At 74.0% G+C, this 115,343-nt stretch carries 86 protein-coding genes and 3 pseudogenes (2 of these 89 only partly in view); 43 read left to right on the top strand and 46 right to left on the bottom strand.

Going from position 1 to position 115,343, the window contains the following annotated elements:
* The 7 genes from IO29_RS01185 to rpmG all read right to left on the bottom strand — a co-directional run.
* Positions 1 to 426, bottom strand: the start of a protein-coding gene (locus IO29_RS01185; RefSeq protein WP_030377103.1) for a sodium:solute symporter family protein. It extends 1,098 nt beyond the left edge of the window; the window shows 426 of its 1,524 coding nt (coding positions 1–426); its start codon is at positions 424 to 426; its stop codon lies beyond the left edge, outside the window.
* 84 nt (positions 427 to 510) lie between these two features.
* Complete coding sequence (locus IO29_RS01190) at positions 511 to 1,785, bottom strand: glucarate dehydratase family protein (protein WP_030377104.1); 1,275 nt, start codon at positions 1,783 to 1,785, stop codon at positions 511 to 513.
* Positions 1,782 to 2,702 (bottom strand): 5-dehydro-4-deoxyglucarate dehydratase, encoded by a 921-nt coding sequence (locus IO29_RS01195; RefSeq protein ID WP_234307346.1) that lies wholly within the window; start codon positions 2,700 to 2,702, stop codon positions 1,782 to 1,784. The genes IO29_RS01190 and IO29_RS01195 overlap by 4 nt, the downstream gene beginning before the upstream one ends.
* A gap of 297 nt (positions 2,703 to 2,999) precedes the next feature.
* Entirely contained in the window at positions 3,000 to 3,170 is a 171-nt protein-coding gene (rpmF, locus tag IO29_RS01200; protein WP_030377106.1) for a 50S ribosomal protein L32, read from the bottom strand.
* A gap of 44 nt (positions 3,171 to 3,214) precedes the next feature.
* Complete coding sequence (locus tag IO29_RS01205; RefSeq protein ID WP_030377107.1) at positions 3,215 to 4,369, bottom strand: CobW family GTP-binding protein; 1,155 nt, start codon at positions 4,367 to 4,369, stop codon at positions 3,215 to 3,217.
* The gene (locus IO29_RS01210; protein WP_030377108.1) at positions 4,369 to 4,620 is read right to left on the bottom strand and encodes a type B 50S ribosomal protein L31; all 252 of its coding nucleotides are present in this window, start codon (positions 4,618 to 4,620) and stop codon (positions 4,369 to 4,371) included. Before IO29_RS01210 ends, IO29_RS01205 begins: the two co-directional genes overlap by 1 nt.
* A gap of 51 nt (positions 4,621 to 4,671) precedes the next feature.
* Entirely contained in the window at positions 4,672 to 4,836 is a 165-nt protein-coding gene (gene rpmG / locus IO29_RS01215; protein WP_030377109.1) for a 50S ribosomal protein L33, read from the bottom strand.
* 70 nt (positions 4,837 to 4,906) lie between these two features.
* Between rpmG and rpmB the strand changes: the two genes are divergently transcribed.
* The gene (gene rpmB, locus IO29_RS01220; RefSeq protein ID WP_030377110.1) at positions 4,907 to 5,143 is read left to right on the top strand and encodes a 50S ribosomal protein L28; all 237 of its coding nucleotides are present in this window, start codon (positions 4,907 to 4,909) and stop codon (positions 5,141 to 5,143) included.
* Positions 5,143 to 5,448 (top strand): 30S ribosomal protein S14, encoded by a 306-nt coding sequence (gene rpsN, locus IO29_RS01225; RefSeq protein ID WP_030377111.1) that lies wholly within the window; start codon positions 5,143 to 5,145, stop codon positions 5,446 to 5,448. Before rpmB ends, rpsN begins: the two co-directional genes overlap by 1 nt.
* Positions 5,449 to 6,318: 870 nt before the next feature.
* On the opposite strand, the gene IO29_RS01230 is transcribed toward rpsN, so the two are convergent.
* Complete coding sequence (locus IO29_RS01230; RefSeq protein ID WP_030377112.1) at positions 6,319 to 6,975, bottom strand: TetR/AcrR family transcriptional regulator; 657 nt, start codon at positions 6,973 to 6,975, stop codon at positions 6,319 to 6,321.
* 307 nt (positions 6,976 to 7,282) lie between these two features.
* On the opposite strand from IO29_RS01230, the gene IO29_RS01235 reads away from it, so the two are divergent.
* On the top strand, positions 7,283 to 7,720 hold the full coding sequence (locus IO29_RS01235; RefSeq protein WP_030377113.1) for a hypothetical protein: 438 nt from the start codon (positions 7,283 to 7,285) through the stop codon (positions 7,718 to 7,720).
* Positions 7,721 to 7,865: 145 nt separating this feature from the next.
* Here IO29_RS01235 and IO29_RS01240 read toward each other — a convergent pair whose 3' ends face one another.
* Positions 7,866 to 8,384, bottom strand: a complete 519-nt coding sequence (locus IO29_RS01240) for an aldehyde dehydrogenase family protein (protein ID WP_234307347.1) — start codon at positions 8,382 to 8,384, stop codon at positions 7,866 to 7,868.
* A 54-nt stretch (positions 8,385 to 8,438) separates the two neighbouring features.
* On the opposite strand from IO29_RS01240, the gene IO29_RS35425 reads away from it, so the two are divergent.
* Positions 8,439 to 8,660 carry a hypothetical protein gene (locus tag IO29_RS35425; protein WP_234307348.1) on the top strand — a complete coding sequence of 74 codons (222 nt, stop codon included), beginning with the start codon at positions 8,439 to 8,441 and terminating at the stop codon, positions 8,658 to 8,660.
* A 105-nt stretch (positions 8,661 to 8,765) separates the two neighbouring features.
* Here the strand turns inward: IO29_RS35425 and IO29_RS01245 are convergent.
* Both IO29_RS01245 and IO29_RS01250 read right to left on the bottom strand, forming a co-directional pair.
* Positions 8,766 to 9,131, bottom strand: a pseudogene (locus tag IO29_RS01245) (IclR family transcriptional regulator domain-containing protein); the annotation flags it as partial.
* 152 nt (positions 9,132 to 9,283) lie between these two features.
* Positions 9,284 to 10,693 (bottom strand): DHA2 family efflux MFS transporter permease subunit, encoded by a 1,410-nt coding sequence (locus tag IO29_RS01250; RefSeq protein WP_199806816.1) that lies wholly within the window; start codon positions 10,691 to 10,693, stop codon positions 9,284 to 9,286.
* 223 nt (positions 10,694 to 10,916) lie between these two features.
* Here IO29_RS01250 and IO29_RS01255 point away from each other — a divergent pair, with 223 nt between their 5' ends.
* Together IO29_RS01255 and IO29_RS01260 are read left to right on the top strand one after the other, a co-directional pair.
* On the top strand, positions 10,917 to 11,348 hold the full coding sequence (locus tag IO29_RS01255) for a MarR family winged helix-turn-helix transcriptional regulator (protein WP_030377118.1): 432 nt from the start codon (positions 10,917 to 10,919) through the stop codon (positions 11,346 to 11,348).
* 101 nt (positions 11,349 to 11,449) lie between these two features.
* On the top strand, positions 11,450 to 11,665 hold the full coding sequence (locus tag IO29_RS01260) for a hypothetical protein (RefSeq protein ID WP_234307349.1): 216 nt from the start codon (positions 11,450 to 11,452) through the stop codon (positions 11,663 to 11,665).
* Positions 11,666 to 11,727: 62 nt separating this feature from the next.
* On the opposite strand, the gene IO29_RS01265 is transcribed toward IO29_RS01260, so the two are convergent.
* Together IO29_RS01265 and IO29_RS01270 are read right to left on the bottom strand one after the other, a co-directional pair.
* Entirely contained in the window at positions 11,728 to 12,345 is a 618-nt protein-coding gene (locus tag IO29_RS01265; RefSeq protein WP_030377120.1) for a TOPRIM nucleotidyl transferase/hydrolase domain-containing protein, read from the bottom strand.
* 110 nt (positions 12,346 to 12,455) lie between these two features.
* Positions 12,456 to 13,325, bottom strand: a complete 870-nt coding sequence (locus tag IO29_RS01270; protein ID WP_030377121.1) for an NmrA family NAD(P)-binding protein — start codon at positions 13,323 to 13,325, stop codon at positions 12,456 to 12,458.
* A 192-nt stretch (positions 13,326 to 13,517) separates the two neighbouring features.
* Here IO29_RS01270 and IO29_RS01275 point away from each other — a divergent pair, with 192 nt between their 5' ends.
* Positions 13,518 to 14,204: a TetR/AcrR family transcriptional regulator gene (locus IO29_RS01275; protein WP_030377122.1), complete on the top strand. Its 687-nt coding sequence runs from the start codon at positions 13,518 to 13,520 to the stop codon at positions 14,202 to 14,204.
* A 31-nt stretch (positions 14,205 to 14,235) separates the two neighbouring features.
* Here the strand turns inward: IO29_RS01275 and IO29_RS01280 are convergent, their stop codons facing one another.
* Entirely contained in the window at positions 14,236 to 15,156 is a 921-nt protein-coding gene (locus IO29_RS01280) for an NmrA/HSCARG family protein (RefSeq protein WP_030377123.1), read from the bottom strand.
* Between the two features lie 106 nt (positions 15,157 to 15,262).
* On the opposite strand from IO29_RS01280, the gene IO29_RS01285 reads away from it, so the two are divergent.
* A complete protein-coding gene (locus tag IO29_RS01285; protein WP_051707112.1) occupies positions 15,263 to 15,856 on the top strand; it encodes a TetR/AcrR family transcriptional regulator in 594 nt (197 codons plus the stop codon).
* Between the two features lie 104 nt (positions 15,857 to 15,960).
* On the opposite strand, the gene IO29_RS01290 is transcribed toward IO29_RS01285, so the two are convergent.
* Positions 15,961 to 16,809 carry a LysR family transcriptional regulator gene (locus IO29_RS01290; RefSeq protein WP_030377125.1) on the bottom strand — a complete coding sequence of 283 codons (849 nt, stop codon included), beginning with the start codon at positions 16,807 to 16,809 and terminating at the stop codon, positions 15,961 to 15,963.
* 153 nt (positions 16,810 to 16,962) lie between these two features.
* Between IO29_RS01290 and IO29_RS01295 the strand changes: the two genes are divergently transcribed.
* Positions 16,963 to 17,703 (top strand): NADPH-dependent F420 reductase, encoded by a 741-nt coding sequence (locus IO29_RS01295; protein ID WP_030377126.1) that lies wholly within the window; start codon positions 16,963 to 16,965, stop codon positions 17,701 to 17,703.
* A gap of 156 nt (positions 17,704 to 17,859) precedes the next feature.
* Here the strand turns inward: IO29_RS01295 and IO29_RS01300 are convergent, their stop codons facing one another.
* Positions 17,860 to 18,345, bottom strand: a complete 486-nt coding sequence (locus tag IO29_RS01300) for a MarR family winged helix-turn-helix transcriptional regulator (RefSeq protein ID WP_030377127.1) — start codon at positions 18,343 to 18,345, stop codon at positions 17,860 to 17,862.
* Between the two features lie 140 nt (positions 18,346 to 18,485).
* On the opposite strand from IO29_RS01300, the gene IO29_RS01305 reads away from it, so the two are divergent.
* Positions 18,486 to 19,406, top strand: a complete 921-nt coding sequence (locus tag IO29_RS01305; protein ID WP_030377128.1) for an alpha/beta fold hydrolase — start codon at positions 18,486 to 18,488, stop codon at positions 19,404 to 19,406.
* Positions 19,407 to 19,532: 126 nt separating this feature from the next.
* On the opposite strand, the gene IO29_RS01310 is transcribed toward IO29_RS01305, so the two are convergent.
* Positions 19,533 to 21,524: an AfsR/SARP family transcriptional regulator gene (locus IO29_RS01310; protein ID WP_030377129.1), complete on the bottom strand. Its 1,992-nt coding sequence runs from the start codon at positions 21,522 to 21,524 to the stop codon at positions 19,533 to 19,535.
* A 143-nt stretch (positions 21,525 to 21,667) separates the two neighbouring features.
* On the opposite strand from IO29_RS01310, the gene IO29_RS01315 reads away from it, so the two are divergent.
* Positions 21,668 to 22,576: an alpha/beta fold hydrolase gene (locus IO29_RS01315; protein ID WP_051707114.1), complete on the top strand. Its 909-nt coding sequence runs from the start codon at positions 21,668 to 21,670 to the stop codon at positions 22,574 to 22,576.
* Between the two features lie 52 nt (positions 22,577 to 22,628).
* On the opposite strand, the gene IO29_RS01320 is transcribed toward IO29_RS01315, so the two are convergent.
* Positions 22,629 to 26,729, bottom strand: coding sequence for a discoidin domain-containing protein (locus tag IO29_RS01320; protein WP_030377131.1), 4,101 nt, complete (start codon positions 26,727 to 26,729; stop codon positions 22,629 to 22,631).
* 777 nt (positions 26,730 to 27,506) lie between these two features.
* Positions 27,507 to 28,016 carry an Lrp/AsnC family transcriptional regulator gene (locus IO29_RS01325; protein ID WP_030377132.1) on the bottom strand — a complete coding sequence of 170 codons (510 nt, stop codon included), beginning with the start codon at positions 28,014 to 28,016 and terminating at the stop codon, positions 27,507 to 27,509.
* Between the two features lie 66 nt (positions 28,017 to 28,082).
* Between IO29_RS01325 and IO29_RS01330 the strand changes: the two genes are divergently transcribed.
* Entirely contained in the window at positions 28,083 to 29,195 is a 1,113-nt protein-coding gene (locus tag IO29_RS01330; protein WP_051707116.1) for an EamA family transporter, read from the top strand.
* Positions 29,196 to 29,513: 318 nt separating this feature from the next.
* Here IO29_RS01330 and IO29_RS01335 read toward each other — a convergent pair whose 3' ends face one another.
* On the bottom strand, positions 29,514 to 29,987 hold the full coding sequence (locus IO29_RS01335; RefSeq protein WP_030377134.1) for a MarR family winged helix-turn-helix transcriptional regulator: 474 nt from the start codon (positions 29,985 to 29,987) through the stop codon (positions 29,514 to 29,516).
* A 46-nt stretch (positions 29,988 to 30,033) separates the two neighbouring features.
* On the opposite strand from IO29_RS01335, the gene IO29_RS01340 reads away from it, so the two are divergent.
* On the top strand, positions 30,034 to 30,942 hold the full coding sequence (locus IO29_RS01340) for an alpha/beta hydrolase (protein ID WP_030377135.1): 909 nt from the start codon (positions 30,034 to 30,036) through the stop codon (positions 30,940 to 30,942).
* Between the two features lie 48 nt (positions 30,943 to 30,990).
* On the opposite strand, the gene IO29_RS01345 is transcribed toward IO29_RS01340, so the two are convergent.
* The 3 genes from IO29_RS01345 to IO29_RS01355 form a co-directional block, all read right to left on the bottom strand.
* Positions 30,991 to 31,818, bottom strand: a complete 828-nt coding sequence (locus IO29_RS01345) for an HD domain-containing protein (RefSeq protein ID WP_051707118.1) — start codon at positions 31,816 to 31,818, stop codon at positions 30,991 to 30,993.
* 145 nt (positions 31,819 to 31,963) lie between these two features.
* The gene (locus IO29_RS01350) at positions 31,964 to 32,569 is read right to left on the bottom strand and encodes a DUF4232 domain-containing protein (RefSeq protein WP_106969676.1); all 606 of its coding nucleotides are present in this window, start codon (positions 32,567 to 32,569) and stop codon (positions 31,964 to 31,966) included.
* 263 nt (positions 32,570 to 32,832) lie between these two features.
* Positions 32,833 to 33,516: a TetR/AcrR family transcriptional regulator gene (locus IO29_RS01355; RefSeq protein WP_030377138.1), complete on the bottom strand. Its 684-nt coding sequence runs from the start codon at positions 33,514 to 33,516 to the stop codon at positions 32,833 to 32,835.
* Between the two features lie 134 nt (positions 33,517 to 33,650).
* Here IO29_RS01355 and IO29_RS01360 point away from each other — a divergent pair, with 134 nt between their 5' ends.
* From IO29_RS01360 to IO29_RS01375, 4 genes are all read left to right on the top strand, one after another.
* Positions 33,651 to 34,814: an FAD-dependent oxidoreductase gene (locus tag IO29_RS01360; RefSeq protein ID WP_030377139.1), complete on the top strand. Its 1,164-nt coding sequence runs from the start codon at positions 33,651 to 33,653 to the stop codon at positions 34,812 to 34,814.
* 295 nt (positions 34,815 to 35,109) lie between these two features.
* Positions 35,110 to 35,739, top strand: coding sequence for a DoxX family membrane protein (locus IO29_RS01365; RefSeq protein WP_030377140.1), 630 nt, complete (start codon positions 35,110 to 35,112; stop codon positions 35,737 to 35,739).
* Positions 35,740 to 35,951: 212 nt separating this feature from the next.
* A complete protein-coding gene (locus IO29_RS01370) occupies positions 35,952 to 36,857 on the top strand; it encodes a universal stress protein (RefSeq protein WP_030377141.1) in 906 nt (301 codons plus the stop codon).
* Positions 36,858 to 36,890: 33 nt separating this feature from the next.
* Complete coding sequence (locus IO29_RS01375) at positions 36,891 to 37,913, top strand: zinc-dependent alcohol dehydrogenase (protein ID WP_030377142.1); 1,023 nt, start codon at positions 36,891 to 36,893, stop codon at positions 37,911 to 37,913.
* Positions 37,914 to 38,550: 637 nt separating this feature from the next.
* Here the strand turns inward: IO29_RS01375 and IO29_RS01385 are convergent.
* Entirely contained in the window at positions 38,551 to 39,159 is a 609-nt protein-coding gene (locus tag IO29_RS01385; RefSeq protein ID WP_030377144.1) for a CBS domain-containing protein, read from the bottom strand.
* A gap of 18 nt (positions 39,160 to 39,177) precedes the next feature.
* Complete coding sequence (locus IO29_RS01390) at positions 39,178 to 39,561, bottom strand: hypothetical protein (RefSeq protein WP_030377145.1); 384 nt, start codon at positions 39,559 to 39,561, stop codon at positions 39,178 to 39,180.
* A 521-nt stretch (positions 39,562 to 40,082) separates the two neighbouring features.
* Between IO29_RS01390 and pflB the strand changes: the two are divergent.
* The 3 genes and pseudogenes from pflB (at position 40,083) to IO29_RS01405 (ending at position 43,550) form a co-directional block, all read left to right on the top strand.
* A pseudogene (pflB, locus tag IO29_RS01395) lies at positions 40,083 to 42,342 on the top strand (formate C-acetyltransferase).
* Positions 42,339 to 43,088, top strand: coding sequence for a pyruvate formate-lyase-activating protein (pflA, locus tag IO29_RS01400; RefSeq protein WP_030377148.1), 750 nt, complete (start codon positions 42,339 to 42,341; stop codon positions 43,086 to 43,088). Before pflB ends, pflA begins: the two are co-directional and overlap by 4 nt.
* Before the next feature lie 246 nt (positions 43,089 to 43,334).
* Positions 43,335 to 43,550 carry an adenine nucleotide alpha hydrolase family protein gene (locus tag IO29_RS01405; protein ID WP_030377149.1) on the top strand — a complete coding sequence of 72 codons (216 nt, stop codon included), beginning with the start codon at positions 43,335 to 43,337 and terminating at the stop codon, positions 43,548 to 43,550.
* Between the two features lie 155 nt (positions 43,551 to 43,705).
* Here the strand turns inward: IO29_RS01405 and IO29_RS01410 are convergent, their stop codons facing one another.
* The 6 genes from IO29_RS01410 to IO29_RS35430 all read right to left on the bottom strand — a co-directional run bounded on the left by IO29_RS01410 (position 43,706) and on the right by IO29_RS35430 (position 51,544).
* Entirely contained in the window at positions 43,706 to 45,499 is a 1,794-nt protein-coding gene (locus tag IO29_RS01410; RefSeq protein ID WP_037817573.1) for a PucR family transcriptional regulator, read from the bottom strand.
* A gap of 92 nt (positions 45,500 to 45,591) precedes the next feature.
* Complete coding sequence (gene menC / locus IO29_RS01415) at positions 45,592 to 46,698, bottom strand: o-succinylbenzoate synthase (protein ID WP_030377151.1); 1,107 nt, start codon at positions 46,696 to 46,698, stop codon at positions 45,592 to 45,594.
* Positions 46,695 to 47,594: a hypothetical protein gene (locus tag IO29_RS01420; RefSeq protein WP_051707119.1), complete on the bottom strand. Its 900-nt coding sequence runs from the start codon at positions 47,592 to 47,594 to the stop codon at positions 46,695 to 46,697. The genes menC and IO29_RS01420 overlap by 4 nt, the downstream gene beginning before the upstream one ends.
* Positions 47,591 to 48,706 (bottom strand): M20 family metallopeptidase, encoded by a 1,116-nt coding sequence (locus IO29_RS01425; protein ID WP_234307350.1) that lies wholly within the window; start codon positions 48,704 to 48,706, stop codon positions 47,591 to 47,593. Before IO29_RS01425 ends, IO29_RS01420 begins: the two co-directional genes overlap by 4 nt.
* A complete protein-coding gene (locus IO29_RS36140) occupies positions 48,703 to 50,394 on the bottom strand; it encodes an amidohydrolase family protein (protein WP_030377154.1) in 1,692 nt (563 codons plus the stop codon). Before IO29_RS36140 ends, IO29_RS01425 begins: the two co-directional genes overlap by 4 nt.
* A gap of 142 nt (positions 50,395 to 50,536) precedes the next feature.
* Positions 50,537 to 51,544 carry a helix-turn-helix domain-containing protein gene (locus IO29_RS35430; protein ID WP_051707121.1) on the bottom strand — a complete coding sequence of 336 codons (1,008 nt, stop codon included), beginning with the start codon at positions 51,542 to 51,544 and terminating at the stop codon, positions 50,537 to 50,539.
* A 141-nt stretch (positions 51,545 to 51,685) separates the two neighbouring features.
* Here IO29_RS35430 and IO29_RS01440 point away from each other — a divergent pair, with 141 nt between their 5' ends.
* Entirely contained in the window at positions 51,686 to 52,744 is a 1,059-nt protein-coding gene (locus tag IO29_RS01440; protein WP_051707122.1) for a methyltransferase, read from the top strand.
* Positions 52,745 to 52,798: 54 nt separating this feature from the next.
* On the opposite strand, the gene IO29_RS01445 is transcribed toward IO29_RS01440, so the two are convergent.
* Entirely contained in the window at positions 52,799 to 53,716 is a 918-nt protein-coding gene (locus IO29_RS01445; RefSeq protein ID WP_030377157.1) for a LysR family transcriptional regulator, read from the bottom strand.
* A gap of 133 nt (positions 53,717 to 53,849) precedes the next feature.
* Positions 53,850 to 55,181, bottom strand: a complete 1,332-nt coding sequence (locus IO29_RS01450; RefSeq protein ID WP_030377158.1) for a lysine N(6)-hydroxylase/L-ornithine N(5)-oxygenase family protein — start codon at positions 55,179 to 55,181, stop codon at positions 53,850 to 53,852.
* Between the two features lie 85 nt (positions 55,182 to 55,266).
* Between IO29_RS01450 and IO29_RS01455 the strand changes: the two genes are divergently transcribed.
* Complete coding sequence (locus IO29_RS01455) at positions 55,267 to 56,220, top strand: methionyl-tRNA formyltransferase (RefSeq protein WP_030377159.1); 954 nt, start codon at positions 55,267 to 55,269, stop codon at positions 56,218 to 56,220.
* Positions 56,221 to 56,706: 486 nt separating this feature from the next.
* On the opposite strand, the gene IO29_RS01460 is transcribed toward IO29_RS01455, so the two are convergent.
* The 3 genes from IO29_RS01460 to IO29_RS01470 are packed head-to-tail and all read right to left on the bottom strand — an operon-like array spanning position 56,707 to position 59,682.
* Positions 56,707 to 57,585 carry an ABC transporter ATP-binding protein gene (locus tag IO29_RS01460; protein WP_030377160.1) on the bottom strand — a complete coding sequence of 293 codons (879 nt, stop codon included), beginning with the start codon at positions 57,583 to 57,585 and terminating at the stop codon, positions 56,707 to 56,709.
* A gap of 4 nt (positions 57,586 to 57,589) precedes the next feature.
* Positions 57,590 to 58,690 carry a FecCD family ABC transporter permease gene (locus IO29_RS01465; protein WP_030377161.1) on the bottom strand — a complete coding sequence of 367 codons (1,101 nt, stop codon included), beginning with the start codon at positions 58,688 to 58,690 and terminating at the stop codon, positions 57,590 to 57,592.
* Positions 58,687 to 59,682: a FecCD family ABC transporter permease gene (locus IO29_RS01470; protein WP_030377162.1), complete on the bottom strand. Its 996-nt coding sequence runs from the start codon at positions 59,680 to 59,682 to the stop codon at positions 58,687 to 58,689. The genes IO29_RS01465 and IO29_RS01470 overlap by 4 nt, the downstream gene beginning before the upstream one ends.
* A gap of 437 nt (positions 59,683 to 60,119) precedes the next feature.
* On the opposite strand from IO29_RS01470, the gene IO29_RS01475 reads away from it, so the two are divergent.
* Positions 60,120 to 81,974 (top strand): non-ribosomal peptide synthase/polyketide synthase, encoded by a 21,855-nt coding sequence (locus IO29_RS01475; RefSeq protein ID WP_051707174.1) that lies wholly within the window; start codon positions 60,120 to 60,122, stop codon positions 81,972 to 81,974.
* Positions 81,975 to 82,060: 86 nt separating this feature from the next.
* On the top strand, positions 82,061 to 82,264 hold the full coding sequence (locus tag IO29_RS01480; protein ID WP_030377164.1) for an MbtH family protein: 204 nt from the start codon (positions 82,061 to 82,063) through the stop codon (positions 82,262 to 82,264).
* 63 nt (positions 82,265 to 82,327) lie between these two features.
* Here the strand turns inward: IO29_RS01480 and IO29_RS01485 are convergent, their stop codons facing one another.
* The 3 genes from IO29_RS01485 to IO29_RS01495 all read right to left on the bottom strand — a co-directional run bounded on the left by IO29_RS01485 (position 82,328) and on the right by IO29_RS01495 (position 86,962).
* The gene (locus IO29_RS01485; protein WP_030377165.1) at positions 82,328 to 83,398 is read right to left on the bottom strand and encodes an iron-siderophore ABC transporter substrate-binding protein; all 1,071 of its coding nucleotides are present in this window, start codon (positions 83,396 to 83,398) and stop codon (positions 82,328 to 82,330) included.
* An 82-nt stretch (positions 83,399 to 83,480) separates the two neighbouring features.
* On the bottom strand, positions 83,481 to 85,268 hold the full coding sequence (locus IO29_RS01490) for an ABC transporter ATP-binding protein (protein WP_033224337.1): 1,788 nt from the start codon (positions 85,266 to 85,268) through the stop codon (positions 83,481 to 83,483).
* Positions 85,265 to 86,962, bottom strand: a complete 1,698-nt coding sequence (locus tag IO29_RS01495; protein ID WP_030377167.1) for an ABC transporter ATP-binding protein — start codon at positions 86,960 to 86,962, stop codon at positions 85,265 to 85,267. The genes IO29_RS01490 and IO29_RS01495 overlap by 4 nt, the downstream gene beginning before the upstream one ends.
* A gap of 205 nt (positions 86,963 to 87,167) precedes the next feature.
* Between IO29_RS01495 and IO29_RS01500 the strand changes: the two genes are divergently transcribed.
* Positions 87,168 to 87,530 (top strand): DoxX family protein, encoded by a 363-nt coding sequence (locus tag IO29_RS01500; RefSeq protein WP_030377168.1) that lies wholly within the window; start codon positions 87,168 to 87,170, stop codon positions 87,528 to 87,530.
* A 15-nt stretch (positions 87,531 to 87,545) separates the two neighbouring features.
* On the opposite strand, the gene IO29_RS01505 is transcribed toward IO29_RS01500, so the two are convergent.
* Together IO29_RS01505 and IO29_RS01510 are read right to left on the bottom strand one after the other, a co-directional pair.
* The gene (locus IO29_RS01505; protein WP_030377169.1) at positions 87,546 to 88,496 is read right to left on the bottom strand and encodes an SDR family NAD(P)-dependent oxidoreductase; all 951 of its coding nucleotides are present in this window, start codon (positions 88,494 to 88,496) and stop codon (positions 87,546 to 87,548) included.
* 170 nt (positions 88,497 to 88,666) lie between these two features.
* Positions 88,667 to 91,084: an RICIN domain-containing protein gene (locus IO29_RS01510; RefSeq protein ID WP_030377170.1), complete on the bottom strand. Its 2,418-nt coding sequence runs from the start codon at positions 91,082 to 91,084 to the stop codon at positions 88,667 to 88,669.
* A gap of 429 nt (positions 91,085 to 91,513) precedes the next feature.
* On the opposite strand from IO29_RS01510, the gene IO29_RS01515 reads away from it, so the two are divergent.
* Complete coding sequence (locus IO29_RS01515; protein WP_234307351.1) at positions 91,514 to 93,193, top strand: tannase/feruloyl esterase family alpha/beta hydrolase; 1,680 nt, start codon at positions 91,514 to 91,516, stop codon at positions 93,191 to 93,193.
* An 85-nt stretch (positions 93,194 to 93,278) separates the two neighbouring features.
* On the opposite strand, the gene IO29_RS01520 is transcribed toward IO29_RS01515, so the two are convergent.
* Together IO29_RS01520 and IO29_RS01525 are read right to left on the bottom strand one after the other, a co-directional pair.
* The gene (locus tag IO29_RS01520) at positions 93,279 to 93,677 is read right to left on the bottom strand and encodes a YunG family protein (protein WP_030377172.1); all 399 of its coding nucleotides are present in this window, start codon (positions 93,675 to 93,677) and stop codon (positions 93,279 to 93,281) included.
* A gap of 68 nt (positions 93,678 to 93,745) precedes the next feature.
* A complete protein-coding gene (locus IO29_RS01525; protein WP_030377173.1) occupies positions 93,746 to 94,996 on the bottom strand; it encodes an MFS transporter in 1,251 nt (416 codons plus the stop codon).
* Between the two features lie 352 nt (positions 94,997 to 95,348).
* On the opposite strand from IO29_RS01525, the gene IO29_RS01530 reads away from it, so the two are divergent.
* On the top strand, positions 95,349 to 95,996 hold the full coding sequence (locus IO29_RS01530) for a DUF6461 domain-containing protein (RefSeq protein WP_030377174.1): 648 nt from the start codon (positions 95,349 to 95,351) through the stop codon (positions 95,994 to 95,996).
* Between the two features lie 208 nt (positions 95,997 to 96,204).
* Positions 96,205 to 96,591, top strand: a complete 387-nt coding sequence (locus IO29_RS01535; RefSeq protein WP_033224446.1) for a VOC family protein — start codon at positions 96,205 to 96,207, stop codon at positions 96,589 to 96,591.
* 62 nt (positions 96,592 to 96,653) lie between these two features.
* Here the strand turns inward: IO29_RS01535 and IO29_RS01540 are convergent, their stop codons facing one another.
* The gene (locus tag IO29_RS01540) at positions 96,654 to 96,971 is read right to left on the bottom strand and encodes a hypothetical protein (protein ID WP_030377176.1); all 318 of its coding nucleotides are present in this window, start codon (positions 96,969 to 96,971) and stop codon (positions 96,654 to 96,656) included.
* Between the two features lie 95 nt (positions 96,972 to 97,066).
* On the opposite strand from IO29_RS01540, the pseudogene IO29_RS01545 reads away from it, so the two are divergent.
* Together IO29_RS01545 and IO29_RS01550 are read left to right on the top strand one after the other, a co-directional pair.
* Positions 97,067 to 97,915: pseudogene (locus IO29_RS01545) on the top strand (LysR family transcriptional regulator); the annotation flags it as partial.
* A gap of 203 nt (positions 97,916 to 98,118) precedes the next feature.
* Entirely contained in the window at positions 98,119 to 99,234 is a 1,116-nt protein-coding gene (locus IO29_RS01550; RefSeq protein WP_030377178.1) for a PaaX family transcriptional regulator, read from the top strand.
* Here IO29_RS01550 and IO29_RS01555 read toward each other — a convergent pair.
* Positions 99,134 to 100,081, bottom strand: coding sequence for a PaaX family transcriptional regulator (locus IO29_RS01555; RefSeq protein WP_030377179.1), 948 nt, complete (start codon positions 100,079 to 100,081; stop codon positions 99,134 to 99,136). The two genes, IO29_RS01550 and IO29_RS01555, sit on opposite strands and share 101 nt — an antisense overlap.
* Before the next feature lie 262 nt (positions 100,082 to 100,343).
* Here IO29_RS01555 and IO29_RS01560 point away from each other — a divergent pair, with 262 nt between their 5' ends.
* Genes IO29_RS01560 through IO29_RS01585 form a run of 6 tightly spaced genes read left to right on the top strand, consistent with a single transcriptional unit; the run spans position 100,344 to position 108,260 of the window.
* Entirely contained in the window at positions 100,344 to 101,933 is a 1,590-nt protein-coding gene (locus IO29_RS01560) for an ABC transporter substrate-binding protein (protein WP_234307353.1), read from the top strand.
* A 37-nt stretch (positions 101,934 to 101,970) separates the two neighbouring features.
* Positions 101,971 to 102,912 carry an ABC transporter permease gene (locus IO29_RS01565; RefSeq protein WP_030377181.1) on the top strand — a complete coding sequence of 314 codons (942 nt, stop codon included), beginning with the start codon at positions 101,971 to 101,973 and terminating at the stop codon, positions 102,910 to 102,912.
* Positions 102,909 to 104,861, top strand: coding sequence for a dipeptide/oligopeptide/nickel ABC transporter permease/ATP-binding protein (locus IO29_RS01570; RefSeq protein ID WP_030377182.1), 1,953 nt, complete (start codon positions 102,909 to 102,911; stop codon positions 104,859 to 104,861). Before IO29_RS01565 ends, IO29_RS01570 begins: the two co-directional genes overlap by 4 nt.
* Positions 104,858 to 105,931: an oligopeptide/dipeptide ABC transporter ATP-binding protein gene (locus tag IO29_RS01575; RefSeq protein WP_030377183.1), complete on the top strand. Its 1,074-nt coding sequence runs from the start codon at positions 104,858 to 104,860 to the stop codon at positions 105,929 to 105,931. The genes IO29_RS01570 and IO29_RS01575 overlap by 4 nt, the downstream gene beginning before the upstream one ends.
* On the top strand, positions 105,928 to 107,418 hold the full coding sequence (locus IO29_RS01580) for an alpha/beta hydrolase domain-containing protein (protein ID WP_030377184.1): 1,491 nt from the start codon (positions 105,928 to 105,930) through the stop codon (positions 107,416 to 107,418). Before IO29_RS01575 ends, IO29_RS01580 begins: the two co-directional genes overlap by 4 nt.
* The gene (locus tag IO29_RS01585; RefSeq protein ID WP_030377185.1) at positions 107,415 to 108,260 is read left to right on the top strand and encodes an alpha/beta fold hydrolase; all 846 of its coding nucleotides are present in this window, start codon (positions 107,415 to 107,417) and stop codon (positions 108,258 to 108,260) included. Before IO29_RS01580 ends, IO29_RS01585 begins: the two co-directional genes overlap by 4 nt.
* Positions 108,261 to 108,282: 22 nt before the next feature.
* On the opposite strand, the gene IO29_RS01590 is transcribed toward IO29_RS01585, so the two are convergent.
* Entirely contained in the window at positions 108,283 to 108,657 is a 375-nt protein-coding gene (locus IO29_RS01590) for a MerR family transcriptional regulator (RefSeq protein WP_030377186.1), read from the bottom strand.
* A 128-nt stretch (positions 108,658 to 108,785) separates the two neighbouring features.
* Here IO29_RS01590 and IO29_RS01595 point away from each other — a divergent pair, with 128 nt between their 5' ends.
* From IO29_RS01595 to IO29_RS01625, 7 genes are all read left to right on the top strand, one after another.
* The gene (locus IO29_RS01595; RefSeq protein ID WP_030377187.1) at positions 108,786 to 109,124 is read left to right on the top strand and encodes an EthD domain-containing protein; all 339 of its coding nucleotides are present in this window, start codon (positions 108,786 to 108,788) and stop codon (positions 109,122 to 109,124) included.
* A gap of 309 nt (positions 109,125 to 109,433) precedes the next feature.
* The gene (locus IO29_RS01600; RefSeq protein WP_030377188.1) at positions 109,434 to 110,096 is read left to right on the top strand and encodes an RraA family protein; all 663 of its coding nucleotides are present in this window, start codon (positions 109,434 to 109,436) and stop codon (positions 110,094 to 110,096) included.
* The gene (locus IO29_RS01605) at positions 110,093 to 111,280 is read left to right on the top strand and encodes a pyridoxal phosphate-dependent aminotransferase (protein WP_030377189.1); all 1,188 of its coding nucleotides are present in this window, start codon (positions 110,093 to 110,095) and stop codon (positions 111,278 to 111,280) included. The genes IO29_RS01600 and IO29_RS01605 overlap by 4 nt, the downstream gene beginning before the upstream one ends.
* A 72-nt stretch (positions 111,281 to 111,352) precedes the next feature.
* Positions 111,353 to 111,970 (top strand): TetR/AcrR family transcriptional regulator, encoded by a 618-nt coding sequence (locus tag IO29_RS01610; protein WP_030377190.1) that lies wholly within the window; start codon positions 111,353 to 111,355, stop codon positions 111,968 to 111,970.
* Between the two features lie 291 nt (positions 111,971 to 112,261).
* A complete protein-coding gene (locus IO29_RS01615; RefSeq protein ID WP_030377191.1) occupies positions 112,262 to 113,113 on the top strand; it encodes an alpha/beta fold hydrolase in 852 nt (283 codons plus the stop codon).
* 48 nt (positions 113,114 to 113,161) lie between these two features.
* On the top strand, positions 113,162 to 114,289 hold the full coding sequence (locus IO29_RS01620; protein WP_030377192.1) for a DUF3500 domain-containing protein: 1,128 nt from the start codon (positions 113,162 to 113,164) through the stop codon (positions 114,287 to 114,289).
* Positions 114,290 to 114,612: 323 nt separating this feature from the next.
* Positions 114,613 to 115,343, top strand: the start of a protein-coding gene (locus IO29_RS01625) for a gamma-glutamyltransferase family protein (RefSeq protein ID WP_030377193.1). It continues 1,084 nt past the right edge of the window; 731 of the gene's 1,815 nt are visible here — the first part of the coding sequence; it begins with the start codon at positions 114,613 to 114,615; its stop codon lies beyond the right edge, outside the window.

Raw genomic sequence — 115,343 nt, forward strand, 5'->3', positions numbered from 1 at the left:
CGAGGCCCACTTGGCGGCCACGTCGAACACCTTGAGCAGGGCACCGCTCCACGCCAGCGCCTGCTGGGTGGGCACGTTGTACCGGCGCTTGAGGTACTCCAGCGGAGAGGCCACCTTGAACCGCTTCTGAAGCCGGTTCCAGCGGGGTGCGAAGAGGAAGGCGCCGACGCCGGTGCCGAGCGCGAGCGGCAGGAACGCCCAGACGTAGACGGTGATGCCGTAGTTGTAGGCGACCGCGGCGTAGGCCACGAACACGGCGGCGCTGTAACCCGACATGTGGTGCGAGATGCCGGTCAGCCACCAGGGCATTCTGCCGCCGCCGGTGAAGTAGTCGGAGACGTCGCTGACGCGCCGGTGCGACCACACGCCGATGAGGAGCATCACCACGAAGTAGGCGCCGAGGGTGGTCCAGTCCAGCCAATGCATAAGAGGACCTTCTTGTCGTGAGGGAGCGGGAGTCGGTCGAACTGCCGAAGGGGGGTGGGGCCTTGGGGCGGAGACCGCCCGGTGTCACCAGCGCGGCGACTTCTTCTCGTAGCTCGGGTCGAGGCGGCGCATGTACCCGGTGTCGTCCCGGTTGCGCAGGCCGCAGCGCAGGTACTGCTCGTGCAGTACGGCCAGCGCGTCACGGTCCAGCTCCACGCCGAGGCCCGGGGTGCGGGGGACGGCGACCGAGCCGTCGCGGAAGCCGAGCGCGCCGGGGGCGATCACATCCTCCGCCGGGTCCTTCCACGGCCAGTGGGTGTCACAGGCGTAGGTCAGGTTCTCGGTGGCGGCGGCCAGGTGCGTCATGGCCGCGAGGCTGATGCCGAGGTGGGAGTTGGAGTGCATGGACAGCCCCAGCCCGAAGGTGTCGCAGATCCCGGCCAGCAGCTTGGAGCGCTGGAGACCGCCCCAGTAGTGGTGGTCGGAGAGGACGACCTGCACGGCGTCGCCGCGCACCGCGGAGGGCAGTTCGTCGAAGGCGACCACGCACATGTTGGTGGCCAGCGGCATCGAGGCCTCGCGCGCCACCCGTGCCATGCCCTCCTGACCGGGGGTGGGATCCTCCAGGTATTCCAGGACGCCGTCCAGGTCCCGGGCCACCTTCAGCGAGGTCTCCACCGTCCAGGCGGCGTTGGGGTCCAGGCGCAGCGGCACCTCGGGGAACGCCTCGCGCAGGGCGAGGACCGCCTCCACCTCCTGCTCGGGCGGGAAGACACCGCCCTTGAGCTTGATCGCCGTGAAGCCGTACTCCGTCACCATGCGCCGGGCCTGCGCGACGATGCCCTCCGGGTCCAGGGCGGGACCGAAGGCGTCGGGCTCGTGCTCCGGGTGGCCGGCCCACTTGTAGAACAGGTAGGCGCTGAAGGGCACCGTGTCGCGGACGGCGCCGCCGAGCAGATCGCTGACGGGGCGGCCGGTGGCGCGGCCCCGGATGTCCAGGCAGGCCACCTCGAACGGGGAGAAGACCCGGTCCACCGTGGAGCTGGTGGTGATCATGCCGGTCAGGCCGTGGCCGTCGCTGCCGCTGTCCCCGCCGAGCACCTCGGCGACGCGCCGGCGCATCGGGCCGAGGTCGTGCACGTCCATGCCGGTGAGGGCGTCGGCGGCCGTGCGCAGCCGGCGCAGATGGCCCTCGTCGGCGTAGGTCTCGCCCAGTCCGGTGAGGCCCTGATCGGTGCTCACCTCGATGACCGCGCGCAGGGCGTAGGGCTCGTGGACGCCGACGGCGTTCAGCAGGGCCGGGTCCTTGAACGCCACGGGGGTGATGTCGACGCGGGTGATCCGCAGTGCCTCGCTCATCGGATGTCGTCCCCCTCGGCGATGATGCGCTCCAGCTCGGCGAGATCCTCGGGGGCCGGGTCGGTGAGCGGCGGCCGTACCCCGCCGACGTCGAGGCCGCGCAGCCGGACGGCCGCCTTGACCAGGGAGACCGAGTAGCCGGGCACGCGCTCGCGCAGGGCGATCAGCGGGTGGTAGAAGCCGGCCAGCAGCCGCTGCACCTTCTCGTCGTCCCCGGCCGTGACCGCCCGGTGGAAGGCGAGGGCGATCTCGGGGGCGAAGCAGAACACCGCCGAGGAGTACAGGTCCACGCCGATGCCCCGGTAGGCGAGCTGGGTGCCCTCGGCGGTCGGCATGCCGTTGAAGAACTGGAACTCCGCGCCGCCGGTGGCCGGGTCCGCCCGGACCGCGGTCACGATCCGCGACAGCAGATCGAGGTCGCCGGTGCCGTCCTTCAGGCCCACGACCCGCGGCATCCGGGCCACCTCCAGGGCGGAGGGCACGTCCAGGCGGGCGTTGGCCCGCTGGTAGACGATGACCCGCAGCGAGGTGGCGGCGACGACCTCACGGACGTACGCGACCAGTCCGGCCGGCGGGCCCGCCACCAGGTACGGCGGCATCAGCAGCAGACCGTCCGCACCGGCCTCCTCCGCCGCCCGCGCGTACTCCCGGGCCAGCGGGAGCGCGCCGCCGGCACCCGCGAAGACGGGCACCCGGCCGTCCGCCATCCGCACCGCGGTGCGCACCACCTCGGCGTACTCCGCCACCCCCAGGGCGTGGAACTCGCCGGTGCCGCAGGCCACGAAGACGCCGCCCGGGCCGGACTCGATCCCGGCCTTGAGATGGTCCGAAAGTTTCGACACGTCGACCGAACCGTCGACCCCGAACGGGGTGACGGGAAAGAACAGGATGCCCTGGAGCACGGAGACCTCATCCACTTGCTGACCGCATATGTGAACACTCATCACGATGACGAATGACTCGGGGAATGTAAGGTCGGCGGATCGCCAGGGTCAAGGCGTTTGCGCGGCTCCGTTTTCACCCTTCGGACACGATGCGGCAACGGAGACGGGGGACAAGGAGGTGTCCGGGGGCCGCGGCGGAGGGGGCCTGGGTGCGGCAGGAAAGGTTTCGAACGGCCGCGCCCGCGGAGTGAGTTGCGCACAGCACGGCGGCCCGGCACGGGTACTCCGTGCCGGGCCGCCGGGATGTTGCCGGGGTGTCGCCGGGTGTCCTCAGTCCTCCGGGCGCAGCAGTCCGCGCCGGTACGCCGGGACGAGGTGCTGCGGCACCAGACGGGAGACGCCGTCCACCGTCACCGGTACGAGACGGGGAGCGGCCGCCCTCCACCGGGCGCGGCGGTTGCGGGTGTTGCTGCGGGACAGTTTGCGCTTGGGCACGGCCATGAGGAGTTCCTCCGTCGGGCGGGAGCCGGGTGGGGCGGGAGTGGTCAGGAAACGGGGTCGAGGAGCGCGTCGAAGGCGGACGGCAGGCGCTTCCATGCCTCGGCGCCGCCCGCCAGCTCCTCGTCGGTGAGCAGGCAGGACGCGAGGACGGTGGACAGCTCGTCCCCGTCGAGCCCGGGGGAGGTGAACACAAGGTGCTGGCCGCGGTCCCCGTGCTCGGGGTGCCAGTCGAGCGCGGCGGCGGCGCGGCGGGCCGGCGGCACCAGGTCCCAGGCCGCGTCGGGCAGCGAGGCGAGCCAGGGGCCGGTGTCCTCCACGCACAGGGCGCCGCCCGCCGCGTCCCAGGACAGCAGGGTGTCGGGCCGGTCGGCGAGCCAGAACCGGCCCCGGCTGCGGACCGCCGCGCAGCACAGCTCCTCCAGCGCGGCGTACAGACGCTCCGGGTGGAAGGGCCGCCGGCCGCGCCAGACCAGGGTGGCGACGCCCGCCTCGTCCGCGTTCTGCGGGAGCCGGGCGCACGCGGGGTGCTGCGCCACCGCCGCGGCCTCCACGTCGAACCCGCTGAACGCCAGCCGGGCCGGCTCCGGGGAGTCGAGCGGGACGCGCAGGGCCGTCGGGTGGAGCTGGGTGAGCAGCGCGAGGTCGTCCGGGTCCGCCGCGCCGGGGTCGGCCAGGACGTGCACGGCCGGGTACTCCAGCTGGCGGGCGAAGGTGTCGCCCACGGTCCGCCGGTCCGTCGATGCCGCCGCCAGCCCCGCCTCGGCGAGATCGTCCCCGTTGCCGAGGGTGGGCAGCACCAGCGCGGGGTCGACCACCGTCATGACGTTGGCCAGGCGCAGGACGTCGGCGCCGTGCGCGGCCACCAGCTCGGCGACCGCGCGCGGCTCGACGGAGTCCCACAGCTCGACCACCGCCAGCCGGGTCGTGCCGTCCTCCGCGAGCCGTCGCAGCTCCGGCAGCAGGTCCTCGCGCAGGGCGCAGCACGCGCAGCCGCCGGCCAGCGGGATCTCGTCGTACGCGCGCGGGCCCGAGAGGTCGCGGACGGTGCGCCGTACGGTGCCGGACGCGGCCGCCGACAGGTCGTGGTGAACGGCGACGCCGCCGGGCACGTCGCGCAGCAGCCGGTCCACGGTGCGCCGGCGCGCGTCGGCGTGCAGACCGGCGACGAGCAGGACGGGGAGCGGGCGGGCAGCGGACATCAGCGGGCCCCGCGGCCGTAGCGGCGCTCGAAGCGCTCGACGCGCCCGGCGGTGTCGACCACCCGGGCGGTGCCCGTGTAGAAGGGGTGGCTCGCCGAGGAGATCTCGACGTCGACCACGGGGTACACCTCGCCGTCCTCCCACTCCACGGTGCGGTCGCTGGTCAGGGTGGAGCGGGTGAGGAAGGCGAACCCCGCCGCCCGGTCACGGAAGACGACGGGGCCGTAGGGCGGATGGATGCCGGATTTCATGGTGGGTCCTCGGAGGGGTCGGAACGGGGGCTGTGATGTCGCGGCCGGGCGTCAGCGTTCCTCGCGGAAGTCGACGTGCCGGCCCGCGACCGGGTCGTACTTGCGCAGGACCAGGCGGTCGGGATCGTTCCGCCGGTTCTTGCGGGTCACGTACGTGTAGCCGGTGCCGGCGGTGGAACGGAGCTTGACGATCGGACGGATCTCGTTGCGAGCCATGGGGGTAGCATACGACAATGATTTTCATTATCAACAGGGGTCTGTCGCCCCGGAGAGGACCAGGACACCCATGTCCGCGCACTGCCAACTGACCGGGGCGCGACCCGGCTTCGGCAACAAGATCTCCCACTCGCACCGGCGCACCCCGCGCCGCTTCGACCCCAACATCCAGCGCAAGCGCTACTGGCTGCCGAGCGAGGGCCGGTACGTCCGGCTGGTGCTGAGCGCCAAGGGCATCAAGACGGTGGACGCCCTCGGCATCGAAGCCGCCGTGGCGCGCATCAGGGCGCGAGGGGAGCGCGTCTGATGGCCAAGAAGAGCAAGATCGCGAAGAATGAACGGCGCAAGGCGGTCGTCCAGCGCTACGCCGCCCGCCGCGCCGAACTGAAGGACATCATCCGCAGGCCGGACTCCAGCGAGACCGAACGGGCCGAAGCGCTGCGGGAGTTGCGCCGCCAGCCGCGCGACGCCAGCGCCACGCGGGTACGCAACCGCGACGCCGTCGACGGCCGGCCGCGCGGACATCTGCGCACGTTCGGCCTCTCCCGGGTCCGAATGCGCGAACAGGCACACGCGGGGTTCCTGCCGGGGGTGACGAAGTCGTCCTGGTGAGGTGACGGCCCTCGGCGGACGGCGGGGCCGGCCGCTGTCTGCCGGGGGTACGGCTGTCCGCCGGGGGGGCGCCTGCCGGGGGTTCGGTTGTCTGCTGGGGGGGCGTCTGTCGGTGGCGGGTTCGGCTGCTCGCCGAGGGCCTGGCGCTTGGCGAGACCTGGCGCCGGCCGAGGATCCGGCGCCTGCCGAGGATCCGGCGCCTGCCGGGGGCCGGTGCCTGCCGGGGGTTCGGTTGTCTGCTGGGGGGCGTCTGTCGGTGGCGGGTCCGGCTGCTTGGCGAGGACCCGGCGCTTGCCGAGACCGGGCGCCTGCTGAGGACCGGGTGCCTGCCGGGGGACCGGTGCCCACTGGGGACCGGTTGTGGCAGGCGGACCGCTGCGTGTCGCGGGACCGGGTCGTCCTTTCGGCCGGGTACGGGGGTGTCGGTGCGAGCAGGTCGCGGGCCGGCGCTCCCGGCCGTGCGCCGTCGCCTCCGCTGCCGTCGAAAACCCGGCTGCCGATGGCGGGTTCGGCTGCCCGCCCGGGTCCGGCGCCTGCCGGGAGACCGGCGTCGGAGACGGGTTCGGCCGCGCGTCGAGGGCTCGGCGCCAGCCGGGGCCCGGCGCCCATTGAGGGTCTGGTTGCGCGTCACGGGACCGGGTCGCCCCTTCGGTCGGGCGCAGGGGGTTCGGTCCGGGCAGGCCGCAGATCGGCGCCCGGCCGGGCGCCGTCGCGCCCGCTGCCCGTCGACGACCCGGCTGACTGCCGGGGGCTTCGACTGTGGGCGGCGGACCCGGCTGCGCGCCGAGGGGCCGGCGTCCGCCGGAAACCGGCTGTCGCGGGCGGGCCCGGCTGCGCACCGAGGGCCTGGCCTGCCGGTGGCGGGACCGGCTACCCGTCGAGCGCCCGGGCCGCGCGCATCCGGCCCTGGTCGGGTGGGGGCGCGGGGAGCAGGTCGGTCTTGGGGGCGGGCAGGTCGTAGAGCGCGTAGAGCCGGCGCCGGATCCGTTCGGCCGGGTACTGGCCGCCGTACACCGCCGTTTTGAAGATCACGCCCTCCAGGACGCTGCGCAGCAGTACCTCCTCCAGGGCGGGGTCCGCCGCGCCCCGGGCGGCGAACATCTCCCGCAGTGTGTCCTCCAGCGCCGCCAGCCGCTCCTCCTTGCGCGCCTCGGCCGCCGCGAACAGCGGATGCGTGGCCGGGTTGACCACGAGGCTCAGCGTGATGCGCTGCACCGGCACCGTCGCGGCGGCGGTGACGAGGACCCCGTCGATGATGGCGGCCAGCCGTTCGTCGGGCGTGCCCCGCACCTCGACGAGCGTGGCCACGCCGTCCAGATAGCGGTCCAGGAGTTCGTCGACGAGGCTCTGCTTGCCCGGGAAGTAGTACGTCAGCAGGCCGCGCGAGACGCCGGCCCGGGCGGTGATGTCGGAGACCGTGGCGTCGTGGTACCCCTTCTCGGCGAAGACCTCCAGGGCCGCACCGAGGATCTTCTCCCGCGACTGGGCCCGCAACTCCTCGTTCGCCTCCGGCCTTCGCGGCGACACCGCCACCCCACCTTCTCTCGACTCGCGCTGCACGCCGGGAGCGGCCCCCAGCAGGACCATTGTCCCTTCCCCGGCCCCGGGCGCCCTTCCGGGGCGGCGTCCGGTCCGAACTCGGCTGTACTCAAAGGTAATTGGGATTCGGCATTTCGACTGGCTGGCTGTACAGTCAACCGCGTTCGAAACCGCCCGGGGCCGCGCGGCACCGCACGCCCCGGCCCCGCGGGCACGCGCGCACACGGCCGTACGCACAGACGCGGACAGCACCGACAGACACGAACAGCACGGACACCGAGAGGGACGAACCACAGTGGCGAGCAAGGAAGAACTCAAGGCGGCGCTCCACGCGGCCTTCGACGCCGCCGTACCGAACGGGGCGGGGTACACCAAGGTCTACGCCTCGGACATGAAGCAGCGGAACTACGTCGTGTACCGCAGCACCACGGTCTACAACTACGCCGTCGGCTTCAGACCCGGCAGCACGGAACTGGTCGTCGTACCGGTCGAGGAGAACAACGGGGTGATCACCCCGGGCACGCCGGTCACCATCACCGACACCAACCGCGCCGCCGTGAAGAAGCGCGACCTCCAGGGCCGCTTCCACCTCTCCACCACCGACGGCCAGAAGTTCCGTCTGACGGTCATCCCGTCGGTGCCGCGGATAACCGCCGGCTTCTACCAGCTCCCCGTCGATCAGAAGGAGGAGTACGAGGCGTTCCAGACGGTCAGGGACCTCATCTGCGCCTGAGTGCTCGTCCGAGTGCTCATCCGAGTGCTCGTCGATACGGGTCCTCCGGGGGCGGAAGGAGCGAGGCTCCGGAGGGGAGCCCCCGGGGGACCGGACGGCCGGGCCCTCCGCCGGCGGACGGGGCGCCGGCGGAGGACCGGGGCCGTCACGCGATCAGTGCCACGTACTTCTCCTCCAGGAACTCCAGGATGCCCGCGGAGCCGCCCTCCCGGCCCAGGCCGCTCTGCTTGACCCCGCCGAACGGCGCCGCCGGATCGCTCACCACGCCCCGGTTGACCGCGACCATCCCGGCCTCCAGCCGGCGGGCGACGGCCATCGCCTCCCGTTCCTCGCCGAACACGTACGCCATCAGCCCGTGCACCGTGTCGTTGGCCATCCGCACCGCCTCGTCGACGTCCTCGTACCGGACGACGGCGGTCACCGGCCCGAAGATCTCCGTCCTGGTGAGCGGCGAACCGTGCACGACCCCGGTGAGCAGCGTCGCGTTGTAGAACGCGCCGCCGGCCCGGGCGCCCCCGCCCCGTACGAGGGTCGCCCCCCGCGCGACCGCGGCCTCGACGAGGGCGGCGACCTTGTCCCGCTCGGCGACCGACACCAGCGCGCCGAGCGTGTGCGCACGCTCCAGACCGGGGCCGACCGTGACCTCGGCGAGCGCGGCGTCCATGTCGGCACGTTCGGGCCGATCGCCGCGTACCTGACCGAGCGGTTCCCGTCGGGCGTGCGCTCCACCGGGTACGGCGTCGGGTACAGCCTCGCGCTGATCGCGCCGGCCTTCTACCAGTTCTCTCTGCGGCAGTTCGACGGCGTCATGTCGGCGCACCTCGCCCCGGCGGTGCTGCTCGCGCCGGCCGGCGTGCTGATCAGCGTCGGCGGCCTCCTCGGCCCGGAGACGAAGGACGTCGACATGGCCGACGACAGCACGATCCCGGCCCTGTCCTGACGGCACCGCCCCGGCGGGGCGCGATCTCCTGTACGTGTGTGCGCGGGCACCCGGTTCCGGGCCCGCGCACACGCATGTGTCCAGGGCCGCCCGGGACGGGGTGTTCTAGACCGCTTGCCGGCCGAGGTCGTCGGGTCGGTAGTGGCCGCCCAGTTCGCGTGTGAGTTCGCGCGCGGTGTCGACGACGATGCACAGTTCGGGGGCGTCGTCGGACATCGCCAGGGTGTTGTCCGGGCCGACCACGGCGATGCTGGCGCAGATGCCGTACTCGTCGAACACGGGCGCCGCCACCGCGACCACGCCGGGGGTGCTCATCGCCGAGCAGTGCCCGACGGCACGCACCTGCTCCACGCCCGCGCGCAGTTCGTCACGCGTCTGATGCGGCAGGTCGGCCATCAGCCGCTCCATGGAGAGCTGGTCGGCGTGGTAGGCGAGGAAGATCTTGCTCTGCGCGGTGTCCAGCGGCAGATGGCTGCCGACCCGACCGCGTCGATCTGGTCACGAGAGCCTCCGCCGGTGGTGTTCGAGGGTTGTGTCATCCTGCCCAATCGCCTCTACGGGACCGGGGCCGGTCCGGGCACGCGCGGCGGGTTTCCGGGCACGCACGGGGGGCGTCCCTTCCGTCAGGCGTCGAGTTGTTCCTTGCGCTGCTCCGGGGCGGCCGGGCGGTGGGTCGCGTTCGCGCCGGTGGTGGTGCGGGCCGCGGCGCGGGCGGGGCCGTCGGGGAGGGTGAAGGCGAAGACCGCGGTGAGTGCGGCGAGGGCCGCGAGCGCGAGGTAGGCGTGCTGGTAGGCGGCGATGGGCGGGTCCGCGACGGCCGCCGCCCGCGGGGTGCCCAGGACGAGCGCCGTGGTCACCGCGGCCGGCGCGAGCGCGCCGCCGGTCTGGCGCACGACGGTGTTCAGCGTGGAGGCGTGGGCGAGGTCCCGCCGGTCCACGGTGGCGAGCGAGGCCACCGTCGTCGGCACGAAGAAGCAGCCGATGGCGATGCCGAAGAGGAACATGTAGGCGCGGAACGTCCACAGGCCGGTGTCCGCGTCGCAGGTCGCGAAGAGCAGCAGCACCCCGGCCACCCCGGCCGTGCCGCAGCCGATGATGAGACGGGGCCCGATCCTGGCGTAGAGGACGCCCACGAGCTGGACGGTCAGCAGCACGCCGAACGCCTCGGGGAACGTGGTCAGCCCGGATTCCAGGGCCGAGCGGTGCTGGGCCTGCTGGAGGAAGAGCGGGCCGATGTACAGGGCGCCCATGATGGGTATCAGGCCCACCAGATTGAGCAGGTTGGTGTCCCGGAACAGCCGGTCGCCGAACAGACGCAGCTTCAGCAGCGGATGCCGTACACGCAGTTCGAACAGCGCGGCGGCGACCAGCAGCAGCGCGCCGAGCACGAGCGAGACCAGCACGGCAGGTGACGACCAGCCGCGGTTGGGCCCCTCCGAGACGCCGAACATCACACTGCCCAGCGCCGAGGCGCTCAGCAGCAGACCAGGCAGGTCGAAACGGCCGGGGCGGGCGGAGCGGTGGGCGGCCAGGAAGACCGCGCCGAACAGCAGGGCGGGCAGCCCCACCGGGAGGTTGACGTAGAAGACCCACCGCCAGCTCAGCCGGTCCACCAGCAGCCCGCCGAGCACGGGTGCCGCCGCCGGAGCGATCTGCTGCGGAATGATCATGTACCGCGAGATGCGCACCTGTTCCGAGGTGCTGAACGTGTGGAACAGCAGAGCGGCCGAGGCGGGGAACAGCACACCGGCCGACAACCCCTGCACCGCCCGGTAGCCGACGAGCTGGCCGAGCGTGGCGGCGGTGCCGCACAGCAGCGAGGAGGCGAGGAAGCCGGCCAGTGCGGTCAGCAGCACCTGCTTGCCGCCGAACCGCTCGACCAGCCAGGCGGACGCGGGGATGGCCATGGCCAGACAGACCGGATAGATGACGACGACGCCGTCCAGCGCGGCCGTCGTCAGCTGGAACTGACGGGCGATCGAGGGCAGTGCCACGGTGGTGATGGCGCCGTCGACGATCGCGATGAACGTCACGCTGACGCACATGACGGGAACGACGAGGCGCTGGTTCAGGTGCGCGCGGGGACGGAGGCGATTACGGAGACGGGGGCTCTTGCGCGGGCGCGGGAGGGGCGGTCCGGGGCGACGTGAAAGCACTTGCTGAGCATACACACTATGTGTGTGCTCATAGAATCGTTCCTAGAATGGTTTCCGCGGAGGGTCGCTTCGCATGGTTTCTTCGCGAACGAGGTGGCGCATGGCAGTGCAGGGCAGCAGTGACGTCCTGGTCGACGAGCTCTACGAGACGACGAACGGACTGCGGCAGTTCGTGGAGGCCCGGCTGCGGGAGAAGGGGGCGTCGGTCGCCCGGCTGCGCGCGCTGCGGATGCTGGCGTCGGCGGAGGAACCACTGCGGATGCGGGACCTGAGCGAACGGGCGGGCATCGCGGCCCGGACGGCGACGACCATCGTCGACAGCCTGGAGCGCGACGCACTGGTGGAGCGGGTACGGCACCCCCGGGACCGGCGGGCCTTCCTGCTGCGCCTCACGGACGAGGGCCGCCGCTGCCACAGCGAGGCCGAGGACGTCGACCGCCTCGCCCTGGCGGAGGCGACGGCACGCCTCGGCGCGTCCGACCGCGAGCAACTGCGCGCGCTCCTGGCACGCATCCGGGAGGCGACGGGGTGACGCGGGGGCGGCGCGCTCGCCGTGACCGGTCCGGAGCAACGGGCGGTCCGCAGGCGTTTCCCGCCGGGGCGATGTTCGTTGAGGTCGGCATGATCAAGAAAATGCTCGTGCGCGCGTCCTGCCTCTCCGCCCTGACCGCCGCGCTCCTCGCGTCCGCCCCCGCGTCCCACGCCGCCGCCGTCGCCGCCCCGCTTCCCGCCCCGTCCGCCGGGGCGCCGGGGGCGCCCCTGGTCGGCGGGCTCCTCGGCTCGCTGGAGGTGGGACACCCCGTCACCTCGCTGCGGACGCTGGTTCCGGCGGGCGTGCTGGGGCGGTAGCCCCACGCGAACGGGAACCGGGAATCCGGGCGCGTCCGCCGGCGGGCCTCGGGAGCGTCGGCTCACAGGCTTCCGAGCAGCCCGTCGAGCGGCGCCGGCACGCACCCCTCCTCCAGCGCCTCCACGAGGAGCCGGCCGTAGCGGATCTTGCGCCCCTTCTTCGTGCCGAGGAAGCGCCGCAGCAACTGTTCCCGGGGCCGGCCGTGCTGGGCCGGCTGGCGCAGGAACGTCTGCCAGGCGCGGAGTTCGCCCTCACCGCGGACGATCTCCTCGACCCGGTCCGCGCCCAGCGCCCGGATCAACTCGTCCTCCAGATCGCGTACGCACACGAACACCTGACCGGACGGCGCCCCGGCCCGCCGCAGACCGCGGTCGAAGAAGGGCCGCTCGCGTTCGTCGCACAACCCCGACAGCCGCAGACCGAGTCCGGCCGGCCCGAGGAGCCCGGCGTACCGCCCGACGCTCATCGCCCCGCCCATCGGCACCACGCACACCCCCTCGGCGGCCAGGTCCCGCCCGCACCGGGCGGCCAGCGCCTCCACGGCCGCGAGATCACTGGCCCCCTCCACCAGAACGGCTGTCCGCACCCCCACCCGCCCGGCCAGCTCCGCCGCGATCCCACCGGCACCCCCGGCCGCCCAACGCCCCACCTCGTCCCGGAACGCACCCATGCCCACCATGCCGCGAGTCTGCACCCCGGCCCCCGGCCCCCGGCCCCCGGCACGGCACACGGTTTTACGTCCGGACGGTCCCGGACGCCCCGGACGGCATCCGGTGGCGCGCGACCGGATCAGCGGGAGCGCAGGGCCGCCTTCAGGACCTGCTGGACGGTGCGCGCGGGGTGGCCGATGACGGATTCCAGGGTGGGATCGGTGACGTCGAACTCGCCTTCGCGGGCGGCGGTGAACATCGTCAGAAGGAACTCCGCGGCCGGACGCGGCATGCCGTTGGCGACCGCGGCCGACAGCCACTCCTCGTCGTCCATGGTGACGTGGGTGAGGGTCCGGCCGGTGAGGCGGCCGAGGATCCCGGCGACGTCGGCGAAGTCCAGCGCCTGGGGTGCGGTCAGCGGCGGTGTGATGCCGTCGAGCGTTCCGTGGCCGTCGTCGGTCAGGGCGGCGGCCGCGGCTTCCGCGAGGTCCTCGTGGGCTGTCCAGGAGAACGGGCCGTCCTGCGGCACGGCGAGCGTGCCGGTCTCCAGGGCCGCGCCGATGTAGTGCTCCAGGGCGGCGGCGTAGAACCCGTTGCGCAGCGCGGTGTACGGGACCCCCTGCCGCTGGAGGTGCGCCTCGGTCGCCGCGTGGACCGGCTGCGGCAGAAAGCGGGAGGTGGCCGAGGAGGCCTGGTGGCTGGTGTAGAGGATGCGCCCGGCGCCCGCCTCCCGCGCCGCGTCGATGGCGGCGGTGTTCGCGGCCACCGCGCCGTCACCCCGTATGGACGCCGAGACGACGAGGACGCGCTCGGCGCCCTCGAAGGCGTGCTTGAGCCCGCCGGGCTCGGTGAAGTCGCCCGCCCGCACCCGGACCCCGCGCGCGGCGAGACCGGCGGCCTTGTCCACGTCCCGCACGCTGACGCCGATCCTCTCGGCCGGTACGCGTTCCAGCAGGCGGTCGACGATCAGCGCTCCGAGGCGACCGGTGGCTCCTGTGACGATCAGCATGGGTGACTCCCGTTCGTATGTCGTGTCCAGCGGAGTCGACGATATCACTGATATTTCCATTGGCTCGAACGAGTGGTGCCGGAGACGCGCAACAGGGCGCTGAAGAGGAGAAGTGCTGCTGCCTCCGGCGAAGTTTCGCGGCAGTATCAATGGAAACATCAGCTGTCGCGTATCGGCGATATCATCGTGTTCATGGCTTCGAACACGCAGCGGCGAGACACCACCCGGGAGCGCATCGTGAAGGTCGCGGCGGACCTGTTGCGCGAGCAGGGGCCCGCCGCGGTGACCACGCGCCGGGTGGCGCAGGAGGCCGGGCTCCAGCCCCCCGCCCTGTACCGCTTCTTCCAGGGCAAGGACGACCTGGTGGACGCGGCGGCGGAGCATGTCTTCGCCGAACACGTGGCGCGCAAGCAGACCGCCGCGCCCTCGGACGACCCCGTCGAGGACCTCCGCGCCGGATGGCGGACACAGATCGAGTTCGGGCTGGACAACCCGCACGTCTTCGCGCTGCTGCTCGATCCGGTCCGCGCGCGCGACACCCCGGCGGAGGCCAAGGGGGTGCGGATCCTGGCCGAGCGGGTGCACCGGATCGCCGCCGCCGGGCTGCTCCGGGTGAGCGAGGAGCGCGCCGTCAATCTCATCCGCGCCGCCGGGACCGGCACCGTCCAGACCCTGCTGACCCTGCCGCCGGGGCAGAGCGATCCGCAACTGGCCGACGCCGCCTTCGACGCGGTCGCCCGCGCCGTCCTCGTCGACGAGCCCGCCGTCCCCACCCGCGACCCGGCGGCCGTCGTCGCGGCGTTCCGCACTCTTCTGCCCGAACTGTCCACCCTGAGCAGGCCCGAGGCCGCGCTGCTCGACGAGTGGCTGCGGCGCTGACGGCGCGGCACGACCGCACTCGGGCGGTCGGTCAGACCATGGGCGAGAGGTGGGCGCGGGCCCAGGTCTCGAAGTCCGTTGTGGGCAGGCCGAGTTCCCGGGCGTGGCTCGGGTCGGCCGGCTGGGGGTGGTCGTTGAGGGCCGCCTGGCCGTGGCCCGCGCCGGAGAGACCGGCCGCGACCGCCTCCTCCTCCGTCATGTCGGGTGCGGTCAGCGTGGTGCCGAGGACGCGGGAGAGGATGTCCGCGATCTCCGCCATCGTGCGCCGGTCGCCCGCCAGCTCCAGTTCCACGCCGTCGAACCGCTCGGGGTCGGCGATCGCCGCGGCCGCCGCGCTGCCGATGTCGTCGAGGGCGACGAGTGAGAGGCGCGTAGCGGGCTTGAGGAGGCTGACGAGCCCGCCCTCGACGCCGCGCGGGAAGACGTCGCGCTCCGAGGGCAGGAAGTTCTCCATGGAGTAGCTCGGCTTGAGCAGCGTCCAGTGCGCGAACCCGGCCCCGCGCACCCGGTCCTGGATCTCCGCCTTCGTGGCGTAGTACGGCTCCAGGGCGGCCCAGCGTCCCTTCACCCAGGTGACGTGCTGTCCCGTGCCGGAGGTCGTGGTCTGGACGAAGTGCGGTACCCCGGCGGCCCTGGCGGCCTCGATGAGGTTGACGGCCTGGGCGAGTTCGCCCTCGAAGCCGCGGCCGGCGAGGTCGGGCATCTGGACGGAGAAGACCGCGCGGGCGCCCTCGGCCGCCGCGCGGAGGGAGTCGCGGTCGTCGAGGTCCCCGGTGACCAGCTCCGCGCCCAGTGCTTCGACGGCCCGGGACCGGTCGGTCGTCGCGTCGCGGACCAGGGCGCGGACGGGTGTGCCCGACGCGAGCAGGGCGCGGGCGGTGGCGCCGCCCTGACGTCCGGTGGCGCCGGTGACCAGGACGGGGGCGGGGGTGGGGGCGGGTGCTGTGGTCATGGGGGTCCTCGGAGTCGTGGCGATGCGGCTAAGTGGCGGGGGCCGCCACTTACGTTCCGGGTACGATACGGAGGCCCCCGCCACTTGGCAACCCGGAGAGGACGCCATGCCCGACCGTCAGCGTGCGGACGCCCGGCGCAACTACGCGCGCATCCTGGCCATCGCCGAGAAGGAGGTCGCCGCCCATGGCGCGGACGCCTCCCTCGAACGGATCGCCCGCCTCGCCGGAGTCGGCTCGGCGACCGTGCGCCGGCACTTCCCCGGCCGGCGGGCGCTGCTCCAAGCGGTGTTCGGCGAGCGGATCGAGGCGCTGTGCGTCCACGCCGCATCGCTGGCCGGGGCCGCCGACGCCCGCGCCGCGCTGCTCGAATGGCTGGGCGCGCTCACCGACTACAGCGCCTCGGCACGCGGCATGGGCGAGGCCCTGGCGCAGGACGGGCTGGACGATCCGTCCCACGTGAACGTCTGTGCGGCGGTGCTCGGCCGGGGGCTGGAACCGCTGCTGCGGCGCGCGGCCGAGGCGGGCGCGGTGGCGCCGGACGTCACCGCCGCGGATCTGCTCGCCCTGGTCACGGGCATCGCACTGGCCACGGAGGGCCGTCCGGACGCCGCCGCGGAGGCGCGTCGGCTGCTCGATCTGACGGTACGGGGGGTGAGCCCCGAGCGGTCGGTGCCGGCCGTCACGGAGGGGGCCCGGTAGGCGAGGCCGGCGCGGTCGGCGTCGGCGGTCGCGGGGGAGCGCCCCTGACGGTGGCCGGGTGAACGCCCGCCGGGTCCCGGGCCGGTGGGTCCCGGGCCGGCGGGTCAGTCCGCGAAGGCGGCCACGTACGACGCCACGCAGGACTCGGGCGTCGCGCGCGAGGTGACGACATGTCCGTCGACCGTCACCGGCGGGGTGAGCGGGAGCTGGAGCAGCCGCTCGGAGCGGGCGGCGGCGAGCTGTTCGGCCGGCAGCAGCGTCCAGGCCTCGGGGTCCCGGCCCACCTCGAACAGCACGTGGAGCATGTCCCCGGCGGGCGGCCGTACCGGCGCCAGGGGCAGCGCGGCGAGGATCGCGTCGTGCAGCGGCGGGTCGCTGTCGCGGGCCGGGAGCCGCAGGCCGCGCGGGGCGAGGTCGGCGAGGCCGACCGCGGGCTTCCCGGCGGCGGGGTGCGCGTGGCCGAGCACCGCGTGCAGCGGCTCGGACCAGGCCCGTACGACCGTCAGCGCCGTGGACGCGACCGTGCCGCGGACCAGCGCGAGGTCCAGTTCGCCCCCCAGGACCGCGTCGAGGCGGGCGGCCACCGGCAGATCGACCAGCTCCGGCTCGGCGGGGCGGTCGCCGTCGCCCAGGCGGGACAGTGCGCGGTCGAGCCGCCCGGTGACGCAGGACGCCACGCCGATGCGCAGCACGGCCGCCGGTTCCCCGGCCACCACCCGGACCCGGGCCGCCGCGGCCAGGGTCTCGCGGGCCGCGGCGAGCACCCGCTCGCCGGCCGGGGTGAGCCGCACCCGCCGTGACGTGCGGTCGAGCAGCCGTACGCCGAGCTCCCGTTCGAGCCGGACGATCTGCTGGCTCACCGCCGGCTGCACGATGCGCAGCCGCTGGGCGGCGCGTCCGAAGTGCAGCTCCTCGGCGACGGTCACGAAGTACTGCAACGCCCTCAGTTCCACTCCTCTGATCTATCACGGAATGTGATCGCTGCCGGGCGGATCCGGTCATTGTTCGTCCGGGCCGCGTCGACTGTGATGGGTGCCGGGCCCGCCACCCGGACCCGTCACCCGGGTCCGCGGCCCGGGCTCGACACCGAACGGAGAAAACAGACAGTGAGCACTGCAACCCTGGGCATCATCGGCACCGGCATGGTCGGCGCCGGGGTCGCCCGCCGCGCCGTCGACGCCGGCCTGGACGTCGTCGTCAGCAACTCGCGCGGCCCCGGCACGCTGGACGACCTGGTCGACCGGCTCGGCCGGCGGGCCCGCGCGGCGACGCCCGCCGAGGCGGCGCGCGCCGGCGAGGTGGTCCTCGCGGCCGTACCACTGGCGGCCCGTGGGCGACTGCCCCTTACGGAGCTGGAGGGCCGGATCGTGATCGACCCGATGAACTACGCGCCGGGGTTCGGCTGGAACATCCCCGAGCTCGACAGCGACGCCCTCACCTCCAGCGAGCTGGTCCAGCGCGACCTTCCCGGCGCCCGGGTGGTCAAGGCCCTGCACAACATCGGGCCCAGGCAGCTCCTGGACCTCTTCCGCCCGGCCGGAGCCGCCGACCGCACCGCGCTGCCGCTGTCCGGCGACGACCCGGACGCCAAGAAGGAGGTGACCGCGCTGCTGGACGTCCTCGGCTTCGACACCGTGGACCTGGGCACGCTCGCGGAAAGCTGGCGCAGCGAACCCAACACACCGCTGTACGCCCTGCCGTACGTGGACCGTCCGCCGACGGGTCTTCCCACGCAGGAGCTGGTCGCCTGGATCCAGCAGGCCCCCGGCACACCGGCACCCGCCGCCCGCATCGAGGAACTCGCCGCCGCGGCGGTACGCGGCCCGGCGGGCTTCCGGATGGACTAGCGGCCGTCCGGGGCGAGGGCGGTCATCCGGACCGGACCCGTCCGGTCCGGGCGAGGGCGGTCAACCAACCGGAGCCGTCCGAACCGGACCCGGCGGCCGTCCGAACCGGACCCGGGCGGCCGCTCGCCCGGGCCGAGCCGCCCCCGACCCGGTCCGCTACCGGTCGCCCGGTCCCCCGAGGTCCTGTGCCACCCAGCCCGGCGCGTCCAGCCGTACCGGGTCCGTGCCGACGAGTTCTCTCAACCGGGCTTCCAGCCGCGCGAGTTCGGCGGAGCCGATGCGCCGTTCCCACTGCGCGCGCAGTTCGTCGAAGACCTCCTCGCCCTGCCGCATCACCTCGAAGCCGAGCGGGGTGACCCGGAGCCGCTTGCGGCGGGCGTCGAGAGGGTCGGCGTCGCGGGTCACATAGCCGCGCTCCTGAAGCACCGCGATGGTCTTGGCCGCCGCCTGCTTGGTGACCGACAGACGGCGGCCCAGTTCCGAGGCATTGTCGGCCCCGGCGGCGATGGCCCGCATGGCGAAGTCGTGGGCGGGGCGCACCCCGTCGTACCCGCGGCGGTCCAGCTCGGCCGTCGCGGCGTCCACCAGCGAGCGGAAGCCCCCCAGCAGGAGCAGGGCGAGGTCGGCGCCGGATCGTGACATGGCAGCAGCGTACGTCGTGGCGCTCGGCCGCCCTCGACAAAGACAACTTCGTTGTCTAATGTGGGAGAGGTAATGGACAACGAGGTTGTCCAACGGAAGCGGTGACCACACCAAGCTCACCCGGGACCACGAGGACCACCATGAACATCCCACCCGCGGGCGCCACCCTCCCCGGCCTCACGCACCACCGCGCGGACGTCAACGGCACACGGCTCCACTACACGGCGGCCGGTACCGGCGGCTCCCCGGTGCTCCTCGTGCACGGCTTTCCCGAGACCTGGTGGACGTTCCACCGGCTCATCCCGCTGCTTGCCCGCGACCACCGGGTCTTCGCCGTCGACCTGCGGGGCTTCGGCGACTCCGGCGACGGGCCGGGCCCCTGTGACAGCGGAACGGCGGCCGAGGACCTGCGCCTGCTCATCGAGCGGCTCGACGTGGGCCCGGTGCACCTCACCGGCCAGGACATCGCGGGAGCGACCGTCTTCCGCCTGGCGGTCACCCACCCCGGGAGCGTGCGCAGCCTCACCGGGATCGAGATGGGGCTGCCCGGGTTCGGCCTGGAGGCACTGGCCGACGTCACCAGCGGCGGCACCTGGCACATCGGTGTGCTCGCCGCCCCCGGCATCCCCGAACTGCTGCTCGCCGGACGGGAGAGGGAGTTCCTGGGCAGGTTCGCCTTCCCGGCGCTGAGCGCGAGGCCGGACGCGGTCACCGACGCCGACCTCGCGGAGTTCGCCCGCGCCTACGCACGCCCCGACGGCTGGCGGGGCGCGAGCGGCCTCTACCGGTCGATGCTGGACGAGGGGCCCGAGATCAGGAAGCTGGCCGACGATCCCGGGCTGACCGTGCCCGTCCTCGCGGTCGACGCGGGCGGGGCCCCGTTCACGACCGACACCCTGTCCCGCGCCGTGGCGGCCGGGAGGGGACCGGCGCCGCGTGCCGTCGAGTCGGTGAGACTCGACGGCGTCGGCCACTACGCCGCGCTCGAGGACCCTGACGCACTGGCGAAGGCCTTGCTGCCCTTCTTCGCCCGCGTCGATGCCACCGCCCACGCCGTGTGAAACCCGGCCGTTCCCGGGGCCGGGCCGCCACGGTCGCCCGGGCCGGTCACGCACTCCGGCCGGTGGGAAGAGCGTCCCCCGCCGCTCGCCGCTCGCCGCTCGCCGCTCGCCGTTCGCCGTCCGTGGTCAGCGGTTTCCGGCCGCGCAGCCCTCCGCGGCGGTGAGGTAGCGCCGCACGGGGCCGAGGGTGAGCATGCCGGTGGCCGCGCCGGCGTGTTCGGTGCGGGCGTCGCGCAGGGCGGTCGCCGCGCGGGCGGCGGGTGCGGGCTCGCCGAGGAGTACGGCGGCGTGTGCGGTGAGGCACCACAGGGCCTCCTGAAGGTGGTCGTGCGGCGGCTCCGGCGTCGCGGCCAGCGCGGCGCGGGCCTCCTCGGTCCGGTGCCGGGCGAGGAGAACGAGCGGTGCCGCCCAGGGACGGTACGGGCCCCAGTCGAGCGCGGTGTCGACGGGGGCGGGGCGGCCGTGCAGCAGCCGCAGGCCGAGCAGGGCGAGCGGGAGCAGACCGCGGCGCAGCCCCGGCATCCCGGCCGCCGCGAGGGCGTCGTCGGCCTCCCGGTAGGCCGCGGCGGCCGACGCCGCGGACGGGCCGCCGGGCCCCGCGCTGCGGGCGGCGGCGACCCGGGCCCGGAACCAGCCGGTCAGCACCGGCACGAGACGGGACTCGTGCACGGCGGCGAGCCGCTCCGCCGCCCGCGCGTGCGCTTCGGCGGCGTCGAGGTCGCCGAGCGCCGACGCGGACTGGAGGCGTACGAGCCGGCCCAGGATGCCGTGGGCCGGCAGCCCGTGCCGGGCGTCGAGCGCGACCAGCTCCGCACCGATCGCGTCCCGTCGCGGGGCGAGGCCGGGACGCGCGAAGGACTGGAGGAACACACCGTTGAGCGCGAAGGCCAGCAGCGCGGGGTCGTCCAGACGGCGTGCCAGGGCCTCCGACTCGCGTGCCGCCGTCCGCGCCCGCTCCAGGGCGGGCTCCGCGAGACCGGCGGGGCGGCTCTCGACGGCGATCGTGGCCAGCAGACGGACACGCAGGTCGGCGGGGGCGTCCGGGCCGAGCGCGGCGAGCGTGCGCGCGGCGGCCGCCACGACCGCGCCGGCCTGGACGTCGTCGTCGGCCCGGCTCCAGATCGCGGGCACGTCGTAGGCGCCGACGACCCGGGCGGTCAGTACCGGATCGCCCGTCCGCTCGGCCGCCTCGACGGCGGCCAGCCGGTCGCGGCGCGAGAGGACCAGCGCGTCCCCGCCCGCCAGCGCGAGGGTCCGGGCCAGGTCCACCGTGGTGCGGGGACCCAGCCGGGCGCCCGCCGGCCCCAGCAGGGACCCCGCGTACGGGGCGGGCGCGCGGGGCGGCTCCAGCGACGCGGACCGGTTCAGGACGTCCTGCTCCAACCGCCGCAGCGCCGGGCCGGGATCGAGCCCGAGCCGGTCCACGAGCAGCGTGCGGGCCCGGCGCAGCGTGGCCAGCGCGTCGGCCGGCCGCCCGTCGCGGTAGAGCGCACGGGCGAGCAGCGCCCAGGCGTCCTCGCGCCACGGATGTTCGCCCGCGTGCGCGGCGAGATCGGCGACGAGCTCCGCCCCCGCACCCGAGTCGAGCAGCATCCCGGCGCGCAACTCCACGGCCTGCAACCGCAGTTCCTCCAGCCGTGTCCGCTCCCGCTGCGCCCATCCGGCATCGGGCAGATCCGCGTAGGGCACGCCGCGCCACGCGGCGAGGGCGTCCCCGAGCGCGCCGACGAGGTCGGGGGAGCGGCGGGTGGCGGCCGGCGCGTCGGGGGAGCGGCGGGCCGCGGCCAGCGCGTCCTCGAAGCGGTACACGTCCACGGCCCGGCGCGGCAGCCGCAGCGCGTACCCCGGGCCCTCCGTGACGAGGAGGCGCGCCGGGGTGCGGGGTGCCCGGTCCGGCTCGAGGGTACGGCGCAGCGCGGCGACGAACGTCCGCAGCGCACCTACCGCACGGGCCGGCGGCTCGGTCCACAGGTCGCCGACGAGGGCGTCCGTGGTGACCATCCGCCCCTCGGCCGCGACGAGCCGCGCGAGCACCTCCCGGTGCCGGGGCCCGCCCAGGTTGACCACGCCGCCGTCCTCGCGCAGCGCCCGCACGGCACCCAGTACATCGATCCGCATGCGCCCCATCATCCGCGCCCGCCCCACCGGCCGCGCCCCGCACACCCCCTGGCCGCCTTCCCGCCGCCCGCTTACTGATCGGTTGCTGATCGGCGCCGCGCACGGTGGTCCGGTCAGCGCACCCACGGCAGGAAGGCCCCCCGATGAAGACGTCCACGACACCCGAGACCCCCACGGCACCCACGATCCCCGGCTTCGACTACGTACGCCTGCCCGGCGAGGGCGGTGTGGAACTGTCCGCCGCGCTCGCCGGGAGCGGCAGCCCGGTGGTCCTGCTGCACGGCTTCCCCCAGACCCACCTCATGTGGCGGCACGTCGCCCCCCGGCTCGCCAAGGAGCACACGGTCGTCTGCCCCGACCTGCGCGGCTACGGCGCCACCGACAAACCCCGGGCCGCCGCCGCGCACACGTACGCCAAGCGCACCATGGCCGCCGACATCGTCTCGGCCATGGCCTCGCTGGGCCACGACCGGTTCGCCCTGGTCGGCCACGACCGCGGCGCCCTGGTCGCCTTCCGGGCCGGCCTCGACCACCCGGAGACCATCACCCACCTGGGCATCCTCGACGTCGTACCGACCCTGGACATGTGGAACGTGCTGCACGGCGTCTCGGCCGCCGTCGCCCACCACCTGTACCTCATGGCACAGCCGCCCGGCCTGCCGGAGACGATGATCGCCAACAGCGCCGACGCGTTCTTCGGCTCCTTCCTCGACGCCTGGGCGGCCGACCCGGCCACGCTCCCCGACGAGATCCGCGCCGAGTACCTGCGGGCGAGCGCCGCAGCCGTCGACTCGATCGTCGCCGACTACCGCGCCTCCGCCGGCGTCGACGTCACCCACGACCAGGCCGATCTGGACGCCGGCTCCCAGCTCGCCATGCCCGTCACGGTCGTCCAGCAGGACTGGGGCTCCCACCTCGGCTACGACGCCGCCGAGGTCTGGCGGGCCTGGGCCCCCGACCTCGACCACCGCCTCACCACAGCGGGCCACTTCATGGCCGAAGCGGATCCGGACGGGATCACCGCGACGATCCGCGGCCTCCTCGGTCGCTGAACCATCGGTGGACGCCCCCGTGCCCGGCACGGGGGCGTCCACCGGAGCGGGCTCAGGCCCGCAGTGTCGCCGCCGGGCCGTTGTACGGTTCCGCCGTCAGGACCGGGTGACGGCCGGAGGCCGCCGTGGACGGCCAGGACAGGTGGACCGTGCGGGACTCGCCCGGGAGGAGCCACAGGTAGTTGTCGCTGTACAGGGTGGGCAGGACCCGGTGACCGTGGGCGCCCGTCAGCAGGGAGAGGCGGACCATGGCGGCCACCGCCGAGCCCCGGTTGTGCAGGGTCGCGGTCAGCTCGTGGCGGTCGCCGGAGCGGGACACCTTGGTGACCGCGCCGGTCAGCCGGGCCTGCTTCGCCTTGTTCAGGGCCTTCAGGGACGCGGCCTCGCGGTAGCGCCAGTAGGTGTTCCGCGACACCTCCCTGCCCCTGGCGTCCTCCAGGGTGAGCCGCAGGAGGTGCAGGTCCGGGAGGTCGTCCGTCCAGTCCGCGGTGAACGCCTTCGCGGTGTCCGCCCGCGGTACGTCGACACGGGCGGTCCGGCGCCCGCCCAGCTCCTTGCCGGACAGGTCGTACAGTCTCGCGGTGACGGTGGCGCCGTCCAGGTCGGCCGCGGTGTGATTGACCGCGAGGACCTGCCACTTGACCGGGTCGGCCTGTACGTGCAGCGGCTCGCAGCCCGAACGGGCGCCGAAATAGGTGCCGTTGACGTCGAAGTCGTAGTCGTACGTCTGCCAGACCGTGCTGTGCCAGGCCGGGTGCGACATCCACAGCATCAGACCGGAGGCGTTGTCCCACAGATGGGCGTTCCACGCCTCGAACATGGCGCGCGTGTTCTCGTAGTTGACGAACTGCGCCTTGCGGGCGAAGTCGTCGAGACCGGCGGACTCGCCGAGCCGGGCCTCGATGCCCGCCTTGTAGTTCGGCGCCCCCTGGTTCCCGTGCTCGCTCCAGTCGTGGTAGAACCACGCCCCGCGAATCGGCCACTCCGGTTCGTCGCCCGTCATGTTGCGCACGCTCGCGGCGGTGGAGACCACCGGCATGCCGATCTCGGTGTGGAACCCGAAGTCCTTGCTGGCGTAGGTCGACGGGTCGAAGTACCGCTCCGGGTCCACGAAGCCGTAGGGGCCGCCGCCGGTGACGATCCCGCCCGCCGAGTTGTTCTGGTAGAGCACGCCCGGCACCTGCCGCTCCACCGCCTCACGCATCCCCTTGTCGATCGCGGCCGGGGGATTGCCCTCGTTGGCGCCGCACCACACCACCACACTGGGGTGGATCCGGTAGCGCAGCACGGTGTCGCGGGCGATCGCGTTGAACGCGTCGTGGTCCGGCGGGTCCATGCCCCACGCGTTGGGGAAGTCGTTCCACACCAGGATGCCGTACCGGTCGCAGGCGGCGAAGAACTCCTCCCGGTCGCTGCTGCCGACCCAGTTGCGGATCATCGTGAAGTTCATGTCGCGGTGCATGCGCACCGCCGCGTCCATGCGCTCCGCCGGCATCCGGCGCAGCAACTCGTCCCAGCCCCAGTTGCCGCCGCGGGCCAGCACACGCACCCCGTTGACACTGATCCGCAGTGGATCGGGCGCGTTCGAGACGGACTTCACGTCCCGCCAGGTCTCGTCGTCGTCGGACACCTGGATCACATACGTCTTCGCGTACGCGGTCTCCCAGACCACGGCGATCCGGTCGAGGGACCGGGTGGAGCCGAGGTCCACCCGGATCCACTGGTCGTCCTCGTAGGCGGAGGACCAGCGAGTGCCCGGGTCGCCGTCGGTGGCGTGCGAGGCCGGATGGCCGGACTCCGCGGTGGAGGCCTTCGCCTCCCGGCGCAGGGCGAGGTCGGTGCCGGGATCCTCGCTGTCGATCACCCCGAGGGACCACAACGAGGTGCCCCAACTGGTCGCGCGGACACCGCACTTGAGACGGACGTACCGTGCGCTCTGCCGGTCGAGGTTCTCGATCTGGAGGCTCGCGTCACCGTTGCTGAAGGGCAGCGGCACCGCACCGTTGTCGACCGACTTCACGTCCGTCCAGTCCGAGCCGTCCGGCGAGACCTGCACGACGAACGTCTTCGCGTACCCCCGCTCCCAGGTCAGGTCCACCCGGTCGAAGGCCTGCGTGGAGCCGAGGTCCACCCGGATCCACTGGTCGTCCTCGTAGGCCGAGGACCAGCGGGTGCCCGGGTCGCCGTCGGTGGCGTTGGCCGCCCCGTGGTCGTCCTGGTCGGTGCTGGAGGCCTCGGCGGGCGCGTGCAGCGCGAGGTCGGTGCCCGGCCGTGCGCTGTCGCCGACGGCGAGCGTCCACAGCGAGCTGCCCCAGGAGGTCGCCCGGGTCAGGCACTTGATGCGGACGTGCCGGGCCTGCTGCCGCGCGAAGGTCACCGTCTGTGTGAAGGAGTCGTCGCTCGCGGTGAACGGCAGCGGCACGCCGTACTCGTAGCCGAACTGGCGCATGCCGAAGCGGACGGTGCGCCGGTCGCTCTCCCGGCCGCCCGCCGACGCGGTGAGCGTCAGGTCGTACAGGTGCGCCTCGCCCAGGCCGTTGGGCCACCACAGCTTCGGGTCGCGCAGCCGCAGCTGGTGGAAGGCGTCCGGCGCGAAGACGACGTCCAGGCTCTCGCCGGCCTTCACGGTGACCGTCTTCGACACCCGCACTCCCTGGAAGGCCGCGGTCACCGTCGTCCGCTGGTCGGCGGAGTCGGCGTTGCGGACCGGGACGACCACGGTCACCTCGGCGACCGACAGGTCCGGCAGGCCGGGCAGCACGGTGTCCACGCGCGGGTCGCCGAGGACGAGGTGCCCGGTCGCCCGCAGCCGGACGTGGTTCCAGATGCCCGCCGCGCGGTCGCGGACCGCCGGCATCCAGTCCCAGCCCGAAGCCGCCAGGTAGGTGGGCGAGTTGAGGTTCATCTGGGCCGCGCCCGCGTCGACCCAGGCGCTCCCGTCGGGGCCCTTGTCGCCGGGGCTGCCGGGAACGGGCATGGGCGTGATCTTCACCGCGAGGGCGTTCTCACCGTGCGCCGCGAGCAGCGAGGTGACGTCGAACGTGGCGCGGGCGAAGGGGTAGGTCAGATCGCCGGCCCGCTTGCCGTTGAGCCAGACGTCGGCCTTGTGGTTGACGCCGTCGAACTCCAGCCACACATGCCGGCCGGAGCCGGTGCGCAGGCCCTGCGGCAGCGCGAAGTCCCGCTTGTACCACCAGGAGTGGCGCGACAGCGCCTCCGGGACGTGCAGGTTGTTCAGTCCCGACACCGGGTCGGGGAGCTTGCCCTGCTCGACGAGGGAGGCCAGCACGGTGCCGGGGACGGTGGCCGGCAGCCAGCCGCTGGTGTCGACGGACGTCTTCGACAGCGCCGCGCCCTCGCCGTCGGCCCAGTCGTCCATGGTGAGCCGCCAGCCCGACTCCAGGGGCACGCTGCCGTCGTGGGCGACCTCGAGACGCGGCGCCTTCCCGTGGTGGGTGCCCCAGTCGGTCCAGCCGGTGGCCGCCGGACGGTGGCCCTCGGCGGTGCCGTACACCTCGAAGCCGTTGAGGCCGAGCGGCAGCGGGCTGGAGCGCTTCTGCGAGGTCATGCGCACCCAGCGCGCCCGCGTCGGCCGCGGCAGCTGGATGTTCACCACACCGCCGGTGCCCGCCGTGGTGCGGTACGCGGTGGTCCAGGACTTGTTGTCGAGCGAGGTCTCCACCGCGAAGACCAGCGCGTAGCTGGACTGCACCTCCTTGCCGGTGGTGCCGCTGTGCGGGTTGCCCTCGGCGGGCGGTGTGAACACCGGCGTCGAGGCGTCCGCCTCGAAGGTCAGCCGGACATCGGTGACCTCGCAGGCGGACTGGAGGTCGACGGCGATCCACTGCGGGTCGCCGTCCTCGGCACGCCAGCCGCTGCCCCCGACGCCGGGGGAGGAGAGCCGGTCGACGACGAAGGAGCCGACGGTGGGGGCGTAGGCCGTCGAGGAGGCGGTGACGGGCCGGTAGAGCGCCAGCTCACCGGGGGAGGAGGAACCACGGGAGGGGGAGCCCTCGGGAGCGCCGGTGGGGGCGGCGGCAGCGGTCGACACGGGGAGAACGGCTCCGAGGCCGAAGCCGGCCAGCAGGGTGGTGCCCGTGGTGACGACGGTCCGTCGCGAGGGAAGGCGCGACGGACCCGACTGATCTGTCATGGATGTGACGTCCCATCGAAAAAACGGCGCAGGCCGGACCGGCTCCGCACCTGTGCCGTGCGGGTCGGTATGACAACGTTGCCAAAGGCTGTGTCGTGCGGCGACTTCTGTCAACCCCCGGTGCGGAGAACGCTTCTCGGGGCGTGGGTGCCGTGCCCGGGACGGGAGAGGGGACGTGGTTGCGGGAGCGAAGGGTGAGCGCCGTGGGCGGAGCGCCCGGGCCGGGCGATCGGGGCGGGCCGTGCCTCCGTGGCGCGACTCGTCGCGCGTCCCGGCGGCGCGCACGGCGGGACGGGGCGCGGCCGGTATGCCCTCGCGCCCCTGTCGCGCTTCCTCGCGCCGGGTCCGTCGGGGACGTCCCCGCCCGGCGGTCCGTTCCTCCAGTACGGGCACCGACGCGGGCACGGGGGGCGGGTCATGGGGACATCACCAGGCGGAACAGGGGCGCGGCGGCGCCGCGGGCCGGTCGCGGCCCCGGCGACGCCGTGCGTGCTGACGGTCGTCCTGATGGCTCGGGCCTGGCTCGGCGTGCGTCGGCCGCGGCTCTCCGGGCTCCGCGCCCGCGGCTTTGTCCTGGCCGCCGTGACCGGCCTGTCGTGGGGACCCGCGGCTGACCCCGGGGGCGTCGCCGAGCGCCCGCGGCGGACGGCGGACGAGCGTGTCGACACGGTGCGGGTGCAATGGCCCCGGGCGGGGCCTGCGGGTGCTGCCGTACGCCCCTTCGGCGGCGGCTCACGGCACCCGCCGGCGCGGGTCTGCCGGCCGGGCCGGACGCCGCTACCGCTGCCGGCGCGGCCGTCGTGCCGGGTCGGGGTCCGGGCCGGTGGCCGGCTGGATGACGCGGGAGCGTACGTGCTCGTACGCGAGGGTCGTCTGTACGTCGGCCACCTCGCGCCGTTCCGTGAGCCGGTCGATGACGAAGGCGTACACGCTGTTCACGTCCGGGACGGCGATGTGCAGGAGGAAGTCGTGGGGACCGGAGGTGACGAACATGGCGATGACCTCCGGCAGTTGGTGCGCCCACTCCCGGAAGCCCTCGATGACGGCCCGGGCCGGCGGGCGGATGCGCACGGAGATCAGCGCCTGCACGGGCCGGCCCACCGCCTCGAGGTCCAGCGCGGCGTGATAGCCGGTGATCAGGCCGCGCTCCCGCAGCAGCCGTACCCGCTCCAGCGACGTCGACGGCGAGATGCCCGTCTTCGCGGCCAGGTCCCGGTTGGTCTGCCGTGCATCGTTCTGTAGCTCCCGCAAAAGCGCCAGGTCGACCGCATCAAGTCCCGCATTCATATGCTTGTGCCTCACGAAGTTCGGTGGTGCGTCACTCTTCTCAAACCAATATCTAGCCTACGGGGCATGAGGCAACAGAAGTACGGATTCTCCGGCGGCGCCGGACTGGTGCTCGGGGCGGCGCTGCTGTGGGGCACGGTCGGCCCCGCGCAGGCCCTGGCGGGCGCCGTCATGAGCCCCGCCGCGCTCGGCGGCTGGCGGCTCGTGGTCGGCGGCACGGTGCTCGCGCTGTTCTGCCGGCGTCACCTGCGCGGGCTCCGCCCGGCGCTGCGGCAGGGGCTGGTCCGCCCGCTGCTGGTGTGCGCGCTGGCGACCGGCGTCTTCCAGGCGGCCTTCCTCTACGCCGCCGCCCGCACCGGCGCCGCACTCGCCACGGTCGTCGCGCTGGGCGTCGGCCCCGTCGCCACCGGGCTGATCGCCCGGTTCGTGACCGGTGAGCTCCTCACCCGCACCTGGCTGATCTCCACCAGTGCGGCGGTACTGGGCTGCGCGCTGCTGTTCGTGCCGGACGGCGCCGGGCCCGACGTGCTGGGGCTGCTGACCGCCGCGGCGTCGGGTGTCTGCTACGGCCTGTACACCGTGTACGCCCGGCGGCTCGCCACCGACCATCCGGGCATGCATCTGCCGACGGTGTCCGCGCTCGCCCTGCTGCTGGGGTCCGTGCCGCTGCTGCCCTGGATGGCCGGCTCGGTGTCCGCCCTCGCACAGCCGGCCGCGCTGGGCCTGATCGCCTGGCTGGGGCTGGCCGCCACCGCCCTGGCGTACTGGCTGTTCTCCGCCGGACTGCGCTCCACCACCGCGGCCGCCGTCGGCACGCTGAGCCTCGCCGAACCCCTCGCGGCGTCCGTCCTGGGCGTCTTCGCCCTGCACGAACACCTGACGGCGCCGGCCGCGGCCGGAAGCCTGCTGATACTGGGCGGCCTGGTCGCGGCGTGCGTCCCCACCGGGGCGCCGGCGACGCCGAAGCGGCGGGATCCGGTGACGGTCCGGGCACGCCGGGACCCGCAGGCCCGGACCCCCGTCGCGACGCGCCGCGCCTCGCGGCGGATTGAGGCTCCGGCCGCGCCACGCCCGGAGTCCGGGACGCCCCGGCTCCCGGCTCCGAGCCACCCGGAGCCCCAGAGGCCGCGGCTCCCCGATGCGGTGCCCCCGGCACCGCAGGAGAGCGGCGCACACTGAGCCCACCGTCATGTGGGGCGCGGCGCACGTGACGGTGGGGCCCGGGTGGCGGCCCCCCAGGGAGTCCGGGCGGCCCCCGGAGGCCCGGACGGCCTCGGAGGGCCAGGCGGCCTCGGAGGGCCAGGCGGCCTCGGAGGGCCAGGCGGCCTCGGAGGGCCAGGCGGCCTCGGAGGGCCAGGCGCAGCCCACCCGGCCGCCTGGCCGCCTGGCCGCTCGGCCGCCCGGCTGCCCGGCTGCCCGGAGGCTCCGGGGCGGTCCGGCCGTCCGGAGCCCCTGGGGGAGCAGCTCGCGCGCCCGATCAGCCGGAGGCCGGCCCCGTCAGCCCGTCGGCGTGCCGAACCGGTTGCGTTCGAGGGTGGCGCGGAGTCCCGCGAAGGCCTGTGCCGTGGCTGCCGCCCCGGGGCCGTCGAACGCGGTTCCGATCAGTTCGGCCAGGCTTTCGGTGACCGTCCGTTCCGCCGCGTCGACGAGCCGCGCGCCCTCGTCGGTCAGCACCAGCAGGGAGGAGCGACGGTCGGCCGGGTTCGGCTGTCGGACCACCCACCCCTGCTTCTCCAGCCGGTCCACGCTCTTGCTGGTCGCACCGATCCCGACGGCGAACGCGGCGGCGATGTCCGCCACCCGTGCCCCGGAGCGGTCGCGCAGAAACCGCAGGGTCTCGTACTGCGACGTCACGAGGGAGTGCGCGGTGCGGAGCCGGTCGTTGAGCTCGTTGTACAACCGCGTCTCGCAGCGGACCAGGTCGTCGAAGAAGCTGACCGGGTCGAACGGGCCGCTTGATTTATATGCCATGGCATATAGTGTACTGGCAGCTACTTACGCAGGGGAGCACACCAGTATGAGCAAGGAACAGCGTGTCCGGGTCGATGCCATGATGCGGCAGCCGCATCCCGAGGGCCCCGTCACGATCGAGGAGTTGCGGGCGGGGTTCCGGGCACTGATGGCCCGCATGAAGGTGCCCGACGCCATCCGCACGGAGCCCACGGAACTCGGCGGCCGGCCCGCACTGCGCGTCGAGCCGGACGAGGGGCCGCGCGCCGGAACGATTCTGTACTTCCACGGCGGCGCCTGGGTGTTCGGATCCCCGGAGACCGCGCTGTCGTTGACCGGGCACCTCGTCACCAAGACCGGCTTCGGGGCGTACTCGCTGGACTACCGGCTCGCCCCCGAACATCCGTTCCCGGCCGCGATCGAGGACACCCTGAGCGCCTACCGCGCCCTCCTCGACCGCGGCGAGGACCCCGCGGCGATCGTGTTCGCCGGGGACTCCGCGGGCGGCGGGCTCGCCGTCACCACGTGCCTCGCCGCCCGCGACGCGGGCCTGCCGATGCCCGCCGCCCTCCTCGCCTTCTCCCCGGGCCTGGACGCCACCCGGTCCGGCGAGAGCATGGACAGCAAGGCCGGCATCGACCCGGTCTTCACCCGCGCGGACTTCCAGCGCACCGGGGCCATGTACTTCGGCGACACCGACCCGCACCAGCCGCTGCTCAGCCCGGCCGTCCATGCCGACCTGACCGGCTTCCCGCCGATGCTGCTCCAGGTCGGCACCAACGAACTCCTGCTGGACGACTCCACGCGCCTGGCCTCCCGCGCGCGGGAGGCCGGAGTGGACGTCGTCCTGGACGTCACCGCCGACGTGCCGCACGTGTTCCAGTCGCTCGTCGGCGAACTGGACGAGGCGGAGGAGGCGTTGGACCGCGCGGCCCTCTTCCTCACCCAGCGCATCCGCGCCGGGGCACGCGCGTGAGCGCCTGCGCCGGCCGGCGTCACGCCACATCCGGGGAGTGACGCGGCGTCACTCCGCGAAGGGCGCCGCGAGCACCAGGTCCTCCACCGTCGGCACCGCGAAGCCGGGTATATGACGGCGGCCGACCTCGGCGAAGGGGTGCATGAGCACCGACATGGGCTTGGTGCGGCACAGCGACAGCATGGTGTCGACCGCGTCCTGCTTGAAGCCCGCCCGGGGGAACGCGGCGAGGATCTCCTCCAGGGTGCCGGCCGGAATCCGGTCGATGCCGTTGCCGGAGAAGTCCGCCCCGGAACCGACCGAGACCATGGCGATCTCGGGCCGCTTCCGGGCCGCGATGGCGACGTTCGTGTGCAGGGCGATCGCGTCCCACACCACCGCGACGCGGTCCTCCGGGACGCGCTGCCTCTCGAGGAACCGCTGCGCGGCGTCGGCGCCGTCGAGTTCGAAGCGCTCGGCCGGGGTCCGGTACGCCTCGACCAGCCCCAGGTCGTGCAGGACCGCGGCGAGAAAGGCGAGTTCGCGGTCGTAGTGGACACCGCGCTGGTCGAACAGCACGCAACTGAACAGATACGTACGCATGACGTGGTTGAAGAGGGTCTCGGAGGACGCCTCACGCGCGAACGCCGTCGCCCGCCGGGCCACTTCGCCACCGGGGATGCGAATCCCCGCCACGGACCTGGGCAGGGACCCGCCGCTCCCGGCGTCCGCCCACCGCGCCCGCCCCGGAACCGCGGCGGCGGCCGGGGCGGACACGGCGGTGGCGAGCGCGGAGGTCACGCCGATCGCCGCGACGCCGACGCCACGCCCCAGCGCGGTGCGCCGGCTGACGGTCTTCTCCTCGGCGCCCTCGTTGCACTTGTCCTCGTGGAACACTCGAATGACCTCTTCCTCGGTGGCCGGGCGGTTGATGCCAGGAGCCTATGAACGGCACCGGGGACCCGACAGTGGCGAAAACGCCGAGGAACCACGCCTTCTCGCCAGCGCGTCGAGGTCATCGCGTGCGCCGGGACGGGGGACGTCAGCGCGGTACGTCGATGTGCCTGGCCAGGGCGGTCACGTGCAGGTCGCCGTTGTCGACCCACTCGGGGAACGCGAGCGTCCTGTGCGTGGTCGCGGCGGGCGGGGTGATCTCCAGGTACGACGCGTGCACGGCGTCGGGGGTCCCGGTGTTGAGGTGGGTCCAGGCGACGACCGCCTCCGCGCTCTCGCCGTCCTTCAGGACGAGGGTCTTGGTGCCGGGGTTGCCGGCGTACCAGGTGTCGCCCCAGTGGGTGTGCGTCGGCAGCGTGCGGTGGTGCGCGTCCTCGAGGCCGAGGCCGGGGAAGCCGCGCAGTGCGCACGTCGTGCCGCTGAGGTTGCGGAACGTGAGGTAGACGCCCTCGTGGTTCATGCCGCCGGCCAGTTGCCGGCCGAAGGTCGTCTTGAGGGCGGCGGGGGAGCAGGTCGGTATGGACGCCGTGCCGCTCCCGCTGCCGGCCGCCTCAGCGGCGCCCGCGCCGGCGAGCCCCAGTCCGGCGACGGCGGCCGCGGCGAGCAGCGCGCCGCCGAACCGGCGGCCGGTGCGGTGTGCCGCGGTGGGGTGGACGGCAGGGGTCTGGTCGGTGGTGGTCAGGTGCTCGGTCACAGCGATCGCTCTCCACTCGTGCTCGTGCCTGTGCTCGTGCGCGGCGGCAGGTGGGCCGAGTGCCCGCCCACGCGCCGTCCACGTGTGCCGTACATGAGGTTCGATGAGGGGACGCGGCAGAAAGTTCGCGGAAAAGCGGGACGCATTCTCCGCCGCCACGATCGGGGCCGGTGAGCCGGGAGGAGCCGGTGAGCCGGGAGGGCCGTACGCAGACCCCTGGGCCGCCTGGGACGCCTGGTCCGGCATACGCCGGTGCCCCGCGGTCAGCCCGTGGGGCGGCCGTGCGCGGCGATGCCGGTGAGGATGAGGTCGATGCCGGTGAGGAACTCGGCCCGGTCGTCGTGCTCCCGCAGTTGGCCGGCGACGCCGCGCGTGAACGCGTACTCCTCGGGGTCGAGGGCCGCCCAGTCGTCCGCGACGGAGGCCAGGTACGCCGTCCTGTCCGTCTCCTGCCGGGGCGCCCGGGCGTTGGCGGCGTTCTGGCCCGCCACGCCGAGGATGTAGTTCCACAGCGCGGAGACGGCGGAGAACTGGGAGGCCGACGGCACCCCGAGCGCCCGCACCTGGCGGCCGAGCTGCTCGAAGACCGGCAGCATCGGTGACTGCGACGGCGTGCCGACGAGCTGCGTGCCGACCCACGGGTGGTCGTCGATCGCGTCGAACAGGCCGAGCGCCAGCGCGCGTACCGCCTCCTGCGGCGTCGCGCCGGGATCGGCACGGACGGAACCGGCGGCGAGCACGGCGTCGGTGGCGGCGGCGAGCAGTTCGGACTTGCCCGCGACGTGCCAGTAGATCGCCCCGGGCCCCGTCGCCAGCCGCTCGGCCAGCGCGCGGAACGTCAGTCCGCTCTCGCCCACCGTGTCCAGGAGCTCGACCGCGGCGGCGACGATGCGCTCCCGGGAGAGCGGTTCCTGCCGGCGTTCCGGACGACGCGTTCTGCTTGCCATGCGGCTCATCCTAAACGGCCGCCGCCGACATCGATGGAACGCCATTCCAGCTTGACAGTGCCTGGAACGACGTTCCATCCTAGGTGACTGGAACGCCGTTCCAGAGTCTTCGGTCGGCAGGAAGGAAGAACGCCATGACCACCCCCGTCACGATCATCGGCGCGGGGCTCGGCGGGCTGACGCTCGCCCGGGTCCTGCACGTCCACGGCATACCGGCCACGGTCTACGAGGCGGAGGCCTCGCCCACCGCCCGTACGCAGGGCGGCATGCTCGACATCCACCACCACAACGGGCAGCTCGCCCTGAAGGACGCCGGTCTCTACGACCAGTTCCTCGGTCTCGTCCACGAGGGCGGCGAGGCGCTGCGCGTGCTCGACAGGCACGGCACCCTGGTCTTCGAGCGGCCCGACGACGGCCATGGCCGGCGGCCCGAGGTGCTCCGCGGCGCGCTGCGGCAGTTGCTGCTGGACTCGCTGCCCGCCGGCACCGTCCGGTGGGGGCACAAGGTCACCGGGGCCCGCACCCTCGGCGACGGCCGCCACGAGGTCACCTTCGCCGACGGCACGGCCGTCACCACCGGACTGCTGGTCGGCGCGGACGGCGCCTGGTCACGCGTTCGCCCGCTGCTGTCCGGGGCGCGGCCCGAGTACGCCGGCGCCGTCTTCGTCGAGACCTATCTTTTCGACAGCGACGAGCGCCATCCCGCGAGCGCCGAGGCGGTCGGCGGCGGCTCCCTGTTCGCGCTCGCTCCCGGAAAGGGGATCACCGCCCACCGGGAGCCCGGCGGGGTCCTGCACACCTACGTCCAACTGGCCCGGGAACGGGAGTGGATCGACGCCGTCGACCTCACCGACACCGGCGCGGCAACGGCCCGGATCGCCAAGGAGTTCGAGGGCTGGGCGCCGGAGCTCACGGCGCTGCTCACCGACGGCGAGACCGCACCGGTCGTACGGATCCTGCACACGCTGCCCGACGAGCACCGCTGGGAGCGGGTCCCGGGCGTCACCCTGCTCGGCGACGCCGCCCACCTCATGCCGCCCTCGGGCGAGGGCGCCAACCTCGCCATGTTCGACGGCGCGGAACTCGGCAAGGCCCTCGCCGCCCACCCCGACGACCCCGAGGCCGCGCTCGCCGCCTACGAGGGAGCCCTGTTCCCCCGCAGCGCCGCCCACGCCGCCGAGGCGGCCGAACTGCTCCCCCTGCTCCTCGACGACAACGCCCCGTACAGCCTCGTCGAGATGTTCACCGGCGCCCCAGGCGAGGCCGACCGCCCGGAATCCGGCTCACCGCGCGGCTGAGCCGGGGCCGTTCCCGGGCGTGGGGCGGGACGGGCCGTCGCTCGCCCACCGGCCCGGCGCACGGTGATTCGCCGGGCCGCCGTCGGGACGCACAGCGGCCCGGTGACCCAGGCCCTGCGGCACCACGCCGCCTCCCCGGTGGCGGTCGTCCCTAGCGCCGAACGACCCGCCCATGAAGGGACGTTCAGCCCGTCGCCAGGACCATCGGCACCCTGCGCGGCCCGGCACGCCCCGGGAGAGTGAGCGGTGTCAGGAACGAACGGAACGTCACCGGCGTAACCAAGGAGTCACCACCATGGCCGTCCACCAGCACACGAACCCGAAGGCCGGGTTCCACCTGCCGTCCCTGCACAGGAACCGGACCACCTCCGCCCCCGAGTCCGCCGCGTCGGCACACACGGACACGCACACCGTCCGGGCCCACGTGTTCGCCTCGGCCCGGGTGCTGATGGGCTTCGTCTTCCTGTGGGCCTTCCTCGACAAGACCTTCGGCCTCGGCTACGCCACCCAGTCCGGCAAGGGCTGGATCGACGGCGGCTCGCCCACCAAGGGATTCCTCGGTTCGGTCGCCGTCGGACCGATGCAGTCCACGTTCCACTCCTGGGCCGGAGCCGGCTGGGCGGACTGGCTGTTCATGCTCGGCCTGCTCGGTATCGGACTCGCCCTGACCGCCGGGGTGGCGCTGCGCCTGACGGCCCTCGCGGGCACCGTGATGATGGCGCTGATGTGGATGGCCGAGTGGCCACCCGCCCAGCACCTGTCGAACGGCGCGCCGAGCATGTCGACGAATCCGTTCGCCGACTACCACCTCGTCTACGCCGTGGTGCTCATCGCCCTCGCGGCGGTCTCCGCCGGCGACGCCCTGGGCCTGGGACGGCTGTGGACCAAGCTCCCCCTCGTCCGCGACCACAAGTGGCTGCGCTGAACGTCCCCGATGCGGTGGGCCCGCCGACGGGCCCACCGCATCCGTCCGTTCCAGGGTCCCGCGTCCCCGTCGGGGACCGGGACCACCGGTCCCCGACGGGGACCATCGGCCCTGCCCCGGCCGGCCGCCGCCCGACATGCTTGAAGTGCGGCAAGGAGCACGACGCACAGACCGCGGAGACACAGGACTCGAGCACGCAGGAGGTGGGCTCCATGCCCGGAACGATCGCCGTGGGACTCGACGGATCGCCCGAAAGCCGTGCCGCGGCGGAATGGGCCGTCCGTGAGGCGGCGCTGCGCGGTGCGGCGGTGAAGCTGGTCCACGTGTGGCAGCAGGTACCGGAGCCGATCGCGCAGGCACCGCTCCTCGGAGCCGAGACGCACCAGCACTGGACCGAGCGGATCCCCCGTGAGGCGGCCGAGGAGCTGGCGCTGCTCCACCCCGGGGTCGAGGTGACCACCGAGCAGCGCGGGGGCCATCCGGCCGAGGTACTGCCGGACCTGGCCGAGGGAGCTGAACTGCTCGTCCTCGGCTCCCGCGCGTTGAGCGGCATCGGCGGCTTCCTGGTCGGTTCCGTCGGCCAGGCCGTGGTCGCCCGTACCGACGTGCCCGTCGTGCTGGTCCGGGCGGGTGAGCAGGCCGTCGACGAGCACCTCAAGGACCCGGTCGGCATCCCCTCCGCGGCCACCGCCTTCCGGCCCGTCGTGCTGGGCCTGGACACCGGGAGCCCCGACGACGAGGTGCTCGCCTTCGCCTTCGAGGAGGCCCTGCGGCGCGCGGCCACGCTGACCGTCGTCCAGGGCTGGAACCTGCCGTCCTCCTACGCCTACACCATGGCCGGCGGCTACGACCCCCGTGAGGATCTCGCCCGTGCGCAGGCCGAGGCACTCACCGAGGCACTGCTGCCCTGGCGGAAGAAGTACCCGGACGTCGAGGTGACCGAGCTGTCCCGCATCGGCAGCCCCGCGAGTCACCTGATCGACGCCTCCCACGACGCCTCGCTCGTCGTCGTCGGCCGCCGCATCCGCCGCGGCACGTTCGGCGTGCACATCGGAGCCGTCACCCACGCGGTCATGCACCACGCCACCGCCCCCGTCGCCGTCGTCGCCCACCACTGACCCGTCCGGACCGGACAAGAAGGGAAGAGAGCCATGAAGGCAGCGGTCGTGAAGGAGTTCGGGGCACCTCTGGTCGTCGAGGAGCGCCCCGACCCCGAGCCGGGTCCGGGGCAGGTGCGCGTCCGTCTCGAGGCCTCCGGGCTGTGCCACACGGACATCCACGCCGCACACGGGGATTGGCCGGTCAGGCCGACACCGCCGTTCGTGCCGGGGCACGAGGGTGTCGGTCTGGTGGAGAAGCTCGGCGACGGCGTCAGCCACCTGTCGGTGGGACAGCGTGTCGCCGTGCCGTGGCTGGGCAGTGCCTGCGGGCGGTGCGAGCACTGCCTCTCCGGCTGGGAGACGCTGTGCGAGAGCCAGGTCAACACCGGCTACGGCTGCGACGGCGGGTACGCCGAGAAGATGCTCGCCCGCGCCGACTTCGCCCAGCTCGTGCCCGAGGGCGTCAGCGCCCTCGACGCCGCCCCGCTGACCTGTGCGGGCGTCACCACGTACAAGGCGCTGAAGGTCGCGGGCGTCGGCCCCGCGCAGCTTGTCGCCATCTCGGGGGTGGGCGGACTCGGCCACCTGGCGGTGCAGTACGCGAAGATCGCCGGCGCCACCGTCGCCGCCATCGACGTCACCGACGACAAGCTCGAACTCGCCCGGGAACTGGGCGCGGACATCCTCATCGACGCCCGCACACAGGACGCCGGCGCCGAGCTGAAGCGGCACGGCGGCGCGCATGCCGCGCTCGCCCTGGCGGTGAACCCCGCCGCCTTCGCGGCCGTCAACGCCGGTCTCCGACGCGGCGGCAAGCTGGTCATGGTGGCCCTGCCCGCGCACGGCACCCTCGAGGTACCGATCTTCGACACGGTGCTGAACGGCACCTCCGTGATCGGCTCCATCGTCGGCACCCGGCAGGACCTCGCCGAGGTCTTCCGGCTGCACGCCGCCGGCCGTACGAGGGTCATCCGCGAGACCCGCCCGCTCACCGCGGTCAACGACTCCATCGCCGAGGTCCTGCGCGGTGAGATCAAGGCCCGCATCGTCTTCGACCTCGGCGCGGAGGGCTGAGGACGGCGCCGCCGACCCCGGTGGTCGGCGGCGACGGCTCCGCGCCCGGCCTGCGGGCCGTCGACCGGGCGGCCGACGAGGCCGCCCTGCGGCGCCTCCCGCGAGGCGCCCTGCGGGGCATCCCGCCGCGGACCTCCTCCGCGCCGCCGCCGCGCTACGGGCCGGGCGCCGCCGGACCGGCCTCCGCCGCACCACCGCGGTCGTGCCCGAGGAACCCGCGTACACCCTGATCCACGAGAGCCGCGACGCCGCGGCCGTCGTCGTCGGCACGGCCGACACACCGACACCCGCGCTGCGCTTCGCCTACGAGGAGGCGCGACTGCGGCAGGCACTGCGCACCGCGGTACGTGCCCGGCGGTGCCCCTCGCACGGCACTGCCGACCACCCGCCGCTCGCGGGCGGGCCCGAGCGGCTGCACGCGGAGCGGGCGGCCCGTCTGTTCCCGCGTCAGGGCCTCGTAGTCGGCAAGCGCCTTCAGCCCGGCCGTGACCAGGCGGTCCATGGCGACGTGGGAGCGGCTTGGCCGGCGGAGCCTGCGTCCCCGTCCGCTCTCACGCGGACTCCGCGGACTCCGCAGGCACCGGAGGACCCCTCCCTGCCCCCCCGGCCCGGGCCGGACAGGGACCCCCGGTCCTCCTCAGTCGTCGACGTCGAAGGTCAGGCCGTTCACCACCCCGACCACCCCCTCCAGCAGCCACACCGCGTGGACGGCCTCCGGTATGCGGCTCCGCAGCTCCACGCGGCCGTCGAGGGCGACCACTCCGTCGCGGACCGAGACGGACACGTCTCCGCGCCTCAGCCCCAGGCGGCCGACGAGCACTTCCTCGGTCACCTGGCGTCCGATGTCGTCGTCCGTCCGCAGGAAGATCCGCAGCAGGTCCCGGCGGGTCGCGATGCCTATGAGACGGTCCTCCTCGTCGATCACGAGGAGCCGCTCGACACCACGGCGTTCCATCAGCCGTGCCGCGTCCGCAACGGTCCCTTCGGGGTGCACGGTGACGGCCGGTGTGGACATCAGGTCCTGCGCGGTGACGGCGTCGGCCGGGTCCTCTCTCGGCCGGCTCGCCCGGGCGCGCGCCAGATCGGTGCCCGAGAGCACACCGACCACTTTGTCGTCCTCGTCGACCACGGGAAGTCCGCCGACGCGGTGGCGGTCGAGCAGTCGGACGAGCTCCTCGAAGGGCGTCGTCCGCCGGGCCTGGACGACGTCAGTGGTCATCACCTGACCGACGATGTGGGAAGTCATGACGGGCCGGTGACCTCTCTACTGCTCGGGGCCGCCGCGCCAGGGCGGGGGCGTGGCGGCCCCGCGCGCCTCCTGGGCGTGGTGCGCGGTGCGCCGGGTCCGCTCCCGCAGGCGGTCGTGGAGGCGGTCGGCGAGTTCCCGGGCGCTCGCCCCGCGCACGCGGACGACGACGAGGTCGCCACCCATCCGGATCTCGGCGCCGGCCGACCACGGCAGCTCCCCGTGGTGCGCCGCGGCCCTGACGATCCGCACCTCACCGCTCGCGGGCGGCAGCCCCGGCCGGTCCAGCGCGGTGCCGACCTTCTCGCGGAGGTACGCCAGCGCCTCCTCGTCCACCTCGCCGTCGGCCCGTACCCGCACAGTGCCGGCGCCGCCGCGGATGCCGATGTCCTTGGCAGTCATGTGCTCCACTCCTTGTGGTCGTTCCGTGTCACCGCAAGCCTTGCCGTCGGGGCGGCACCGGTCGCGGGCCGGACGGCCCCCGCCCGGTGCCGAGGGTCCCCTTCACCTGAAGTCGCCGCCGTCCGCCCGTTCCAGGGCGGCCCGCCCGGCCTCCGGGCGGGCGACCGGCACCCGCGGCGGCGAGCAGGAGACGTAGTCCGGACCGGTGGCGTGGCTGGAAGAGGTGCGCGGAGTCGGGATCGCCGCCGTGCCCGCCCTGGTGCACGCGGCACGGGGCGCCGGCCTCCTGGTGGTGGGCCGTCGCACGACCGGCCGCGGCACCGGGGGCCACACACGGGCCCGGTCACGCACGCCGCCCTGCACCACGCCGGCTGCCCCGGGGCAGTGGTCCCAAAGAGGGCCGAACGTCCCGCCCGGCCGGGACCACAGGGACGGGGGGATGCCCTGTCCGGCACTCCTCCCCTCCCGTGCGCGGGACGAGCATCGAAGGAGAAGGGCAGGACCCTACGAGAGGACATGTGATGACCGCGACGGTGACGGCCGGCCCCCGCACGGCCGACGCATGGCGGCAGTTCGGCGGAGAGGGATGGCGCGAGCGGGTCGACGTGCGCGACTTCGTCCAGGCCAACTACACGCCCTACGAAGACGACGCCTCCTTCCTGGCCGGTCCCACGGACCGCACCCGCGCGGTGTGGGAGAAGGTGAGCGCGCTCTTCCCGGAGGAGCGGCGCAGGGGTGTTCTCGACGTGGACACCGCGACGCCCTCCACGATCACCTCGCACGCCCCCGGATACATCGACCGGGACCGTGAACTGATCGTCGGTCTGCAGACCGACGCCCCGCTGAAGCGGGCGATCATGCCCAACGGCGGCATCCGCATGGTGGAGAACAGCCTCAAGGCATACGGCTACGCACCCGACCCGTTCGTCACCCGGGTCTTCGGCACCTACCGCAAGACCCACAACGACGGAGTCTTCGACGCCTACACGCCCGCGATGCGCGCCGCCCGCAGGGCCGGCATCATCACCGGGCTGCCCGACGCCTACGGCCGCGGCCGGATCATCGGCGACTACCGGCGCGTCGCCCTCTACGGCACCGACCGCCTCGTGGCGGCCAAACGCGCCGAACGCGCACGGCTGGACACCCTGCCCTCCACCGCGGACGTCATCCGCGACCGCGAGGAACTGGCCGAGCAGATCAAGGCCCTGGGCGAGCTGACCACCATGGCCGCCGGCTACGGCTGCGACGTCACCCGCCCGGCCGCGACCGCCCACGAGGCCGTGCAGTGGCTCTACCTCGGCTACCTGGCCGCCGTGAAGGAGCAGAACGGTGCCGCCATGTCACTCGGCCGCACCTCCACCTTCCTCGACGTCTACCTGCACCGGGACCTGGCCGAGGGCCTCCTCGACGAGAGGCGCGCACAGGAGCTGATCGACGACTTCGTGATCAAGCTGCGGATCGTGCGGTTCCTGCGCACCCCCGAGTACGACGCGCTGTTCTCCGGCGACCCGACCTGGGTGACGGAGTCCATCGGCGGCATCGGGGCCGACGGCCGGCCGTTGGTCACCCGCACCTCCTTCCGGTTCCTGCAAACCCTGTACAACCTCGGACCGGCTCCGGAGCCCAACCTGACGGTGCTGTGGTCGCCCCGGCTGCCGGACGGCTTCAAGAAGTTCTGCGCGCAGGTCTCCATCGACACCAGCGCCGTCCAGTACGAGTCCGACGATCTGATGCGCCCGCGCACCGGCGACGACACGGCGATCGCCTGCTGTGTCTCCGCCATGGCGGTGGGGAAGCAGATGCAGTTCTTCGGCGCCCGCGTCAACCTCGCCAAGGCCCTGCTGTACGCGGTCAACGGCGGCCGGGACGAGATGACCGGGGATCGGATCACGCCCGAGATGCCGCCGCTGACCGGCGAGTACCTCGACCACGAGGAGCTGTCGGCCGCCTACGACCGCGTCCTGGACTGGCTGGCGGAGACCTACGTCGACGCGCTCAACGTCATCCACTACATGCACGACAAGTACGCCTACGAGCGCATCGAGATGGCCCTGCACGACTACCCCGTGCACCGGTTCATGGCCTGCGGCATCGCCGGCCTGTCCGTCGCCGCCGACAGCCTGTCCGCCGTCAAGCACGCACGCGTGAAGGTGATCCGCGACGCGACGGGGCTCGCCGTGGACTTCGAGACCGAGGGCGAGTTCCCGGCGTACGGCAACAACGACGACCGGGCCGACTCCCTCGCCGTCGGCCTGATGGAGTCGTTCATGGCCAAGGTCCGTCGGCACCCCACCTACCGCGACGCCGAGCACACCCAGTCCGTTGCTGACCATCACCTCCAACGTCGTCTACGGCGAGCACACCGGCAACACCCCCGACGGCCGCCGCGCCGGACAGCCCTTCGCGCCCGGTGCCAACCCGATGAACGGCCGCGACCGGCACGGCGTCGTCGCCTCCGCCCTGTCGGTGGCCAAACTGCCCTACGAGGCGGCCCGCGACGGGATCTCCCTCACGACGACGATCACCCCCGAGGGACTCGGGCACGCCCCCCGGGAGCGGGCCGGCAACCTGGTGGGCATCCTCGACGGCTACATGTCCGCGGGCGGCTTCCACATGAACGTCAACGTCCTTGACCGGGCCACCCTGGAGGACGCCATGGAACACCCGGAGAAGTACCCGGAGCTGACGATCAGGGTCTCCGGCTACGCCGTCAACTTCGTCCGCCTGACCCGTGAGCAGCAGCTCGACGTGATCAGCCGCACCTTCCACGGATCGCTGTGAGCACCGTGGCCGCGCGGCCGGTCACCTGCCGGATCCACTCCTGGGACCTGTCCACCGGCGTGGACGGTCCCGGGACCCGGTTCGTCCTCTTCGTCAGCGGCTGCCCGCTGCGCTGCCTGTACTGCGCCAACCCCGACACCTGGCATCTGCGCGACGGACGCACGGCCACCGTCGACGAGATCATGAGCGAGATCGAGAAATACCGGTCCTTCCTCACCACCTCCGGCGGCGGAGTGACCCTCACCGGCGGGGAGGCACTGCTCCAGCCGGCCTTCACCGGCGCCCTGCTGCGCCGCTGCAAGGAGGCCGGCCTGCACACCGCCCTCGACACCTCCGGCTTCCTCGGCGCCCGCGCGAGCGACGCGCTCCTCGCGGACACCGACCTTGTCCTGCTGGACATCAAGTCCTTCGACATCCGTACGTACCGCAGGCTGACCGGCAGGGACCTCGCCCCGACGCTGGCCTTCGCCACCCGGCTCAACCGGCTCGGCGTGCCGATGTGGATCCGATACGTGCTGGTCCCCGGCTGGACCGACGACCTCGCGGCCGTGGACGGCCTCGCCGAGTTCGTCGCCGGCCTGGACACCGTCGACCGCGTGGACGTCCTGCCGTTCCACAAGCTCGGCGCGCCCAAGTACGAGGCCCTCGGCATCCCGTTCCCCCTGAAGGACACCCCCACCCCCGACCCCGCCCTCACGGAGCGGGTCCGCGCCCGGTTCCGCGCGCACGGAACGGCGGCCTACTGACGCGCGCACCCACTCGGTCGGCGTCGCGTGTTCGACACCGGACACGCCTGGTCGGCGGTGAGCGGCCCGGTCCCCGACGCGGGCGCCGCGCGGGCGCATCAGGCATCTGGGCGAAGCCGTCGCTCCCGGCCCGGCGGTACGGGGGCCGACCGGCCCCCGTACCGCCCCCGGTCGGCCCATGGGCGCCAGGAGCGCCGCGCCGGATGCTCGAAGTGCAGGAAGGACACCAACGCGGAGGAGACCGTCATGAAGGACGTCATGCCGCCCCGCCCCCCAGCACACGCGCTGCTCGCGGACGGCACCACCGTCGGCATCCGCGCCGTGGCGCCCGCCACGAAGGGAGCGGCCGTCGTGGTGATCGGAACCCGCCCCCGCACCGGCCCGGTACCCCGGCCGGGCGGACTCGTGCATGCGCTGCTGCGCCGTTCCCACTGCCCCGTACTCGTCGTCCCGGGACGCTGACCGGCGGGGACGGCGCGCCCGTGCCCCACCGTCGTCGGCACGTGGCGGGGGTACGGACCGGATGATCCGGCCGCACCGCGAGGGCGGCGTGCGCCGTCACCAGCCCGACGACGGCTCCTGCGACCATCGTCGGTGACCTGTTCAGCCATGCGTCGTCACCAGCCGTCGGGGTCTCGCTCAGCTGCTCCGGAGGAGGGATCACGGCCCGGGGGCAGGAGCCGCAACTGCACCATGGCCGCGAAGCGTTGGTCCGGGTCGGTCAGGTCGAGGCGGGCGACCTCGGTCAGGCGGCGCAGGCGGTAGCGGAAGGTGTTGGGGTGGACGTGGGCCCTCGCCGACGCGGCCGGCACGTCGCCGAACGCGTCGAGCCAGCACCGCAGGGTGTGGAGCAGATGCGCACCGTGCCGTGCGTCGTAGTCGAGGAGGCGGGCGATCGCGGCCGTCGGACGGTCGCCGCGGGCCGCCGCGAGGTCCCCGAGTTCCAGCAGGAGGGCGTCGACGTGGACGTCCTCCAGGGTGGCCACCCGGCGCCCCCGGCCGGCCGTGCGCAGGACGCGCAGCGCCCGGTCCGCGCCCTCGCGCGAGCGCCGTATCCCGGCGCCGTCCCCGGCCGGCGGTCCGATGCCGATCGCCGCCGCCTCCGTGCCGCGTCCGGCGCGCTCCAGGAATGCCGAGGCGAGGCGCGGCGCGCGCTCCGCGCCGTCCGGCTGCCCGCCCGGCAGCGGGACGAGCCCGTAGGCCACGTCCCCCAGCAGCGCGACCGCCGAACGCGGCTGCACCGTGGTGAGATGCGTGGCCAGCGCGTCGGCGAGCCGCTGCCGGCCGGCGGCCCGGCTGACGTCCTCCTCCGGGGTCGTCGGCCCGGAGGCGTCGGCCGTTCCCATCGCCAGGACGGTCAGCGGCCGGCCGAGCAGACCGAGCCGGGCGAGCGCCTCGGGCGCCGCCGTGCCGCCCTCCAGGACCGTGCTCACCAGGTCGGCCCGCAGCCGCCGTTCGACGTCGGCGCCCGCCCGCAGCCGGAGCATGTGCAGCGCCACCACCTTGGCGGCGTCCCGGAGCGACTGCGCGCGCTCCGCGCCGAGCGGGCCCGGGACCGCCGCCCACACCGAACCGAGGATCTCGTCGCCCGCACGGACCGCGATCGCCACCCGCGGCATGCCCATCTCGAAGTCCTGCGACCGCGGATCGACAAAGAGCGGCCCCGGCTCGCGGTACAGCCGCTCGAAGACGCCGTTGGCCTCGAGATGGCGGGTGAAGTGCTCGGGCACCTGCCGGCCCAGGATGGTCCGCGCCCGGGGCTGATCGGCCTCGTCCTGCCGGCCGGAGAACGCGAGCACCCGCGAGGCCCGGTCCTCGATGGTCACCGGGGCGTCGAGGAGCGCCGCCACCGCGTTGGCCACGGCGAACAGATCCCCGGCCGGCACCCCGTCCAGGGTCCCCGGCGAGGCGTCGCCGAGATCCTCCTCGGCCAGCACGGTGCGGAGCATCGCGGCGAGCTGCGCCCATGAGGCGCCGGGGGCCAGGCCCAGCAGGGCGACGCCCGACTCCTCGGCGGCGCGCAGTACCTCGGGCGTGGTGTCCACCGGCTGTCTGACGACGAGCGCGGTCGCGCCCCGGCGGCCGTACCCGCGCAGCAGCCGGACGAGGTCGTCCGCCGCGCGCACCCCCACGCACAGCACGACCGCCCGGGCGAGCGGTTCGGCCGCGTCCGGGGCGCCGGTTGCCCGCGGACCCTGTACGTCCATGTCCGGGGAACCGTGCGCGTCCGTGTCCGGCGAGCCGTGCACGTCCGTGTGCGACGGCCCCGGTACGTCCTGGTCCAGCGGGTCGTGGATGACGACCTGGTCGAGCCGGGCGCCCCGGTGACCGGCCCCCGCGACCGGCTCCAGCAGGACGCCGCCGAGATCGTCGAGCACCCGGCTCAGCCGCGTACGGGGCCTTCCGGGCATCGGCGCCACCACCACCTGAACCTCGTGCGCGCACCCGGCTCTATCCGTCCGGGGTGACGAAATCTAACACCCGTTTCGTCGGCTGCCACGAACTACGCGGTCAGCCAGGCCTTGCCCGTGGTCACCTCCGCCAGTGCCTCCGGGAGCGGGGTCACGCCGAGGCCCGCCCCGGACGGCACCCGCAGGTGCCCGGCGTCCAGGACGAACGGCTCGGTGATGTCCGTGCGGTAGTAGCGGTCGGAGGCCGAGGTGTCGCCGGGCAGCGTGAACCCCGGCAGCGCGGCCAGCGCCACGTTCGCCGCCCTGCCGAGCCCCGTCTCCAGCATGCCGCCGCACCACACCGGCACCCCGTGCGCCGCGCACACGTCGTGCACCCGCCGGGCCTCCAGATAGCCGCCGACCCGCCCGGGCTTGATGTTCACGATCCGGCAGGCGCCCAGCGCGATCGCGTCGGCGGCCGAACGGGCCGAGACGATCGACTCGTCCAGACAGATCGGCGTGGTCAGCTGCCGGGCCAGCTCGGCATGGCCGCGGACGTCCTCCTCCTCCAGCGGCTGCTCGATCAGCAGCAGGCCGAACGGGTCGAGCCGGCGCAGCTGGGGGACGTCCGCCAGCGTGTACGCGGTGTTGGCGTCGACCTGGAGCAGCAGCTCGTCGCCGAAGCGTTCGCGCACGGCACGGACCGGCTCCACGTCCCAGCCGGGCTCGATCTTCAGCTTGATGCGCGCGTACCCCTGGGCCACGTATCCCTCGACGGCGTCCAGGAGTTGGGGGACCGAGTCCATGATGCCGACCGAGACCCCGCACGGCACCGCGTCCCTGGTGGAGCCCAGCGCGGTGGCGAACGACGCCCCCTGGGAGCGCAGTTCGGCGTCGAGCACCGCCATCTCCAGCGCCGCCTTGGCCATCCGGTGCCCCTTGACCGGGGCGAGTAGCGGCGCCACCCGGTGCGCGCTCACCTCGCCCGCCCGCAGCAGCACGGGGACCAGATGCTCGCGCAGCACGTGTTCGGCGCCGTCGACGTACTCCGACGAGTAGAGCGGGTCGGCCATCGCCACGCACTCGCCCCACCCCTCGCCGGCCGGCGTCACCACCCGCACCAGCAGCAGTTCGCGGACGTGCTGCGTTCCGAACGAGGTCCGGAACGGTGCCCGCAGCGGCATCCGCACCCGGAGGAGTTCCACACCGTCGAGCTTCACGAGTCCTGCTTCCTCTCCACCACGTACCACCCGGCCCGGTCGAAGCCGGTGACCTCCGCGCCCTCGGCCATCAGGCCGCCGAGCACCTCCCGCAGCGCGAGCCGCCACGACCGGCCGAGCGCCGGGTCGGTGCGCCGCAGCTCCTCGATGTCGGGCGGCACCGCGACCAGCAGCACCGGCCCGTCGCCCGCCCCACCGTCCGCCCCGGTCACCGGCCTGCCGTCCGCGTCGGCCGACAGCGCGGGCACGGCGCCCCGCGCCCGCGACAGCGCCGCCGCGTCGACGGGCGCGCGTCCCTCCGGCACCGCCGCACCGACGAGGTCCCAGGTGAGGAGGAGCCGGTCGGTGGCGCCCGTGCCGTTGATGCCGTCGTGCAGCGGGCCGTAGAAGTCGGGCAGGTACCGGGCCGGACGGGCGCCCAGTTTCGTCAGGTTGAAGTGCGCGTTGCGGCGCACCAGCGGGTCGAACGTCCAGGAGATCGTCTCCGCGCCCCGGCGCAGCGCCCAGGCCCGCTGGTGCAGCTTGAGCGCGAGTCCCAGGCCGCGCCCGAGCCCGGCGGGCAGGACGCCGGTGATGTGGCTGTGCAGCGCGCCGTGCGCGGGGGCGCCGAAGAACCCGACGCAGGCGCCCAGGAGTTCCTCCCCGTCGAACGCGCCGGACACGTAGTTCCCCGCCACGGCCATCGCCCGCAGCAGCTCCGTCGGCACGGGGCCGCCCCCCGGCTCCGCGTGCCAGACCCGCCGCAGGAGCAGCGAGACGGCGGCCAGGTCCTCGACCTCGGTCAGCTCACGGACGGCCACCTCGGCCTCCGAGGCGGCCCGGGCGGCGGCGAGTTCGGCCCCGGCGGCCACCGACGGCGAAGGCCCGGGCGGCGCGTACGGTATGTGCCCGGTCATCGCGGTGCCCCTTTCTCCAGTACCGCCTCCACGAGCGCGGTCAACAGCGCCGTACGGCCCGGCAGTTCCGCGACGACGACATGCTCGTCGTCGGCGTGCGCACCGCCGCCCACCGCGCCGAGGCCGTCGAGCGTCGGAACGCCCAGCCCGGCGGTGAAGTTGCCGTCCGAGGCGCCCCCGACCGCCGCGGCGGTGAGCGGCCCCAGGCCCAGGTCCCGCGCCAGGGAGTCGGCGAGGGTGAACAGGCCGTCGGACGCGGCGGCCTCCAGCGGCGGCCGGTTCACCCCGCCCGTCACGCGCACCCGCGCCCCGGGCAGCACCGGACGCAGCGCGCGCAGGGAGGCGTCGACGCGTTCCTGCTCCGCCAGGTCCCAGGCCCGTACATCGAGCGCCACGCGGGCGGCGGCCGGGACGGTGTTGGTGGTCGTACCGGCCGACGAGAGGGTCGGCACCACGGTCGTCCCGCGCGCGGGGTCGGCCAGCCCCGCCACGGCGAGGATCTGGTGCGCGAGTTCGACGCCCGCGTTCACGCCCTTCTCCGGTTCGAGCCCGGAGTGCGCGGCCCGGCCCTCGACCTCGATCCGGTACAGCGAGACGCCCTTGCGGCGGCACTTCAACGCGCCCCCGTCGGCCGACGCCTCCAGCACGAACACGGCCTCGCAGCCGCGCGCCTCCGCCTCGATCAGCTCCCTCGACCGGGGCGAGCCGATCTCCTCGTCCCCGGTGACCAGGATCGTCAGCCCGGCGCGACGGGGGAGGGCCGCGGCGGCGTGCAGGGCCATCACCAGGCCCGCCTTCATGTCGAAGCAGCCGGGGCCGCGCAGCACGCCGTCGCGGATGCCGAACGGGTGGGTGCGCAGCGAGCCCAGGGGCCAGACCGTGTCGTGGTGCCCGAGCAGCAGTACCCGGGCCGGTCCGTCGCCGAACCGCCAGCGCAGATGGGGGCAGCCCTCGGTGACCAGGTACTCCGGGTCCGCGCCGAGCAGTCGCCGGCCGAGCGTGGCGACCTCGGCCGCGCCGCGGGCGAGCGCCTCGTGGTCCGTCGACGGGGACTCGCAGGTCACCAGGGTCTCGATGTCGGCGAGCAGTGCGCCGAGGTCCGGCGCCGTCACCGCGACTCCCCGCGCAGCGGCCGCCCCGGGAACGCGTCGGTGCGCAGGGCACCGTCCGCGACCACCGGCACCCCGCCCACGTACAGGTGCCGTACGCCGTGGGAGGGCCGCGTGGGATCGGCGTAGGTGGCGGCGTCGGTGACCGTCTCCGGGTCGAGGACCACCAGGTCGGCGTCGGCGCCGACCCCGAGGTGTCCCTTGGCGCGGGCGGCCGGGGCGACGTCGTCCAGGACGCGGGCGGGCAGGTAGGAGCAGCGCCGGAACGCCTCCGGCCAGCTCCAGGCGCCGGACTCGCGCACCATCAGGCGCAGTGTCTTGGCGAAGGTGCCCGCGGTACGCGGATGGGTCGTCCCGCCGGGCGGCAGTGGCCACTCGGTGCTCTCGTCGCTGCCGTCCGGCCAGAACACCGGCATCGCGTCGCTGGCCACGACGGCGTCCGGGAAGGCCAGCGCCCGCCGCAGCAGCGTCCGGTCGCCGGGGTCGTCCTCGTCGAGGAACTCCAGGAGGCAGGGTGCCCCCGGGTTCCGCGCGCGCAGCTGGCGCAGCCGCGCCTCGTCGGCGATCCGCTCGTCCGTCTCGACCATGATGACGCTCCCAGGGCCTGTTGCGAGAGTCCCGTCTGCCCCGCGACGCCATGCACGCTCCCCCAAGCTCTCGACTTCGCTCGAGCAGGGGGGACCCCCACTCGCCGCACCGGGCCCAGACCCAAGTACATCCAGTACGAAGGTCCGGGCCCGGCACGCCGAGAGCACGCACCTGACGCCGCAGGGCCCGCCCTCCGGTCGGACGACGGGACTCTCGCAACAGGCCCTGGGCCCGAGCCCCTTGGCGCGCAGCCGCTCCGGGTCGATGAACGCCGCACCGACCGCCGTGCTGCCCGCCCCGTACGGATACGCCTCCACCGTCACCCGCGAACCCGCCCGCCGCGACTCCGCCAGAGCCCCCAGGACCCGGTCGAGGTGGCGGCCGGAGGTGCTGTTCACATGGCAGTGGTGCATCGCCGCCCCGGTCTCGGCCGCCGCGCGCACGACCTCCGCCGACCCGTCGACGGGCGTCGCCGGATCCACCTCGACCAGCTCGCGGACGTGGGTGAACGTCGGCACTCCGGCCCGCGCCGCCAGGCGGGCGACGGCGCGGAACTCCGCCGGGTCGCTGGCCGGCGCGTACCCCATGAGGATGCCGATGCCGAGGGCGCCGCCGGCCAGCTCGTCCTCCAGCAGGGAGAGCCAGGCGGCCAGCTCGCGCGGGGTGGAGGAGCGCTGCCAGCGCGGGTCGCCCAGCACCTCCATGCTCGACGCGAACCGGGCGTCCGGCGTGCGGCCGGTCAGGACCTGGGCCCGCGCGCCGCCCCAGGAGGCGGAGAAGCCGTAGTGCAGCGGGCGCCCCGCGGCGGCCGCCTCGGCGTAGGCGCGGGCGACCGGCATCAGCCCGGCCTCCAGGTCGAGCGCCGTGGTCACCCCGTCCATCGCCTGGAGCCGCTGCCCGGCGACGGAGTGCACATGACTGTGCAGATCGACGAAGCCGGGTCCGACGATCAGCCCGGCGGCCTCGACGACCGCCGCGCCGGGCGGCGCCTCGATGCCGGGGCCCACGGCGGCGATCCGGCCGCCGTCGACGAGCACGTCGGCCGGCCCGTCGAACCCCGTGCCCGGGTCGACGACCCGGCCACCGCGCAACAGCGTCTGCATGGTCGCCTCCTCGGATACGCCCGTGGGTCCCGACCCTAGGAGCACGACCACCGCCTCGGTTCGTACGCACGAACGAATCGGCGCACCTCTGTCCGTGGTCCCGCACGAAGCGGATCGGCCGTGCGGCGGTGCGGGCGGGACGCTAGAGCGAGGGCGGGGTACGGGCCATCGCCTGGGTGGGGGTCTCCCCGTACTGCCGTCTGAAGGCGCGGGTGAAGTGGCTGCCGTCCGCGAAGTGCCAGCGGGCGGCGGCCTCCGTGACGCTGGGCCGGCCCCAGCGGGCGAGCAGCTCCCGCCGTGCGCGCTCCAGCCGTCTGCGCCGGATGTACGCCGCCACCGGCTCCCCGGTGCCGGCGAACGCGCGGTGCAGTGTGCGCGGGGAGACGTTGAGCCGGCGGGCGAGCGAGGCGGGGGTGAGGCCGGGGTCCGCCAGGTGTGCGTCGGCGAGGAGCATCGCGGCCCGGGCGAGCGCGGGGGCCAGCCGCGGCTCGGCGTCGTCGAACTCCTGCCGCAGCGCCCCCCGGGCGAGCTCCACCAGGGCGTCGCGCGAGGCGAGGATGGCAGGCCCGCCCAGTTCGCGCACCGTCTCGCGGACCATGCGGGCGTGCGCCCGCAGCACGCGCATCGCCGCGGAGTCGTTGGAGCCGAGGATCTGCCGGGTGTCGCGGGCGCCGTCGAGGACCGAGGTGGGCAGGATCAGCACCGTCGCGCGCGAGCCGGGCGCCACGTCGAACAGCGCGGGCGCGCCGTTGCGGCGGGCGAGGAACGACCCGGCCGCGACGGTGGCGCTCCCGCCGCGCCGGTCGAGCCCGACGAATCGCCAGGAACCCTCCGACATCAGATGCACGAGCACCCGGTCGCCGGGCTCCCGGGCCCCGGAGGGGCGCCCGACGAAGCGGGTGAAGCGCACCTCCGCGACGACCGCGTCATGGACCTTGGCCGCCCGGGCACCGATCCGGAAGGCACCGGACTCACCGGTGTCGAAGGACGGCAACGGCAGCGCCTCGCCCGTCTGCGCCTCCCACGCGCGCCGGAAGACGTCGAAGCCGCGGGCGCCGGATGCCGGTCCCGTGACGTCCGCGGTGAACGTCCGCCCCGCTCCGGGTACGGACCCCGACGCCGCTCCCGCATCCGGTCGTTGTGCTGTCATCGCCGTCCCGCCGTCGTTCCCCGCCGCCGACGCGGAAGTCCCGGCCACCCGGCACGCAGATGCATGCGTCCCCGCCCCAGCCGCGTCGACACTACAGACCTCTTTTTGTTGACACCATCCGAGCCAACGAGGTTGCGCGCCATGCCCGAGACCACCACACCCGAGACCACCACGCCCGAGACGGCACCCGAACCGCCCGCGGATGTCGTGCAGTTGATGAACATGCTCACCGGTGGCGCGGTCGTTCAGATCCTGCACGCCGTCGTCCGGCTCAACATCGTCGACCACCTCGCCGACGAGCCGCGGACGGCGAAGGAGGTGGCCGGACGCGAGAACAGCCACGAAGGCGCCACCTACCGACTGATGCGCGCGGCCGCCTCGCTGGGCGTGCTCAGCTACGAGGGGGACGGCCGCTTCGGCCTGACCGGGCGCGGACAGCTGCTGCGCGCCGGAGTGCCGGGCTCCCTGCGCTCCCTGCTGCTGATCCAGGCCGGACCGTCGCACTGGGGCGCCTGGGGCCTGTTCCCCGAGGCGGTGCGGGAAGGCGCGAGCCAGGTGAGGAAGGTGCTCGGCGAGGACATCTTCGACTACTACGGGCGGCCGGAGAACGCCGAGACGGCACGGGTGTTCGCCGACGCCATGAGCGACATGTCCGCCCTGGTGACCCACGGCGTGGCGGCCCGGGCCGACGTCAAGGGCGCCACCACGGCGGTCGACGTCGGCGGCGCCGACGGACACCTCGTCCTGACGCTGATGGAGACGGACCCGGCGCTGCGCGGTCAGGTGCTCGACCTGCCGCACGCCGTCGGGGGCGCGGTGCGGGAGGCCGGACGACGGGGCCTGTCCGACCGGTTCACCGGCGTGGGCGGCGACTTCTTCACCGAGGTGCCCACCGGGGACCTCCACCTGCTGAAGACGGTCCTGCACGACTGGGACGACGAGCGCTGTACGCGCATCCTGAGCAACTGCCGCGCCGCGAGCCGAGCGGGCGGACGTGCCCTGGTCGTCGAGACGATCGTCGGCGAACTCGGCAAGCCCGACTTCGCCGCCATCTCCGACATGGCCATGCTCTGCGTCACGGGCGGCGTCGAGCGGGACCTCGACGAGTTCGACGCCCTCTTCACCGCCACCGGGTGGCGGCGCGGCCGGACGTACCCGGTGGGCGGCGGCTACTCCTGCATGGAGGTGGAGGCGGTCTGACCGTCCCGGCCCACGGCGCTGGCGCTCATCGGGTGGCGGGTGCCGGCGCCCCGGTCATCGGGTGGCGGGCGCCGCCGCCGCGGTCATGAGGTGGTGGGTGCGTTCGCGCAGCAACCGGTGGGTGCGGTCGTGGTGGTTGCGCGGGTGCCAGGCCATGCCGATCGTCAGCGGCGGCAGCTCCAGCGGGATCGGGAAGGTGCGCAGCCCGAGCGCGTCGAGCATCCGCCGCCCCAGTCCGGCCGGGGCGACGCAGACGACGTCGGTCTCGCGGGCCATGAACAGCGCGCTCGCGAAGGTGGGCACCACGGCGACCACGCGCCGGCTCAGGCCGAGGTCCGCGAGCCGGTCGTCGATCGGCCCGTGGGTCCGGCCGCGCCGGGACACGGCGATGTGGTCGGCGGCGGCGAACCGCCGTGCCGTCACGGTCCGCGCCGCAGCCAGCGGATGCTCCGGCCGTACCGCGCCGACCAGCGTCTCCGTGACCAGCGCCGCCGAGCGGATCTCGGGGTCGCCGGGCCGGATGATGCCGATCTCCAGATCCACCAGCCCCTCCCGCAGGGCGGGGGTGTCCTCGACGCTCTCCGGCCGCAGCCGCAGCGAGATACCGGGGGCCTGGACCCGCAGATCGTCGATGAGGGACGGCAGGAACGTCGTGGACAGCATGTCCGTGACCTGTAGATCGAACATGCGGACGGCGGTACGGGGGTCGGCGACGGCCGACGGCGCGAACAGTGCCCGTGCCCGGGCGGCGACCGCGTGCACCTCACCGCGCAGCTCCAACGCCCGGGGTGTGGGCACGAGTTCCCGTCCCGCGCGGACGAGGAGCGGGTCGCCGAAGGCGCGCCGCAACCGGCCCAGGGCGCGGCTGACGGCCGGCGGCGAGGTGTGCAGCCGTTCCGCGGCCCGCGTCACGCTGTTCTCGGCGAGCAGCGCGTCCAGCACCTCGACGAGGTTCAGATCGACGTGATCCATGCGCCGATTGTCGTGGCCGGTTGCCGTATCCGCAATCATCCCTGGGCACGGTTGCTCCATGGTCAATCGGCAGCCGGCGGCCCGGGGCCCGGACGGGTCGTGCCGTCAGGACCCGGGACCGCCGGCGCGACGGTCAGGCCACCGTCACGTCGGCCAGCAGGGAGCGGTGGATCTCCTCCGCCCTGATCGCGACCGTCGACAGCAGGGTGCTGGTCAGGCCGTGGGTGTGCTCGGTGCCGCCCTGGAGGTAGATGCCGGCGGTGAGTTCCGGCACCGTCTCCACCCGGTGGTCCCGGCCCACGCGTACCGCGTCCCCGTCGTCGCGGAGGCAGAACTTGGCCGCCGGGCCGAGCAGGGTGGCGAGGTCGCGGGGCCGGTAGCCGGTGGCGAGCACCAGCACATCGGCGGGGAGCACCTGGTGCTCGCCGGTGGGCAGGAACTCCACGGCCACGTCCAGTCCGCCCGCGTCGCCGGGACGCACCTCGCGGACACGGGAGACGTTGAGGAAGCGCAGCCGCTCCCGTCCGGCCACCTTCTCCCGGTACGAGGCGGCGTACAGCGACTCGATCAACTCCATGTCGACGACGGAGTAGTTGGTGGAGCGGTGGTAGTCGAGCAGGGACTGCTTCACCTCGGGCGGCGAGGAGAAGTAGACGTCCACCGCCTCCGGGTCGAAGATCCGGTTGGCGAACGGGCTGTCGTCGGCGGGCGTGTAGCCGTACTTCGCGAAGACCGAGCACACCTCCGCCTCGGGGAAGGTGCGGTGCAGATAGTCCACCGCCTCGGCGGCGCTCTGCCCGGCGCCGAGCACGACGGCCCTGCGCACCGGCCGTCCCTCGGCGGCGAGTTGAGCCGCGCGAGGCAGCAACTGACTGGTGTGCCAGACGTGTTCGGACAGCTCCAGACCCGGTGGCACGTGCGGTTCCAGGCCCATGGCGACGCTGATGTTGCGGGCCCGGTACGTCACGGTCGCGTCCGGATCCGTGGCGTCACGGCAGGTGATCTCGAAGAGGTCCATCCGGCCGGCGGCGTCGCGCACCGGGGTGACGGTGACGGCCTCGCTGCCGTAGGAGACCAGGTGGGAGACGCGCGTGGCGGCCCACTCGAAGTACTCGTGGAACTCCATCCGCAGCGGGAACAGCGTCTTCTGGTTCAAGAAGTCGATCAGTCTGCCGCGTTCGCGCAGGAAGCACAGGAAGCTGTAGTCGCTCGCCGGATTGCGCAGGGTCACCAGGTCCTTGAGGAACGACACCTGCATCGTGGCGTCGTCGATCAGCATGCCCCGGTGCCAGCCGAAGCGCGGCTGGCGTTCCAGGAACAGGGCGCTCAGACGGCGGCCGGCGCCGGCGTTCGCGTTGTGCTCCTCGACTGCCACGGACAGGGCGAGATTTGACGGGCCGAAACCGATCCCGACGATGTCGTGGACGTCGTGGACGGCATCGGAACCCATGACCGGTGATTTCACCTATGCATCGCCTCCCTCAGGCACCCACATGCTAGATAAGGTAAGGCTAACCTTGCAATGGAGTCGTGGGAGAGGAAGGTTCGCCATGAGGGTCGTCATGCTCGGCTACCAGACCTGGGGGCACCGCACGCTGGGGGCCCTGCTCGACTCGGAGCACGAGGTCGTCCTCGTCCTCACCCATCCGAGGAGCGAGCACGCGTACGAGAAGATCTGGGACGACAACGTCGCCGAACTCGCCGAGAAGCACGGCGTGCCCGTCCTGCTGCGGAACCGCCCCGACGACGCCGAACTCCTCGCCGCGGTACGGGAGGCACGGCCGGACATCATCGTCGCCAACAACTGGCGCACCTGGCTCCCGCCGGAGCTGTTCGACCTGCCGCCGCACGGCACGCTCAACATCCACGACTCGCTGCTGCCGGCGTACGCCGGCTTCTCGCCGATCATCTGGGCGCTGCTCAACGGGGAGGAGCGGGTGGGGGTGACGGCGCACCGGATGAACGCGGAACTCGACGCGGGGGATGTGCTGGTGCAGCGGTCGGTGCCGGTGGGGCCGACGGACACCGCCACCGATCTGTTCCACCGCACGGTCGACCTCATCGCGCCCCTCGTGCGCGAGTCCCTCGACCTGATCGCCTCCGGCCGGGACGCCGGGCGGTGGCTGCCGCAGGACCGGGCCAGGGCCAGCTTCTTCCACAAACGCTCGGCCGAGGACAGCCGGATCGACTGGAGCTGGCCCGCGGAGCGCCTGGAGCGGCTCGTACGGGCCCAGTCGGACCCGTACCCGAACGCGTACGCCTTCCATCGCGGGGAGCGGCTGCGGATCGTCTCCGCGGGGGTCTCCGAGGGGCGCTACGGGGGCACGCCGGGCCGCATCTTCATCCGCGAGGGCGACGGCGTGGTCGTCGTCGCGGGCGCGGACGCGTACACCGGCCGGTGCCGGGGGCTGTTGGTGCGGCGGGTGCGCACGGACGACGGTGCGGAGTACTCGGCGGCCGAGTACTTCCCCACGATGGGGGGCTACCTGACGTCGCACCCCTGAGCTGGCGCGGAACCCTCGCCGACGGGGGGCGCCCTCCCGGGGGCGCCTTCCCGGGCGGGGAGTCCGCCTGACGGCGGGAAGCGCCCTCCGGGCGGGGAGTGCGCCTGACGGCGGGAAGCGCCCTCCGGGCGGGGTGGTACGGCTCGTGGGCGGCTGCGGGCCGTCCCTGGCTGGTCGCGCAGTTCCCCGCGCCCCTGAAAGACACGGGTCACCCCCCGCCAGAAACGCGAGGAATCCCACACCCCACCACGATCCACCCGCACTCACTCACGCACGGAACCTCCCACCCCCTCAGGGGCGCGGGGAACTGCGCGGGCAACCACGACTCACCCGTACTCACCGACGCACCGAACCCCCACCCCCCTAGGGGCGCGGGGAACTGCGCGAGTGACCACGATGCGCCTGCACGTGCTAACGCGCAGGACCACCCCCGGGGGCGCGAGGAACCGCGCGGGTGGTGTGGGGGGCGTCGGTCCCGGTGGGGCGTCAGGTGGCGGGGGCCAAGTCCCCGCCGTCGTGGTGGCGGCCCAGGGGGATGACCAGGGGGGTGCCACTGACCGGGTCGGTGGAGACGCGGCAGCGGAGGCCGAACACGTCCTCCACCATCCCCTCCGTGACGACCTCCCCCGGCACTCCCTCGGCCACGATCCGCCCCGCCTTCATCGCGATGACATGGTCGGCGTACCGACACGCCTGGTTGAGATCGTGCAGCACCATCACCACCGTGCGCCCCTCGCCCCGGTTGAGGTCGGTGATGAGGTCCAGCACATCGATCTGGTGGGCGAGGTCGAGATACGTCGTCGGCTCGTCCAGGAGCAGGATCGGCGTGCCCTGGGCGACGGCCATGGCGATCCACGCCCGCTGCCGCTGACCGCCGGACAGCTCGTCGACGGGACGGTCGGCGAGCTCCGTCAGCCCGGTGGCCGTCAGAGCCCCCCGCACCGCCTCCTCGTCGGCGGCCGACCACTGCCGCCACCAGGTCTGGTGCGGCGAGCGCCCCCGGCCCACCAGATCACCGACCGTCAGCCCCTCGGGCGCCACCGGCGACTGCGGCAGGATGCCGAGCTTGCGGGCCAGCTCACGGCTCGGCACGGTCCTGAGCGCGGCCCCGTCCAGCTCCACCACGCCCCGCCGCGGCGCCAGCAGCCGGGCCAGCGCCCGCAACAGGGTCGACTTGCCGCACGCGTTGGCCCCGACGATCGCCGTGATCCGCCCCGTCGGCACGGTGAGGTCCAGGCCCTCCACCACCGTCCGCCCGTCGTAGGCGAGATGGAGGTCCTCGGCCCGCAACTCGGGCCCGGAGGCGGCCTTCCCGGGAGCCGGCTCCGCGAGCGGCGGCCGCGTCCGGTGAGCGGTGGTCGACATGCGGTCAGCCTCCAGACCCCGCGCGATTGGCGCGGATGAGCAGCCAGAGCAGTACCGGCGCACCGAGGGCGCCGGTGACGATCCCGACCGGCAGTTCCGTCCCGGGGATCGCCTCGCGCGCGACGAGGTCGGAACCGAGGACGACGAACGCACCGGCGAGACCGGAGACCAGCGGCGGCGGCGCCGACGTGCCCGCCAGCCGCTGGGCGATCTGCGGGCAGGCCAGTGCCACGAAGGCCACCGGCCCCGCGGCCGCCGTACCGAAGGCGACCAGCCCCACCCCCGTCAGCAGCAGCGCCAGCCGCACCGCCCGGACGGGCGTACCGAGCCCGGTGGCCACGTCGTCGCCGAGCTGGAGCGTGCGCATCCAGCGGCCCATGCCGAGGGTGACGGGCAGCAGCACGGCCAGGGCGACGGCGAGGGCGTCCACCTGTTCCCAGGTACGGCCGTTGAGGTTGCCGACCAGCCAGCCGACGGCCTGCTGCGCCTCGAACCGGTCGCCGCGCGCCACCAGGAAGTCGGTGGCGCTGGTGCACATCCAGGACACGCCGATGCCGACGAGGACGATCCGGTACCCGGTGGCCCCGCCCTTCCAGGCCAGCGCGTACACCAGCAGCGCGGTCGCGAGCGCGCCGAGCAGCCCGAGCGTCGACAGGCCGAGGCCGCCGGTCCGGCCGAGGACGAGGGCGGCGACGACGGCCGTACCGGCGCCCTGGGTCAGCCCGATCATGTCGGGGCTGGCGAGCGGATTGCGGGTCATCGTCTGGAACACGGCCCCCGAGACGCCGAACGCGACCCCGACCAGGAGCCCGGTCAGGGCCCGGGGCAGCCGCAGATCCCGCATGACGGTGACGGTGGCGGCGTCGCCCGCCCCGCCCAGCGCCTTGACGACGTCGGGGAACGCGACCGGATAGTCACCGATCGTCAGACCCCAGCAGAACAGCAGGAAGGCACCGGCCGCCAGGAGCGCCCCGGTGAGCACCAGCCGCGGCCGCAGCACCCCGGACACGGGCGGCACGGCCAGCCGGAAGGGCCGGCCGCGCAGTGGCGACGGCGCGGGCACGCGGCGAGCCGGTACGGGTGGGGACTGTGCGGGCACGCTCACACCTCCGCGAGCTTACGGCGGCGGACCAGGGCGACGAAGAACGGGCCGCCGAGGAAGGCGACCAGCACGCCTGCCTGGATCTCGGTGGGCCGGGCCACCACGCGGCCCAGGATGTCGGCGGCCAGCAGCAGTACCGGTGCGAGCGCCGCGGACAGCGGCAGCAGCCAGCGGTGATCGGGGCCGAGCCCCGCGTACTGCGCCAGGATGCGGGCGATGTGCGGCACGACCAGGCCGAGGAAGACCACGGGCCCGATGACGGCGACCGAGGCACCGGTCAGCAGCATGATCGCGGTGACCCCCTGGAGCCGTACGAGACCGAGCCGTCGGCCGAGCGAGGCGGCCACGTCGTCGCCGAGCGCGAGACTGTTGAGCGCGGGCGCGCAGGACAGCGCGAGGACGGCGCCGACCGCCAGGAAGGGCAGAATGCGCAGCAGGTCCCCGGAGTCCTGGTCGGCCAGGCTGCCGGCGGACCAGTAGCGGTAACGGTCCAGCGCGTCCTGGTCGGTGAGGACGACGGCGCTGGTCAGCGACGACAGCATCGCGGTGACGGCGACCCCGGCGAGCGCCAGCTTCACCGGTGTGGCACCGGACCGGCCGAGCCGCCCCAGGAAGAAGACCAGCACACTGGCGGCCATCGCCCCGGCGAACGCGAACCACACGTACCCGTACAGCGATCCGACCCCGAACACGCCCACCGCCAGGACGATCGCGAACGAGGCCCCGGCGCTCACTCCGAGGATCCCGGGGTCGGCGAGCGGATTGCGGGTCAACGCCTGCATCAGTGCCCCGGAGAGGCCGAGCGCGGCGCCGGTCGTCAGTCCGAGCAGCGTACGGGGGACGCGCACCGACCACACGATGTTGTCGACGAGACGGCTCGGCGGACGGCCGAGGACCGAGCGGACGACCTGGTCGGGCGGCACGTTCAACGCGCCCAGCGCGACGGAGAGCAGGGACAGGACGAGGAGGGACGCGACGACGGAGGTCACCAGCACCGTGGTGCGGAGTTTTCTGCGTGAAGCCACGTGCCGGTCTCCCTGTCGTCGTCCGGGTGCCGGACGGTCCCTCAGCAGGTTAGGTGAGGATAACCTCAGAATCCATGCCGCCCTCGAAGCCCGTGGTCGCGGGCGGTTCCGCGACGCCGGTCCACGCGGTCCGTCCCGAAGTCGGGCTATCAAGTAAGGCAATGCTTACCTTACTATGCGAGCGGTCGCGGCTCCGCTGAGCCGTTCCACACCGCGATGGGGAGGCACGGGCCGCTGTGTCGGGCAACAAGGGTTTCGGGAACAAGGGTTCCGGCAACGAAGGTTTCTCTGCGTCCGCTTCGGACTCCGGGAACACCCCGGGTGCCGCGGAGCCCGTCTCCGCCGCACCGGCGAAGACGGCGGACTTCTGGCGGCGCGCCTTCGCCGCACCGGCCCCCGAGCCGGTACTGCCGCTGGACTTCCCCCACCCGGCCCGGCCGGCCGGGCCCGCCCCGTACGCCCGGCGCGTGACGCCGCTGGACCTCACGGCGGACGCGGACACCCGACTCGCCGCCTTCGTCGCCCTGTTGCACCGCTACGGCGGCGCCGCCACCACCGACCTCACGGTCGCGCACGACGGACTCCCGCTGCGCCTCACGGTCGACGGCGACACCCCGTTCACCGAACTGAGCGCCCAGGTCGCCGCCGTCCGCGCCGAGGCCGAGGCCCACCGCCTGCCCACCGCCGAGCTGCTGCGGCTGCTCGCCCCCGAACCCGCCCGCGGCGGCGGCCAGCTGTGCACCACCGGCTTCGGCGCCGCCCCCTGGGACGGCGGCGGCCCACTGGACCTGGCGCTCTCCGTGGCCGACGGCGAACTCCGCGCCGACTACCGTGGCGACCTCTTCGAGGAGGCCACCGCCGACCGCGTCCTGTTCCACTACCGCACGCTCCTCGCCGACGCGCTCGCCCGCCCGGCCACCCCGCTCGCCGACCTCGCCCTCCTCGACAGCGGCGAACGGCACCGCCTCCTCACCGAGTGGAACGACACCGCGCACGACGTCCCCGCACACACCTGGCCGCGCATGTTCGCCGACCAGGTCGCCGCCCGCCCCGACGAGACCGCCCTGATCCATGAGGACGTCCGGCTCACCTACGCCGAACTCGACGCCCGCGCCGCCCGGCTGGCGCACGCCCTGGTGGCCCGGGGCGCCGGCCCCGAGAAGATCGTCGCCCTGGCCGTACCCCGCTCCGCCGACATGATCGTCGCCGAGGTCGCCGTCCTGAAGGCGGGCGCCGCCTATCTGCCCGTCGACACCGACTACCCGGCCGACCGCATCGCCCACATGCTCGCCGACGCGCGGCCTGTCTGCCTGGTCACCACCGAAGAGATCGCCCCCGGCCTCCCCGCCCTCCCCGACGGCACCGACCCGCTCGTCCTGGACGCCCCCGGGACGGTGGCCGAACTCGCCGGACACCCTGCCCAGGACCCTTCCACGGCCGATGAGTTGACCGTCGCCCACGCCGCCTACGTCATCTACACCTCCGGCTCCACCGGCCGCCCCAAGGGTGTGGTCCTCTCCCACGCGGGCGTCGCCAAGCTGGTCGCCACCCAGGTCGAGCGGTTCGGCATCGGCCCGCACAGCCGTGTCCTCCAGTTCGCCTCGCCCAGCTTCGACGTGGCGTTCTGGGACCTGTGCCTCGGCCTGCTCTCCGGGGGCCGCCTCGTCGTCGTCCCGGCCGACCGCCGCGTGCCCGGCGCCCCGCTCGCCGAGTACGCCCGCGCCCACGGCGTCACCTTCATGATCCTGCCGCCCGCGCTGCTCGCCGCGATGCCCGAGGACGTCGAACTCCCGCCCACCGCGACCCTGTTGGCGGGCACCGAACGGGTCTCGCCGGAGCTGGTCGGGCGGTACGCGCGCGGCCGGGCCATGTTCAACGCCTACGGCCCCACCGAGGCCACCACCAACTCCACCCTCGGCCTGTGCGACCCCGACACCCCGCCCGGCACGATCGTCCCCATCGGCGTCCCCGACCCCGGAACCCGCGCCTACGTCCTCGACGACCGCCTGCGCCCCGTCCCCGCCGGGGTCACCGGCGAGCTGTACCTCGGCGGCGCCGGACTGGCCCGCGGCTACCTCGGCCGCCCCGCCCTCACCGCCGAACGCTTCGTCGCCGACCCCTTCGGCGCCCCCGGGGAGCGTCTGTACCGCACCGGCGACCTGGTCCGCTGGAAGGCCGACGGGCGGCTGGAGTTCCACGGCCGCGTCGACAGCCAGGTCAAGATCCGCGGCTTCCGCATCGAACCCGGCGAGATCGAGTCCGTGCTGCGCGCCCATCCGGCCGTCCACCAGGCAGCCGTCGTCGTCCGCGAGGACCGCCCCGGCACCCGCCGCCTCGCCGCCTACGTCGTACCGTCCCTCGACGGCGGCGACACGGGGGGAGACGGGGACGGCGAGGCCGCACCGACGCCCGAGGAGAGCGTCGCCGACTGGAAGGACCTGCACGAACTGCTCTACTCGGCCGCCGGTTCCGACGGTTTCGAGGAGAACTTCGCGGGCTGGAACAGCATGTACGACGGGCTGCCCCTCCCGCTCGCGGACATGCGGGAGTGGCGCGAGGCCACCCTCGGCCGCATCCGCGCCCTGAAGCCCCGCCGCGTCCTGGAGATCGGCGTCGGCAGCGGCCTGCTGCTCTCCCGGCTCGCCCCCGACTGCGAGACGTACCTGGGCACCGACCTCTCCGAGGAGGCCGTACGCGCACTGGAGACCCAGGTCGCCGCCGTGCCCGCACTCGCCGGCAAGGTCACCCTGCTGGCCCGCCCCGCGCACGACCTCACCGGGCTCCCCGAGGGCCACTTCGACACCGTCGTGATCAACTCGGTCGTCCAGTACTTCCCCGGCGCCGACTACCTGACCACCGTCCTGCGCGCCGCCACCGCGCTGCTGGCGCCCGGCGGCGCCCTCTTCGTGGGCGACGTGCGCAATCTGCGGCTGCTGCGCACCCTGAGCGCGGCCATCGAGACCGGGCGGGCGCGGGAGCGCGCGGAGGACACCGGCAAGGAGGCGCTGCGGGCCGCCGTGGACCGCGCCGTCGCCTGGGAGGGCGAACTCCTCGTCGACCCCGACTACTTCGCCGCACTCGACGGCCTCAGCGCCGACATCCGCGTCAAGCGCGGCACGCACCACAACGAGCTCACCCGGTACCGGTACGACGTCGTCCTGCGGCCCGCCGAGAACCGTACGTCCACCGACGTGCCCGAGCGGCCGTGGTCCGCCCTCGGCTCGGTGCCCGCGCTCGGCGAACTGCTCGCCGCCCGCCCCGGCCGCCTCCGCGTCACCGGCATCCCCAACGCCCGCCTCGCCGACGACCTCGCCGCACTCGACGCCCTCGGCGACAGCAGCAGGTCCGCCACCGCATCCCGCGGCGTGGACCCCGAGTCCCTGCACGAGGCCGCCGCCCGGCACGGCCACCACGCCGTGCTCACCTGGAGCGGCGACGCCGAGGACGGCAGCCTGGACGCCGAGTTCGCCCCCGCCGACGAGCCGCTGCCGCCCGCCCCGTACCGGCCCGGCGGCCACCACCCGCACACCAACCGCCCGGCGCCCTTCCGCAACGTCACCGCGCTGATGGCGGCCCTGCGCACGCACACGGCCGCCCGACTGCCCGACTACATGGTCCCCTCCGCCTTCGTCCCGCTCGACCGGCTCCCGGTCACCCCCAGCGGCAAACTGGACGCCGCCGCCCTGCCGGTACCCGACCACGCGCCCACCGGCACCGGGCGGGCCCCGGAGACCGCACGCGAACGACTGCTGTGCGAGCTGTACGCACGCGTCCTCGACGTGCCCTCGGCCGGCGTCGACGACGACTTCTTCGCACTCGGCGGCGACAGCATCGTCGCCGTGCGGCTCCTCGTCCTGGCCCGCCGCGCCGGACTCGAACTCACCCCGCGGGACGTCTTCCGCCACCGCACCGTCGCCGAACTGGCCGCCGTCGCCCGCACGAGCCGGACGGACGGCACCGACGAACTCCCCTGGGAACCCCCGACACCGGCCGAACTCGCCGCGCTCCAGGGCGAGGACCCCCTCACCGTCGAGGAGGCGCTGCCGCTCGGCCCGCTCCAGGAGGGCTTCTTCTTCCACGCCCTGGTGGACGGCGCCGCACACGACGCCTATGTGGTCCAGCAGGTCATCGACCTCACCGGACCCGTCGACGGCGACCTGCTGCACACCGCCGCGCAGCGGCTCCTCGACCGGCACGCCCCGCTGCGCGCCGGCTTCCGCCGGACCCGCGAAGGCCGCCCCGTCCAGCTCATCGCCACCGGACTCCGGCTGCCCTGGCGCGAGATCGACCTGACCGCGCAGGACGACACCGTCCGCGACGCCCTCGCCGAAGCCGTGGCCGCCGACGAACGCGCCCACCGCTTCGACCTCGCCCACCCGCCGCTGCTGCGCTGCGCGCTGATCCGGCTCGACGGCGCGCGCTGCCGTCTGGTGCTCACCTTCCACCACATCGTCGCCGACGGCTGGTCGCTGCCGGTCCTGCACCGCGAACTCCTCGCCCTGTACGGTCAGGACCCGGCCCCGCTGCCCGAGGTCGCCCCCTACCGCGCCTATCTGCGCCGTATCGCGGGAGCCGACCGCGACGCCGCCCGCACCGCCTGGCGCACCGCGCTGGCCGGCGTGGAGGAGCCCACCCGGCTGGTGGACACCCCGGCGGTCCCCGGACCGGTCGAACCCGCCCAGGTCCGCCTGGAGCTGTCCGAACGGACCACCGCCCGGCTCGCCGCCCGCGCCCGGGAGCGCGGTGTCACCCTCGGCACCCTTGTCCAGGGCGCCTGGGGACTGCTGCTCGGCAGGCTCACCGGGCGCCAGGACGTGCTCTTCGGCACGAGTGTCGCGGGCCGGGACGCCGCCGTGGACGGCATCGAGTCGATGATCGGCCTGTTCATCAACACCCTGCCCACCCGTCTGCGCTGGACGCCCGCCGACACCTTCGGCGCGCTGCTGGACCGGCTCCAGGAGGAGCAGAGCGCCCTCCTCGACCACCAGCACCTCGGCCTCGCCGAGATCCAGCGGGCGGCGGGACACGCCGGCTCCGGTGAACTCTTCGACACCCTCGTGGTGTTCGAGAACTACCCGGCCAACACCACCGGCGTCACCGACCCCACCGGCACGATCACCCTGGCCGGGCACGCCTTCAACGACGCCGTGCACTACCCCCTGGCGCTGATCGTCAAGCCCGGCCGACGGCTCGACCTCCGCCTCAAGCACCACACCCAGCGCCTGGACACCGACGCCGTACGGCTGCTCGCCGACCGGCTGGCACTCGTCCTCGACGCCCTCGCCGGCGACCCGGCCGCCCGCGTCGCCGACCTCGACCTCCTCACCCCGGCCGAGCGGTCCGGCGCCCACCCTGCGGGGGAGACCCGCCCCGTCCCGCCCACCACACTGGCCGCCGCGTTCACCGCGCAGGCCGCCCGCACGCCCGACGCCACCGCCGTGGTCTTCGAGGGCACCACCCTCACCTACGCCGCACTCGACGCCCGCGCCGAGACGCTGGCCGTACGGCTGCGGAACAGGGGAGTGGGCCGGGAGCGGTTCGTCGCCGTGGCCGTGCCGCGCTCGGCGGAGCTGATGGTGGCGCTGCTCGGCGTCCTGAAGGCGGGCGCCGCCTATCTCCCCCTCGACCTCGACTATCCGGCCGACCGGCTCGCGTACATGCTCACCGACTCCGGCGCGACCACCGTCGTCACCACGGAACAGGACGCGGCCCGGCTGCCGTCGGCCGGGGGACTCGACGTACTGACCGTGGACGGAGACGACGCGGAGAGCGCCCCGAGCGATCACCCGGACCAGGACCCCGCCCGCCCCGACGACCCCGCCTACCTCATCTACACCTCCGGCTCCACCGGCCGCCCCAAGGGCGTCGTCGTCACCCACCGGGCCATCGGCAACCGGCTCGCCTGGATGCAGGGCGCGTACGGGCTCACCCCCGACGACCGGGTGCTGCAAAAGACGCCCTCCAGCTTCGACGTGAGCGTCTGGGAGTTCTTCTGGGCGCTGCGCGAGGGCGCCGCCGTCGTCCTCGCCGCCCCCGACGGCCACCGCGACCCCGCCTACCTGGCCCGCCTGATCGCGGCCGAGCACGTGACGACGACGCACTTCGTGCCGTCGATGCTGGCTGCGTTCCTGGCGACCGACGAGGTCACCGCCGACCCCGCGTGGGCCGGCTCGCTGCGCCGCGTCTTCAGCAGCGGCGAGGCACTGCCGGGCGCCGCCGCCCGCCGCTGGCGGGAGCTGACCGGCGTGCCCCTGCACAACCTGTACGGCCCCACCGAGGCCGCCGTCGACGTCACCCACCACGCCTACGACGGCGCCGCCGACACCACCGTGCCCCTCGGCCGGCCCGTGTGGAACACCGGGCTGCGCGTGCTCGACGCCTGTCTGCGCCCCGTCCCCGACGGGGTCCCCGGCGAGCTGTACCTCACCGGCGTCCAGCTCGCCCGCGGCTACCACCGGCGGCCCGCGCTCACCGCCGAACGGTTCGTCGCCGACCCCTGCGCGGCCACGCCCGGCGCCCGCATGTACCGCACCGGCGACCTGGTGCGCCGCCGCCCCGACGGCACGCTCGACTACCTCGGCCGCACCGACCGGCAGGTCAAACTGCGCGGCAACCGCGTCGAACTCGGCGAGATCGAGGCCGCCTTGACCGCCCACCCGGCCATCGCGCGCGGGGCGGTCCTGGTCACCGGGGAGCGCCTGGTGGCCTACGCGGTCCCCGCCTCCGGTGCCGCCGTCGACCCCGGCGAACTGCGCGCCGCCCTCGCCGGGGCGCTGCCCGCGCCCCTGGTCCCGGAGGCGTACGTCGTCCTCGACGACCTCCCGCTCACCCCCAGCGGCAAGCTCGACCAGGCCGCGCTGCCCGCCCCGGAGGCCGGGCGCGCCGCCCGGCGGGAGCCGGAAGGACCGGTGGAGCGGCAGCTGACCGGCATCTTCGCGGCCGTCCTCGGTATCGAGGACGTCGGCCCGGACGACGACTTCTTCCGGCTCGGCGGCGACAGCATCAGCTCCATCGGCGTCGCCGGCCGCGCCCGCGCGGCCGGTCTCGACCTCAGCCCCCGGGACGTCTTCACCCACCGCACCCCCGCCGCGCTGGCCGCCGTCGCCGTACCGGCCATTGCCGGTGACGGCGGCCACTCCGCCTTCACCCTCACCGACGCCCAGCACGCCCACGTCCGGGCGCTCGCCGCCCCGGCGACGGTCGCCGACGTCTGGCCGCTCGCGCCCCTCCAGGAAGGGCTGTTCTTCCACTCCGCGTACGACGAGGGCGCCCTGGACGTCTACACCGTCCACGAGACGTTCGACTTCGCCGAGCGGATCGACACCGCCCGGCTGCGCGCCGCCGTCCGCACCCTCCTCGCCCGCAACCCGGGCCTGCGCGCCGGCTTCACCAGCGAGGGCCTGGACCGGCCGGTGCAGTTCCTCGTCGCCGACCCGGAGATCCCCCTCGAAGAGGCCGACCTGTCCGGTCTCCCGCCTGCCGAACAGGACGCGCGGCTGCGCGAGATGACCGACGCCGAGCGCCACCGCCGGTTCGACCTCGCCGCGCCCCCGCTGTTCCGGCTGCTCCTGCTGCGCCTCGGCGCGGAACGCGGCGACCGGCTGATCATCGGCCGGCACCTCATCCTCTGGGACGGCTGGTCGGCCTGGCTGCTGCTCGACGAGCTGTTCGCGCTCTACGAGACCGGCGGCGACGCCACCGCCCTGCCCACGCCCGGCAGTTACCGCGACTACCTCACCTGGCTGGAACGGCAGGACGACGCGGCGGCCACCGCCGCCTGGCGCACCGCGCTGGCCGGCCTGGAGGAGCCCACCCTCCTGGCCCCGGCCGCCCCCGACGGCCTCGAACCCGTCGTCCCCGACCAGCTCGACGCGCTCCTGTCCACCGAACTCGGCGACCGGCTGCGGGCGTTGGGACGCGCACACGGGCTCACCCTCAACACCGTCCTCAACGCGGCCTGGGGCCTCACCCTCGCCTCCGCCACCGGCCGCACCGACGTCGTCTTCGGCACCACGGTCGCCGGCCGGCCCAGCGAGGTCCCGGGCGTCGACGGCATCATCGGTCTGTTCCTCAACACCGTGCCGACCCGGATCGCCCTCGACCCCGCCGAGACCGCCCTCGGCCTGCTCCGCCGCATCCAGGGCGAACGCCTGGACCTGATGCCGTACGAGCACCTCAGCCTCGGCGTCCTCCAGGCCGAGACCGGGCACCGCAGACTCTTCGACACCCTCTTCGTGCTGCGCAACAACGACACCGAGGAGCGGCTGGAGCGGCTGCGCACCCGGCACGGCGCCACCGCCGTCGCCAACGTGGACGCCACCCACTACCCGGCCAACCTCGTCGTCACCCCCGGCCGCCGGATCACCGTCACCCTCGCCCACCGTCCCGACCTCGTCCCCGCCGACCGCGCGCAGGCCCTCCTGGACCGCTTCACCCTGCTCCTGGACCGCCTCACCGCCGCCCCGGACGCCCCCGTCGGCTCCCTGAACCCCCTGCTGCCCGCCGAGCACGCCGCACTGCGCGAGGAATGGGCCGCGAGCCGGGTCCCCGACCCCGAGGAGACCATCGCCGACCTGCTGGCCGCGCAGGCCGCCCGTACGCCCGACGCGCGCGCCCTCGTCTTCGGCGCCCGCACCCTGACGTACGCCGAACTCGACGCAGCCGTCAACCGCACCGCCCGGCTGCTCATCGCGCGGGGCGCGGGCCCGGAGCGGATCGTCGCCCTCGGCCTGCCGCGCTCCCTGGAGACGGTCGTCGCCCTGTTCGCGGTGCTGCGCACCGGCGCCGCCTACCTCCCGCTGGAACTGGACCACCCGGCCGACCGGCTCTCCGCCATGCTGGCCGACGCCCGCCCGCTCCTGCTGCTCACCACCACCGCCGTCTCCGCCACGCTGGACGGCGACATGGACCGGGTCCTGCTCGACGACCCCGCCGTGCGGGCCGAACTGGCCGCACTGCCGGACACCCCCGTCCACCGACGGTTCAGCCTCGAACACCCCGCCTACGTCATCTACACCTCGGGCTCCACCGGCCGCCCCAAGGGCGTCGTCACCCCCTACCGGGGGCTGACCAACATGCGGCTCAACCACCAGAAGGAGATCTTCGCCCCCGCCGTCGCCTCGGCGGGCGGACGCCGGCTGCGCATCGCGCACACCGTGTCCTTCGCCTTCGACATGTCGTGGGAGGAACTGCTCTGGCTGGTCGAGGGCCACGAAGTGCACGTCTGTGACGAGGAGTTGCGCCGCGACGCCGAAGCCCTCGTCGCCCACTGCGAACGCCACCGCATCGACGTCGTCAACGTCACCCCCACCTACGCCCGGCTGCTGTTCGAACAGGGGCTGCTCGAAGGGCATGTCCCGCCGCTGGTGCTGCTCGGCGGCGAAGCCGTCCCCGAGGCGGTGTGGACGGCGCTGCGCGACACCGAGGGCACCTACGGCTACAACCTGTACGGACCCACCGAGTACACCATCAACACCCTCGGCGGCGGCACCCGCGACAGCGACACCCCCACCGTGGGCCGCCCCGTCCGCGGCACCCGCGCCCACCTCCTCGACGCCTGGCTGCGCCCGGTGCCCGACGGCGTGCCCGGCGAGCTGTACATCGCCGGAACGGGCCTCGCGCGCGGCTATCTGGACCGTCCGGGACTGACCGCCGAACGGTTCGTCGCCGACCCGTTCGGACGGCCCGGGGAGCGCATGTACCGCACCGGCGACCTGGTCCGCCGGGGCCCCGACGGCAATCTGGACTTCCTCGGCCGCACCGACGACCAGGTGAAGATCCGCGGCTACCGCGTCGAGCCCGGCGAGATCGAGAGCGCGCTCGGCCGCCACCCGCTGGTCTCCCAGGCCGCCGTCGTGGTGCGCGACGAACGCCTCGTCGGCTATGTCGTGCCCGCCGAGGCCGGTTCCGCCGAGCGGTCGGCCGCCGAGGCCGCGCAGGTGGGGGAGTGGCAGGAGGTCTACTCCGACGAGTACGAGGAGATCCCCACCGCCGTGTTCACCGAGCGCTACGACGGCTGGGACAGCTCCTACGACGGCCGGCCCCTCCCCTTCGAGGAGATGCACGAGTGGCGTGAGGCCACCCTCGCCCGCATCCGCTCGCTCCGTCCCCGCCGCGTCCTGGAGATCGGCGTCGGCTCCGGACTGCTCCTGTCCGGGCTGGCCCCGCAGGCGGAGGAGTACTGGGCGACCGACTTCGCCGCCCCCGTCCTCCGCAAGATCGGCGAGGAACTGCGCGCGCGGGACCCGGAGCTGGCCGCCAGGGTCGAGCTGCGCTGCCGGCCGGCCGACGACCTGTCCGGGCTGCCCGTCGGCCACTTCGACACGATCGTCCTCAACTCCGTCGTCCAGTACTTCCCCAGCGTCGACTACCTCACCGCCGTCCTGCACGGCGCCATGGAGCTGCTGGCACCGGGCGGCGCCCTCTATGTCGGTGACGTGCGCAACCTGCGGCTCGCCCGCACCTTCCACACTGAGATCCAGCGCGCCCGGGGCACGGCGGACGAGGACCTGGAGCGGGCGGTGGAGCGGGCCCTGCGGCTGGAGAAGGAACTCCTCGTCGACCCCGACTACTTCACCACCCTCGGCTACGGCGTCGATCTGCGCACCAAGCGCGGACGCCACCACAACGAGCTGACCCGCCACCGCTACGACGTCGTCCTGCACGCCGCCGCACCGGACCTCACGCTCGCGGACGTTCCGGCCGTGCCCTGGTCCACCGCACAGGGCATCGGCCGTCTGGCGAGCGGCGACCTGTCCGCCGTCGGGACCCTGCACGAGTTCCTGCACGGCGAACGGCGCACGCCGGGGCCCGAGGCACCCTCCGGAACCCTGCGTGTGACCGGCATCCCCGACGGACGGACCGACGAGGACGGCGTCGACCCGGAGGACCTGCACGCCCTCGCCGCCCGGGCCGGGCTCCGGGTGCTGACCACCTGGGCGCCGGAGACCGGGACGTACGACGCCGTGTTCCTCCCCGCTTCCGAGGACGAACCGCGCCTGACCGGCGGGCTGTTCCGCCCCGGCGGCGGCACGTCCCCGTACGCCAACGACCCCACCGCCGCCCGCGAGGCGAGCGCGCTGGTGCGGCGGCTGCGCGAGGACCTGGGCCGTGAGCTGCCCGCGTACATGGTCCCGGCCGCCTTCGTCACCGTCGACGGCCTGCCCATGAACGCCAACGGCAAGCTCGACCTGCGCGCCCTGCCCGACGCCGAGCCCGTCGTCGCCCTCGGCGGCGGACGCGGCCCGCGCACCCCGCGCGAGGAAGTGCTGTGCCGGCTGTTCGCCGAGGTGCTGGGCCTGCCCGAGGCCGGCGCCGAGGACAACTTCTTCGACCTGGGCGGACACTCGCTGCTCGCCACCCGGCTGGTCAGTCGCGCCCGTACCGAACTGGGCGCCGAACTCGCCATCCGTGACCTCTTCGAGGCCCCCACCCCGGCCCGCCTCGCCGTCCGCGCCGAAGGGGCGGACACGGCCCGGCCGCCCGTCACCGCCGTCACCGACCGCCCCGCCCGCATCCCGCTCTCCCCGGCCCAGCGCCGGCTGCTGCTGGTCGAGGGCATCACCGGCAGCGGTGTCGCCTACAACTTCCCGCTCGTCTTCCGGCTGCGCGGAGACCTGGACACCGAGGCCCTCACCCACGCGCTGCGGGACGTGGCCGGCCGCCACGAGGCCCTGCGCACGGTGTTCCCCACGTACGACGACGGCGAGCCGTACCAGCGGATCGTCCCCGCCGAGGAGGCACATCCGGCCCTCACCGTCACCGACGCCACCGAGGAACGGCTTGCCGGGCTGATCGAGGCCGCCCAGCGCCGCCCCTTCGACCTCGCCGCCGAACTTCCCCTGCGCGGCGAGGTGTTCAGGATCGGGGCCGACGACCACGTGGTGGCCGTCGTACTGCACCACATCACCACCGACGAGTGGTCCGACCGGCCCTTCCTCGCCGACCTGAACACCGCCTACGCGGCCCGCCGGGCGGGCGGCGCTCCCGACTGGGCGCCGCTGCCGGTGCAGTACGCCGACCACACCCTCTGGCAGCGGCAGTTGCTCGCCACCGAGGGGGACGCCCAGCTCGCCCACTGGACCGAGGCCCTGCGCGGCCTTCCCGAGGAACTGCCCCTCCCCGCCGACCGGCCCCGTCCCGCCGCGCCCACCGGACGCGGCGGCAAGGTGCGGCTGGAGGTCCCCGCCGCCACCGGCAGTGCCCTGCGCGACCTCGCGGCCGCCACCGGCACCAGCATGTTCATGCTCTTCCAGGCGGCCACCGCCGCCCTGCTCAACCGGCTCGGCGCGGGCGAGGACATCCCCCTGGGCGCCCCCATCGCGGGCCGCACGGACGAGGCACTGGGCGAGCTGGTCGGCTTCTTCGTCAACACGCTCGTGCTGCGCGCCGACCTGTCCGGCGAGGAGCTGACCTTCCGGGAACTCCTCGGCCGGGTCCGCGAGTCGTCCCTGTCCGCCTTCGCGCACCAGGATCTGCCCTTCGACAGCGTGGTGGAGGCCCTGAACCCGCCCCGGGTGGCCGGGCGCAACCCGCTCTTCCAGGTCATGCTCGGTTACCACCACCGGCCCGACGGCGACCCGGACGTGCTCGGGCTGTCCACCGAATGGTTCGACATGGACACCGGGCAGGCCAAGTTCGACCTGCACTTCACCTACGTCGACGAGTCCGACCGCGTGGTGCTGCTGCTGGAGTACGCGACCGACCTGTTCGACCACGCCACGGCCGAGGGCCTGGCCGCCCGTGCGCTCGTGCTCCTGGAACAGGTCGCGGCCGACGCGGACGTGCTCGTCGGCGACCTCGACGTGCTGGGCGACGACGAGCGGGCCCGCGTCCTGACCGACTGGAACGCCACCGCCCACCCGGTCCCGGCCGTCACCCTGCCCGAGCTGTTCCGCGCCCAGGCGGCCTGCACCCCCGACGCCACCGCGCTCGTCTTCGAAGGGGAGCGGCTGACCTACGCCGAACTCGACGCCCGCGTCGAGCACACCGCGCGCGTCCTGGCGGGCCTGGGCGCCGGACCCGAGCGGACCGTCGCCGTCGCCCTGCCGCGCTCGGTCGACCTCGTCGTGGCGCTCCTGGCCACGCACCGCGCCGGCGCCGCGTATCTGCCGCTGGACCCCGACTACCCGGAGGAACGGCTCGCGCTGATGGTCGAGGACGCCCGCCCGGTGCACGTCGTCCGCGACGGCCTGCCCACCGGGGCGGAGGGCGAACTGCCCGCCTCCTACGACCCCCGCCACCCCGCCTACGTCCTCTACACCTCCGGCTCCACCGGCCGGCCCAAGGGTGTCGTCGTCCCGCACGCCGGCATCGCCAACCGGCTGCTGTGGATGCAGGACACCTACCGGCTCACCGCCGAGGACCGCGTGCTCCAGAAGACGCCGTCCAGCTTCGACGTGTCGGTGTGGGAGTTCTTCTGGCCGCTGATCACCGGCGCGGCCCTGGTGCTCGCCCGGCCCGGCGGCCACCGCGATCCGGCCTACCTGGCCGGACTGATCCGCGAACAGGGCGTCACCACCGTCCACTTCGTGCCCTCGATGCTGCGGCTCTATCTGGAGGAGCCCACCGCCGCCGGCCGCACCACACTGCGCCGGGTGCTGTGCAGTGGCGAGGCCCTGCCCGCCGATCTGGCCCGCCGCTTCCACGGGACGCTGGACGCCGAACTCCACAACCTCTACGGCCCCACCGAGGCGTCCGTCGACGTGACGGCCGCCGCGATCGCGCCCGGCGCCACCCGCGTCCCGATCGGCGGCCCGGTCTGGAACACCCGGCTGTACGTCCTCGATGCCCGGCTGCGCCCCGTGCCCGTCGGCGTCCCCGGCGAGCTGTACCTGGCGGGCGCGCAGCTGGCGCGCGGCTACCTGGACCGGCCGGGACTGACGGCCGAGCGGTTCGTCGCCGACCCGTACGCGACCGGGCCGGGGGAGCGCATGTACCGCACCGGCGACCTCGCCCGCTGGACGGCGGACGGCACGGTCGAGTACCTGGGCCGCACCGACGACCAGGTGAAGGTGCGCGGCTTCCGCGTGGAGCCCGGCGAGATCGAGGCCGTGCTCACCGCCCACCCGGCCGTCGCGCAGGCCACGGTCACCGTCCGCGCACAGGCACTGATCGCGTATGTCGTCCCGGCCCCGGACCGGCTCGTGGACGCCACGGCACTGCGGGCCCACGCCGCCGCCGTGCTCCCCGCCCACATGGTCCCCGCCGCGTACGTCCCGCTGGACGCCCTGCCGCTGACCCCGAACGGCAAGCTCGACCGCAGGGCGCTGCCCGACCCCGCGTTCACCGGCACCGGGGGCACCCGGCCGCGCACCCCCCGCGAGGAGGTGCTCGCCGCCCTCTTCGCCGACGTCCTGGGTCTCGAACGGGTGGGCGTCGACGACGACTTCTTCGCCCTCGGCGGTCACTCGCTGCTCGCCATGCGGCTGGCCGGCCGGGTGCGCACCGCGCTGGGCGCGGAGCTGACGGTCCGGTCGGTCTTCGAGGCGTCGACGGTCGCACGGCTCGCCGCCCGGCTCGACGCGGGCCGCGTGCCCGGCCGCCCCGCCCTCGGCACCGGCCGCCCGCGCCCCGAGCGGCTGCCCCTGTCCCCGGCCCAGCACCGGCTGTGGCTGCTGCACCAGGTGGAAGGGGCGAGCGCGGCGTACCACCTCCCGGCCGCGTGGCGGCTCACCGGCGACCTCGACCGGGCCGCGCTTGAAGCCGCCCTGAACGACGTCGTCGCCCGGCACGCACCGCTGCGTACCGTGTTCCCGGCGGCGGACGGGGTGCCGTACCAGCACGTCCTGGACCCGGCCGAGGCCCGCGTCCCCCTGAGCACCCCACCCGGCACGGACCTCGCCGCGGAGACCGCCCGCCCCTTCGACCTCGCGCGTGAACTCCCGCTGCGGGCGGCCCTGTTCGAGACGGACGTGCCGCGGGAGCACGTCCTCCTGCTCGTCCTGCACCACATCGCCACCGACGAATGGTCCGACCGGCCGCTGCTCGCCGACCTCTCCGCCGCCTACGCGGCCCGCACGGCCGGCCGCGCCCCCGAGTGGGCGCCGCTGCCCGCCGACTACGCCGACTACACCCTCTGGCAGCACGAGGTGCTGGAGGAGACCGGTGACGCGCTGCTGGCCCACTGGACCGACGCCCTCGCCGGCCTCCCGGCCGAACTGGACCTGCCCACCGACCGGCCGCGCCCCGCCGAGTCGAGCGGGCGCGGCGGCACCGTCGGCTTCACCGTCCCGCCCCGCCTGGAGGGCGCCCTGCGCGCCCTCGCCCGCGACCACGGCGTCAGCATGTTCATGGTCGCCCAGGCCGCCGTGGCCGCCCTGCTGCACCGGCTCGGCGCCGGCGAGGACATCCCCCTCGGCGCCCCCGTCTCCGGACGCGGCGACGAGGCCCTGGAGGACCTGGTCGGCTTCTTCGTCAACTCCCTCGTACTGCGCACCGATCTGTCCGGCGACCCCACCTTCGCCGAACTGCTCGCCCGCGTCCGGGACACCGACCTGGCCGCCTACGAGCACCAGGAGCTGCCCTTCGAGCGGCTGGTGGAGGCGCTGGGCCCCGAACGCTCCCTGGCCCGGCACCCGTTGTTCCAGGTGATGGTCGTCCACCTCGCCGGACCGGGCGAGGAGCCCACCCTGCCGGGGCTCACCGCCCGCCGCGAGACCGTGGGGCAGGACACCGCCAAGTTCGACCTCGGCTTCGACTTCGTCGAGCAGGGCACGGGCGCCGGCATCCAGGGGTGGATCGAGTACAGCGCCGACCTCTTCGACCGCCCGACCGTCGAGGCACTCGCCGCGCGGCTGGAAGCGCTGCTGGAACAGGTCGCCGCCGATCCCGGACGCCGTGTCGGCACCCTCGACGTGCTGCGCGACGACGAACGCGCCCGGGTCCTCACCGAGTTCAACGACACGAGCCGTGCCGTGTCCGCGTCCACCCTGCCCGAACTGTTCCGCGCCCAGGCCGGGCGCACCCCCACCGCCACGGCCGTCGTCTTCGAGGACACCTCGCTCACCTACGCCGAACTCGACCTGCGCGTCGAGCGGCTGGCCCACGCACTGGCCGCGCGCGGCGCCCGGGCGGAGGCCACCGCCGCCGTCGCCCTGCCGCGCTCGCTCGCCCTCGTGGTGACCCTGCTCGCCGTACACCGCGCGGGCGCCGCGTACCTGCCGCTCGACACCGGCCACCCGGCCGAGCGACTGCGCCACACGCTCACCGACGCCGCCCCGGTCGTCGTGGTCGCCACCGAGGACGTCACCCTCCCCGACACCGGCGTGCCCCGCCTCACGGTCGACGCCGACGGGACCCCCGACGACACCGCGCACGCCCCGCTGCCCGCCTCCTACGACCCGCGCCATCCCGCCTACGTCCTCTACACCTCCGGCTCCACCGGCCGGCCCAAGGGTGTCGTCGTCCCGCACGCCGGCATCGTCAACCGGCTGCTGTGGATGCAGGACACCTACCGGCTCACCGCCGGGGACCGGGTGCTCCAGAAGACGCCGGCCGGGTTCGACGTGTCGGTGTGGGAGTTCTTCTGGCCGCTGATCAGCGGCGCCACCCTGGTCGTCGCCCGGCCCGAGGGCCACCAGGACCCGGCGTACCTCGCCGGCCTGATCCGGCGCCGGCACATCACCACGGCCCACTTCGTGCCGTCGATGCTCCGTGCCTTCCTCGACGAACTCGACGAACTCGACGAACCCGACGGAGCCGGAGCCGCCGCCGGCATCCCGCTGCGCCAGGTGATGTGCAGCGGCGAGGCGCTGCCCGCCCCACTCGCCGCCCGCTTCCACCGGGTCCTGCCCGGCGTCCGGCTGCACAACCTGTACGGCCCCACGGAGGCGTCCGTCGACGTCACCGCCCACGAGGTGCCCGCCGACCCGGCCACCGTGCCGATCGGCCGCCCGGTGTGGAACACCCGCACCTACGTCCTCGACGGCGCCCTGAGCCCGGTACCGCCCGGTGTGACCGGCGAACTGTATCTGGCGGGCGCGCAGTTGGCGCGCGGCTACCTGAACCGTCCCGGGCTGACCGCCGAACGGTTCGTCGCCGATCCGTACGCGACCGCGCCCGGCGCGCGCATGTACCGCACCGGCGACCTCGCCCGCTGGACGGTCGACGGCGAGCTGGAGTACCTCGGCCGCGTCGACGACCAGGTCAAGCTGCGCGGCTTCCGCATCGAGCCCGGCGAGATCGAGACCGCGCTCGCCACCCACCCGGACGTCGCCCACGCCACCGTCGTCCTGCGCGAGGAACGCCTCGTCGCGTACGTGGTCCCGGCCGGGCCCGAAGCGGACCCCGCCGCGCTGCGCGCCCACACCGCCCGCTCGCTGCCCGGCCACATGGTCCCGGCCGCCGTCCTCCTCCTCGACGCCCTCCCGCTCACCCCCAACGGCAAGCTCGACCGCCGGGCCCTGCCCGCGCCCGACTTCGCCGCCGAAGTGGGCGACGACCGGGCCCGCACCCCGCTGGAGGAGACCGTGTGCACCCTCGTCGCCGAGGTGCTGGGCCTCGAACGGGTCGGCGTCCAGGACGACTTCTTCTCCCTCGGCGGGGACAGCATCGTCGCCATGCAGCTGGTCGCCCGGGCCCGCGCCGCCGGGCTCGCGTTCAGCCCGCGCGACGTGTTCCGCCACAAGTCGCCCGCCGGGCTCGCCACCGTGACCACCGAGGCCACCGACGGGCGCCGGGACGACACCGTGCTGCTCGACCTCACCGACGCCGAGCGCGCCGAACTCGCCGCCCTGCCCGCCGGCACCGACGTCCTGCCCGTCTCCCCGCTCCAGGCCGGACTGCTCTTCCATGCCGCCCTCGACTCCGGCGAGGAGGGGCCGGACGTCTACACCGTCCAGGTCTCCTACGACCTCGACGGGCCCCTCGACCCCGACCGGCTGCGCGCCGCCGCGCAGGCCGTGCTCGACGCGCACGAGAACCTGCGCGGCGGCTTCCGGCACCTGTCCTCCGGGCGCCCCGTCGCCGTCGTCCCGCGCACGGCCGTGCTGCCCTGGCGGCAGCTCGACCTCACCGACCGGCCGCAGGACTGGACGCCGCTCCTGGCACAGGAGCGCCGCCGCTTCGACCCGCGACGGCCGCCCCTGCTGCGGCTGCTGCTGGCCCGCACCGGCCCCGACCGGCACCGGCTCGTCCTCTCCCACCAGCATCTGCTCCTCGACGGCTGGTCGCTGCCGCTGCTCACCGCCGAGCTGTGGGCCCGCTACAAGGGCCGCACCCCGGCCGCGCCCGCCCCCTACCGGGAGCACCTGCGGCTGCTCGCCGCCCAGGACCCGGCCCGCTCCACCGCAGCCTGGACCGAGGCCCTGGCCCAGCTGGCGGAGCCCACCCGGCTCGCGCCCGCCGACCCCGACCGTGCCGCCGCCGTCCCCGACACCCACACCGTGGAACTGGACACCGCGCGCACGGCGGAACTGGAGGCGTTCGCACGGGCCCGGGGCGTCACCGTCAACACCCTCGTGCAGGCCGCCTGGGGCATCCTGCTGGGCCGGCTCACCGGCCGCGACGACGTGGTGTTCGGTGCCACCGTCGCCGGACGCTCACCCGAACTGCCCGGCTCCGAGACGATGATCGGCCTGTTCATCAACACCGTGCCGGTACGGGTGCGGATCCGCCCGCAGGAGAGCACCGGTGCCCTCCTGGACCGGCTCCAGGACGAGCAGTCCCGGCTCATGGCCCACCAGCACCTCGGCCTCGCCGACATCCAGCGCGCCGCCGGGCTCGGCGAACTCTTCGACACGCTCGTGGTGTTCGAGTCCTACCCCGTCGCCGAGCCGGTGGCGGACGGCAGCGGTCCGCGCGTCACGGTCCTGGACCACGCGGACTCCACCCACTACCCGCTGGCCTGGGCCGTCGAGCCCGCCGAACGGCTGCGGCTGACCGCCGAGTTCCGCCCCGACCTGTTCGACCGGGCCACCGTACGGCGGCTCACCGACGCCCTGGCCCGGCTGCTCACCGCCCTGGCCGCCGACCCCGCCCGGCCCGTCGGCTGGCTCGACCTGCTCGGCACCGAGGACCGGCACACCGTCCTGGAGACGTGGAACGACACCGCCCTCCCGGCCGCCGGACGCCCCGGCACCGTACCGGCGCTGTTCGCCGCCCAGGCCGCCGCCACCCCCGACGCCCTCGCCGTCACCGACGGCACCACCACCCTCACCTTCGCCCAACTCGACGCCCGCGCCGAGCGGTGGGCGCGGGTCCTGGCCGGGCACGGAGCCGGGCCCGAGCGGATCGTCGCCCTCGCCCTGCCGCGCACCGCCGACCACATCACCGCGATCCTCGCCGTGATGAGGGCGGGCGCCGCCTATCTGCCCCTCGACCCCGACCTGCCCCCCTCCCGCCTCACCGCCATGCTCGACGACGCCCGCCCCGTACTGATCCTGGCCACACGGACCACGGCCGCCGCCCTGCCCGACACCACCGGCGTCCCCGTCCTGCGTCTGGACGCCCCGACGGACGGCCTGCCCGACGCGGAGCCGACGCCGCCCCGTCCCGACCACCCCGCCTACGTCATCCACACCTCCGGTTCCACCGGCCGCCCCAAGGGCGTCGTCGTCACCCAGCGCGGCCTCGCCAACCTCTTCCACAGCCACCGGCACGACCTGTACGACCTCGCCAAGGCACGCACCGGGCGCCGGCACCTGCGGGTCGCGCACGCCTGGTCGTTCTCCTTCGACGCCTCCTGGCAGCCGCAGCTCTGGCTGCTCGACGGACACGCCCTGCACCTCGTGGACGACGAGACCCGCCGCGACCCGGAACTGCTGGCCTCCTTCCTCCGCGACCGGGCGATCGACTTCATCGAGGTCACCCCGTCCCTGCTCGCCCAGCTCGCGGACAGCGGACTGATCGGCCCCGACGGGCACTGCCCGCTCGCGGTGGTCGGCTTCGGCGGGGAGGCCGTGCCCGAATCGCTGTGGACCCGGCTGGCCGGGGTCCGGGGTCTGGAGGCGGTCAACCTGTACGGGCCCACCGAGGCCACCGTGGACGCGCTCGTCGGACGGGTCCGCGACAGCGCCCGCCCGGTCGTCGGCCGCGCCGTGCACCACGGCCGGGCCTACGTCCTGGACACCGCCCTGCGCCCGGTCCCGCCCGGCGTCACCGGCGAGCTGTACCTGTCCGGACCTGGCCTGGCCCGCGGCTACCTCGGCCGCCCGGACCTCACCGCCGAGCGCTTCGTCGCCGATCCGTACGGCGCCCCCGGGAAGCGCATGTACCGCACCGGCGACCTCGCCCGCTGGACCGAGGACGGGTTCCTGGAGTTCGCCGGGCGCACCGACGACCAGGTCAAGGTGCGCGGCTACCGCGTCGAACTCGCCGAGATCGAGGCCGCGCTGGACACCCACCCGGCCGTCACGCAGAGCGTGGTCGTCGCCCGCGAGCACCGGCCGGGGACACGGCAGCTCGTCGCCTACGCGGTCGCCCCGGACGCGAACACGGACGCGGCCGCCCTGCGCGCCCACTGCGCCGCCGCGCTGCCCGACTACATGGTCCCGGCGGCCGTCGTCGTCCTCGACCGGCTGCCGCTGCTGCCCAACGGCAAGCTGGACCGGGCCGCCCTGCCCGCCCCCGACTTCACCGCGGCGGGCGGTGGCCGGGCACCGGAGAACGACACCGAGCGCGCGCTGCGCGACCTGTTCGCCGACACCCTCGGGCTGCCCGCCGAGGCCGTCGGCACGGACGACGACTTCTTCGCCTTCGGCGGCGACAGCATCATCGCCATGCAGCTCGTCGCCCGGGCCCGCGCCGGTGGCCTGCGGATCACCCCCCGCCAGGTCTTCCGGCAGCGCACCGTCGCCGCCCTCGCGGCCGTCGCCGTCCCGCTGGACGCCGCCGAGCGGCACGCCGTGCACGACGACGGCACCGGAACCGTCCCGCTCACCCCGATCATGCGGTCCCTGCTGGAGCGCGGCGGCCCGTTCGCCGCGTACCACCAGGCCGCCCTGCTCCGCACCCCGGCCGGCCTCACCGAACCCGGACTGCTGGCCGTGCTCGGCGCGCTCGCCGCGCGGCACGACATGCTCCGCGCCCGCCTCGTCCGCGAGAAGGGAGCGGAGGCGGTGCTGCGGATCCCGGCCGCCACCGAAACCGACGTCCGCGCCTGGCTCGCCCGGGCCGACGTGCGCGGCGCGGACGAGGCCGCCCTGCGCGCGGCGATCTCCCGGCACGCCGGGGCCGCCCGGGCCGGGCTCGACCCCGACGCGGGCGCGATGGTGCGGGCGGTGTGGTTCGACGCCGGGCCCGACCGCCCCGGACGGCTGCTGCTCCTCGTCCACCACCTGGTGATCGACGGCGTGTCCTGGCGGGTGCTGCTGCCCGACCTGGCCACCGCCTGGGCGGCCGTCCGGGACGGCCGCGGCCCCGAACTCGCCCCGGTGGAGGTGTCGTTCGCCCGCTGGTCGCGGCTGCTCGGCGCCCGTGCCACCGATCCGGCCGTCGAGGACGAACTCCCGTGGTGGACCTCCGCACTCGCCGAGGGTGCCGGACTGCCGCTCGCCCGCCCCCTGGACCCGGCCCGGGACACCGTCGCCACCACCCGGTACCTCTCCCTGACGCTGCCCGCCGAGGTCACCGGGCCGCTGCTGAGCCGGGTCCCGGCCGCCTTCGGCGCGAGCGTCAACGACGTCCTGCTCACCGCGTTCGCGCTCGCCGTCGGGGACTGGCGGGCGCGCCTCGGGGGCGCGGACCGGCCGGAGGGTGGGCCGGTCCTGGTCGACCTGGAGGGCCACGGCCGCGAGGAGGAAATCGCGGGCGCCGACCTCTCCCGAACCGTCGGCTGGTTCACCAGCGTCGTCCCGGTACGGCTCGACCCGGGCACCGCCGACCCGTCGGACGCCCTCGCGGGCGGCCCCGCCCTGGACGACGCCGTGGCCCGGATCCGGGCACATCTCACCGCGCTGCCCGCGGCGGGCATCGGCCATGGCCTGCTGCGCCGGCTCAACCCGGAGACCGGCCCGCGCCTCGCCCAACTGGGCGAGCCGCAGATCGAGTTCAACTACATGGGCCGCTTCGACCGCCCCGAGGCCGCCGACTGGTCCTACGCCGCCGAGGAGGACGCGGCCGACCTCGACGCCGACCCGGACATGCCGCTGTCCCACGCCCTGACCCTCAACGCCCTCACCGAGGACCGCCCCGAGGGACCGCACCTCACCGCCCACTGGGCCTACGCCGCCGGACTCCTCACCGAGGACGAGGTCCAGGACTTGGGCCTGACCTGGTTCCGGGCGCTGCGGGCGGTGGTGCGGCGCGCGCAGACCCTCTCCTGACCACCCGTACCCGCCTGACCACGACCACCCGTACCCGCCTGACCACCCGTACCCGCAGTCACGCACAGAACGAGGAGACTCCCCGCATGAGCAATCCCTTCGAGAACCCCGACGGCGTCTACTCCGTCCTCGTCAACGACGAGGGCCAGTACAGCCTGTGGCCCGAGTTCGCCGAGGTCCCGGCGGGCTGGGCGGTCGCCCACGGCCCGGCCGGCCGCCAGGAGTGCCTGGACCACATCGAGACCCACTGGACGGACATGCGGCCCAAGAGCCTGGTCGAGGGCGCCTGAGACACACGACGGAGGGGGCGGGCCCGGTGTGCGGGCCCGCCCCCTCCGTCTTCCCCGCGTGCGTCACGACGCCGGCTGCTCCACCTTCGTCGACGCCTTGCCGTCCACCGCCGCCGCGAGCTGCGGCACCATGCGGTCCAGGACGTACGGGATGCTCAGCACGGTCGACAGCGACACGGCGTTGCCGTAGTCACCGCCCTCCTCGACGAAGACCTCGCGGCCCTCCTTCACCACCTTCAGGTCCCCGTACACCTTGTCCTTGTGCAGCTTGGTGACGGCCGAGGTGGTGTCCGGCACGATCCACACGTCGACGTCCTGGTCGACCAGGTCGAAGCGCTCCTTGCTGATGTTGGCGCCGAACTTGTCCCCGATCACCTTGTCGAGATTCTCCGGCAGCGAGAAGCCGAGGCCGGACAGGAGCCGGGAGCGCGGGTCCTCGCTGCCGTAGACGAACGTGCCGTCGTACGGCGTCGCCATGACCGCCGAGGCCCCGGCGAAGGACGGGTTGGCCTTCTTGGCCGCGTCGAACTTCTCCTCGACGCCCGCCACCAGCTTCTTCGCCTTGTCGGCCCGGCCGAGCGCCTTGCCGATCTCCTCGGTCTGCTCCTGCCACGGCACGCCGTAGTCGTTGTACTCCTTCGGCTGGGCGACGACCGGGGCGAACTTCGACAGGCTCTCGTACTGGGACTTGGTGAGCCCCGAGTAGACGGCGAGGATCAGGTCCGGCTTCAGCGCGGCGATCCGCTCCACCTGGGGTCCGGTGCCGGTGTCCTTCAGCACGGTGGGCGCGGCGGCGGAGCCGAGCGCGTCCTTGGCCCACGGGCCGATCGCGCCCTTGTAGCCGCCCAGCCACTCGGTCGTCCCGACCGGCACCTTGCCGAGCGCGAGGACCGCGTCCTGGTCGGTGAGGCCGACCGTCACGATCCGCTTCGGCTCGGACTTGATCGTCGTACTGCCGTACTTGTGCGCGAGGGTCACCGGGTAGGCGCCGGCCGCGGCGGACGCGCCCGAGTCCCCGGACGCGGCCGCACCGGAGTCGGAGTCGTCGGAACCGCAGGCGACCGCCGTTCCGGCGAGCAGGAGGACGGAGGCGAGCAGACCGGTCAGCCGGAAGGCTCTGGTGGTACGGGACATCGGGCGTTCCTTCTGTTGTCGGTGACACGGGGTGGAAACGACGGGGGGCGGCGTGCGGGGGGAGAAAGAAGTGGGCGGGAGGTCAGCCGGGTTCATGGACGTCGTCAGGGGAGCGGCTGCCGGACCAGGCGGCCCAGAGGTCCGCGTACGGCCCCTCGGTGGCGCGGAGCCGGTCGTGGGTGCCGTTCTGCACGACCCGGCCCTCGCTCAGGACGACGACCCGGTCGGCGGTGGCGGCCTGGCTGAGCCGGTGCGCCACGACCAGGGCGGTGCGTCCGCGCAGGGTCCGCTCCGCGGCCTCGTCGAGCAGCCGTGCGCCGGAGCTGCCCGCCTCCGCGGTGGCCTCGTCGAGGACCACGACCGGCGGGTCGGCCAGCAGCAGCCGGGCCAGCGCGAGTTGCTGGGCGCGGTCGGCGGTGAGCCGGTGGCCGCCGTCGCCGACGACCGTGGCGATGCCCTCCGGCAGGGACTCCACCCAGCCCAGGGCACCCACCGCGGCCAGCGCCTCCCGCAGCTCCTCCTCGCTCGCCTCCGGGCGGGCCAGCCGCAGATCGTCGGCGAGCGGCCCGGCGAACACGTGCACCTCCTGGGTGACGAGCCCCACCGTGCGCCCGGACTCGTCCGGTGCGACGCCCGCGACCTCGACCTTCCCCTCCTGCGGCCGGTGCAGCCCCGCCACCAGCTTGGCCAGGGTGGTCTTGCCCGAGCCCGTGGTGCCGACCAGCGCGACCCGCTCCTTGGGCCGCACCTCCAGATCGACCCCGTGCAGCACGGGCCGGCCGGGCACGTAGGCGTGCACGACACCGGACAGCGCGACGGAGGGCTCGCCCGCGTCCTGGTCGTCCGAGCGCGTGACCGGCGCCGGCGGTTCGTCGACCACGCCCACCAGCCGGGCCAGTCCCGCCGTCGCCGACTGGGCGTCGTCGAGGAGGACCAGCGCGGTGTTGACCGGGCCGAAGAGACTGTGGAAGTACAGCGCGGCGGCCGTGGCCGTGCCCACCGAGGCGGATCCGGAGCGCACCAGCCAGAACCCGGTGACCAGGACGGCGGCGAGCCCCACGTACTCCGCGATGTGCAGCCGGCCGTAGAAGCGCAGCACCAGCCGCACTCCGCGCATGGTCAGCTCCACGGCGGCGCGCGAGCGTGCGGTGACCCGGCCGAGGTGGGCGTCCTGGAGGCGGTGGGCCCGTACGGTCCGGGCCCCGCCGATGCTGTCCAGGAGCTGCTGCTGCTGGGCGCCGGTGGCGATCCGCTCCTTCGCGTACAGCGGCACGGCGTTGCGCACGTACCAGCGCGCGGTGTGCGCCTGCACGGGCACGGCGAGCAGCGCGGCCGGCAGGAACCGCCAGTCCAGCACGGCCAGTGCGACCAGGGTCAGGACGATCGACAGCCCGGAGCGGACGAGTTCGGGCAGCGCCGTGCGCACCGCCTCGGCGACCCGGGAGACGTCCCGGGTGACCCGGGCGTTGAGATCGCCGGAGCCGGCCCGCTCCAGCCGATCCAGGGGCAGGGACAGCGCCCGTTCCACGAACAGTTCGCGCAGCCGGGCAAGGACGGTCTCGCCGAGCCGGGACACCAGGGACATGCCCAGCGCCGTGGTGACTCCCTGCACGGCCGCGACGGCGGCGAGGGCGACCACGGGGGTGGTGAGCGCGTCGGGGGAGCGGTGCTCGGTGACCACGTCGACGACGCGGCCCAGCAACGGCTGGGTGAGCAGCCCGACGGCCGTGGCGGCCACCATCAGCCCGAGCCCGGCCGCCGCCGATCCCCGGTGCGGGCGCAGCAGTTCGCGTACGGCGGCCCGGGTACGTGCGGGGGTCGCGGTGGGGAGCAGTTCGGCGGAGGAGGGGGAGGGGGCCGGTGTGGTCATGCGAGCACCGCCGTCCGGTAGGCCGGGTGGGTCCGTACGAGGTCCGCGTGCCGGCCCTCGGCGCCGATCCGGCCGCCGTCGAGCAGGACGACCCGGTCGGCGACGGCGAGCAGGGCCGGGCTGTTGGTCACCACGACCGTGGTGCGCCCCCGCCGGTACGCGCGCAGCCCTTCGGCGATGCGGGCCTCGGTGACCGCGTCGACGGCGGTCGTCGGATCGTGCACGACCAGCACGGGCGGCTCCGCGCGCAGGGCCCGCGCCAGCAGCACACGCTGCCGCTGCCCGCCGGACAGGGACCGGCCGCCCTCGCCCACCGCGGTGGCCAGACCGTACGGCAGGGAACCGGCGACCTCGTCGGCGCGGGACGCGGCCAGGGCGGGGTCGGCGTCCGTGACGGGGGGCTGTGCCCCCAGGGTCACGTTGTCGGCGAGCGAGCCGTCGAACAGGGCGGCGTCGTGGGCCGCGACGAGCACCGCGCCCCGCAGCGCCGCCGGGTCCAGGGCGGTCAGCGGGGTGCCGTCGAGCTCCACGGAGCCCGTTTCGGGGTCCGTCTCCCGGCCCAGGCAGCGCAGGAGTGCCTCCGCCGAGGCGGGGTCCGTCACCGCGATGCCGGTCAGCCGCCCCGCCGGTACGTCGAGATCGACGCCGTCCGGACCGCCGAGCCGCACGCCACGCAGCCGCAACTCCCCGCGCAGCGGCGCCGGCACCGGGCCGCTCCCGCCCACCACGGCGGGCCCGGCGTCCAGTACCCGCGCGATCCGGGCGGCCGAGGCCCGCCCCTGCGCCAGTTCGGTGTTGACCCAGGCGAAGGTCTCCAACGGCCCGAGCAGGAACAGGGCGAGGCCGACCGCGGACACCAACTGCCCGAGCGTGAGGGACCCGTCGAGCGCCAGCCGCCCGCCCACCAGCGCGATCAGCGCGAGGAACGCTCCGGTGAGGGTCAGGACGAGCCCGGTCTGCCAGGACTCGGCCCGGGCCGCGCGCAGGGTGGCCGCCAGGGAGACCTGGCTGGTGCGGCGGTACCGCTCGATCGCCGCCCGCTGCGCACGCAGTCCCTTCAGCACCCGCAGTCCGGCCACCAGGTCGGCGGCGACGCCCGAGGCGTGCGCGGCCCGGTCCTGCTCGGCCTCGCTACGGCGCTCCAGCGGCTTGCTCAGCAGATGGCCGAGCCACAGCAGCAGGGGAGTGCCGAGCAGCACGATCAGGCCGAGGGGCACGGACGTCAGCAGCAGCGCCACCGCGCTCACGGTGACGCCCGCGACGGCCCAGACCCCGCTCAGCAGCGCCATGTTGACCGCGCCGACCCGCTTGGCGTCCTCGGTGGCGACGTTGACCAGCTCACCGGGGAGCCGCCCGTCCTCGGCGCCGCCGCGCGCGTCGAGCACCCGCCGTACGAGCGCGAGCCGGAGTGTGTGCGCGGCCTCCTCGGCGGCGCGCTCCCCGGCCCGGGCGCCCAGCCGGAAACTCCACGACAGGCACACGTACATGACGGCCAGGATCACGAGCCACCGCACCAGCCGTCCGCCGTCCCGGCCGGCGACGGCCTGGTCGATGACGACGCCGATGAGCAACGGCACCAGGGCCTCGCCGAGTTGGTGCACACACCCGAGCGCCGCGCCGAGCCCGACGCGCCGCGCCTGCCCGCCCACCGACCGTGCCAGGACGTCCCGCCCCGTCAGCTTCCCCGCTCCCACTCGCAACCTCCGACACCGGTGAACTTAGGTAAGGCTACTCTAAGTTATGGCGCGGTGGTCAACGCCCTCGGGAGGATTTCCAGCAAGAAGGACCCTGTACTGCGTCGATACCCGCACGGTATCGGCGCTGCGGAACGGGACTTGGACAGCCGTCCCGTCCAGGCGGTGGGATCGGAGCACACCCCTCATCCCCATGGACGGAACCATGAAAACCGCTTATTGGATCATCGCCGGTCTGCTCGCCCTGTTCTACCTCTACGGCGGCGGAGTGAAGGTGATCCGCAGCCGTGCGCGGCTGCTGCCGATGATGGAGTGGGTGGACACCACCCCGATGCCGGCGGTGCGGGCCATCGGAGTCGTCGAGGTGCTCGGCGCGCTCGGGCTCGTCCTCCCGCCGCTGACCGGCATCGCCCCCTGGTCGGCCCTGGCCGCCGCCGTCGGGTTCGTGCTGCTCCAGATCGGGGCGACCAGGGTCCATCTGCGCCGCGGGGACCGGCAGATCGCCCTCAACCTGACGCTCCTGCTCGCCGCGGCCGTCACGGTGTGGACGGCGACGGTATGGGTGTGACCGCGCCCCTGCGCCCTACCGGAAGCCCAGGTCCGGGTCCGCGCCGGTCAGTTCCACGCTCGTGGCCCACAGCCGGGCGGCGAGGTCCGGGTCGGTCATATGGGCGCGGGCGGACTCGCTGCGGGGCGCGCCGCGCATGCCGAACACCCTCGGCCCCCACAGCTGCCCGCCCCGCACCTCCGGATCGAGGACGGCACGGACGACCGGCCATGCCCCGGCCTCCTTGCCCTGCACCAGGAGCCCCGCGGGCAGCCCGCGCAGCCGCTCGCCGGCCGTCGTCACCCGCACCCCGGGACGGGAGGGGGTGAGCGAGTCCAGCGCACCGCCGGGGTGGGCCACCACACTGCGCACCGTGCTGCCGACGGCACGCAGCCGGCGGTCGAGCGCGAAGCCGAAGGCCATCTGCGCCAGCTTCGACCGCCCGTAGCTGCGCCCCGGCCGGTAGTCCCGGAGCGACTGGAGATCGTCCAGGTCCAGCCGCTCGGAGTTGGCCGCGAAGCTCCCCACCGTCACCACCCGGCCCGCCGGCGCCGCGCACAGCAAGGGTGCCAGCCACTGGGTGAGCGCGAAATGGCCGAGGTGGTTGGTGCCGAACATCAGCTCGTGACCGTCCGCCGTCTCCCGGCGCGGCGGATGGTCGAGCGCGACCCCGGCGTTGTGCACCACGGCGTCGAGACGGCCGACGCCGAGCCCGGCCGCGGCACCCCGCAGGGACGACAGGTCGGCGAGGTCGAGGGGCAGGTGCCGCACCCGCGCGCCGGGCACGTGCGCGCGGATCGACGCCATGGCGGCCCCGGCCTTCGTGGCGTCCCGGCAGCCCAGGACGACGACGGCGCCGGTGCCGGCGAGCTGCTCCGCGACGAAGTAGCCGATCCCGGCGTTGCCCCCGGTGACCAGGAACGTCCTGCCCTCGGCGGACGGCAGCCGGTGCACGTCCCACGGACGGCTCGGGGATGCGGAAGACACGATGACGGACTCCTGTCGGCGAGAGACGGTGTGCTCGGCGCGAGCACCAGCCCGTCCAGGTTCACCGGGCCCACCGACAGCTCACCGACAGACCGCACCGCACTCGCCGACAGATCACCGACAGCCGCCCGCGGCGGGGGCGGGCCCGGATCACCGCCCGCCGCGGTGCCTCACAGGAACCGCCAGAGATGGTCGGCCGTGCCGTTGTCGTCGTACTGGACCACCTGCGCGCTGTTGGCGGTGGACATGGTGTCCACGCCGAGCACCTTGCCGCTGTTCCGGTTGCGCACGCGGTACCAGCCGTCGCCGTTGTCGACCAGCGTCCACAGGTGGTCGGCGGTCCCGTTGTCCTCGTACTGGACGACGATCGCGCTGTTGGCCGTGGACATCCCGTCGACCCCCAGCACCTTGCCGCTCTGCCCGTTGCGGATCAGGTACCAGCCCTCGCCCCGGTCCACCAGCTGCCAGGCGTGGTCACCGGTGCCGGTGTTGTCGAACTGCACGACACGCGCGCTGTTCTCGGTGGACATGCCGTCCACGGCGAGGACCTTGCCGCTGTTCCTGTTCTCGATCCGGCGGAACGGCGGCTCCGGCGTCCACGCCCGCCCGTCGGGCGCGGCCGTCGGGAAGGACGTCACCCGCAGCCGTGCGGCGCCCATCGGCACCAGGGTGACGGTCTCCTCCGGCGCGGTGCTGCGCGCGGTGCCGTCCTGGAGCGGGGCGACGACGTGCTCGTCGTCGGCGACCCACTCCTCGATCCGCCGCGCCCGCGCGGTGAGCTTCAGCGGAACGGCGTCGTGGGTGAAGGGCTGGGCGGGGACGGGGCCGCCGGACCGCGTGAGGGTGAGCGGGGTGTCCGGGACGAGGCCGTAGTTCCAGGCGGTGGTGGCGTGCACCTCGTAGGAGGGGAAGGCGTCCGTGCCGCCGTAGCGGTCGTAGCGCTCGCCGATCTCCAGCGAGTACGTCAGCGGACCGCGCTCGACGCTGACGGCGCCGTGCTGGTCGGGCCACTCCCGCAGCCGGGCCTGCTGCGGCAGCCGCAGCCGGACCACGTCGCCGTCGTGCCAGGTGCGGGTGACCGTGGCCCAGGCCGGCCCGTCCGGGGCCGCGACGCGCTTGCCGTTGACGCTCAGCTCGGGCCCCCGGCACCAGCCGGGCACCCGCAGCCGCAGCGGGAAGCGCACCGGCCGGGGCGTGGCGAGGGTGAGGGTGACGGTGTCCGCGAAGGGATAGCCGGTCTCCTCCGTGACCGTCACCGTCGTGCCGTCCGCGACCTGGGTGCGGACCGTGTTCGGCGCGTACATCGCCGCGGCCAGCCCCTTGTCGGGGGTGGCGAGCCACAGCTCCTCGGTGAAGTAGGGCCAGCCCATGCCGTAGTTGTGCGGGCAGCAGCGGTACTGGTCCACGCCGGCCTGGAAGGCCTGCATGGCGAACCCGTTCTGGAACTGCCCCTGCGTCTTGGGCCGGTTGTCGAGGTCGACGCTGTTGGCGCCGGTGATGTAGTGGGTGGAGGTGCCCTGCGGATCGAGGGAGGCCGGGAGCATGTTGAAGGCGAGGTCCTCGCAGCGGTCCGCCCACACCGGGTCGCCGGTGAGCCGGGTGAGCAGCTCGTGGCTGGCCATGAACTCCACGATGCCGCAGGTCTCGAAGCCCTGCCGGGGGTCGCCGAAGCCGGGGCGGTAGTTCTCGTCGCCGGCCAGCCCGCCGCCGGGGAACCGCCCGTACGCGGCCATGACGGTGTCGTAGGCCCGGTAGGTGGCGCGGGTGAGGTCCGCGGAGCCCGTGAGCCGCCCGTACTGGGCGGGTTCGCGGAAGCCCTGGGCGATGTTGACGTTGTGCCGGGTCGGCGTGGCGCCAGTCCAGTCGACGCCCTGGGTGTGCATCTTCGCCGCCAGGTCGAGCAGGAAGGGCTCGCCGGTGCGGTCGTACAGCCAGACGGCTATGTCGAGCCCGTCGCCCCAGCGGTAGGAGACCCAGCTGGTGTTGAACCCACCGGGCCCCTGCGCGTTCATGAACCGCAGGAACCGGGTCAGGAACGGGACGATACGGGAGTCGCCGCTGTACTCCTCGTGTGTGCGCAGGGCTTGCAGCAGCGGGAGGAAGGGCCAGAAGTCGGGGCCGCCGCCCAGCGAGGTGCGCAGCGCGCGGGGGCCGAAGAAGCCGTCGCTCTGCTGGGTGGCGAGGATCGCCTCCACCCACTCGCGGGAACGGGCCAGCGCCCGCCGGTCGTTCGTGGCGATCGCCAGCGGGATGTAGCCGCGCAGCCAGTACGGCACCTCCTCCCACGCGTCGTGCTCCGGGTGGACCCAGCCGGTGGAGGCGAAGTCGAGGAAGTGTGAGGCCTCCTCGAACCGGCCGCACAGACCGGCCAGTTGGAGCCGGAGCTGCCCGGCGAGCCAGCCGCGGGCGGTGACACTGCCGGGCGGAAGCCGCCGGAAGGCGTCGGGCGTCCGCGCCGCCGCCCGCGGCCGGCCCGCCGGGGCGGCGGGGACCGCCGCGACCGCCGGAGCCGCGAGCGGCCCGCCGAGTGTTGCCGCGCCGAGCGTCACGGCGCCGGCACCGAGGAGCGTACGTCTGCTGACGGACATGCGGTGACCTGCCTTCTCACGGGAAGGGAGCGGGCTGACAACGTTGTCGAAATCCCGCGGAGCGAGTGCGGGGCGAGGGTTTTACAACGTGGTAATGGCCTCGGGTATGACACCACGACGGGGAGGACGTGTCCAGCGTGCGGGCAGGAGACGGCACGGGCGGTTCACCCCGCGCCCTTCGAAAGCAGGGGGGCTCCCGGGCCCGCCGCACGGGAACATTACGCGGGGCCCGCCCTCCCGTTGGCCGTACGGGCGGGCCGGCCGCCCCGCCCGTACGGAGTGCGGCCCGGGGGCAGGTGGAACAACGCCCCACCGCGTGGGTGCGAGGAGTGTGCGGTACACACCTCAACCCCCGGGTGGCGGCGCCCTAATGTCGCGGCATCACTTTGCCCGTGATCCGTGCCCGTGCGACGCAGAGGAGAGGTCGGCGTGAGCAGTAGATCGGCAAGAGGCGCGAGGACCCGCCGGTTCGCCGTGGTGGCGAGCATGGTCCTGTTGGCGGGGGCGACCCAAACTCTCGGGGCCGAGGCCGCGACCCCCACGACCGCGGCCGGCGCGGTGGCGACGGCGCCGCGGTGCGCCGCACTGGACGGGACCGGGATCCCGGCGTCGGTCATGAGCCTGCCGACCACCGGGGGCCGCGTCGGGTCGGCCTCGGTCGTGACCGGCGTCGTCAGCGGGAGGACGGTGCGCTACTGCCAGGTCGAGGCCGACCTCTTCCCCGTCGACCCCTCCGCGCCCGACATCAGGATGCGCGTCGCCCTGCCCTACGACTGGAACGGCAAGGCCCTGATGTTCGGAGGCGGCGGCTACGACGGCACCGTTCCCGACCTGACGGGGAACGTGCCGTTCGGCCCCACCGACCAGCCGACACCGCTGGCCCGAGGGTACGCGACCTTCGCCAGTGACTCCGGCCATCAGCAGAGCCCGGCCGCCCCGCCGTCCCTGGACGGCTCGTTCGGCGCCAACGACGAGGCGCTGGAGAACTTCGCCGCCGGTGACGCGCTCAAGAAGACGCGTGACGCGAGCCTGTTCCTCGTCCGCCGGGCCTACCGGGCGCACCCGGCCGAGGTCTACTTCGCGGGCGGCTCGACCGGCGGCCGCGAGGCACTCACCGTCGCCCAGCGGTGGCCGAAGGCGTTCGACGGCGTGATCTCCGGATACCCCGCCTGGAACAACCTCGCCGAGATCCTGGACCTGGGCCACCTGGCACAGGTCCTCTCCCGTCCCGGCGCCTTCCCCGGGGTCGAGAAGCAGACCCTCCTCCACGACAGCGTCATCAAGGCGTGCGACGGCCGGGACGGCGCCGAGGACGGTGTCGTCTCCGACCCGCGCGGCTGCCACTTCGACGCGGCATCGCTGCGCTGCCCGCACGGCGCCGACACCGGACCGACCTGTCTTTCGGACCCCCAGATCGAGGCCGTCGACGCCATGTCCTCCCCGTTCCGGTGGGGCTACCGGGTCGCCAGCGGCGAGACCCAGTACCCCGGCTTCCCGTTCCTCTCCGGCGCGGACATGCGCACGCCGTTCCTCGGCTTCGGCACCACGGCCCCGGCGAACCCCATGCCCGTCACGAGCGGCTACGGGATGCAGTACTGGGACCAGTGGGTCAAGTACTTCCTCACCCGCGACCCGCACTACGACTCCCTCGACCTGGACCCCCGTCACCCCGGCAAGTGGCTCGACCGCATCAGCCGCCTGTCCACCGTCGAGGACCGCAACAACGCCGATCTGCGCCCCTTCGCCCGCGCCGGCGGCAAGCTCCTCCTGCTCCACGGCGCCGCGGACGAACTGGTCTCGCCCCGTTCGACGAACGACTACTACGAGCGGGTCCGCGACACCGTGGGCGCCCGGACGACCCACGACTTCCTGCGGTACTACGTCGTCCCCGGCGCCAACCACGCCAACTTCGGCACACCGGCGTTCGCCGCGAGCTGGGACTCGCTGACCGCGCTCGAACACTGGGTGGAGAAGGGGGACTCGCCCAGGAACCCGGTCGTGACCGACGCGGCCCACGACCGGACCCGGCCCCTGTGCGAGTACCCCACGTGGCCCAGGCACCGCGCGGGCGACCCGGACAGCGCCACGAGCTTCGTCTGCGCACGCTGACGGAAACCGGGGCGCGGCTGTCTCAGGACGGTTGTCATCGCCGCTGTCGATGACCGCACCGCACCGCACCGCTCCTGGACCGCCTTCACTCCACCCGCAGGCGACCGAGCTGTTCCAGGACGCGGTCGCGCAGGAGTTCGTACTCCGCGCGCAGTCTGCGCCACTCGGTCGTCGGCGGGCGGGGTATCACCGTGCCCCCGACGACGATCTCCTCCGGGGCGAACTGCTCCCGGGTGAGGTCGATCTCGATGCCCATGCCCAGCCGGTTCCACCAGTGGTAGTCCACGCGCCGGCCGTCGACGTGCACCTCCCCGCGGAGCAGCTCGCCGCCCAGCAGGTCGTTGAGCACCATGGCGGTCACCCCGCACTGGTCCCGGGCCGGGTTGTCCGTCGTCCAGCGCTCCCGGTACTCGGGGGTGGCCGTCTCGGCGCTCCAACCGCGGCGGACGGCGCGTTCGATGTCGGTGAGAAGCAGCGGTGTCATGCCGCCGATACTGCCGGCGGGCACTGACAACGGGGCCGCGACCACGGCCCCGCTGCCCCGCCCCGCCGCTACCCGCGCCGGGAGGGCTCGTCCGAAGCCGCCGGAGCCGGAGCCAGAACCGGAGCCGGCGTGGCCGGATCCGTCATGGCGCCGGCCGAGGCGATCACCTCGGACGGGCGGCCCCGGTCCATCAGACCGCCGGCCACCGCGAGGGCGAGCCCCGCCGCCGCGAGCGCCGCGCCGACCAGGGCGGGGGAGGCCCAGCCCCAGCCCGCCGAGATGGCCAGCCCGCCGAGCCAGGCACCGCCCGCGTTGGCCAGGTTGAAGGCGGAGTGGTTGGAGGCCGCCGCCATCGTCGGCGCGTTCCTGGCCTTGGCCATCAGCAGCATCTGGACGGGCGTGGTGACGAACGACCCCAGCGCACCGATGAAGACGAGCGTCACCAGGGCCGGCACGGTGCCGTCGGCCGCGAAGTAGAAGGCGACCAGCGCCGCGGCGAGCAGCGCGAGCCCCGCGTACAGCGTCGGCCGCAGCGCACGGTCGGTCAGCGGGCCCGCGACCAGCGTGCCGGCGGTCATGCCGACGCCGTAGAGCGAGAGGACGAGCGTGGTGGAGGAGTCGGAGATGCCCGTCACATGCGTCAGGATCGGCACCACGTAGCTGTAGACGGCGAAGAACCCGCCGAAGCCGACGACGGCCGTCACCAGACCGATCGCGACGTGCCGGTTGCCCATCGCCCGCAGTTCGTGACCGATCCCCGCGTGCCGGCCGCGCGGCTGATGGGGGACGAAGGCGGCCAGCATGACGAGGGCGAGCAGACCGAGGACGGCGACCGCGATGTACGCCGACCGCCAGCCCAGGTGCTGCCCGAGCGCGGTGCCGGCCGGGACGCCGACGATGTTGGCCACGGTCAGCCCGAGGAACATCCGCGACACCGCGCGCCCGGCCCGGTCGGGCGCGACCAGCCGCGAGGCCACGACGGCGCCCACCCCGAAGAGCGCACCGTGCGGCAGTCCCGCCAGGAACCGCGCGGCGAACAGCAGGCCGAAGCTGGGCGCGAAGGCGGAGGCCAGGTTGCCGACGACGAACAACCCCGACAGCATCAGCAGCAGCCTCTTGTGCGGGAGGCGCGCGCCGATGCCGGTCAGTACGGGTGCGCCGACGACGACGCCGAGCGCGTAGGCCGAGACGAGGTTCCCCGCGTGCGGTACCGACACCCCGACCCCGTCGGCGATCTCGGGCAGCAGCCCCATCGTGGCGAACTCGGTCGTGCCGATGCCGAAAGCGACGACGGCCAGGGCCAGCAGAGCCAGTGGCATGGGGAGGAACAGCCTTTCGTGAGCGACGGTCGCGGGACCAGCGGCGCGGGCGGGGAACGGGAATCGTCCGGCTCGCGCCGAGCTCCGTCGCTCGGCGGCCCCCTGAACGGGGGCGAGCCCCCAGGGAAGCAGCCATGGCAGCGGCCCGCCTATTCCGACGGCGGCCCGTACCCGGTGTGAAACGTGTCACCACGGGCCGCGCCGACCCCGGGAACGGACGCCCATGGGAAACTCTCCCCGCACAACTCGCCCGCGCACACGACCGGTTGATGTCGACCTGGCCGCCGACGGACCCCGGCCGGTGGCTAGGATCGCCGTGGCAGGTGACCGACGGACACGGAGAGGGCCGCACATGCCGACACCTGGATTCCCCCCGCACACCCTGAACGAAGACGGAGGGCCGGTCTGGCTGAGCGACCTGGCCGCGGCGCATCCGCACCACGCCCTGCATGTCGTGCGGGGTCTGGAACCGGCGGAGGCCCTGGAGACCCTGGGCGCCAGGCCGCAGCTGTTCCAGCCCTGTGAGCTGCCCGCGGCCAGGCCCGACGAGTGGACCTCCCTGCCGGGCGCCGCGCTCGGCGTGGCACCCGGCTCGTCCGCCGCGCTGCTGGCCGGACGCTTCGGAGAGTGGACGTTCGTCTACGACGACAGCGGGCACACCGTCGGGGACGACGAGACCAGGGTTCTGTCCGCCCACGGCAGGACGGCCGCCACGAGCGTCTACAGCATCAATGCCGACGCCCACCTCGTCTACGCCGTCGACGGCGAGGAGGTCGCCTGGATCGACGTCGAAGACCTGAATCCGGAACGGGACCTCCCCGGCATGCCGGACGAGCTGCGCGCGGCGTTCCAGGCCGCCGGCACCGTCGAGGACGACTCTCTCGAACCCGGGCAGCCCGACTACGACACCGCCATGCGTGCCATCTGCGCCCTGGCGGGACTGGTCCGCACCACGGACGAGCTGCGGAGCATCCCGCTGCTCGCCACCCCCTTCGGCTGATCCCGGGCCGGGTGCCCCGGGGAGGGCGGGCGTGGGCGTCCTCCCCCGGGGCAGGTGCCGGCTGCCGTCGCGCCGGAGACTGCCTGCGCGGGGCCGGCCGTGCGTCGGTCATCTCCCGGGCGTGTGCCCGCAGCCGGCCGTCCAGGCCGCCGGCCCCGCCCTCGGGGTCGGCGGAGGGGCCGTCGGGGCCTCTGGCATGCTGATCATCATGCGCATTCTCCGCACCTACGCACGCGTCTACGCCGCCGATCTGGATGCGGCGCTGGAGCCCCTCGGCGCCACCACCGGTCAGCCGGTCACCAGCCGCTTCGCACTGCCCAACGGCCTGGAGCTTGCCACCGTCGGCGAGATCCTGGTGGTGGCGGGGGACGAGGAGACGCTGGAGCCGTACCGGGCGACGGCGGCCACCCTGATCGTGGACGACCTCGACGCGTGCCGGTCACGTCTCGACGAGGCGGGGGCCCGGATCGTACGCGGCCCGCAGGACGTGCCCACCGGACGGAACCTGACCGCCAGGCTGCCCGGCGGCGTCCAGCTCGAATACGTCGAGTGGAGCGACGAGCAGTGGGAACGGGAAGGGGGCCGGCCCGTCTGAGAGCCGCCCCCGGCGCGAGTCGGGGGGCGGCAGGCAGTGCCGGCCGCCCCCTTCCCGTCCGCTCAGGCCAGCGGCTCGTGGTTGGCCCAGATCGCCTTGTACGGGTGGCGGGCCTGCCAGCGCTCGATGAACTCGCCGACGCCGGGCATCGCGAAGCTGGCGTCGAGGGCGTCGAGGTCGGCCACGCCCAGCCGCACGATGGCGTCGGCGACGGCCACCGGGGCATGGTCGTCGCCCGGGACGCGCAGATGCGGCCGGACCGCGCAGGAATCGACCAGGCCGGAGCCCGTCACCAGCTCCTCGAACTCCTTCAGGTACTGCTCCAGCTCACTCGGGGGAATCGGACTGTCGAACGCGACGATCATCGTGTGGTGAATCATGACGCCAGTGAACTGGCGTTTTTCCTGCCCGTCCAAGATCCGTCCGTTCGCGTTCGATGCCTTGCGGGAATGGATCGGGCGATAGGCTTGCCCGCATGGCCGAGCTGGAGACCCGCGAGCTGGAGTACTTCGTCGCCGTCGCCGAGGAGCTGCACTTCGGCCGCGCCGCGACCCGGCTGGCCCTCGCGCAGCCGGCCCTCTCCAAGGCGGTCCGGCGGCTGGAGTCCCGGCTCGGGACGACCCTGCTGCACCGCTCCAGCCGACACGTCGCCCTCACCCCCGCGGGCGAGGCACTGCTGACCCACGGCCGGCACGCGCTCAACGCCGTCGCGGCCGCCGCCGAGAAGGCCCGCCGGGCCGGCGACCGGCAGGGCGGGCTGCGTCTGGTGATCAAGGCCGGCGGCGACGCCAACCTCCTGTCCGGCATCCTGGCCGCCTACGCCCGCCGGCCCGACGCCCGCCAGGTGGACATCCTCTTCGGCGGCGCCACCGACCGCGCCGACCACGTGCGCGACGGCCGCGCGGATGTCGCCCTGCTGTACGTGCCGTTCGACGACACGAGCGGGCTCGACCACGAGACGCTGACGGTCGAGGGGCGCGTCGCCATCCTGCCGCCCGGCCACCGCCTCGCCGCCCGCCCCGAGGTCACTCTCGCCGACCTCGCCCAGGAGGCGCTGCCCCGCTGGAAGGGCGTGCGCTGGACCGGGGCGCCCGAGGGCCGGCCGGGGCCCGAGGTCGAGGACGGGGCGGTCCTCTTCGACATGATCAGACTGGGCCGCACGGTCGCGGTCCTGCCCCGCTCGCTGGCCCTGCCCGCCCAACCCGGCCTCGTCTACCGGCCGGTGGCCGACGCACCCCGCAGCGCACTGGTCGTCGCCTGGTCGCAGGACGACCGCCGCCCCCTGGTCGCCTCCTTCGTCGCCGCCGCGACGGAGGCGGCGCAGGCATCGGAAGCGGCGCAGGCGTCGGAGGCGTCGGAGGCGGCGCAGGCGTCGGAGGCGTCGGAGGCGGCGCAGGCGGCGCAGGCATCGGAGGTGGCGCAGGCGTCGGAGACGTCGAAGGCTTCGAAGGGGGAGGCCGCCGGCCCGGCGACGTGAGGCGGACCCGGTGGGGGCGGGCGGTGACGCCCAGGCCCTAGGCTGAGGCGATGCCGTCCGAGAAGCGTTCCATCGAAGCCCTCGTCCTCCGGCGGGCCGAGGAGGGCAGCGTCCTTCCGCGTCAGCAGACCGGCGCCTCACCGCAGCGGCTGCTGACCACGCTGCTCGGCGAGTACTGGCTGGACGCCCCGGCGGCCCTGCCGATGAGCGTGGTCATCTCCCTGCTGGCCGAGTTCGGCGTCAGCGAGACCAGTGCCAGGGCGACGGCCAACCGGCTGGTCAAACGCGGCGTGCTGGAAGCGGAACGTTCCGGACGCCAGTCCTATCTGCGGTTCAGCGAGACCGGCCGCGAGGACAGCAGGCAGAAGATCCTCAGCATCGTCCGCTTCGGTACCGGACGGGACCTCTGGGACGGCCTGTGGACGGTGGCCGGCTTCAGCATCCCCGAGCAGCAGCGGCATGTGCGGCACCGGGTGCGCAGCTATCTGCGCTGGCTCGGTTTCGCCCCGCTCTTCGACGGCCTCTGGGTCTCCCCGCACGCCGACCCCGAGGCGCTGGAACCCATCTTCCGGGCGGCGGGGGTCGGCAATCTGACGGTACTGCGGGCCGCGGAGGCCGGCGGGATCTCGCCGCTGACGGCCTGGGACCTGGACGCGGTGGCGGAGGCCTACCGCGCCTTCGTGACGGAACACCGGGAGGCCGCGGCGCGTCTGGCCCGCGGCGACCTCACCCTGGGCGACGCGCTCGCCGAGCGGCTCCGGGTCTTCGACGCCTGGCGCACCTTCCCCGGCCTCGACTCCGACCTGCCCGAGGACCTCCTGCCGGACGACTGGCCGCGCGCGCGGGCCACAGAGGTCTTCCAGGACCTCTACGACGGTCTGGGCCCCCTTGCCGAACTGCGGTTCCGCCAGATCGTCGCCGCCCACGACGAAGCCCTCGCCGAGCTCACCACGCACCGCACCACCGACGCCTGGCAGGGGGAGGGGGAGGAGGAGACGGCGGAGCGGCCGGAGGGTCCCCGTGCGGAGCGGCCGGACACCCGCGTACAGGGCGCACCGCCCGGCCTCACCCCGGTGCCGCATCCCCCGTCACCGGCCCGCCGCGCAACTGGGCCACGGACTGGAACCCCGCCCGCCGCGCCGCCTCGGAGTCGTGCGCGCCCATGATCTGCCTGACCCGTGACTCGGCGAGGGGCCCCAGCGCGTCGTAGACCTCGGTGAACAGGGCGCGGGCCCGCTCGCGCGGCCATCCGGGCGGCATGTGGGCGCTGGGCAGTCCGGGATCCTTTCCGGGGAAACGGCGGTAGGTGTCCATCAGCCGGGTCCGCGCGATGAGCGCCTGCCGCGGTGTGACGCGTCCGGCGAGGACGGCGTCCCGCAACGGGCGGGTCTCGTCGATGAACGAGGTGTAGACCGCCGCGAGTTCGTCCAGGTCCCAGGCCGACAGCGGCGAGCGGTCGACCGTCGTCTCGGCGGTCGCGGTGAACACGGTCGCCGAGGAGATCTCCAGGGCCGTGAGGACCGTCCTGGCGTCGGCGGCCGTCGACGTGGCGGACACCCAGAGCGCGTCGTAGAGCGGGGCGAAGCCGAACCAGCCGAGCCGGGAGCGGAGCAGGTGTCTGCTCTCCCGGCGGTTCTCCGGGATGGAGAAGGCGACGATCGTCCACTGCCCGCTCCAGTCGGCGTCGAGGCCGAACGAGGCGATGCGGCGGCCGCCCTCGACGACCCGCTCCACGACCTGGGGGCTGAGCCGGTAGAACGTCTGGCGGCCGGCCCTGCGGACGTCGACCAGTCCGCGGCGCAGCAGCCGGTTGAGTGCCGCGCGGGCGCTGGAGGCGGTCACCTCGAACTCGGCCAGGAGCTCGATCAGTCCGGCCGAGGGCAGGTCCCGCTCCTGTCGTATCCAGTAGTCGCCGAGGAGAGTGACCAGCAGGTGCTGGGGCGAGGAACCGCCCTGTGCGCGCGGCAGCGCCACGTCCGCCAACTCCCCGGAGGAAACGGAATCGGTCTGCACCCTCTGTGCCCCTCACTCTGCGAAGAACCCTGCGAAGCCTTGAACGCGTGACACTTTCCTCTGCGTTCGGTCAGTGAAGTGGACGCTGTGGCTCGCACATGATCCCGTTCTGTCGGGAAAGCGTCAACCTCACGGCCGTCCGGCGCCGATCCGGCCCCGATGTCGGGGCGGTAAATATCTGTTGCACTTATGTTGACGGCCGTCAGGGGCACATATACGTTCACTGCAACTCGTGGCCGAATCACACCCACCGGAGCGCGTGATGAAGCAGCCTCATCGTGGAACCGGGCGGAGCCGCCGTCCGGCCGGTCGCTCCCGTCTCGCCGCCCTCGCCCTGGCCTCGGCACTCCTGCTGGGTGCCTGCGCCGGAACGGGGAGCGGCAGCGTCGCCGGCAAGCAGCTCTCTTTGCAATTCACCGGACCGCCGATCAGCATGAACCCGGCCATGGCCGGCAACGGCGGCTCCACCATGTTCTCCGCCCTCGCCTACGACCCGCTGGTCTACCTCAGCGGAAAGGGCGAGCTGGTGCCGGACCTGGCCACCTCGTGGCGCTACCTGGACGACACCAACACCGTCTTCGAACTGACCCTGCGCGACGGTGTCACCTTCTCCGACGGCTCCTCCCTCGACGCCGAGGCGGCGGCCGCGTCGATGAACTACTTCCTCAAGGCCGGCGGCGGCCTGGTCGGCAAGGTCGGAGCGGTCAAGAGCATCCGGGCGACCGGCCCCATGACCGTGCGCGTCACCTACGCGGAACCGCAGTCCGACGCGGCGATGACGATGACCCAGTACTACGGCATCGGCAACATCATCGGCCCCGCCGGGCTCGCCGCCCCCCAGTCACTGCTCACCTCCAGCAGCGGCACCGGCCAGTACGTGTACGACGGGAAGGCCTCCGTCGCCGGCAACACCTACGTGTACAAGCGCAACCCCCGCTACTTCCGGCCGAAGGCGCGGCACTTCGACTCCGTGGTCATCCACGTCATCGGCAACGCCAACGCCGTACTGTCCGCCGCGCGCACCGGCCAGGTGCAGTACGCCTCCTCCGGCAACGCCAACACCGCGGACGCCGCGAAACGCGCGGGGCTCACCGTACGCACCGCGCCCTTCTACAACTGGGCCCTGAACCTCGTCGACCGCGAGGGCAGGGTCGCGCCGCCGCTCGCCGACGTCCGCGTGCGCCGGGCGATCGCGCTGGCCTTCGACCGGCCGACGATGGCCAAGGGGCTGGCCGGCCCCTACGCCTCCCCGAGCGGCCAGATGCTGCTGCCGGGCACCGACGGCCACGATCCGTCCCTCGGCTACGGATACGACGTCCGTGAGGCGAAGAAACTGCTGGCCGAGGCCGGTTATCCGCACGGGTTCCGGCTCACCGTGCTGACCCAGTCCCTCATCGACCCCAACACCACCTACTCCCAGGCCGTCGCCGCCGCCCTGGAGGACATCGGCATCGAGGTGACCCTCAAGGTGCAGACCACCGGCATCGGCCAGTTCACCGCCGACGCGCTGTCGAAGAAGTACGCCGTCACCCTCTTCCCCAACGTCGGCACCACCACCGCCGAGGTCGCCTCCCAGGTCATGAGCGGCGCCTTCAACCCCTTCGGCTCCTCGGACCCGGAGCTGAAGGCACTCCTCGGCCGGGCGGCCGCCGAGACCGACGACGAGGCCCGCGCCGAGCTGTACCGGAAGGCCTCCGCACGCTTTCAGGAGCTGACATGGTTCGTGCCCGTCTTCGCGACGAAGAACATCTCCTACGCCACCAAGGACCTCAAGAACATCACGTCCTCGGTGATCAACCCCAACCCCGTCCCGACCGGACCCCGCGCCGATCTGTCCTGGCGGCTGCGGTGAGAGCCGCACACCCCCGCCGGGGAGCCGGAGGCATACCGTGCTGCGTCTGATCGCGAACCGGATCGTGACGTCGGTCCCGCTGCTGCTGATCGTCACCCTCATCGTCTTCGTCCTCCAGGCGTTCGTCCCCGGAGACGCCGCCCGCACCCTCCTCGGGGAGAACGCCAACCCGCAGAGCGTGGCCGCACTCCGCGACCAACTCGGCCTGAACGAACCACTGTTCACCCGCTACGGCGACTGGCTGACCGGCGCGCTCCACGGCGACCTCGGCACCTCGATCATCAGCGGCGTCGACGTCACGTCGAGCCTGAACACCCGGCTCGGCGTGACGCTCTCCCTGCTGGTGCCGAGCATGCTGCTCAGCGCCGTCGCCGGCATCGCCCTGGGCTTCGCCGGCGCCGCCCGGGGCGGGCTCCCCGGACGCCTCGTCGACGTGGTGTCCCTGCTCGGCTTCGCCCTGCCCAGCTTCTGGATCGCCCTGCTGCTGGTGGCCGCCGTCGCCGACCGCGCCGGTCTGCTGCCGGCGACCGGTTACACACCGTTCGCCGAATCGCCGGGCGGCTGGCTGCGCTCGATCGTGCTCCCGGTCCTCGCCCTGAGCCTGCACGGCGTCACGGCCGTGGCGAAACAGACCCGCGACTGTGTCGCCGAAGTGCTCGAGGCCGACTACGTCCGCTTCCTGCGGGCAAACGGCGTGGGCACAGCCTCGCTGCTCCTGCGGCACGTCCTGCGCAACGCCGCCATCCCCGTGGTCACCTCGCTCGGCCTGGTCTCCATCGGGATGCTCAGCGGCGCCGTCTTCGTCGAGAACGTCTTCGTGCTGCCGGGCCTGGGCACCCTCGCCACCCAGGCCACCCTCGACCACGACGTTCCCGTCATCCTCGGCGTCGGCGTGGTCCTCACCCTCGCGGTGATCGTCGTGAACCTGCTGATCGACATCGCCTACGGCCTCCTCAACCCCAAGGTGCGTGCCACATGACCACCACGGCACCCGCGACGCCCACCACGGCACCCGCACCGGCGGGCGGGAACGGCGGGAACCGCGGCATCCTCCGCCAGGTCCTGCGCACCCCCCGGGGCACGCTCGCCGGCGGGTTCCTGCTCCTGCTGGTCCTGGCCACCGCGGCGGCACCGGTCCTGGCCCCCGCCGACCCTCTGCGGCAGAACCTGCACCACGTGCTTCAGACACCGTCCGCGGACCACTGGCTCGGCACCGACACCCTCGGCCGGGACCTTCTCAGCAGACTGCTCTACGGCGGCCGCCCCGCCCTGGCGGGCGTGCTCGAAGGCGTCCTCGCGCAGCTGGTGGCCGCCGTGCCCCTCGGCGTCGCCGCCGGATACCTCGGCGGCCGCTTCGACCGGATCGTGATGCGTGTCTGCGACCTCGTGATGTCCGTGCCGACGATCGTGGTCCTGCTGGCCGTCCTCACCATCTTCGACCGCTCCATCGCCGCCGCGATGATCACCCTCGGCGTGCTGAGCGCCTCGGGCACGCTCCGCGTCGTGCGCGGCGCCGCCATGACGGTCCGTCAGGAACTCTACGTGTCCGCCGCCGAGTTGCTCGGAATCGGCCGCATCCGGATGATCTTCCGGCACATCCTGCCCCGCTGCCGCGGCGTCATCATCGTCCAGACCTCGCTGTTCGCCGCCGTCGCCCTGAGCATCCAGACCGGACTGACCTTCCTGGGCCTCGGCCCGCCGCCGCCCAGCCCCACCTGGGGCGGCATGATCAACGAGTCCGCCGTCACCCTGTCCAGGGCGCCCTGGCTGCTGGTCCCGGCCGGCGGGCTGATCGCCCTGACCGTGCTGGCCTTCGGCATCCTCGGCGACGTCGTCCGCGACGTCACCGCGCAGGGCCACACCTCCTCCGGCGGACTGCGCGCCCGGCGCCGGACGCCCGTGGCACCCGGCGACGGCCCCACGCCGCACTCCGTGCCCGGCCCCGACGGTACCGCCCTGCTCTCCGTGCGGGACCTCGACGTCTCCTTCCTCACCCCGCGCGGCGAGGCCGAGGTGCTGACCAAGGTGAGCTTCGACGTACGGGCCGGCCGCACGCTGGGCCTGGTCGGCGAGTCCGGCAGTGGCAAGTCCGTCACCGCGCGCGCCGTCCTCGGCCTGCTGGAAGCCAACGGCTCGGTCACCGGCGGCTCCGTCCGCTTCCGGGGCGAGGAGCTGACCCGGGCGAGCCGCCGGGACCTTGCGGCGGTCCGCGGCACCGGCATCGCTCTGATCTCGCAGGAACCCATGGTGGCCCTCGACCCGTCGTTCCGGATCGGCGCCCAGCTCGGCGAACTCGTGCGCGCCCACACCGGGATGTCCCGCGGGGCCGCGCGGCACCGGGTCCTCGAACTGCTCCGGATGGTCGAGCTGCCCGATCCGGAGGAGATCGTCACCCGCTATCCCTTCCAGATCTCCGGCGGCATGGCACAGCGCGTCGCGATCGCCGCGGCCCTGGCCGGATCCCCCGAACTGCTCATCGCCGACGAGCCGACCACCGCCCTGGACGTCACGGTGCAGGCCGACATCCTCGCCCTGCTGCGCCGCATCCAGCAGGAGACCGGCATGGCCGTCCTGCTCGTCACCCACGACTGGGGCGTCGTCGCCGACCTCTGCTCCGACGTGGCCGTCATGTACGCGGGCCAGGTCGTCGAGAACGCCCCCGTGGAGGACGTCTTCGCCCGGCCGTCCCATCCGTACACCGCCGCCCTGATGGCCGCCGGCCCCGAACACGCCCCGCGCCGCACCCCGATCAAGGCCGTCGAGGGGACGGTGCCCCCGCCCGGCGACCGGCCCGCGGGATGCCGGTTCCGCACCCGCTGCCCCCTCGCCGAGGCCGACTGCGCCGAGAAGGACATCCCGCTGGTCCCGCTCGGCGAACACCGCACGAGCCGATGCATCCACACCGCGCGCCTGGAGGCCCGACGATGAGCGAGCAGGACCCCCGGACGCGGGACGGCGACGGAGCCGGCCTCCTGATCAGCGACCTCGTGGTGGACTACCCCCTCGGCCGGCGCAGACGGCGCCGCGCGGTGGACGGGGTCAGCCTGCGGGTCCCCGCGGGCCGCAGCGTGGGCCTGGTGGGCGAGTCGGGATCGGGCAAGTCGACCGTGGCCAAGGCCGTCCTCGGCATGGCACCGGTCGGCTCCGGCGCCGTCACCTACGGTCCGGCCCGGCTGCACGACCTCGGCCGCCGCGCCGCCCGGCCGCAGGAGATCCAGGTCGTCTTCCAGGACCCCTACAGCTCCCTGGACCCCACCAAGACCATCGGCTACACCCTCGCCGAACCGCTGCGGGCCCGCGCCGCCCGCACCGGCACCCCGCTGACCCGGGCCGACTGCCAGGAGGCCGTCCGCGCCATCCTGGACCGGGTGGGCCTGCCGCCCGACACGGCGGACCGCTACCCGGCGCAGTTCTCCGGAGGCCAGCGGCAGCGCATCTCCGTCGCCCGGGCCCTGATCGTGCGGCCCGAACTCGTCATCTGCGACGAGGCGGTCAGCGCGCTGGACCTGTCCGTCCAGGCGCAGATCCTCAACCTGCTCCTCGAACTCCAGCAGGACCTCGGTCTGTCGCTGCTGTTCATCACCCACGACCTCGCCGTCGTGCACCACATCGCCGAGGACCTCGTCGTCCTCTACCGCGGCCGGGTGATGGAGTCCGGGACCGCCGAGGACGTCTGCCGCGCCCCGAGCCATCCGTACACCCGGCAGCTGGTCATGTCCGCCCCGCTGCACAGCGTCGGCGGGCAACGGGAGCGCCGGGAGCGCCGGGAGGCGATGACACCGCCGCCGGCCAGGGCCCGGCCCCTCGCGGACGCCTGCCCGTTCACCCATCGCTGCCCCTTCGCCGTCGACCGCTGCCGCACCGAACGTCCCGCCCTGCGCGAGGCGCCGCACGGCGGCCGGGTCGCCTGCCACCGCGCCGAGGACCTCCCGGCCTGGACCGAACCCTTCGGCCCGGCCCCGGCCCCGGCGCCGAACCGGAAGAACGGAACCCCGTGACCCCGCACCCCCGTGAACTGCCCCGCGACCCCGGCTCACCGCCGCTGGGCACCAGCCACCTCCCCGGCGAGGGCGCCGGCGTCGGCGTGGACCTCGGCCCCCTCGGATACACCGAACGCGAATTCCTGGTCAGCGGCACGGCCGGGCTCTACCGCCACCGCGGCGGCGTCCTGGAACGCACCGGCGAACAGCCCTTCACCACCCGGGTCCTGGTCCGCACCCCCGCCCCCGGACGCTTCAACGGCGTCGTCGAGGCCGAACCGCTCCACCCGGACTACGACAGCGCGCCCGCCTGGCGCACGGCGCACGGCTGGATCACCGCCACCGGTGCCGCCTGGATCGGCATCACCCAGGACCACCGCAGCGCCGCGACCCTGCGGGAACACTTCGACCCCGAGCGGTACCGCGAGGTGTCCCTGCCCGCCGCCGGGGTGCGCTGGGACGTCGTCGGCACGGTCCTCGCGGCACTGCGCACCCCCGCACACAGCGTCCTGGGCGACCTGGCCGCACAGGTCGAGCACGTCTACCTCTCCGGGTGGTCCAACACCGGCAGCTTCTGCCGGGTCTTCCTCCAGGACGGCTTCCACGACCGGCACCGGCTGCCCGACGGCCGGCCCGCCGTGGACGGCTACCTCATCGGCATCTCCTCCGGCGCCGCCGGCGCCTCCGGCTACCCGCCGCTGTCCGACGACTCCGAACTCCTGCCGCCCGACGACCCGCGGCGCACCATCAGGCCCGCCGACGTCCCCGTCATCGAGGTGCTCAGCGAGTACGAGAGCGAGACCCACCGCGCCGCGCTGCGGCCGGACAGCGACGCACCCGGCGACCGCTACCGGCTCTACCAGGTCGCCGGCACCTCCCACCACGACCCGTCGACCTCCGCCGTCCTGACCAACACCACCCAGTTCCGCCGGCTGGGCCACGACGTGCCCCACTGGCGGATCGCGGAGCAGCCGAGCGACGCCCGCCTCGACGCCGTCGCCCGCGCCGCCTACGCCCTGCTGCACCGCTGGGCCGCCACCGGCCAGCCACCGCCGCGCGCCGCACGCTTCGGCTACACCGCCCCCGCCGGCGGCGCGCCCGCCGGAGCGGCCGAGGAACTGCTGCGTGACGCGGACGGCAATGTGCTCGGCGGGGTCCGCACCCCCTGGGTGGAGGCCCCGCTCGCCGCCTACGCCCCGCACAGCACCCCCGCCCCGGGCTCCTGCCGCCCCTCGCCCTGGGCACCCCTGGCCGACCCCCGCGCGGTCGCCGGGCTCATCGGCCACATGACACCCCTGCCGCCCGCCCGGCTGGCCCGGCTCTACCCCGGCCCCCAGGACCACGCGGACCGCTTCGCGGAGGCCTGCCGCCGCCTCACCGACCAGGGCCTGCTCCTGGAGCCGGACGCCCGCGCACTGCTCGACGCGGCCCGCCGCGGCCACCTCCCGCCCCGGCCGGACCACCCCGCGGCGCACGCCGCCGACCAGAAGGGACCCCACGCATGAGCGTCCTCCGCCTGACCGGAGCCGACGTCTGGTACGAACGCCACGGCTCCGGCGACGACGTCGTCCTCTCCAGCGCGGCCGGCTTCGACGCCTACCCCGCGATCCTCGCCGAACCCCCGTACGGCTGCACGGTCGTCACCGTGCAGGCGCGCGGCTTCGGCCGCTCCAGCCACCTCGCCGAGCCGCCGGCCGCCGGCTGGCTCGACCAGTGGGGCGAGGACGTCCTGGCCGTCGCCGACCACCTCGGCATCGGCACCTTCGTCTACACGGGTGTCTCGCACGGCGCCGGCATCGGCTGGCACCTCGCGCGCAACCACCCCGAACGGCTGCGCGCGCTGATCAGCGTGGTCGGCACACCGCACGACCGCACGGGCGACACCTCCTCCTCCGAGGGGCGCCGCCGCGTCATCGCCGGACGGCACGACCCCGCCGTCCTCGAGGAGCAGTTCCGCATCCTGGGCGGCCGCACCGAGGGCGAGGAACGGCTCGCGCTCCGCGAGGAGACCGTCCGCGCCCTCGTCACACGGCAGTCGCGACTGACGGACGAGGAGGCCACGGTCAACCAGGGCATGCCCTTCCCCGAGGCCACCACCGACGACGAGGTCGCCGCGATCCTGGAGACCCTCACGGTCCCGGTGCTGTCGCTGGCCGGCATGCGCGACGGCGTCATCTCACCCGCCTCGGCACTGCGCGCCGCGACCCGCGTACCGCACTGCAAGTCGGTCCTCTTCGAGGACGAGGGCCATTTCGTCGCCCGCGAACGCCCGGCCAGGGTGGCCCGCGAGGTGCGGCTGTACCTGGACGAACTCGCCGACTACGAGCGCAGGGGAGGCCGGTGGTGACCGTGTCACCGCCGTGAACGGGCTACGACGCGCCGTCCTCCGACGCCGCCAGGTACCCGCGGTTGACCTCGATGAGACGGTCCAGTTCGCTCCTGGCGGCGGCGAGGGAGTCCAGCGCGGAGGACAGCCGCGCCCGTTCGTCACTCATGATCGCCAGCGCCCGCTCCGCCCTGCCCCGGCTCGGCTCCGCCATGCAGGGGACCATGTCGGCGATGGTGCCGGTGGACATGCCCGCGGCCAGGAACGCCTGGATGAGGTGGACCCGTTCGACATGGCCGTCGTCGTAGTGCCGCTGCCCGCTGGACGAGCGCGCGCTGACGAGCAGGCCCTGGTCCTCGTAGTAGCGCAGCGACCGACGGCTGACACCCGTCCGGGCGGCCAGTTCCCCGATCCGCATCCCGCCTCCTGTCCGTGCGCCGGGCCACGGCGACTTGCCCCTGACACCGATGTGAAGGTTTAGGTTAACTCCGCGGTCGCGCGGCCCGCTCATCGACGCACGGCGAGAACAGGGAACGGAACAGAGAAATGCTCAAGTTCGTCTTCATGATCAATCGGGTCGGGGACATGTCCTTCGAGGAGTTCGTCGACCACCACCGCAACCGGCACGCGCCGCTGTTCACCTCCATCCCCGAGGCCCGGCGCCACGTGAAGAGGTACACCGTCTCCCACCCGGTGCCCGCCGTGAACCACCCGGCCCCCGCCTACGACGGCCTGACCGAGATCTGGTTCGAGGACTGGGCGGACCACGACGCCTTCTTCGCGTCCGAGAACTACAAGAAGCTCGTCCAGCCGGACGAGGCCACCTTCATCGACATGGGGTCGGTGGCGGTCATGGTCACCGAGGAGCGAGTGGTCGTCCAGTGACGGAGGCGCTCGGCAACCGGGGCTCTGCGGGGCGGTCGCGCCGCTGCGCTGCGCCGCTGGTCGTGGCGCGAGAGTCGGCGCGGCGGGGGCTGCCGCGGCGGGAGTTGTCGTAGCGGAGTTGTCGTAAGGGGACTGCGGGCGGGGGCCGGTGTGATGCCGGCTCCCGCCCCTTTCGCGTACGCCCTGGCGGGCGGCCCCCGCGGGCGCCGCGGCGCGCGCGCCATTGCCGCCGGACGTCCGGACGGCTATCGTCGTACTCAATCCGAGAGGGTCATCTCATTTAAGAATGACGATTGAGGAAGAGGTGTCATGGTGTTCATCACCGCGGCGACGGACGGCGTGTCCGTCGCTCCGAGCTGGGAGCGCACGGAACCCGCGCGGACGCGCCGGCTCGCCGAGGTGCCGGCCGCCCACGTCGGCGACGCGCTCCAGCGGATGACCGTGATGGACGGCGGCATCCGGCTGCTCACCGGGGCGCCCGGGCTCCTGGGCAACGCCTTGACCGTCGACGTGCGGTCCGGCGACAACCTGGCCGTCCACCGGGCGCTCGACGAGGCCCGGCCCGGCGACGTCCTGGTCGTCAACGGCCACGGCGACATCACCCGCGCACTCATCGGCGACCTCATCGGCGAGATCATGGTGAACACCGGCGTCACGGGCGCCGTCGTGGACGGCGCGGTACGCGACGTCCAGGCCATGTCCGAGATGGGCCTGGCCGTCTACGCGCGGGCCGTCACCCCCGCCGGACCGTTCAAGGAGGGGCCCGGCGCCGTCGGACACCCGGTGGCGGTCGGCGGAGTGGCGGTCGCGGCGGGTGATCTGGTCGTCGGCGACCGCGACGGTGTCGTCGTCGTCCCGCGCCACCGCGTGCAGGAGGTCCTGGACGCGGTCGACGGCATCGGCGAGAAGGAGGAGGCGCTGCGACAGCGCATCCTCGCCGCACGGTCCGGCGAGGCGGCGGTGACCCGATGACCGCCGTGCCGACGGCCGCCCGGATCGAAGAGCTGCGCCGCCTCTCGCGCCGCCCGGCCCTCGCCCCGGCCCCGCCGGGTGCCGTCTCCCTCGCCATGGGCGAGCCGGACCTCGCGACCCCGCCGACCGTGGTGGAGGCCGCCGTCGCCGCCCTGCGCCAGGGGCACACCCACTACGCCGACCAGCGAGGGCTGCCGGAGCTGCGCGCCGCGCTCGCCGCGAGGCTGCCGGCGCACCCCGGCCGGACCTGGAGCGCGGACGACGTCCTGGTCACCCACGGCGCCACCGCCGCGCTGGCCGCGGTCGTGCTCGCGACGATCGGCCCCGGCGACCGTGTCGTCGTACCGGAGCCCGCCTACTCCCTCTACGCCGACCTCGTCGTCCTCGCCGGGGGCACCGTCGACCACGTCCCGCTCGCCCCCGACCTGCACTGGGATCTCGATGCACTGGCCGCCGCGCTCGCCGGCGCCAAGATGATGATCTTCTCGAACCCCTCGAACCCGACCGGCATCGTGCACCGCAGGGACGAGCTGGAAGCCCTCGGCAAGATCCTCGACGGCTCGGACGGGCCGGACGGCTCCGGCGGCCCTGACGGCTCAGACGGCTCGGACGTCCTCGTGGTCAGCGACGAGGCGTACCACCGGCTGGTCTACCCGGGGCACGAACCGACCTCGGCGCTGGAGGTCGAGTCGCTGCGCGACCGGACGGTGTACGTGCAGACGTTCTCCAAGACGTACGCCATGACCGGCTGGCGGGTGGGCTACCTGACCGGGCCGCGCGCGGTGGTGGACGCGGCGGCCCAGGTGCACCGGACCTGGAACGGCTCGCTGAACACCGCGGTCCAGCACGCCGCCCTGGCCGCCCTCGACCTGCCGGACGGCGTCGTCGAGGCCATGACCGACACCTACCGGCAACGCCGCGAACTGGTGGTCTCGCAGCTGTCCGGCGCGCCCGGACTGCACCTGGTCCCACCGGAGGGAGCGTTCTACGGCTTCCTCCGCTACGACCGCGATCTGCCCTCCGAGGCGGTCGCCCGCGACCTCGCCGAGCGCGGGGTGCTGGTCCGGGCCGGCGCCGAGTACGGGCCCTCGGGCGAGGGGCACCTGAGGATCTCGTTCGCGACCGGCGAGGACGACCTGTGGCTCGGCCTGGAACGCGTCGTGCGCTACTTCGAGGGCGCGTGATCCGGGCCTGCGCGGGGCGGCTCGCACGAGGCGATACCCTTTGCCTGCACTGCGACGAGGCGGAGGAGGCCCGTGACCGACCAGCAGGCCGCCCCCCAGGGGAGGCGCAAGCCGCGCAGCGACACCCGCCGCAACCGCCGACGCCTGCTCGAAGCGGTCGGAGAACTCGCACGGGAGACGCCCGACCAGCTCACCATGCAGGCGATCGCGTCCCGCGCGGAGATCGGTCCCGCCACCGCCTACCGCTACTACTCCTCGATGGACGACGTACTGGCGGCGTATGTGCTCAGCGTGGTCGAGCAACTGCGCGACTTCAGCCTGGAGTCGAGTGCGCAGGGGCGGCCGCTGTTCGACGCCGTCGTGGACAAATGGGTGGACCTCCTCGCCGAGCACGGGCCGACGCTGGTGCAACTGCGGTCCCGGCGCGGCTACCTGGAACGGCTCCATGACGGCAACGAGATCATCGCCGTCATGCGGGACGCCTGGAGCGAGCCGGTGCGGGGACTGCTCGACGACCTCGGGCTCCCGCAGGACATGCTCGAACACGCCCTGTTCCTCAGCAACATGCTCTTCGACCCGCGGGAGATCCAGGACCTGCTGCGGGAGACGCCCATGTCCCGCCGGGAGATCATCGCCCGGCTGACCGAGGCGTACTGCGGCGCCCTGCGCGGGTGGGTGCGGGCGGGCTGACCGCCGCCCGTGCCGGGAGGGTTGATCGCCCGGCGCGCAGGTCCGCTCGCCCGTGCCGGAGGGCTGACCGGCCCGGATCGTCCCACCCGCCGCTTTCACCCCCTACCGCGGTAGCACCCGCGTATGTGGCTCCCGGGTATGACGCCCGGTACGCGGCCGTCCCCGCACACTCTCTCTCGACCGGCACCGGGAATCGGGGCGCTCCGCCCTGGGGTCGGCGCACCCTTCAAGTGATAATCTCCTCTCAAATCAGAGAGGTGTCTGCGTATCCCATCGACAAGGAGGTCAGTGGTGGCAACGCAACAGGAACGTGAACAGGAGCAGGAACGGCCGAAGGCAGAGGAACGGGAACGGGCGGAGCCCCCCGCACCGGCCGGGGCGACCGTACGAGCGGGTGATCTCGAGGTCGGAATCATCGACAGCGGGTCCGGTGTGCCGCTCGTGCTCGTCCACGGCGGCGAGAGCGACCGCACCCAGTTCACGACCCTCCGGGCGCATCTCGGCACGGGCATCCGGGCGATCTCCTACGACCAGCGCGACTCGGGGCTCACCGTGAACCCGCCGGTTCCCTACTCGCTGGGCGACCTCGCCGACGATCTCGCCGCCCTGCTGGACGCGCTCGAACTGCCCACCGCACACCTGCTGGGCACCTCCTTCGGCGGCGCCGTCGCCCAGCACGTCGCACTGCGCCATCCCGAACGGGTCGCATCCCTGGTCCTGGTCGCCACCACACCGAGCTTCGCCCTGGGCAGCGCGGCGATCAACGAGCTGCTGTCCATGTCCCACGAGGACAGGCAGAACGCAGCCGCCGACTTCTTCTTCACCCCCCAGGGGCAGGCGGCGCAGGCCGCCCGGCCCGCCAGGACGCTCACCCGGCGCAGCCCCGAGCAGAGCCTCCGCCGGCACGAGGTCGCCCGGCAGCACGAGGTCCGCGACCGGCTCGGCGAGATCACCGCACCCACCCTGATCGTGCACGGCACCGAGGACCGCCTCGCCCCCTATAGTGGCGCCGTCCTGATGGAGCAGCAGCTCCCCGACTCGGAACTACTCGCCATCGAGGGCGGACGCCACGGGATCGCGGTGGAGTTCGCCGACACCGTCGCCCGCTGGGTGCGCTCGTTCCTGGAGGTGGACGCGGCATGAACGCCCGCACGACATCCCCGCACATCCGGCCGGCCCACCCCCGTGGCCATGGCTGACGCCGCCCGCGAGGTCGCGGACCGGATGGCCGAGGCGGCCCGGGAGTGGCTGGACTCCCTGGACGCGGACCAGCGCGCGGTGGCGGTCGGACCGGCACCGGGCGCCGGAGAGGCGGCCGAGGCGGAACGGACCCGCTGGTTCTACACGCCCACCGACCACGGCGGCCTGACCTTCCACCAGCAGCGGCCCGCCCAGCACCGGCTGGCGATGCGGCTCGTCGCGAGCGGACTGTCCGAAGCCGGATACGTCACGGTCGCCACCGTGCTCGGCCTGGAGAACGTCCTCGACCGCGTCGAGGGCTTCTCGGTGAACTGGGGGCGCGAACGCACCCGCGACCCGGGCATGTACTACCTGCGCGTCTTCGGGGACCCCGGCGGACAGGGCACCTGGGGCTGGCGGTTCGGCGGCCACCACGTCTCGCTCAACAACCTCGTGGTGGACGGGCGGGTCGCCGCCACCACGCCCTGCTTCCTGGGCGCGGACCCGGCCGGGTCGCCCCTGCTGGGTGGGGCGAGCCTGCGCCCGCTGGGGACGGCCGAGGACCTGGCCCGCGAACTGGTCCGCTCCCTGCACCCGGAGTCCGCCGCCCGCGCCGTTCTGCTGCACCGCCCCCCGCACGACGTCGTGGCAGGCAACAGCCCCCGGGTCGAGGACCGCGTGCTCAAGCGCCGCGAACTGTGGCGCCCCGGCCCGTTCCTGCCGGACCGCGCCGAGCACCCGGCCACCGGCCTCGACGGCGCCGACCGGCGGGCGCTGGCCCTCACCCCGCCGCCCAAGGGCGTCCCCGGTGCCGAACTCGACCTCGCACAGCGGGAGTTGTTGCGGGCCCTGCTCGCCGCCTACCTCGACCGCGTCCCGGAAGGGGTGTCCCCGCTGCCCCGCTACGACGACCCGGCGGCACTGGACGCCGTACACCTCGCCTGGGCCGGCTCGACCGAGCCCGGCGAACCCCACTACTACCGCCTTCAGGGCCCGCGGCTGCTCGTCGAGTGGACCAACGTCCACCGCGGCGCCAACCACGCCCACGCGGTGTGGCGGGACCCCGAGACCGACTTCGGCGGCGACGTCCTGGCCGCGCACCACGCGGCCCATCACCACAGCGGTCACCAGGCGCCGTAAGCCGCGAAGCACGAGCGCCCCGGGTGCCCCGAGCGCCCCGAGCGTTCAAGGGGCTCTGGGACGGGGGCCTTGGACGCCACCCCTCCCACGAGCCCTCAGGGGCCCCGAGCACTCACCTGCCCGGCCTCCTCCTGCCGCACGGCACCCCAAGGAACCCCTGGCACCCCAAGGAAGCCCTGGCACCCCAAGGGACCCCTGGCACCCCAAGGGACCCCTGGCACCCCAAGGAACCCGACGGCACCTCGGCCATGCCGCCCGCCACCCCCGCCATCTCATGCGACCCCTCCCACCACCTGCCGCCACCAGAACGGAATGTGACCCCCATGTCCGGTCAACACCCCTCACCGACCCCGGATGCTCCCCCTCACACCACACGCCCCACCCTGCGCGGCTCGTTCGGCATGTGCGCGTCGACGCACTGGCTGGCGTCCGCGACGGCCCAGTCCGTGCTGGAGCGAGGCGGCAACGCGTTCGACGCGGCCACCGCGGGCGCCTTCGTGCTGCACGTGGCCGAACCCCACCTCAACGGCCCCGGCGGTGATCTCGTCGCGGTCCTGGCCACCGCGGCCGACCCGGCGCCGCGCGTCCTGGCGGGACAGGGCCACGCCCCCCGCGGGGCCACCATCGAGCACTTCCGCGCCGAAGGGCTCGACCACGTCCCCGGCGCGGGCGCCCTGGCCGCCGCCGTTCCGGGCGCCGTCGACTCCTGGCTGCGGCTGCTGTCCGAGTTCGGTACCTGGGAACTCGCCGACGTGCTCGCCTACGCGGTCGACTACGCGGAGCGCGGCGTCCCCGTCGTACCCCAACTGGCGCGCGTCCTGGGCACGGTGGAGCACCTCTTCCGTACGCACTGGCCGACGTCGTACGCGCTGTGGATGCCCGAAGGGCGCGTCCCGCGGCCGTACGGGACCCTGCTGAACCCCGTCTACGCCCGGACGCTGCGCAGGCTGGTCGCGGCGGGTGCCGGGGGGACGCGGGCGGAGCGGATCGAAGCCGCGCGGCGCGCCTGGCGCACGGGGTTCGTGGCCGCCGCCGTGGCCGAGTTCGCGGCCCT

The organism is Streptomyces sp. NRRL F-6676 (genome assembly GCF_000725625.1).
Taxonomy (GTDB): domain Bacteria; phylum Actinomycetota; class Actinomycetes; order Streptomycetales; family Streptomycetaceae; genus Streptomyces.

Coding starts and splice junctions, on each gene's coding strand:
- IO29_RS01240 (WP_234307347.1), bottom strand. CDS start 8,384: ATGGACGCCGCGCTCGCCGAGGTCACGGTCGGCCCCGGTCTGGAGCGT.
- IO29_RS36140 (WP_030377154.1), bottom strand. CDS start 50,394: ATGCAGACGCTGTTGCGCGGTGGCCGGGTCGTCGACCCGGGCACGGGG.
- IO29_RS01300 (WP_030377127.1), bottom strand. CDS start 18,345: ATGTCACGATCCGGCGCCGACCTCGCCCTGCTCCTGCTGGGGGGCTTC.
- IO29_RS01440 (WP_051707122.1), top strand. CDS start 51,686: ATGCCCGAGACCACCACACCCGAGACCACCACGCCCGAGACGGCACCC.
- rpmG (WP_030377109.1), bottom strand. CDS start 4,836: ATGGCTCGCAACGAGATCCGTCCGATCGTCAAGCTCCGTTCCACCGCC.
- IO29_RS35430 (WP_051707121.1), bottom strand. CDS start 51,544: ATGACAGCACAACGACCGGATGCGGGAGCGGCGTCGGGGTCCGTACCC.
- IO29_RS01285 (WP_051707112.1), top strand. CDS start 15,263: ATGCCCGACCGTCAGCGTGCGGACGCCCGGCGCAACTACGCGCGCATC.
- IO29_RS01310 (WP_030377129.1), bottom strand. CDS start 21,524: ATGCGGATCGATGTACTGGGTGCCGTGCGGGCGCTGCGCGAGGACGGC.
- IO29_RS01595 (WP_030377187.1), top strand. CDS start 108,786: ATGCTCAAGTTCGTCTTCATGATCAATCGGGTCGGGGACATGTCCTTC.
- IO29_RS01540 (WP_030377176.1), bottom strand. CDS start 96,971: ATGATTCACCACACGATGATCGTCGCGTTCGACAGTCCGATTCCCCCG.
- IO29_RS01275 (WP_030377122.1), top strand. CDS start 13,518: ATGGCTTCGAACACGCAGCGGCGAGACACCACCCGGGAGCGCATCGTG.
- IO29_RS01255 (WP_030377118.1), top strand. CDS start 10,917: ATGGCAGTGCAGGGCAGCAGTGACGTCCTGGTCGACGAGCTCTACGAG.
- IO29_RS01620 (WP_030377192.1), top strand. CDS start 113,162: ATGGCTGACGCCGCCCGCGAGGTCGCGGACCGGATGGCCGAGGCGGCC.
- IO29_RS01335 (WP_030377134.1), bottom strand. CDS start 29,987: ATGGCATATAAATCAAGCGGCCCGTTCGACCCGGTCAGCTTCTTCGAC.
- IO29_RS01270 (WP_030377121.1), bottom strand. CDS start 13,325: ATGCTGATCGTCACAGGAGCCACCGGTCGCCTCGGAGCGCTGATCGTC.
- IO29_RS01525 (WP_030377173.1), bottom strand. CDS start 94,996: ATGCCACTGGCTCTGCTGGCCCTGGCCGTCGTCGCTTTCGGCATCGGC.
- IO29_RS01365 (WP_030377140.1), top strand. CDS start 35,110: ATGGCCGTCCACCAGCACACGAACCCGAAGGCCGGGTTCCACCTGCCG.
- IO29_RS01330 (WP_051707116.1), top strand. CDS start 28,083: ATGAGGCAACAGAAGTACGGATTCTCCGGCGGCGCCGGACTGGTGCTC.
- IO29_RS01520 (WP_030377172.1), bottom strand. CDS start 93,677: ATGACACCGCTGCTTCTCACCGACATCGAACGCGCCGTCCGCCGCGGT.
- IO29_RS01480 (WP_030377164.1), top strand. CDS start 82,061: ATGAGCAATCCCTTCGAGAACCCCGACGGCGTCTACTCCGTCCTCGTC.
- IO29_RS01325 (WP_030377132.1), bottom strand. CDS start 28,016: ATGAATGCGGGACTTGATGCGGTCGACCTGGCGCTTTTGCGGGAGCTA.
- IO29_RS01570 (WP_030377182.1), top strand. CDS start 102,909: ATGACCACCACGGCACCCGCGACGCCCACCACGGCACCCGCACCGGCG.
- IO29_RS01305 (WP_030377128.1), top strand. CDS start 18,486: ATGAACATCCCACCCGCGGGCGCCACCCTCCCCGGCCTCACGCACCAC.
- IO29_RS01210 (WP_030377108.1), bottom strand. CDS start 4,620: ATGAAATCCGGCATCCATCCGCCCTACGGCCCCGTCGTCTTCCGTGAC.
- IO29_RS01260 (WP_234307349.1), top strand. CDS start 11,450: ATGCTCGTGCGCGCGTCCTGCCTCTCCGCCCTGACCGCCGCGCTCCTC.
- IO29_RS01550 (WP_030377178.1), top strand. CDS start 98,119: ATGCCGTCCGAGAAGCGTTCCATCGAAGCCCTCGTCCTCCGGCGGGCC.
- IO29_RS01575 (WP_030377183.1), top strand. CDS start 104,858: ATGAGCGAGCAGGACCCCCGGACGCGGGACGGCGACGGAGCCGGCCTC.
- IO29_RS01375 (WP_030377142.1), top strand. CDS start 36,891: ATGAAGGCAGCGGTCGTGAAGGAGTTCGGGGCACCTCTGGTCGTCGAG.
- IO29_RS01490 (WP_033224337.1), bottom strand. CDS start 85,268: ATGACCACACCGGCCCCCTCCCCCTCCTCCGCCGAACTGCTCCCCACC.
- IO29_RS01600 (WP_030377188.1), top strand. CDS start 109,434: ATGGTGTTCATCACCGCGGCGACGGACGGCGTGTCCGTCGCTCCGAGC.
- IO29_RS01360 (WP_030377139.1), top strand. CDS start 33,651: ATGACCACCCCCGTCACGATCATCGGCGCGGGGCTCGGCGGGCTGACG.
- IO29_RS01535 (WP_033224446.1), top strand. CDS start 96,205: ATGCGCATTCTCCGCACCTACGCACGCGTCTACGCCGCCGATCTGGAT.
- rpsN (WP_030377111.1), top strand. CDS start 5,143: ATGGCCAAGAAGAGCAAGATCGCGAAGAATGAACGGCGCAAGGCGGTC.
- rpmF (WP_030377106.1), bottom strand. CDS start 3,170: ATGGCCGTGCCCAAGCGCAAACTGTCCCGCAGCAACACCCGCAACCGC.
- IO29_RS01410 (WP_037817573.1), bottom strand. CDS start 45,499: ATGCCCGGAAGGCCCCGTACGCGGCTGAGCCGGGTGCTCGACGATCTC.
- IO29_RS01460 (WP_030377160.1), bottom strand. CDS start 57,585: ATGTCGACCACCGCTCACCGGACGCGGCCGCCGCTCGCGGAGCCGGCT.
- IO29_RS01280 (WP_030377123.1), bottom strand. CDS start 15,156: ATGACCACAGCACCCGCCCCCACCCCCGCCCCCGTCCTGGTCACCGGC.
- IO29_RS01385 (WP_030377144.1), bottom strand. CDS start 39,159: ATGACTTCCCACATCGTCGGTCAGGTGATGACCACTGACGTCGTCCAG.
- IO29_RS01340 (WP_030377135.1), top strand. CDS start 30,034: ATGAGCAAGGAACAGCGTGTCCGGGTCGATGCCATGATGCGGCAGCCG.
- IO29_RS01510 (WP_030377170.1), bottom strand. CDS start 91,084: ATGTCCGTCAGCAGACGTACGCTCCTCGGTGCCGGCGCCGTGACGCTC.
- IO29_RS01500 (WP_030377168.1), top strand. CDS start 87,168: ATGAAAACCGCTTATTGGATCATCGCCGGTCTGCTCGCCCTGTTCTAC.
- IO29_RS01420 (WP_051707119.1), bottom strand. CDS start 47,594: ATGACCGGGCACATACCGTACGCGCCGCCCGGGCCTTCGCCGTCGGTG.
- IO29_RS01585 (WP_030377185.1), top strand. CDS start 107,415: ATGAGCGTCCTCCGCCTGACCGGAGCCGACGTCTGGTACGAACGCCAC.
- IO29_RS01530 (WP_030377174.1), top strand. CDS start 95,349: ATGCCGACACCTGGATTCCCCCCGCACACCCTGAACGAAGACGGAGGG.
- rpmB (WP_030377110.1), top strand. CDS start 4,907: ATGTCCGCGCACTGCCAACTGACCGGGGCGCGACCCGGCTTCGGCAAC.
- IO29_RS01265 (WP_030377120.1), bottom strand. CDS start 12,345: ATGGTGGGCATGGGTGCGTTCCGGGACGAGGTGGGGCGTTGGGCGGCC.
- IO29_RS01320 (WP_030377131.1), bottom strand. CDS start 26,729: ATGACAGATCAGTCGGGTCCGTCGCGCCTTCCCTCGCGACGGACCGTC.
- IO29_RS01605 (WP_030377189.1), top strand. CDS start 110,093: ATGACCGCCGTGCCGACGGCCGCCCGGATCGAAGAGCTGCGCCGCCTC.
- IO29_RS01455 (WP_030377159.1), top strand. CDS start 55,267: ATGAGGGTCGTCATGCTCGGCTACCAGACCTGGGGGCACCGCACGCTG.
- IO29_RS01405 (WP_030377149.1), top strand. CDS start 43,335: ATGAAGGACGTCATGCCGCCCCGCCCCCCAGCACACGCGCTGCTCGCG.
- IO29_RS01370 (WP_030377141.1), top strand. CDS start 35,952: ATGCCCGGAACGATCGCCGTGGGACTCGACGGATCGCCCGAAAGCCGT.
- IO29_RS01485 (WP_030377165.1), bottom strand. CDS start 83,398: ATGTCCCGTACCACCAGAGCCTTCCGGCTGACCGGTCTGCTCGCCTCC.
- IO29_RS01590 (WP_030377186.1), bottom strand. CDS start 108,657: ATGCGGATCGGGGAACTGGCCGCCCGGACGGGTGTCAGCCGTCGGTCG.
- IO29_RS01190 (WP_030377104.1), bottom strand. CDS start 1,785: ATGAGCGAGGCACTGCGGATCACCCGCGTCGACATCACCCCCGTGGCG.
- IO29_RS01315 (WP_051707114.1), top strand. CDS start 21,668: ATGAAGACGTCCACGACACCCGAGACCCCCACGGCACCCACGATCCCC.
- IO29_RS01560 (WP_234307353.1), top strand. CDS start 100,344: ATGAAGCAGCCTCATCGTGGAACCGGGCGGAGCCGCCGTCCGGCCGGT.
- IO29_RS01355 (WP_030377138.1), bottom strand. CDS start 33,516: ATGGCAAGCAGAACGCGTCGTCCGGAACGCCGGCAGGAACCGCTCTCC.
- IO29_RS01205 (WP_030377107.1), bottom strand. CDS start 4,369: ATGTCCGCTGCCCGCCCGCTCCCCGTCCTGCTCGTCGCCGGTCTGCAC.
- IO29_RS01390 (WP_030377145.1), bottom strand. CDS start 39,561: ATGACTGCCAAGGACATCGGCATCCGCGGCGGCGCCGGCACTGTGCGG.
- IO29_RS01445 (WP_030377157.1), bottom strand. CDS start 53,716: ATGGATCACGTCGATCTGAACCTCGTCGAGGTGCTGGACGCGCTGCTC.